The organism is Polaromonas sp., assembly GCF_029945685.1.
Classification (GTDB): domain Bacteria; phylum Pseudomonadota; class Gammaproteobacteria; order Burkholderiales; family Burkholderiaceae_C; genus Polaromonas.
In genome coordinates this window covers 57291-170640 of the sequence record NZ_JAQSDA010000027.1, presented here as the reverse complement: position 1 = coordinate 170640, position 113350 = coordinate 57291, and the positions used below count along the sequence as shown (strand labels likewise).

Here is a 113350-nt window from a genome sequence, read left to right as displayed (position 1 = left end):
GCGCCATGTGGGGCGCAGCGGCATCAACTACGAAGACCTGTGCGGCAAGGGCGCGCACCAGATCAAGTTCAACCAGGTCGACATCGCCAAGGCCGCCGAATACTCGTGCGAAGACTCGGACCAGACCCTGGACGTGCACCGCGTGCTCTGGCCGCGGCTGCAGGCCGACGGCAAGCTGCGTTTCATCTACGAACTGGAAATGCGCAGCAGCGAAGCGCTGTACCGCATCGAGCGCAACGGCGTGCTGATTGATGCGCCCATGCTGGCGGCGCAGAGCCATGAGCTGGGCCAGCGCATCCTGCAGCTTGAAGCCGAGGCTTACGAGATTGCCGGCCAGCCCTTCAACCTGGGCAGTCCGAAACAGCTGGGTGAGATCTTTTTCGACAAGCTGGGCATGCCGGTGATCAAGAAAACCCCGAGCGGCGCGCGCAGCACCGACGAGGAAGTGCTGGAAAAACTCGCCGAGGATTACCCACTGCCGGCCAAGCTGCTGGAACACCGCTCGCTCTCCAAACTCAAGGGAACCTACACCGACAAGCTGGCCCAGCTCGCGCTGCCGCGTACCGGCAGGGTGCACACCCATTACGCGCAGGCCGTCGCCGTGACCGGGCGCCTGTCGAGCAACGACCCCAACCTGCAGAATATCCCGGTGCGCACGCCGGAGGGCCGGCGCGTGCGCGAGGCTTTTGTGGCCCCCCCCGGTTGCCTGATCGCCAGCGCCGACTACTCGCAGATCGAGCTGCGCATCATGGCCCACCTGAGCGGCGACGAAGCGCTGCTGCGTGCCTTCACCGACGGCCTGGACGTGCACCGCGCGACCGCCGCCGAGGTGTTTGGCGTCGCCCTGGACCAGGTCAGCAACGAGCAGCGCCGCTACGCCAAGGTCATCAACTTCGGCCTGATCTACGGCATGAGCAGTTTCGGCCTGGCGCGCAACCTGGGCATCGAGACCAAGGCCGCAGCCGCCTACATCGACAGGTATTTCCAGCGTTACCCGGGCGTGAAGAACTACATGGAGCAGACCGTGGTGTTTGCCCAGAAGAACCATTTTGTCGAGACCGTCTTTGGCCGGCGGCTTTACCTGCCCGAGATCAATGGCGGCAATGGCCCGCGCAAAAAGGCGGCGGAGCGGCAGGCCATCAACGCGCCCATGCAGGGCACGGCGGCCGACCTGATCAAGCTCAGCATGGTCAAGGTGCAGGACGTGCTCGATGCCGAAAAGCGCGCCACCAAAATGATCATGCAGGTGCACGACGAGCTGGTGTTCGAGGTGCCCGAGGCCGAGGTCGAGTGGGTGCGCCACGAAATTCCGCGCCTGATGGCCGGGGTGGCCGACCTGAAGGTACCGCTGCTGGCCGAGATCGGCATCGGTCCGAACTGGGAAAAGGCGCACTGACTCCGCAGGCCGGCGTCCCGAAGCAGCCGGGGAGAGGGCGGGGAAAACCCGTTGGTAATTCCCTGCACCGGCAAGAACTTCTGTGACCGCCTAGACTCCGACTGCTATACCAGCCCAGCCCGTTTCACGTCCCTTTCACATCCCATCAACCCAGCTATTGAGGAATCCGCCATGCTCCACAGCGACCAGAAATCCGAGTTTGACTCCCTGCTTCCCGGCCAGAGCACCGAAAACGGCGCCACCCGCCGCACGGCGCTGAAGGCGGCCCTCGGTGTCGGTTATGCCGCCACGGCCCTGCCGATCATGGCGCAGACAGCGATCAAGACGTCTGCCGAGGGCCTGAAGGCCGGCGAAACCTCGTTCGAAGTCAACGGTTTCAAGGTGCCTGCCTATTACGCCGCGCCCGCCGGCAAAACCGGCCTGCCGGTGATCCTGGTGATCCAGGAAATTTTTGGCGTGCATGAATACATTGCCGACACCGTCCGTCGTTTTGCCAAGGCCGGTTACCTGGCGATTGCGCCCGAGCTCTATGCGCGCCAGGGCGACCCCTCGCAGTACGGCGAGATGGCCAAGCTGATGACCGAGGTCGTCTCCAAGGTGCCGGATGGCCAGGTCATGGCCGACCTTGACGGCGCGGTGAAGTGGGCGGGGGCCAACGGCGGCGATACCGCCAAGGTGGGCATCACCGGCTTTTGCTGGGGTGGCCGTATCACCTGGCTGTACAGCGCGCACAACCCCGCTGTCAAGGCCGGCGTGGCCTGGTACGGCCGCCTGGTCGGTGCCAGCACGCCGCTGACGCCCAAACACCCGGTCGACATTGCCCCCATCCTGAACGGCCCGGTGCTTGGCCTGTACGGGGGCCAGGACAGCGGCATCCCCCTTGACACGGTTGATAAGATGAAAGTGGCTTTGGCCAGCGGCAGTGCCGCGGCGAAGGCCTCGCGGTTTGTGGTGTACCCTGATGCCCCGCACGCTTTCCACGCCGACTACCGCCCGAGTTTCCGCAAGGAGCCGGCAGAAGACGGCTGGAAACGCGCTCTGGCGTGGTTCAAGGCCAACGGCGTCGCTTAACTCAAGCCCGCCCGGCACGGAGCCGCCCCACAGCAATGTGCGGCGGCTTTTTTGCGTTTCGGGCGAGTTTTTACAACGTTTTCGGGCTTCAGCCCATACAGATCGGGCGTGAGCAGCTATGACATTGATAGCAATTTTGACGGGCACGCTGGCTGCCGGCATCGGCAGCGTGTGGCTGGCGGCCCTGCTCAGCTTTGGGGTGCTGGCCCGCTACACCAACCACATGCTCAGCCTGGCTGCCGGTGCGTTGCTGGCCACCGCCTTCATGCACCTGCTGCCCGAGGCCTTCGAGAGCCAGGCCGGTGCGCAGGAGCTGTTTGCCACCTTGCTGGTCGGGCTGGTGTTTTTCTTCCTGCTCGACAAGGCCGAGCTGTACCACCATGGCCATGAGCACCATGACCCGCAGGGCCAGGACGATGCGGGCCCTCTGCTCGCGCCGCTGCGCTCGGGCAACTCCGGACGCGCCGAACACGTCAACACCGCGCCCGGTCCGCTGGAGCAAGGCCACCCGCACCACCACCACGGCCATTCCGCCCGATCGGGCAGCTGGGCGGTGCTGACCGGCGACAGCGTGCATGCCTTCGGTGACGGCATCCTGATTGCTTCGGCCTTTGTTGCCGACACGCGCCTGGGCGTGATCACCGCGCTGGCTGTGCTGGCGCATGAAGTGCCGCACCACATGGGTGACCTGGTGGTGCTGCGCCACACCTCCAGCAACCGCAGCGCGGCCCTGATCAAGGTGTCGCTGGCCGGCGCCGTGACCGCCCTGGGTGGCCTGATCGGTTACGCGCTGGTGGACATGCTGCACGACTGGCTGCCGTATTTTCTGGTGGTGGCCTCCAGCAGCTTTGTGTATGTGGCACTGGCCGACCTGATACCGCAGCTGCAAAAACGGCTGACGGCCCGCGAGACACTCGCACAGATTGCCTGGCTGGGTGTGGGCATTGCCCTGGTCACGCTGGTCAGCGGGCTGGCGCATTCCTCGCATTGAGCGGCTGGTGGACGGCCATGTCAGCCGGACACTGACAAACACAGTGCATCGCAGCCTATAGGCGCGGCGCCCGGGCGCAGCCATCATGAAGGCATTCTTCGAGGACGCCGCCATGAACCTGCCCACAGCCACCCCTTTCAAGCCCCGCCGGGCCCGCCGCATCGCCGCGGCCTACGTCGCCTACCTCACCACCGTCTGCGCCAGCATGGCTGCCGCGGCGGCCGTGGTGACCGAGACCGTGCCGCTGACGCTGGGAGGGTTCTGAGATGCATGCCGAACCGAAGGCCCTGCCCGACGAAGAAGTGCCGGACGAACCGGCAGTGACGCCGGGCGACGACAGCAACGACGATCCCACACCGCCACTGCCGGTGGACCCGAGCGGCACGCCGCAGCGCAATCCGGCTGTGGACAGCGCAGCCAATGACACGGCGCTCGCGCTGCCGTCCGAAGAGCCGCAAATCGGCAACGAACGCGACATTCCCTCCGACGGCCGCGACCCCGAAGGTGAGCGCATGATCCGTGAACTCGACCAGCCGGTGGCGCCGCCCCCGGCCCATGCACCGTCCGGAAAGTAAGAACGTGTCTGAAAAAAAACCAAGTATGGCCACCGACCCCAACGTGCCGCCGCCCGAACCGGTGCAGCCCATGAGCACCCCGCCCAATCCGGGTCAGGTCCAGCCGACGCCTCAGCCGATGTAAGGGGGGTGACGCGACGCGCGTCGCCATGTCGATGTTTGACGTGTCGGCGCGAGGAATATGCAATGGGGCGATGCATGCGGCGCGCGGGCGCCGGTTCTGGCCGAACTCAAGCCGGACTGAATCGCTCCTGTTTCGATAGCTGCCAGCGCACGCCACACAAGGGCTGTTGGCAGATTTGCTTATGAATTGACGCGCCTGAACGCCTGAACGCCTGAACGCCTGAACGCCTGAACGCCGCAACAGCCGGAAAGCGATCCAGCTAGGACGCGCTGGTGTTGAACACCGCGGCTGGACGTTCGCCGGCCAGGGCCTGCAGCAAGCTGGTGGTGGCCAGTTCGGCCATCGCATGCCGGGTCTCGAAAGTCGCCGAACCGATGTGCGGCAGGGCCGTGACTTTCGGATGGCGGCGCAGGGGCGAGTCCATCGGCAGCGGTTCGGTGGCAAAAACATCCAGCCCGGCGGCGCGCAGCGAGCCGTGGTCCAGCGCCTGCAGCAAGGCGTCCTCCTGCACGGTGGCGCCGCGCCCGCCGTTGACAAAAATGGCGCCGGCTTTCATCAGCGCGAATTCCCGCGCACCCATCAGGCCGCGTGTTTCGCCGGACAGGGGCAGCATCGCCACCACGATGTCGGCGCGCGCCAGCAGCGCGTCCAGCGGCGTGTGCCGGGCACGGCCCTGCAGCTCTGGCGCCTGTACCGCCAGGTCGACAGGCCGGCGCGCATGGTAAAGCACCGGCATGCCGAAGCCCAGCGCCGCCCGGCGCGCAATGGCCTGTCCGATGCGGCCAAAGCCGAGCAGGCCCAGCGTCTTGCCATGCACGTCAACACCGAACAGTTCTTCGCCGATGTTTTTTGTCCAGCCGCCGTCGCGGACCAGGTTGGACAGTTCGACGATGCGCCGGTTGGTTGCCATCAGCAGGGCAAACACGGTGTCGGCCACCGTCTCGTCGAGCACGCCCGGCGTGTGGCACAGCAGGATGCCGCGTGCCGCCAGGGCGGGCAGCGCGTAGTTGTCCACGCCGACAGAGACGCTGGAGATGACCCGTAGCCGCGGCGCGGCGGCAAGCAGGGCTTCATCCACCGGGTAACTCGCGCCGATCAGGGCTTCGGCCGTGGCCAGCGCGGCGCGAAACGCCGGCAGCTGGGCGGGGATACGCGGGTTGGCCACGGTCACCTCGTGCTGCGCCTGCAGGCGCGCCAGCTGGTCCGGAGGCAGTTCGCGAAAGACCAGGACGTGTTTGCGCATGGGGAGAGCCTTGTTCAGAGTTGGGCGGCGTTGAGTTCGGCGCGGGTGGGCAGGCCTTCGCTGTCGCCCAGCACCTGCACGGCGCGTGCACCTATCCAGGCGCCGCGTCGCACCGCCTGCGGCACGCTCAGTCCGTCGAGCAGGCCGCTGATCACACCGACGGCAAACCCGTCGCCGGCGCCCACGGTGTCGACCACCTCGGCGACCGGAAAGCCGGGCACGTGACCGCAGCCGCTGTCACCGTCGAAATACGCGCCCTCGCTGCCGAGCTTGACGACCACGAGGTGGGCGCCGCGCTGGCGGTAAAAGCGGGCAATGCCTTCGGCGCTGGTTTCGCCGGTCAGAAAGCGGCCTTCCTCGAGGCCGGGCAGCACCCAGTGGGCGCGTGCCGCCAGGTCGTTGATGGCTTCACGCATCAGCGCGGGGCTGGCCCAGAGCGTGGGGCGCAGGTTGGGGTCGAAGGACACGCTGCGGCCGGCGGCGCGCATCAGGTCCAGGCTGCGGCGCGCGGCGGGCAGGGTGCTGGCCGACACCGCGGCAAACACGCCGGTCGCGTGCAGATGTCGGGCCGACAGCAGCCAGGCCTCGTCGATGTCCTGCACCCCCATGTGGCTGGCGGCCGAGCCCTGGCGGTGGTATTCCACCGGCGGGTCGCTGCCGTCGAGCACGCGGCCCTTGAACTGGAAACCGGTTTTCTGTGCGGGGTCACAGACCACGTGCGAGCAGTCGATGCCTTCGCCGGCCATGGCCTTGATCAGGTAGCGGCCCATCATGTCGGTGCCCAGGCGGCTGGCCCAGCCGACTTTCAGCCCCAGGCGGGCCAGGCCGATCGCCACATTGGTTTCGGCGCCGGCCGTGCGTTTGTGGAACGCGCCGGCGTCCTCGAGCGGGCCGGGCCGGTCGGCGACCAGCAGCAGCATGGCTTCGCCGAAGGTGACAACGTCCAGCGCGCTGTCCTGTACGCCGGTCCCTTCAGTGGGCATGCTGGTGCGAACTCAGGATCTGGCCAAGGAAGTTGCGTGTCGTCTCGTGCTGCGGGTTGCTGAAGAACTGCTGCGGCGGCGCCTGCTCGATGATGCGGCCGTCGGCCATGAAGATCACGCGGTCGGCCACGCTGCGGGCAAACCCCATTTCGTGCGTGACACACAGCATGGTCATGCCTTCGTCGGCCAGGCTGATCATGGTGTCCAGCACCTCCTTGACCATTTCCGGGTCCAGCGCCGAGGTTGGCTCGTCAAACAGCATGATCTTGGGGGTCATGCACAGCGCCCGCGCGATCGCCACGCGCTGTTGCTGGCCGCCCGAGAGCTGGCTCGGGTATTTCTGCGCCTGCTCGGGAATGCGCACGCGCGTGAGGTACTTCATCGCCATGGCTTCGGCTTCCGGCCTGCTCAGGCCGCGCGAGCGCATTGGCGCCAGCATGCAGTTCTGCAGGATGGTCAGGTGCGGAAACAGGTTGAACTGCTGGAACACCATGCCGACTTCCTGGCGCACCGAATCGACATTTTTGCCGCCGGCGGTGAGGTCGATGCCGTCCACCACGATGCGGCCCTTCTGCACGGTCTCCAGGCGATTGATGCAGCGGATCAGCGTGGACTTGCCCGAGCCCGACGGCCCGCAGACCACAATGCGTTCCCCGGCCGCCACGCTCAGGTTGATGTCGGTCAGCACCTGGAACTTGCCGAACCATTTGTCCACCGCTTCGATGCGGATGATGGGTTCGGCCCCCGCGACCGGGGGCCGGGAAGGCATTGTGTCTGTCATGAAAGCACCGTCCAGGGGTTTATTGCATTTTCGGCAGGTCGGTTTCCAGCCACTTGCGGTAGAGCTTGTTGAGCTCGCCGTTGGCCGTGTTGCGTGCGACAAAGTCGTCCACGGTCTTGAGCAGCTCGGCCTGGCCGGGACGCATGGCGACTGCCATGACCTGCTGGCGCAACAGGAACTTGTTTTCGTAGGTGTTGGCCGGCGCCCGTTTGTCGATCTGTGCAGCGACCGTGGTCGAGCAGCCGATCGCATCGACCTGGCCGGACATCAGCGCCTGCATGGCCGAGGCGTCGTCGTCGAAGCGGCGGATCTCGGTGCCTTCAGGCGCCACGGCGGTCAGCGCCACGTCCTGGGTGCTGGCCCGGGCCACGCCGACACGTTTGCCCTTGAGGTCGGCGGCGGTCTTGATGCCGGCCTTCCTGTCGCCGTAGACCACGATGCTGGCGGCGGCATAGGGCTTGGAGAACTGCACCTGCTTGGCGCGCTCGGGTGTGACGGCCAGCGAGGCGACCAGCAGGTCGACCTTGTTGGTCAGCAGGAAGGGAATGCGGTTGGGGCCGGTCACCGGCACCAGGTTGAGCTTGACGCCCAGGTCCTTGGCCATCAGGCGCGCCACGTCGGCGTCATAACCGTCGGGCTGGTTGGCGCTGTTGGTCGTGCCATAGGGCGGAAAGTCCACCAGCATGCCGACGGTGAGCTCGCCTTTTTTCCTGATGTCGGCCACGCTTTGCGCGCTGGCCGCGGGGGCCCAGGCCGACAGCGTGGCGGCCACGGCGAGGGCGAGGGCGGTGCCGGTGAACACGCGGCGTTGCAGGGATTTGATCATGGGGAAGTCTCCGTGGATTGAGGGTAAGAAACGAAAGCTGCGAAGCTGCTGCCTTGCGGTCAGCGTGAGAGCGCTGCGGCGTGCCGGCGCTCCATCCGCGCGGCCAGCAGCGACAGCGGCCAGCACAGCACGAAATAAATGGCCGCGACCACGCTGAAAACGATGAGCGGCTGGAAAGTGGCGTTGTTGATGATCTGACCCGCACGGGTGACCTCGGTGAAGCCGATGATGGCGGCCAGCGAGGTGCCCTTGATGATCTGCACCATGTAGCCCACAGTGGGCGCCAGCGCGATCTTGAAGGCCTGCGGCAGGACCACGTCGCGCAGGCGCGCGCTGTAGGACAGGCTCAGCGCATGGGCCGCTTCCGTTTGTCCCGCCGGCACCGCCTGGATGCAGCCGCGCCAGATTTCGCCGAGGAAGGCACTGCTGTTGAGCACCAGCGCCACGCCGGCCGCGACCCAGGGGTTGATGTCGAAACCCAGCACCGGCGCGCCGAAAAACACCAGGAACAGCTGCAGCAGCAGCGGTGTGCCCTGAAAAACCTGGATGAAACCGCCCGACAGCAGCTGCGCCGTACGGTTGCCGGAGGTGCGCGCCAGGGCAATCACCAGCCCGCCAATGGCGCCGCCGGCAAAGGCGATCAGCGACAGCGCAATGGTCCACTGCGCCGCCTGCAGGATGAACAGGAATTCGGAAAAGCCGAAGGTACGCATCAGCGGCGGTCCGGGTAGTTGAGGCTGCTCCTGTAGATCAGGCGGAACAGCGCGGAAAAGGCCAGCGCCAGCAGCAGGTAGATGCCGGCGACCACGATGTAGATCTCGAAGCTTCGAAAGGTCTGCGACTGCAGGTTGGCGGCGACCGAGGTCAGGTCGTCGGCGGAAATCGCCGAGACCACCGCCGAACTGAGCATCAGCAGGATGAACTGGCTGGTCAGCGCCGGGTAGATCGCCTTGAGTGCCGGCTTGAGAATCACAAAACGGAAAATCTCGTGGCGCTTGAGGTTGAGCGCCAGCCCTGCCTCGATCTGGCCCTTGGGAATGGATTCGATGCCGGCGCGGATGATCTCCGTCGCATAGGCCCCGAGGTTAATGACCATGGCCGTCAGTGCCGCGGTGTAGGCCGACCAGCGCAGGCCGAGCACCGGCAGCGCAAAAAAGAAGAAGAACAGCTGCACCAGGAAAGGCGTGTTGCGGATCAGCTCGATGTAGGCATTGATCACAAACCGCAGGGGCCGGGGCCCGGCGGTTTTGCCCCAGGCGCAGGCGATGGCCAGGACCAGCCCGAACAGCATCGCCAGCAGCGACAGCTCGATGGTGTTCCAGGTTCCCTTGAGCAACAGGGGCCAGGCTGCAAAAACATCACCGAATTGAAATGTGTAGTTCATGGACGGGCGGCGGCGCGGGGTGGCGCGCAAGCGCCGCAATCAGGGGAACGCGAAATTCCTGGAGCGATGTGCTTGACACCCAGCCGGAGAGTTTGCGAAGGTCTATGAAACCGGTTTCAGTGAATTATAGAAGAATTTCCGTACCTGCCGAAAGCATGGATAACCCTAGGCCTGGCCGGAGGGCAGGTCGGGCCGGTGCGGCGAGGACGAGCCGCGCACGATGAGCTGGCTGGGCAGCAGAATCTGCCGCGCCGGCGGCGCCAGCCCGCGCAGGCGCTCGAGCAGACAGTCAGCGGCCATGCGGCCGATATCGTCGGTCGGCTGCGCGATGGTGGTCAGGCCGGGGCCGACGTAGGGCGACCATTCGGTTTCGTCAAACCCGACCAGTCCAACCTGCTCGCCGAAACGCCAACCGAGTCTGGCCATGGCCGCGACCACCCGCAGGGTGACCACCGCGTTGCTTGCCACGATGCCGGGCAGGCGCTGGCCGGCGCGCTGGCGCAGCGCCCGCAAGGCCTGGTCCAGTCCGTCGGCATTGTCGGCGCTGCTCTCGAAGGTACAGCCTGTCACGGCCGGCGAGCCCGTGCTCTCCGCGAGGAAGGCGTGAAAGGCGGCTTCGCGTTCCACGCGCGAGCTGACGTCGCGGACCGGTTCCGACACGAACAGCAGCTCGCGGTAGCCGCGCTCGACCAGATGGCCTGCTGCCAGACGCACCGAACCGGCGTTGTCCAGCGAGACAAAGTCGGCCTGCATGCCCTGGTGGCGCCGGTCCACCAGCACGACTGGCTTGCCGTGGCGCGCCGCCGCAGCCGCCGCCCCGGCATCCCGGCCCAGAGTGTTGAGGATGAAACCATCGACCTGGTAAGAGGTCAGGGCTTCAATGGCTTCCCGTTCGCGCGCGCCGTTGTTGCCGAGATTGAACAGCATCAGCAGGTAGCCGGCTTCCTGGCAGGCTTTTTCGGCCCCGCGCAGTACGGCCACGGAAAACGGGTTGGTCACATCGGCCACGACCAGGCCGATCAGGCGCGAACGGCCCCGCTTGAGGGCTTGCGCCATCGGGCTGGGCACATAGGCCAGGGCGGCGACGGCGACCTCGACTCGGCTGGCGATGTCCGGGCTCAGCAGCTTGTCGCGGTGGTTCAGGAAGCGCGAGACGGTGGCTTTGGACACCCCGGCGGCACGCGCGACATCGGCAATGGTGGCGCGCGGCGCGGGGTCGGTGGCAGTCAGGAGTGCAGAGGTGGGCATGGCGGGGCAGGCGCCGTGGACACGGCGTGAAACCAGTTTCAGCAAATGGTAGCACTCTGGGAGTTGCTACAGAATATATAGCAGATGGAGCAGGTGCCCATTGGACTTCGGGTCGATTTGATGAAAAAGTTTGTGGATAAATCCGAGGGCGGCCCGGTGTGGAGGGACGGCACGCTGCCGGGGCGGCCCTGTCTTCCACTCAGCAAGTTCACGCGCCGACGCTCAATGTCTCCAGGCTCCGGCTGTAGGACAAATCGCGATGGGGCGTCGTTTCGTGCTGTCCTACAAAAACATCAACTGCGTCTGACAAAAGTGCATGAGAGCGCTACCTAAAGTCATTTTGTGTCTGGCTCTCCGCCATGCATGCAGCACCGCCGGTGCTGCAAGTGACCCACCCACCCTCACCAGGAAGACCACCATGAGCAAAGCCCCGCCCAAGATGAACGATGCCGTCGATCTGCTCGATTCCGATCACATTGCCGTCAAGAAACTGTTCACCCAGTTCAAAAAACTCAGTGAAACCGAGGCACCCGCCGAGGAACGCAAGGCCCTGGCCGACCGGATCTGCAGGGAGCTGACCGTGCATGCCGATATCGAAGAGCAGATCTTCTACCCCGCGGCGCGCGAGGCCATCGGTGACGACGCGTTGCTCAATGAAGCCGAGGTTGAGCATGCCAGCGCAAAGGACCTGATTGCGCAGATCTCGGCCATGGAAGCCGACGAAGCGCTCTTCGACGCCAAGGTCATTGTGCTGGGCGAATACATTGACCATCACGTGGAGGAAGAGCGTGAGGAGATGTTCACCAAGGCCCGCAAGAGCGGCATGGACCTCAAGGGCATGGTCGCCGACCTGAAGGCGCTCAAGGAAGAGTTGCTGGCCAATGACGGGGTGTCTGCCTGAGAGGCCTGAAGACAATCCCGCCGCGCGGGGGCCTGTCCTGACGGCTTGCCGCGGCGCTCAGGCCACGATGGCGCCGACCCGGGGATCGAAGGAAAAATAGAAACACGCGCCCTGACCCTCGGAGGACTCCCCGCGTATCAGGCCGCCGTGCCGCTCCAGAATGCGGTGCACGGTGGCCAGGCCCATGCCGCTGCCTTCAAATTCGGTTTCATGGTGCAGCCGATGGAAAGGCTTGAACAGGCTGTCCGCATAGTCCATGTTGAATCCTGCGCCGTTGTCGCGCACGAACAGCATCTTGCGCCCGCCCTCGCGCGTGGGCATCTGGCCAAACTCGATGGTCGCATCCGACTGCTGGCGGGAGTATTTCCAGGCGTTGCCGATCAGGTTTTCCAGGATGATGCGTGCGAGTTTGCTGTCGCAGCGGCCATGGATGCCCGGCTGGACGGTGACTTTCACCGGGCGCTTCGGGTCGCGCTGCCTTTCCTGCATGACCACCTGCTGCGCCATCAGGCTGAGATCCACATCCTCCAGTACCAGCCTGCCCTTGCTGACGCGGGCCAGCGCCAGCAGGTCGTTGATCAGTTCGTGCATGCGCACCACGTTGACCCGGATGCGGTCGAACAGGCGCTGCTCCTCGTCGCTGACTCTGCCCTTGAGGCGGCGGGCCAGCAGAACGCTGAATCCCTCGATGCTGCGCAGCGGCGACTGCAGGTCGTGTGAGACCGAGTAGCCGAAAGACTCCAGCTCGGCATTGGTTGCCATGAGCTGCTCGGTTCGCTCATTGACGCGCTGCTCCAGCGTTTCGTGCAAACGCGAAATTTCACGGTCGCGGCGCAGGCGCACGAGTTCGGCAGTGATGCGGCTGGCAAAAATCTGCATCAGGGCGTCCCTGTCGGCGGAGCGGGGCTGGGGTTTTCGCCACAAGGCGTTGGCGACACCTATGGGGGTGCCATCGGCATCGCGCAGCGCCGCGCCCACGTAGGCGTGGAAGTTGCCCTCCGCCAGAATCCGGTCGTGCGGAAAAAGTTGTTGCAGGCCCTCGTTGTGGACACACAGGTCGGACCGGCTGAGGGCCTGGTCGCAGGGCGTGCCGGCCAGCGCGTAGCGGATGCCGGGCTGCAACTCGCCGTCCTGAACCATGGCCAATGAGGCCACGCTCTGGTCCGGCATGATTTCGCCCACGATCACCAGATCTGCATCCACGGCCATGGCCAGCTGCTGGACGACGGAACGGAAGAAGGCTTCGCCGGTGCCGCTCGACAGGGCTTTGGCGACATCGATCAACTGGGCTTCCCGGCGCTTTTGCTCGCTGATGTTGATGGTGGAACTCAGGATGCAGGACTCGCCGGCAATATCGACGATGACCGACCAGATCTGGCAGTCCGTCATGGTTCCGTTTTTATGCCGCATCCGGGTTTCTCGCCGCACCACGCCGCCCTCCGCACGGAGTTCGGCGATGTACCGCGTACGCTCTTGCTCGCTGGCCCAGACACCGGCTTCCACCGAGGTGCGGCCCAGCAGTTCTTCCCGCGTGAGACCCTGCACGTAGTCCTCGGCGGCATTGACGGCCAGGAAGGTGCCGTCCGAAACCCGCGTGATGGTCATGTTGATGGGGCTGTAATCAAATGCCTTGGAGAACAGTTCGGCCGACTGGCGCGCTGCCAGCCGGGCCTGGGTTTCGGCGGTGGCGTCGGTGATGGTGGAGACCACGATGCGGCCCTGGCCGCGGCCTTCAATTTCGGTCGACAGCAGGACGTTGATCAGGCGGCCGTCTTTTCTGCGGCCTTCCAGCGGGAGGTTGATGACACGGCCCGAGGTGGCCATCTGCAGCTGGAAGGCCTTGCGCGCTTCCGGGTCATGCCACAGATGAACGTCGGTGCCGCCCAGGGACTCATCACGCGTGTAGCCCCACAGGCGCTCGAAGGCGGGGTTCACGTCTAGCACCGTCATCGCTTCGAGGTCCTGCACGATGATGGCTGCCGGGCTGCTGCGAAAAATGCGGCTGAAGCGGTCTTCGCTCAGTCGCAGTTCGTCTTCGGCCTTCTCGCGCCGGCGCAGTTCGGCATGTTGCTCGCGCAGTGCCCGGAGCACCACCTGACGGCTGGTGTACACGCTGCCGGCAATGCCGGTGAGTAGCAGGGCATTGACCAGCCAGAACCTCAGGTTGACCGATAAATCCGGCTTGACCAGCAGGCCGGCCTGTTCGGCCCAGCTCAGCAGGCCCAGGACAAGGGAGCTCATCACCACCGCGGCGATCAGGGACTTTTTTCCCTGCATCATTCCGGCGGCGATCACGGCGCCGACAAAACCCAGCAACAGCGCACTGCGGACCGAGCCGTAGGCCACCATGCCGGCGGCCGACAGCCCGATCAGGGCATACACCAGCAGGTAGCTGGTCCACTGGTAGTAGCCGCGGTGCAGCAGCCAGTAGCCAAATACGGTCAGTGTCAGGGCGGCGGCGATCACGATGATCTGGACGTCGCCGATTTCCTGGGCAAGCGACAGGCCCAGCACCAGCGGCAGGCTGGCCAGCAGCATCAGCAACAGGGCGCGCAGCCCGCGCGAGTACCGTTGTTCTATGAGCGCCGCAGCCAGCTGGCGCGTGGATTCGTGGGAAACGGAGGTGTCGGGCATGGCGGGTGCAGGTTTGGTGAATACTAAAGCACTGCATTGCGCACTGGCGACTATTTGTTGGTGGCCTCAGTTCCCCGTGGCTACAGGGCGGCCGGGGTCGCTGCACCAGTCGCTCCAACTCCCGGCGTAGAGACCGGTGCGGCCCAGGCCGGCGATTTCCATCGCCAGCAGATTGGGCACCGCGCTGACACCACTGCCGCAGTGGTGCACCACGCTCGCCGGGTTGCGGCCGGCCAGCAGTGCTTCAAACTCGACCCGCAACTGCGCGGCGGACTTGAACTTGCCGTCAGGCCCCATGTTTTCAGCAAACGGCCGGTTCAGTGCGCCGGGAATGTGGCCGGCCACCGGGTCCAGCGGTTCCACTTCGCCGCGAAACCGTGCTGGTGCGCGGGCGTCCAGCAGGGTCTGGCCGGGCTGGCCGAGGTGGTCGGCCACGGTTTTGCCGTCCACCAGCAGCGCCTTTTCCAGGCCGGGGAAAAAGATGGACTGGAAGTGCGAAGGCTCTTCGCCGCGGTTGACCGCACCGCCTGCGGCCTGCCAGGCCTGCAAACCGCCGTCGAGCACCGCGACTGCTTCGTGGCCGGCCCACTTGAGCATCCACCACAGGCGGCCGCAGTAGTTGGCGCCGTTGCGGTCATAAACCACCGCCTGCATGTCATTGCTGAACCCCACGCTGGACAGCCAGGTGGCAAATTTTTCGCGGTTCGGCAGCGGGTGGCGACCGCCGGAAGCGGGCTGGTCTGCGCCGCTGCGCACGGTCAGCACCCCGTGCGCCCCAGGCACGCCGTGTCTGGCGCTCAGGTCGGTATCAAGGTTGGCATACACCGCCCCCGGGATGTGAGCCTCCAGATACAACTGTTGGCCTGCGTGGGGCTGCATCAGCTCAAAGCTGCAGTCAAACACGCGGTAAGGCAGGCCGCTGTGCGCCAGGGCCTGCAGCTGTTCGGCAGAGATCAGGGTGGTGTACATGGCGGCTCCGGTTGAAAAATAAGCCCGTGAAATCGATTCAGTGTTCCTCGGCAGGCGCGCCCGGCGCAGCCCGGGCGCGCAGCACGGTGGCAGCAATGCCGCTGGCCACGATCAGTGCCATGCCGGCCCAGCCCAGCAGCGGAATCTTGTCGCCAAACAGCACCAAGCTGTAGATCGCGCCAAACACGATACCGGAGTATTGCAAGTTTGCCACCACCAGGGTGGCACTGCGGGTTTTTGCCATGCTGTAGGCCCGCGTCATGCACAGCTGGCCCAGCGAGGCCAGCACGCCCAGGGGGATCAGCCACAGCGCCGGCTTCCAGTGCCACTCGGAGATACCGGCCACCAGCATGCCCAGGCCGCCGGCTACGGCCGAACCCACCGCGAAATAAAACACCGTGCGGGTTTCGGGTTCGCCGACACGGGCCAGCGCCATCACCTGCATGTAGGCAAAGGCGGCCAGCAGACCGGACATCAGGCCGATCAGGCCGGCGAAGGCCTGGTTCTGCTCTATCGTCGGGCGCAGCATCATCACCACCCCGAGGAAGCCGGTAATCACCGTCAGCACCAATGGCCCCTGGGAGGCGACGGTTCCCGTGCCTGGTTTACCGCGCGCCGGCAGCAAACCCATCAACAGGGCACCGCCCACCAGAAAGGTGGCGATCCAGACACTGCTCATGTAGTTCAGCGTCATGGCGGTGGCCAGAGGCAGGTGGGCGATGGCGTAAAACCAGGCGCCCAGAGAAATCACGCCGACCAGGCTGCGCCACATGTGCATGCCGGGATAACGGGTGGCCAGCGTCACGCCACGTGTGCGGGCCAGTGCCCACATGAACAGCATGCCCAGCAGACCGCGGTAAAACACCAGCTCCGCACTGTTGAAATGCACCGAGGCGAACTTGACGCAGACCGCCATGGTGGCAAAGAAGAAGGCGGCGGCCAACATCCAGAGGGCTTGCATGGCGGAGCTCGTGGTTAGAAGTAAAAAGTGGCTGCAGCCCAGGCGGGTCTTGCGCAGGCAGCTATGAAATTCATAGCTTTGGCTGCTGGAGAAACCGCGTCAAAGCATTTGCGTGGTTTTGCTGGCGCCCATCTCGCGACGGTACCACTCGTGAAAGTGCTGCATGCCGTCTTCCATCGGACTCTGGTAGGGACCGAACTCGTTGTCGCCGCGCTGCATCAGGGCCTTGCGGCCGGCGTCCATGCTCAGTGCGATCTCGTCGTCTTCGACGCAGGTCTCCATGTAGGCGGCCTGCTGCGCATCCATGAACTCGCGCTCGAAGGCGCAGATCTCCTCGGGATAGAAAAACTCCACCACGTTCAGCGTCTTGTCCGGACCCTGCGGGTGCAGGGTGCTGACCACCAGGGCGTGTGGGTACCACTCGACCATCACGTTGGGGTAGTAGGTCAGCCAGATGGCGCCGTACTTGGGCGGCACACCCTTGCGGTACTGCAGCACCACGTCATGCCATTTCTTGTAGACGTCGGTGCCCGGCTTGCCGAGCTTGTCGGACACCCCGACGGTTTGCACCGAGTAGTTCGGCGTGAGTTCCCAGCGCAGGTCGTCGGTGGTCACGAAGGCCCCCAGGCCCGGGTGATAGGGGCCGACGTGGTAGTCCTCCAGATAGACCTCGATGAAGGTCTTCCAGTTGTAGTTGCATTCGTGCAGGGTGATCCGGTCGAGCTGATAGCCCGAAAAGTCGAGATCGGGCATGGCACCCAGCGGCGCCATTTCGGCGGCGATGTCTCGGCCGTTGTCTTCAAACACCAGGCCGTTCCAGCTGCTGGTCTGGTAGCGGTTCAGGTTCAGGCAGGGGTCGACCTCGAAATGCGGCGCGCCTATCAGCTCGCCGTTGGTGTTGTAAGTCCAGCGGTGCAGCGGGCAGACGATGTTGCTGCCGGTGTTGCCCCGGCCCTGCAGCATGGTGGACTGGCGGTGCCGGCAGACGTTGGAGATCAGCTCGACCCCGGTCGCATTGCGCACCAGCGCCCGGCCGCCGAGTTCCTGGGGTAGGGCGTAGTAGTCGCCCAGATTCGGCACGGACAGCTCGTGTCCCACATAACGCGGGCCGCGGGCAAACAGCTTTTGCTGCTCCCGCTGGTACAAGCCGGCGTCAAAGTAGCTGGAAACGGGGAGCTGGCTGGTGGCCTGCAGGAGACGGAGGCTTAGGTCAGACATGCAATTTCCGAAACAGGCAGTTTCGGGGGTGGAGGAAGGGGCAGACAACCCTGTCAGGCAGGCGGGGCGTCAAGGCGTGAAGCCCGTCGATTGTACCGTGCGGGCCCCGCGTTGTGCCGTTGCGCGCTGCCCGGGCGGGTGCGCGCCATCCCATGAACAGGTGGTCTGGAACGCCGACAATGCCGTCAGGGCGGAAAACGCCGCACAACGGCCTAAAATCAACCCTCCAACCAAATACCCATGGCCAAAACCTCCTCTGCCCCCGTCCCCGCCACACCCGCCAGTTACGAAGCTGCGCTGGAAGAGCTTGAAACCCTGGTGGCCCGTCTCGAATCCGGCCAGTTGCCGCTCGACCAGCTGCTTACCGGTTACCAGCGCGGCGCCGAGCTGCTCAAGTTCTGCCGCAGCAAGCTTGAGGCCGTGGAAAACCAGATCAAGGTGCTGGAAGGCAACGACACCAAGCCCTGGAACCAAGAGTAAGCCCATTGACTGAGTACATCCATTTTGAGCTGGGCGCCTGGAGCGCCCGCCAACTCGCCGCCGTTGAGCAGGCCCTGAACCGCTGGGTGGCCCCACCTGAACCCAGGCCCGCGCCGGCCGGGCTCGGCGATGCCATGCGTTACGCGGTGCTCGATGGGGGCAAACGTCTGCGTCCCTTGCTGGTCGTGGCCGCCTGCGAGGCGGTGCAAGGCAGTCCCGCTGCGGCGCTGCGCGTGGCCTGTGCGGTGGAACTGATTCACGCCTATTCGCTGGTGCACGACGACATGCCCTGCATGGACAACGATATCCTGCGACGTGGCAAGCCGACGGTGCATGTGAAATTCGGCCAGGCGCAGGCCTTGCTGGCCGGCGATGCGCTGCAGGCGCTGGCCTTTGAGCTGCTGACACCGGAAGACGGCTCCATCGAGGCCGCGACGCAGGCTGCCCTGTGCCGCATGCTGGCCCAGGCAGCGGGCTACCAGGGCATGGCCGGCGGGCAGGCGATTGACCTTGCCAGCGTCGGCAAGGCGCTGACCTCGGCGGAGTTGCATGACATGCACCGGCTCAAGACCGGCGCCTTGCTGCAGGCCAGCGTGATGATGGGCGCCGCCTGCGGCGCTGCGCCGGCCATGGCGCAAAACGCGCTGTGCGACTACGGTGCAGCCGTGGGGCTGGCTTTCCAGGTGGTGGACGACATCCTGGACGTCACCGCCGACTCGGCCACGCTGGGCAAGACCGCAGGCAAGGACGCCGCCCAGGACAAGCCCACCTTTGTGTCGCTGATGGGCCTGCCGGCCTCGCGCAATTACGCGCAGGAGTTGTTGTCCCAGGCGCATCACAGCCTGAAAGCCAGCGGGCTCAGGGACACGGCTGCGCTCAGCGCGCTGGCCGACATGCTGGTCAACCGAACGTCGTGAGCACAGACTCGAGAAAAATAGCGACCGGCCTCTCCCGAAAACGAGACATCAGAAACAAGACACCACGATGTACCCACTGCTAGAAACCATCCACAGCCCCGCAGACCTGCGCCTGTTGCCGCGTCCCCAGCTCAGGATGCTGGCCGACGAGTTGCGCGCCTATGTGCTGCACAGCGTGTCGCAGACCGGCGGGCACCTGAGTTCCAACCTGGGCACGGTCGAACTCACGGTGGCACTGCACTACGTGTTCAACACGCCCGAGGACCGGCTGGTCTGGGACGTGGGCCACCAGACCTACCCGCACAAGATTCTGACCGGCCGGCGCGAACGCATGGCCAGCCTGCGCCAGTTCGGTGGGCTCAGCGGCTTTCCGCGGCGTGATGAAAGCGAATACGACACGTTTGGCACCGCACATTCCTCGACCTCGATTTCTGCCGCCCTGGGCATGGCGATGGCGGCCAAACAAAAGGGTGAAGATCGCCATGCGGTGGCCATCATCGGTGACGGCGCCATGAGCGCGGGCATGGCCTTCGAGGCGCTCAATAATGCCGGTGTCTGCGACTGCAATCTGCTGGTGATCCTCAACGACAACGACATGAGCATCAGCCCGCCGGTAGGCGCGCTCAACCGCTACCTCGCGCAGCTCATGAGCGGGCAGTTTTATGCCTCGGCCAAAAACGTCGGCAAGCAGGTGCTCAAGGTGGCACCGCCGCTGTTCGAGCTGGCCAAGCGGCTGGAAACGCACGCCAAGGGCATGGTGGTGCCGGCCACGCTGTTCGAGAATTTCGGCTTCAACTACATCGGCCCCATCGACGGCCATGACCTGGAGTCGCTGATCCCCACGCTGGAAAACATCAAGCACCTCAAGGGCCCGCAGTTCCTGCACGTGGTCACCAAAAAAGGGCAGGGCTACAAGCTGGCCGAGGCGGACCCGGTGGCCTACCACGGGCCGGGCAAGTTCGATCCGGCCATGGGGCTGCAGAAGTCCACGGCACCGGCGAAACAGACGTTCACCCAGGTCTTCGGTCACTGGCTGTGCGACATGGCCGAGAAGGACAGCCGGCTGGTCGGCATCACCCCGGCCATGCGCGAGGGCTCGGGCATGGTGGAGTTCCACCAGCGTTTCCCCGACCGTTATTACGACGTCGGCATCGCCGAGCAGCACGCGGTCACATTTGCCGCGGGCATGGCCTGCGAAGGCCTCAAGCCGGTGGTGGCGATCTACTCGACCTTTCTGCAGCGCGGTTACGACCAGCTGATCCACGATGTGGCGCTGCAGAACCTGCCGGTGGTGTTTGCCCTCGACCGCGCCGGCCTGGTGGGGGCCGACGGCGCCACGCACGCGGGCGCCTACGACATCGCTTACCTGCGCTGCATCCCCAACATGAGCGTCGCCTGCCCGGCCGACGAGAATGAGTGCCGCATGCTGCTGAGCAGCGCGTATGAGCAGAACCATCCGGTGGCCGTGCGTTATCCGCGCGGCGCCGGTGCCGGTGTGGCAACGCAGGCCCACCTCGATGCCTTGCCTTTTGGCAAGGGCGAGCTGCGCCGCCAGGGCGCGGGCGTGGCGATTCTGGCGTTTGGCACCTTGCTGCATCCGGCCCTGGAAGCCGCCAACAAACTCGGCGCCACGGTGGTCAACATGCGCTGGGCCAAGCCGCTCGACACCGAGTTGCTGCTGCAGGTGGCGGCCAGCCACGAGGCCCTGGTCACGGTGGAAGAAGGCTCCATCATGGGTGGCGCCGGCAGCGCCGTGGCGGAGGCGCTGGCTGCCGCGGGCGTCGTCAAGCCCTTGCTGCACCTGGGCCTGCGCGATGAGTTCACGGAGCACGGTGATCCGGCCAGGCTGCTGGCCCTGCAGGGGCTGGACGCGGCGGGCATAGCGCATGCCATCATTGCGCGTTTTGGCGTTTTGCCCGCACCTGCCCAGCCAGCCAAGCGCTCACTCAAATCAGTGGCATGACAGCGATCCTGAACAACGCGCCTGGCCTGGCGACTGGCCCGTCGGCCATGCCCGATGTGCAGGGCCGGGCTGACCTGCGCCGCCTGCCCATCCAGCGCGTTGGCATCACCTCGCTGCGTTACCCCCTGAGCGTGGTGGTGGCGGGCCAGGCACAGCCGACGGTGGGCACCTGGACACTCGATGTGGGTTTGCGCGCCGACCAGAAGGGCGCCCACATGTCGCGCCTGATCGCGTGGCTGGACGCGTTGACGCTGCGCGGCGAGGCGCTGACGGCCGACTTGCTGCGCTCCGAAATGGAGAGCATGCTGCGCTTGCTGGAAGCCGATGAGGGCCACATCGAAGTGAAGTTTCCGTTTTTCATCCGGAAGTCGGCACCGGTGAGCGGGCAGCAGAGCCTGATGGAGTACGACGGCGCCTGGCTGGCCCGGCGCAGGGGCGGCGCGACCCTCATCAGCATGCAGGCCACGGTGCCGGTCAAGTCGCTGTGTCCCTGCTCCAAGGAGGTCAGTGATGACGGCGCGCACAACCAGCGTTCGCACATCAAGCTGCAGGCCGGGCTGGCCGGGGCGATGGACTGGAGCGAACTGGTGCGTTTTGCCGAGGACAACGCATCCTGCGAGCTCTGGGGCCTGCTCAAACGACCCGACGAAAAATGGGTCACCGAGCGGGCGTATGCCAACCCCAAGTTTGTCGAGGACCTGATCCGTGACGTGGCCCTGGCGCTCGATGCCGACGAACGCATCGCCGGCTACCGCGTAGCGGTCACCAACTTCGAATCGATCCACGCCCACGATGCCTATGCGGTGATCGAGCGCGGCATCGATTGAACGCTGGGTGCTCGGGCGCACCGCTGTTTTCATTCCTGACAGTAGCCTGAAGACCTGCGATTTGAGAGGTGTTTTGGCGGGATAACCCCCGCTGCCCGTGCTTCTCCTTTTTCTACAATAAGCATACATACGAACAGGGCCGTTTTGCGCGGCGCTGTCCAGGAAACAACCGTTTTATCAACTCCCGGAGCTTTCTCAATGGATCGTCGTTCCCTCATCAAACAGGCCGGTATCGCCGGTGTGCTTGCAGCTGGTGTTGCACCGGCCGTACACGCCCAGGCCACCATCCGCTGGCGCCTCGCATCGAGCTTTCCCAAGTCGCTGGACACGGTGTTCGGCGGTGCAGAGACCTTTGCCAGAAAGGTCAATGAAATGAGCGGCGGAAAATTTGTCATCTCCACCCACGCGGCCGGCGAGTTGATGCCTGCTTTCGGCGTGGTCGATGGCGTGCAGAACGGCACGGTCGAAATGGCCCACACCGCTGCCTACTACTTCTTTGGCAAGGACGATACATTCACCCTGAGCTGCTCGATTCCCTTTGGCCTGAACAGCCGCCAGATGACCGCCTGGATGTACGAGGGCAATGGCCTGAAGCTGACGCGCGAGTTCTACAAGAACTACAACATTGTGAACTTCCCGGGCGGCAACACGGGCTGCCAGATGGGCGGCTGGTACCGCAAGGAAATGAAGTCGGTGGCCGACCTCAAGGGCCTGAAATTCCGCGTCGGCGGTTTTGCCGGTAAGGTGCTCGAGCGCATGGGCGTGGTGCCCCAGAACATTCCGGGCGGTGAAATTTACCAGGCCCTCGAAAAAGGCACGCTGGACGCAGCCGAGTGGATTGGCCCCTACGACGACCAGAAGCTCGGCTTCAACAAGGTCGCGCCTTACTACTACTACCCGGCCTGGTGGGAAGGTGGCCCGCAGCTCGAGTTTTTCATCAACAACAAGGCCTATGAAGCCCTGTCGCCGGAAAACAAGGCAATCGTCGAAGCGGCTACGGCTTACGCCCACGTCGAGATGCAGGCCAAGTACGATGCCAGGAACCCGACCGCGCTCAAGCAACTGGTGGGCAGCAAGACCAAGGTTCTGCCTTTCCCCAAGGACATCATGGACCGCGCCTTCAAGGAGTCCATGGCCCTGTATTCCGAGATCAGCGCAAAAAATCCGGCGTGGAAAAAAATCTACGACGATTTCTCGAGCTTCCGGCGTGACCAGAACCTGTGGTTCCGTTTCACCGAAGCGCGTTTCGACAGCTTCATGCAGTCGCAGAAACTGTAAGCGGCCGGCCACGGCCAGACAGGGCGCCACTCCCCATACGGGGGGCTGGCGCCCTGTTGCGTTTCTCCATCAGGTAAAGCCCTGAGGGGGTAACTCCCAATAGTTATAGATTGACCTCATCCTAGACTCGCGGGGTGTCGGAAATCCTTTTAATCTATCTATAACTGAGGAGTTTGCTCATGGATCGTCGTTCGCTTATCAAAAATGCCGGTATTGCCGGCGTCCTGGCTGCTGGTGTTGCGCCTGCCGTTCAGGCCCAGGGGGCAGCCATCCGCTGGCGCCTCGCATCAAGCTTCCCCAAATCGCTGGACACCATTTTTGGCGGCGCCGAGACCTTCGCCAAGAAAGTCGGCGAAATGAGCGGTGGCAAATTCACCATCACGACCCATGCTGCAGGCGAGTTGATGCCTGCATTCGGCGTGGTTGATGGCGTGCAGAACGGCACGGTCGAAGTCGCGCACACCGCGCCGTATTACTTCTTTGGCAAGGACGAAACCTTTGCCCTGGGTTGTGCCATCCCCTTCGGCCTGAACAGCCGCCAGATGTCGGCCTGGATGTACGAGGGCAATGGCCTTAAGCTGATGCGCGAGTTCTACGCCAAGTACAACATCATCAATTTCCCGGCCGGCAACACCGGCTGCCAGATGGGCGGTTGGTACCGCAAGGAAATCAAGTCGGTCAAGGACATGAAGGGCCTGAAGATGCGCATTGGCGGCTTTGGCGGCAAGGTGCTCGAACGCATGGGTTCCGTGCCGCAGAACATTCCTGGCGGCGAGATTTACCAGGCGCTGGAAAAGGGCACGATTGACGCCGCCGAGTGGGTCGGTCCTTACGATGACCAGAAGCTGGGCTTCAACAAGGTCGCTCCGTTCTATTACTACCCCGGCTGGTGGGAGGGTGGCCCTGAGCTTGACGTGTTCATCAACACCAAAGCCTATGAAGGCCTGTCGGCCGAGAACAAGGCGATCGTCGAGTCGGCAGCGGCATATGCCCATGTGGAAATGCAGGCCAAGTACGATGCCAAGAATCCGACCGCGCTCAAGCAACTGGTGGGCGGCAAGACCAAGGTCCTGCCTTTCCCCAAGGACGTGCTGGACCTGGCCTTCAAGGAGTCCATGGCCCTGTATGCCGAGATCAGCGCACGGAACCCGGCCTGGAAAAAGGTGTACGACGACTACGCCAACTTCCGCCGCGACCAGAACCTCTGGTTCCGCTTCACAGAAGCGCGCTTCGACAACTTCATGCAATCCCAGAAGCTGTAAACCGCTTCCAGCCTTGCTGTCCAAAGCCCCGCTCTGCGGGGCTTTTTTTTGCCTGCCGGCCACGCCCAGGCCCGTTCTCTGGCTTTCGACACCCGGGAGGTAGCCGCCCGCCACACCCGGCACGCCGGACCCAGCCATCGATGCCTGAGCGGGCCGAAGCAGCTCAGTCCGCCTCGCAAGTGTCTGCGCTCCCGGTGGTCGACCCGGGTGGCCTGGACAAAAAAAAGCCCCGGCATGCCGGGGCTTGTTGTGCGACGTGCCTGCCAGAGCTTCGCGCTTGAAAGTAGGGCGGCTATTTTTTCTTGTCCTTGGCCATGGAATCCTGCATGGCTTTCATGGGGTCGTCGTCTGCGAGCTTCTGCTCGGCTGCAGCTTCCGCCGCGCTGCCCGCGGCAGGCGCCGCTTCCACCGGCTCTTCCTGGACCTGCAGGATGACCTTGTCGAGATCGATTTTCTCGACCTTGTCGAGACCGCTCGAAACAATGCCCGGGAACGCAATGATCAGGCCAACCATGACCACCTGGATCAGCACAAAGGGCACTGCACCCCAGTAGATCTGCATGGTGGTGACCGGCTGGATCAGCTTCTTGGTGACCTTGTCGGTGTATTCCTTGATGGGCGCGACGCTGCGCAGGTAGAACAGCGCAAAACCGAAGGGCGGGTGCATGAAGGAGGTCTGCATGTTCACTGCCAGCAGCACGCCGAACCAGATCAGGTCGATGCCCAGCTTTTCGGCCACCGGTGCCAGCAGCGGCACCACGATGAAGGACAGCTCGAAGAAGTCCAGGAAAAAGGCCAGGAAGAAGATCAGCACGTTGACCACGATCAGGAAGCCGACCTGGCCGCCGGGCAGGCCGCTCAGCAGGTGCTCAACCCATTTTGGTCCGTCCACACCCTGGAACACCAGGCTGAAAATGGTCGAACCGATCAGGATGAAAACCACAAAACAGGACAGCTTGGTGGTGGTGTTGAGTGCCTGCTTGAGCAGCGAGAAACTCATGCGGCGGCGCGCAAACGCCATGATCAGGGCACCCATTGCGCCCATCGCGCCGCCTTCGGTGGGTGTGGCGATGCCGAGGAAAATCGTGCCCAGCACCAGGAAAATCAGCAGCAGCGGCGGGATCAGCACAAAGGTCACGCGCTCGGCCATGCGCGAGAGCAGGCCCAGGCGGGTGACCTTGTTGACCACCGCGATCACGAAGGCCAGGATCACACCCAGGCACATGGACACCACAATGGTTTCATCGAGCGGCACCGAGGTGACAGTTTCGCCTTTCCACCAGGTTTGCACCTGGGCGTAATGTTTGGCAAAGTAGATGGCACTGCCTGCCGAGGCAATGGTCAGCAGCAACAGCGACAACAGGCCGGCCTTGCCGTTGTCCTCGCGGATGGTGCGCGCTTCGGCCGGCAGGGCGGGAACCCACTGCGGCTTGATGAAAGCCAGGAGAAACACGTAGCCGACATACATGCCGGTCAGGATGAAGCCGGGTACAAAGGCGCCCTTGTACATGTCGCCGACGCTGCGGCCCAGCTGGTCGGCCAGAATGATCAGCACCAGTGAAGGCGGGATGATTTGCGCCAGCGTGCCGGATGCGGCAATCACGCCCGAGGCAATGCGCCTGTCGTAGCCATAACGCAGCATGATGGGCAGCGAAATCAGGCCCATGGAGATCACCGAGGCGGCCACCACGCCGGTGGTGGCCGCCAGCAGGGCGCCCACCAGAATCACCGCGATGGCCAGGCCGCCGCGCAGCGGGCCGAAGAGCTGGCCAATGGTGTCCAGCAGGTCCTCGGCCATGCCGCTGCGCTCCAGCACCAGCCCCATCAGCGTGAAAAACGGGATGGCCAGCAAGGTGTCGTTCTGCATGATGCCGAACAGCCGCAGCGGCAGGGCCTGCATCAGGGCTTCGGGCAGCACACCGAGTTCGACGCCGACGAAACCAAAGAAAAGGCCGCAGGCGCCGAGGCTGAAGGCCACCGGAAAGCCCATCAGCAGAAAGATGATCAGCCCCATGAACATGATGGGGGCGAGGTTGGCGATGAAAAATTCCATGATGATGTTCCTGCTCAGCCGGCGGTTTTGGACTCGGCGAGGCGGCGAATCGCTTCGGCCAGCTCTTCTTCAGCGGTCTTTTCGACCTTCTTGGCGGTCGGGTCGTCGATCAGGCCCTTCAGGAAAGCGATGCGCTTGATCAGCTCGGACCAGCCCTGCAGCAGCAGCAGGCCGAAACCCAGCGGAATCATGGCGTACACCGGCCAGCGGATCAGCCCGCCGGCATTGCCCGACATTTCGTTGGAACGATAGCCCTGCAGAAAGAACGGGATGCCGTAATACAGGATGGTCAGGCACACAGGCGTCAGGAAAATCGAAAACCCGATGATGTCGACCCAGATCTGCCCCCGTTTGGACAGCTTGCTCGAGACCACGTCGATCTTGACGTGTTCACCCTGTAGTAGGGTGTACCCCGCTGCGAGCAGGAAGGAGGCTGCAAACAGGTACCACTGCACCTCGAGGTAGGCGTTCGAACTCATGTTGAACACCTTGCGGATCACGGCATTGACCGCGCTGATGACGGTGGAGGCCAGAATCAGCCAGATCACGTATTTGCCGATCTGGGCATTGACCCAGTCCACAGCATTGGAAAATTTCAGTAAGGCGCGCATTTTGTCTCCAGGAAAAAAGAACCCACGCATAAAAATCATCCGGCAGACCTTCGGGTGGAAGGCGTGCCGGATACTGGTTGGCGCGGATCGGATTCTATAGAGGACTATAGAAGCCAAGCTGACAGCTTCGTGACGGTGTTATCCCGTAGCGTCGGGGTTCGGCGCGCCCCGATTCGACCCCAAAAGAGTGCGTCGCGGGAGGGCGGCGGTGTTCAGAGCACCTGCACGCCGCTGCCCTCGATCATGCGGCCTATGACGCGGGCGTCTGAAAACCCCTGGCTGTGGAAGCAGGCCAGAACTTCGTCGGCGATCTCCGGCGTGCAGGACACCAGCAGCCCGCCGCTGGTTTGCGGATCGGACAGCAGGGCCTGCTGCGCAGCACCCAGCCCTGCCGGCAGCAGCACTTCATGGCCATAGGCTGCCCAGTTGCGGCCGGAGGCGCCGGTAACCATGCCACGCCCTGCCAGGTCCAGCACGCCGGGCAGAAGCGGAATGCTGTCCATCTGCAACTCCATCTTCAATTTGGCGCCGCGCGCCAGTTCCAGCCCGTGGCCGAGCAGTCCGAAGCCGGTGATGTCGGTCAGGGCATGGACGCCCTCCATTTTCGCCAGTGCGATGCCCGGCTTGTTGAGCTGGGTGGTGACGGCAATCATGCGGGCATACCCTTGGGCGTCGAGCGTTTCTTTCTTGAGCGCGGCCGACAGGATGCCGACACCCAGCGGCTTGCCCAGGATCAGCACATCGCCCGCACGGGCGCCCGAATTTTTCTTGACCCGCGAGGGATGCACCAGTCCCATCACCACCAGGCCGTAAATGGGTTCCACCGAATCGATGGTGTGGCCGCCTGCGATCGGAATGCCGGCATCGCGGCAGACATCCTGGCCGCCGCGCAGGATGGCGCCTATGGTTTCCAGCGGCAGCACGTTGATCGGCATCCCCACGAGTCCCAGTGCCATGATGGGTGTGCCGCCCATCGCGTAGACGTCGCTGATCGCGTTGGTCGCTGCGATGCGGCCGAAGTCGTAGGGGTCGTCCACGATGGGCATGAAGAAGTCGGTGGTGGCAATCAGCGCCTGCTCGTCATTGAGCTGGTAGACCGCAGCATCGTCCGCCGTTTCAATACCGACCAGCAGTTGCGGCGGGATGTTGAGGCCAGGCATGTTGCTGGAATTCTTGAGAATTTCACTGAGCACGCCCGGGGCGATCTTGCAGCCGCAGCCACCGCCATGGGACAGGCTGGTCAGGCGGGGAGGGGCGACGACGGTGAGCGGGGTGGGTGCGTTCATGGGGAGTGTTTCCTGGGCGGGGCGGCAGACAATGCGCTGAGCACCAAGTTTAAGACAAGGCGCTTTTCTGCCTCGGGGTCGAACAGTTGGGCGCGTTCGCGGCATTGTTTTTCGAGCAGGGCCAGAAAATCTGCATCGGTGGCGCAGCGCAGCAGAAGCGCCGCCAGGGCCGCGTCGTCACCCACGGGAAAATAGCCCGCATACGCGGCACCCAGCATGCCGATGTTGCCGCTGATCTGCGATGCCAGCACCGGTGTGCCGGACTGGACGGCCTGCAGGATGACCTGGGCGCCGCCTTCCATGCGCGAGCTGTTGACCAGCACATGCGCCTGCTTGATGTGCTGGCGGGTCTGTGCCTGCGGCAGGCCGCCCAGCCAGCGGTAGCCGGGGATGGCGGCCTGCGCCGCCCGCGCGGCCTGCGCGAGCTCCGGTGTGAGTGCCTCGCCGATGTGGTCGAACAACCAGCGCACAGTCGGAATTGAGGGCCCTGTAGCCAGCCGCGCTGCCGCCCGTATCCAGGTCAGCGGGTCTTTTTCATCGCGCAGGTGACCGACCATCAGGGCGCGAAAGTGCCGCACCGGTTTGAGGGCTGGCTTCAGGGCGCGGGCCGACTGGTAAATCACGCGGGCCTTGTGGCGCAGGGCCGCGGGCAATGCCTGCAGGCCGGCTTCCTGCAGCACCACCAGATGGGTGGCCAGCGCCAGCGATTGTTGCGCGCTGGCGTCGTCAAGGATGTCGCGGTACAGGTCGGTGCCTGTCAAAATGACAATCAGCGGTTTGCCGGGGCACTGCCGCGCCCAGGCGGCGATGGAAGGCGCAGAGCGGCGTGCATGCAGGGCAATCAGGACATCGGCCGTGGCCGCAGGAGACGATTCCGGCCATTGCGCGCGCAGGAGGGGGACACAGTGGCCGGCCAGGCATTGCGCCCAGCGTCTGGCAGTGTGCCAGTTGCCGTTGTTGGCATCGGCCAGTGCCGGGCTGACCAGAACCACGGTTTTTGCTTCAAGCACGCTACCCATGAATCACCTTGTTTCGCGAGCCGGAGAGCTCTCCGTACCAAGGTTAACAGGCCTCAGGCCGGCCTGCCTTCGAGATTTCTGTCGGCTTTGAGCTCGCCCTTGACGGGGTCATAGACAAACACTTTTTTCGCCAGTGCAGGCTGGTAGTTGAGCATGTCGATCAGGAAGCTCAGGGCGCCGAGGTTGTTGCCGAGGCCGTCAAACGTTCCGGCCGCGGGAGGCTGTGCTTCGCCGGCATCGGCCTGCAGCAGGTGGTCGACAATTTCGCCCATGTGCACCACTGCCAGCGCGGCCTGGTCCAGCCCCAGCAGGGCCAACACGCCGCGCATCTGCGCCAGTTGCCCGGGCACCGCGCCCAACACCGCGCGGTCCTGGGGCCCACGGGAATAATCGTCCAGTGATTTTTCGAGCTGGCCGAGCGTCACCCGCAGTTCACTCACCAGGGTCGCCATGGTTTGTTTGTCGCTGACGCGCCGGTAGAGCTCTTCCATCCAGGGCTCCTGCGGCTGCGACGGCCCGCCCGCCTGGGCCGCGGCCAGCCGTTCGGCGAGCCGGGCGGCGCGCGCCGTCAGCTGGGGGTCGCCGGGATCGAGATCGTCAAACGCAGCTTCGAGGTACAGCACGGCTGTCGCCACTTCCAGCGCCAGTTCGGGGCCGGGCGCCTGACCCGAGCGTGCGGTCGTGTCGATCACCTGCGCCAGCACGCGCGCCAGCGGCTCGCTGGGCGGGTGCAGCTTGACCAGGGAGTCCGTCACCAGGCTGAACTGGTCGTTCATGATCTTGAACCGGGTGAGGTCGCCCGAACTCACCCAGGACCAGGTGTCCCTGGCCGAGCTGACCCGCTTGCGGGCCTGGGCGATCAGCGCCGGGGCAAAACGCCCGAACTGGATGGCCTCGTAGTCGATGGGCTGGAAGCGGTCCAGGCCATAGGCCGCACGAACCGCCGACAGCACCGGGGCATCCGTGGAGCGCTTGGGCACGGCCTGGGTGCAGAGAAACAGCAGATCCTGTGCCAGCCTGTCTGACGCAGGAGCGCTGCCCCGTGCCAGGGCCGCATACTGCAGCAGGATGCGCAAAATGGCTCTCTTGGCATACACATCGACCTGCAGCAGTCCCTGTGCCAGCGCTTCAAAAAAGCCGGCGGCCATTTTCCAGAAGGTTCTGGGCTCAGCGTCCGTTTCTGCATGCGCGAAGCCCAGGCACATGTCGCTGAGCTGTTGCGCCGCCTGTGGATGGCTGTTGCGGACCAATCTCAAAGTCCATCGGTCCAGCAACTCCCGGCTGGCATCGCCGTAGCGCAGGGCATCGGCGGCTGAGGCCAGCTCCGGCTCCATCCAGCGCCACTCAAACGCCCAGAGATCTGCCGGATGGATGCGGTCTGCCCCGACCAGGCCCTGCACATCCCGGTATTGCGGAAACAGCGACACGGCCGAGGCCGGTTTGCCCGCCAGCACATCTTCGAGGTAGGCGCTCAGGGCAAAACCGGCCAGTTCGACTTTGTTGGCGGCCTCCTGGGTGCATTGACCGGGCGCCTGCAAAAACTTCTGCACCGCGGCCTCCATCGCCCGCAGCACCAGTGCCGGCGCACTCATGCCGACCATTTCCAGCGCACCCACCGCCTGGTGCAGCTGCTGGCGTGCAATGCGCAACTGGCTCGCATCGAGTGCCGCAAGTTCGGCGCTCTGCGCCACCTCGGCTTCCCGCACAAAACGTTTCAGCGCCTTGTTCGAGCTGTCCAGTGATTTGCCCAGCTCATCGAGGACCCAGGCCAGCGGGCTCATGTCCATGATGCTCAGTTCGAGGTCTTCGGGGGACGCATTCAACGCGTTGGAGGGCATACAGGGCGGACCGGTTGATGGAGGGTGTTCACACTCGAAAGCCAAGGAGTCGGCCAGCCAGCCGGCCTGGCTAGAAGAACTATCGCAGTCTATCCCGGCTGAGCCGGTTTGGCGGCGCCCAGGGGATGGCGAAGTGACCACCGGTCGCACCAGCGGGCTGGCTGGTTGATCACGGGTCTTCTCCAGCCGGTGTCTGCTATTCTGGGCTCCCTCCATGCGCGGTGCGCCACTTGCCAGGGTTGGCAGGCTGCAGCCGGCTTACCAGGACGACGGTTTTGGCTTCAGACCCGCTACCCCCTTCATCGCCCCATTCCTTCGCTGCCCACGAGGCCGGCCTGATTGACTCGCCCCTGATGCGCGGCGCCGGACGGGACGCCCTGTCGCTGGCCCTGATGGATGCACGCAACCATACCCTGCACCTGTTTGGCCAGTATCAGCAGGCGCTGGAGTCCGTCAACTTTGTGGTGCCCGAACTGGCTGTGCTCAATCCGCCGCTCTGGGAGCTCGGGCATATCGGCTGGTTTCAGGAGTGGTGGACAGGGCGCAACATGCAGCGCGCGCGGGGCGTCCACTGCGAGCCAGCCCATGCGCGGCTGGCCTCCATCGAACCGGGCGCCGACCGCTGGTGGGACTCTGCCCACGTGCCGCACCACCAGCGCTGGACGCTGGATCTTCCCCCGGTCACCAGTTGCCGCGCCTATTTGCTCGACACGCTGGAGAGCACGCTGGAGCTGCTGGAAAAGACCAGTGAGGACGACGATGCGCTCTATTTTTTCCGCCTCTGCCTGTTCCACGAGGACATGCACGCCGAAGCCCTGAGCTACACCGCGCAGACACTCGGCCTGGGACTGGACAAGGCACTGCTGCAGGCCTTCACGCCGCCCACCATGACCCTGCGCGAGCCGCTGCTGGTGCCGGCCACCGCCTGGAAGCTCGGCAGCGCCGCGGCACCGGGCTTCGTGTTCGACAACGAGCTGGCCCAACACGCGGTCAGCGTGCCCGAGTTCGAGATCGACGCCCAGCCGGTGAGCTGGGCCCAGTTTGTCGAATTTGTCGATGACGGCGGCTACGACCAGCCCGAGTTCTGGCAGACCGAAGGCTGGGACTGGCTGCAGGCCACCGCGACCCGTGAAGGACGGCGCGGCCCGCGTTATGTCGAGCAGATCGGTGTGGCCAGCGGGGCGGTGATGCAGACCCGTTTCGGCAAGCCCATGCGCATGCTGGGCAACCAGCCGGCCATGCACATGAGCTGGTGGGAAGCCGACGCCTGGTGCCGCTGGGCCGGGCGCCGCCTGCCGGCCGAGGTCGAGTGGGAGGTGGCGGCGCACACGGCGGCGCGGCGCGGTTTTCGCTGGGGCGATGTGTGGGAGTGGACGGGCAGTACCTTCCGGCCCTACCCGGATTTTGAGCCGCACCCCTACGCCGATTATTCGCAGCCCTGGTTCGGCACCCACAAGGTGCTGCGCGGCGGTTCTTTCGCGACCCGCGCCCGCATGAAATCTCCCAAGTACCGCAACTTCTACCGGCCCGAGCGGGACGATATCTTCTGTGGGTTTCGTTCCTGCGCTCTGTAGTGCTATCTGTTTGATAGCTGGTAGCGCTTGCTGTGTAAGGGCTGGAGGTGCATTTCATGCTAAATCCGGCGTCACGCTGCGCCTGCGGTCCGCTATGGACAGTAGGACGGACTCCCCACTCCCACCCCTAGCCCCTCCCTCGCCCCGCTGGGCGATGGAGGGGGACTTCATTTGGCCGCGTGTGCTGCACCCGCGTGCCAACATCACGGCCGTTTGACTCCGTTCTGACGCGCTTCGCGCGTCATTTCTCCCCGCATCCGGCGTTTGGTATTTGTCTTCGTTGTCCCCACCCGTCGGGCTGGGCCGAGGAGCGCAGGCAAAAGCGGATCAGGGCTCGCGATTGTCTGAGCCGAAGGCGAGTTCGAGCGGGACCCCGCTTTTGTCGAGCACCACAGGATGCCCGCAGCGAAGCGGAGGGACCCAGACCATCGGGTCGCCTTTCTTTTCCTTAGGTTTCTTTGGCGAAGCAAAGAAAAGTAAGTCGCCCGCCGGGGCGAGACCCGGCTTGCTGGCGTACCTCCACGCCGGAAGTGCTTCAGTGGTTGCTATGAATAAAATAGCTACCAGCGCAGGTGCACCAGGGGCTGGAGCAAGAAATCATCCTCAAGCGCGGGAAGTCTTGACTTTCCGGTAATTCCACCAAGGCAACATGGCCCGCAGCGACAGCACCTTGCCGCTTTGCGCGTGGTCACCGCTGTAGCCGGGCAGTCCGGCCAGCGTCGTCTGCCAGTCGCTGCTCTGCAGCTCCTTGAGCAGGGCCTGCACCTGGGGCTGCGGCAGTTCGGACTTCAGGCAGACCAGGTGGTAACGCTCCTGGACCAGCGGTACAAAACCGAGGTCTTTGTCACGCGCTGCGGCCTCGATGCCCAGGCCGGCATCGGCGGCGCCGCTGGCGATGGCCTGAGCAACCGCGCTGTGGGAGGGCTCCTGCGTGGGGTAGCCTTCGATGCCGTCCGCGTTCAGGCCGGCCTGCGCCAGCAGCTCGTCGAGCAGCACCCGCGTGCCGGTGCCTGCCGCGCGGTTGACGTAACGGAGGCCCGGCCGCTTCAAATCGGCGATGCCGGTAATGGCCAGCGGGTTGTTCTTCGCCACCATCAGGCCCTGCTGGCGATGCGCGAAACCGATCAGCTTGTGCTGGCCGGGCTTGAGCAGGCTGCGGTAAGTCAGCGCCGCCACCGACTTGCTGCCAGGCTGCTCGAGGGTGTGAAAGCCGGCCATCATGCAGCGCCCGGCGTTGAGCGCCGCAATCGCGTCCACGCTGCCCATGAAGCGGATGTCCAGGTGCAGGCCGCGGGCTCCGGTCTGTTCGCGCAGTGCGCTCAGCGCAGCATCGTGGCTGGCATACAGGGTGAGCACGTGCGCCTCATCGTCAAAGGCAGTGGAGAAAGCGCGTTCGATGTCGCCGCGCAGCGCTTCGATCTGCGGCGCCAGCCGGGCCTGCGCCTGACGCTCGGCCCACAGCAGCTTTTCGCCGAACTCGGTGAGCTGGGCGCGCTGGCCCTTGTCCCAGACGATCAACGGCCGCTTCAGGGTCAGCTCCCACTTTTTCAGCGCGCCCCAGACATGGCGGTAGGACAGATCGAGCGCGCGCGCCGCCTTCGAAATGGAGCCCTGCTCGCGCACGGCGTGCAGCAGGTCCATCAGCGGATTGCGGATCAGCGTGTCCTTGCTGCGCTCGGACGTCAGCAGGTAGGAGAGTTCAACTTTGTGCATGGTGGGCGAGGGCTGTGCTGATTATGGGCGCAAGGCCGGCCGGACCTTTGTTATGCAATCGGCTTCATAGCTCGTGATTCCCGATGGTGGCCCACGGCCTTCGCTTCTACGATAAGGTCACAACTTTTCTTTTGCATGAACACCTTCTCGGACAGCGTCGGTACCGCGTTCTCGCTCATCGTTTCCCTGGATCCCCTGCTGGCGAGCATCGTGTTGCGCTCGCTGGCGGTCAGCGCCTGTGCCTGCGCGCTGGCCTGCACTGCGGGGCTGCTGCTCGGGGCCTGGCTGGGTGTGGCGCGTTTTCGCGGCCGCGGCATGCTCCTGACCGTGCTCAACACGCTGCTGGCCCTGCCGTCGGTGGTGGTGGGGCTGGTGGTTTATCTGCTGCTGTCGCGCTCCGGTCCGCTGGGTTTTCTCGGTTGGCTGTTTTCCTTTCAGGCCATGGTGCTGGCGCAGGCCGTGCTGGTGCTGCCGGTGGTGACGGCGCTGGTGCGCCAGACGATTGAAGACGCCGACCGCCTGCACGGCGAACAGTTCCAGTCGCTGGGCGCGGGCAAGGGCATGCGCAGCCTGCTGCTGCTGTGGGACGAGCGTTATGCGCTGCTCACCGTGCTGATTGCCGCCTTCGGCCGCGCGATTTCCGAGGTTGGCGCGGTGATGGTGGTGGGCGGCAACATCGACGGCTTCACCCGTGTGATGACCACCGCGATTGCGCTGGAAACCAGCAAGGGCGACCTGCCGCTGGCGCTGGCGCTCGGCCTGCTGCTGCTGGCCGTGGTGCTGCTGCTCAACATGCTGATCGCACTGGTGCGGCGCTGGCGCGAGCGGCTTGATGACGGCCTGCCCGAGACAACTCAGCTGCTGGTCCCCGAGGCTGGAGGTGTGAAATCATGAGCGCGCTGTTCGAACTCAAAGCGGTGGACGTGCACTTCGGCCGGACCCCCGCGCTGACCGGTTGCGCGCTTCGCATCCACGCTGGTGAGCGGGTGGCGCTGGTGGGTGCCAATGGCAGCGGCAAAAGCACGCTGCTCAGGACACTTCACGGGCTGGTCCCGCCGACGCGCGGCACGCTGTTTTCAGACGTTTCGGTGCGCCAGGCCATGCTGTTCCAGCGGCCTTACATGTTGCGTGCCAGTGCCATCAACAACGTGGCACTGGGCCTGTGGCTCAAGGCGGTGCCCTGGAAAACTGCCAAAACACTGGCGCTTGAGGCGCTGGCGCGTGTCGGGCTGGCGGGCGTGGCTCACCGCAATGCCAAGGCCCTGTCCGGCGGTCAGCAGCAGCGGCTGGCGCTGGCGCGCGCCTGGGCCCTGCAGCCCCAGGTGCTGCTGCTCGACGAACCCACTGCCAGCCTGGACCCGGCGGCCAAACGCGAGGTGGAGGCCCTGATGGCGGAGTTTGCCGATGCCGGCATGACGCTGGTGTTCAGCAGCCACAACCTGGGCCAGGTCAAGCGCCTGGCCAGCCGCGTGATCTACCTCGAGCACGGCCGGCTGCTGGCCGACCGGCCCACCCATGATTTTTTCAACGGCCCCCTGCCGCTGGAAGCCGAGATGTTTGTCAAAGGAGAACTGGTATGAAACCCACCCCCACCCTGTCCCGGATGTTCAAGTGTTTTCGGGCTGCAGCCATATTGCCCATTGCGCTGGCAGCTACTGTTTCCATAGCGCAGCCGAACACCCTCGTGATGGCCTCGACGACCTCGACCGAGCAGTCGGGTCTGTTCAGCACGCTGCTGCCGGCCTTCAAACAGGCCAGCGGCATCGACATCAAGGTGGTGGCCCTGGGCACCGGCCAGGCCATCGACATGGGCCGCCGCGGTGACGCCGACGTGCTGTTTGTGCACGATCAGGTGGCCGAGGAAAAAGTCATCGCCGAAGGTTTTGCGATCAAACGCTACCCGGTGATGTACAACGACTTCGTGCTGATCGGCCCCGCTGCCGACCCGGCAAAAACCAGGGGTAAGGACATTGTTGAAGCCTTGAAAAAGATCAGTGCGACCAACGCCACCTTTGTCTCGCGCGGCGACAGGAGCGGCACCCATGCCGCCGAGCTGCGCTACTGGAAAAGTGCCGGCGTCGATAGCCCGCAGTTTGCCGGCTACAAGGCCTGCGGCTGCGGCATGGGCCCTGCGCTGAACATCGCCGCCAGCGCGGGCGCCTACGTGCTGGCCGACCGCGGCACCTGGCTGGCGTTCAAGAACCGCGCGGATCTGGCGGTGCTGGTGGAAGGCGACACACGCCTGTTCAACCAGTATGGCGTGATGGTGGTCAATCCCGCCCGACACCCGACCGTCAAGGCGGCCGAGGCGCAGAAATTCGTCGACTGGGTGATCTCGCCGGCCGGCCAGGCGGCGATTGCCAGCTACAAGATAGGCGGCGAGCAGCTGTTCTTTCCGAACGCAACGAGGTAACCGGCCGGAGGCGCTGCTCTTTACAAGCAGGGGCCGCAGGCGCAGCGCCCCCTCGGGGGGCAGAGAGCTACACGCAGTGCGCGAACGTGGGGGCCCTATTTCACCTCAACACACCCAGTGCAAACGGCAGGCTGAACATGCCCAGCAGGGTCGACAAGGTGACCAGGCCGGCCACGTAGGCGCCGTCGTAACCCATGCGCGCCGCCAGCACGTAACAGCTGGAGGCGGTGGGCAGGGCCGAAAAGGCCAGCAGCACGGTGGTCTGTACCGGCGACAGGCGAAACACCCAGGCCAGGCCCAGGGCAAGCAGCGGAATCAGCAGGTGGCGGATAGCCAGCAGCGACACCGCCAGGGTTTTGGCCCTGGCGAGCTGGCCGAACTGCATGCCGGCGCCGGCAGCCATCAGGCCCAGCGCCAGTGAGGCCGCACCGATACGGCTCACGGTGGGTTCCAGCCAGAGCGGAATCTGGAAGCCCGCCAGGTTGGCGGCCAGGCCGGTGGCGGTGGCGATGATCAGCGGATTGCGCACCAGCGCCGTCAGGAAGCCGCTGTTGGCATGGCGCGCCATCGGCCAGACCGCGCCGACGTTGAACAGCGGCACGCAGACACCAATCAGCACGGCAATCAGCAGCAGGCCTTCGGCGCCGGCCAGCCGCTCGGCCAGCGCCAGCCCGATGAAGGAGTTGAAGCGGAAGGCCACCTGCGCGCTGGCGGCGTGCTCGCGCCTGTCAATGTGCGTCCCCAGCCAGGGCAGGTGCGGCAGCGAATACGCCAGTGCAATACCCAGCACGCCCATGCTGAGCCCGGCCGCAATCAGGCTGGAAGCCGCGCCCAGATCCAGCGGGCTTTTGACGATGGACTGGAACAGCAGGACCGGAAACAGGAAGTAATAGACCAGGCTTTCCACCTGCTGCCACACCGTGCGGTTGAGGGCGGTGTAACGGCACACCAGGTAGCCGCACAGGATCAGGGAGAAATCGGGGAAAAGCAGTTGGGCATAGTTCACCCGTTGAGAATAACCCAGCGGGGCCGGGTTTGCCCTTATGCGTAATCCACAACAAGGCGGCCCGGCTCTTGCGCTTACGATAGCGCTTATTTACTTTCTATCGCAAGGAAAATCGCTATGCAACGCCGTTATCTGCTCACCCTTTCTGCAATGACGCTGGCCATCGCCGCAGCAGGTTCTGCCCTGGCGCAGTCCTATCCGAACAAGGTCGTCAAGCTGCAGGTGCCGTTTGCGCCGGGCGGCACCACCGACATCATCGCGCGCGTGATCGCCGAGCCGCTGGGCAAGGCCCTGGGGCAAAGCGTGATCGTCGAGAACAAGGCCGGCGGCGGCGGTGTGGTTGGCGCCACCGAGATCGCTCGCTCGGCGCCCGACGGGTACACGCTGGGCGTGGCCACGGTGTCGTCCACCGCAGCCAATCCGGCGATCAATCCGAAAATCCCCTACAACACGCTGACGGATTTCACGCCCATCATCAACATTGCCGCGACGCCCAACATCCTGGCGGTGCATCCCAGCTTCCCGGCCCGCAATTACAAGGAGTTCATTGCGGAAGTTAAAAAGAATCCCGGGAAGTACTCCTTTTCATCATCGGGTACCGGCAGCATCGCGCACCTGCAGATGGAGTTGTTCAAGAATTTGAGCGGCACTTTCATCACTCACATTCCCTACCGTGGTTCAGGCCCGGCGCTCAACGACACCGTCGCAGGTCAGGTCAACATGATTTTTGACAATCTGCCTTCGGCGCTGCCTTTTGCTCTGCAAAAACGGCTGATCCCGATTGCGATAGCCGCGCCGCAGCGTCTGGCGGCCCTGCCGGATGTACCAACCTTCAAGGAAGTTGGCCTGGAGCCCGTCAACCGCATGGCGTATTACGGCATTCTCGGCCCCAAGGCTTTGCCGAAAGAGGTGGTCGACAAGGTCAGCGCGGCCACGCTCAAGGCCCTGCAGGACCCGGCGGTGCGCAAGCGCATCGAGGACACCGGTTCCATCATCGTCGGCAACACGCCCGAGCAGTTCGCTGCGCAGATCAAGGCCGAGTACGAGGTGTACAAAAAGGTGGTGAACACCGCCAAGCTGTCGCTCGAATAAGTGTTGGCCAGGCGGCGTGACCGCCTTGTCTGCTTTTTTCGCCAACCCCGCCGGCCCCGTGCTTGCGGGGTTTTTCTTTTGCAATCGATCCGTGGGTCCAGTTTGTTATCGTTGTACCCATGAATCCCCAGAGCCAGTCCAGCATTGATGCCTTTGTCGACGCCATGTGGCTGGAAGACGGCCTGTCCAAAAACACGCTGGCCGCCTACCGACGCGACTTGTCGTTGTATGCGCTTTGGCTGGGGGCGAAAGAGCAGGGCGGGCGCAAGCTCGACGACAGCGCCGAGAGCGACCTGAATGCTTATTTTTCGGCCCGGCACGCCAGCACCCGGGCGACCTCCGCGAACCGGCGGCTGACAGTGTTCAAGCGTTACTTCCGCTGGGCCCTGCGCGAGCGTCTGATTCACGCCGACCCGACCCTCAAATTGCAGTCGGCCAAACAGGCCCTGCGTGTGCCCAAACTCATGTCGGAAGCCCAGGTCGAGTTGCTGCTGGCCGCGCCCGACAGCGACACGCCGCTGGGCCTGCGCGACCGCGCCATGCTGGAGCTGATGTACGCCAGCGGCCTGCGCGTGAGCGAGCTGGTCGGGCTCAAGACCTTTCATGTCGGCATGAACGAAGGCGTGTTGCGCGTCATGGGCAAGGGCAGCAAGGAGCGCCTGGTGCCCTTCGGCCAGGTCGCGCGGCAGGCGATCGAGCACTACCTCGCCGAAGCGCGCCCCGCCATTCTGGGCGGACAGCAGACCGACGACCTGTTTGTCACCGGCCGCGGCAGCGGCATGAGCCGCGTGATGTTCTGGATGCTGGTGAAAAAACATGCGCTGCGCGCCGGCATCACCTCACCGCTGTCGCCGCACACCCTGCGCCATGCCTTTGCCACCCACCTGCTCAACCACGGCGCCGATCTGCGCGCGGTGCAGATGCTGCTGGGCCACGCCGACATCTCTACCACCACCATCTACACGCATGTCGCGCGCGAACGGCTGAAGGCGCTGCACGCGCACCATCACCCGAGAGGCTGACTGCCCCCACGTTCCCCCGCTTCGTGTGGGTCGCTGCCCCCCGAGGGGGCCGCTGCGCCTGCGGCCCGGCAAAGCCGGTTCCGCGGCCCCTGCTTGAACAGAGAGCCTCAACAACTGATCACACGGTACGAGGCAAAATACGCCCATGTTCACCTCAGGAAAATTCATGTTTTTGATCCCCTCGCGCCGCCGCCTGCTGGCCCTGCCTGTGCTGGCCCTGTGCGCCGCCGCGCTGCCTTCGGTTTCACTCGCGCAGACCCCCTGGCCGGCACGCCCGATCCGCATCGTGGTGGCTTATCCGCCGGGCGGGTTGAGCGACAACATCGCGCGGGCGCTGGCCGACAAGCTGGCTGCGCAGCTGGGCACGCCGGTGCTGGTGGAAAACCGGGCCGGTGCGGGCGGCAGCATCGGCATGGACGTGGTGGCCAAGGCCGCGCCGGACGGCTACACCCTCGGCTTTTCCTCGATCAGCCCGCTGGCGCTGAACCCGCATCTGGGCAAGCTGCCTTATGACCCGGCCCGGGACATAGCCCCGGTGGCCAGCGTGATGTACTCGCCGGTGGTGTTGCTGGCCACCTCTGCTTTTGCCGGCAAGAACTTCAAGGACATGCTGGCCGCCGCCAAAGCCAGTCCCGGCAGCATCCGCTGGTCCACCTCGGGCCTGGCCACGGTCGGCCACATCGTGCTCGAGCAGGTCCAGCAGGGCGCGAAAGCCGGCTTCACCCACATTCCCTACAAAGGCGGCGGCCAGCAACTGACCGACGCGCTGAGCGGGCAGTTTGAGGTCATCACCACCAACCTCAGCGGCGCAGTGATGCCGCACATCCAGTCCGGCAAGCTTCGTCCGCTGGCCGTCGGTGCGCCGGCGCGGGTGGAGGCCCTGCCGCAGGTGCCGACCTTTGCCGAACTCGGCTTTGCACCGGCCAACCTGAGCTCGCTGTTCGGCGTGTTTGCGCCCGGCAAAACACCCGAGGCCGTGCTGTCGCGCCTGAACACCGAAATCAATCTGGCCCTGAAGACGCCGGAATTGCGCCAGCGCCTGCTGGCGGCCGACAATGTGCCGACGGGCGGCAGCGCGGCAGAGTTTTCGCGCCAGATTGCGCAGGAGTCGGACAACAACGCCCGCATCATCAAGGCGGCGCAGATCAAGGGTGACTGAACTGCGAGGTGTGGCCCGCTATGGATTCAATAGCTGGTTGCGCCCGTGGCATAAGGCCTGGCGGAAGATTTAACCGATTTTTTCGATCATTTCCGTAACCCGGGCCGTTCAGCCCGGCGCGCTGCCCGCGGTGGCTGGCCGCGCATACATGTAGTCCCGCCGGAAGGGGTAGCGGCTACGGGCGCCCCTGATTTTTTCGTCTGGCTGGTCAGTCTGCGGCCGTGTCGCCAGCATCTGGTGCAGCGAGAGCCAGCCCTGCTCGAAGCTCATGGCGCTGCCAGCCAGATAGAGGCGGTAGGCACGCAGGGTCTTGTCGCCGAGCGCACTGCCGCCGTGGCCAGCGGCCAGCACCTGCTGCGCCGCCTCCAGCCGGGCTTCCAGGGCATCGGACCAGTCCCACAGCGTGCGCGCATAGTGCGGCCGCAGGTTTTCGGTATCGACCATTTCCAGCCCGCCGCGCGCCATGTGGTCGAGCACGTCGCTGACATGCAGCAGTTGCCCGCCGGGGAAAATGTATTTCTCGATGAAGTCGCCCATGCCCGCGCCGAGCTGGTCGTTGTCGGGCCCGCCGGCGGTGATGCCGTGGTTCAGGACCAGCCCGCCCGGTGCCAGCAGACGCAGGATCTTGTTGAAATACGCCGTCATGTTGCTGCGACCCACATGTTCGAACATGCCCACCGATGAAATCTTGTCAAAGGGCTGGCTCTCGTCAAGGTGGCGGTAGTCGCGCAATTCCATCCGGACCCGGCCCTGCAGGCCCTTGTCCGCGATCTGGCGCTGCACATGGGCATGCTGGTTTTTCGACAGCGTGATGCCGGTGGCGTCCACGCCGTAATGTTCGGCGGCCCACAGCAGCAGGCCGCCCCAGCCGGCCCCGATATCGAGAAAGCGTTCGCCGGGCTGCAGCATCAGTTTGCGGCAGATGTGATCAAGCTTGGCTTCCTGGGCCTGGGCCAGGTTCATGCTGTTGTCCCGGTAGTAGGCGCAGGAATAGACGCGGCGCGGGTCCAGCCACAGGGCGTAGAAGTCGTCCGAGACATCGTAGTGAAACTGGATCTGCTCGGCGTCTTTTTCCGGCGTATGGGCCCGCAGCGCCCGGATCTGGCGCTGCAGGGTGTTCCACCAGCCAGCGTCGATGTGCACCGGGTTGGCCGGCAGCAGGCTGACCGCCACCGCCATCACGTCGCGCATGCGGCCTTCCAGATGCAGCTTGCCCTCGACAAACTCCTCGGCCAGCGCGCCGATCTGGCCGGCCCGCAGCCGGGTCAGGCTGGACCAATGGGAAAACAACATCTTGACCGGGGCGTCGGGCGGGCCCAGCACCTGGCCCGCAGGCAGCTGCACGGCCACCGGCGACGGCAGGCGCACGATTTGAGACTCAATCAGGGGAACGAGATGCCGGATCATTGCCAACCCTCCTCTGCGATTTCAGCGACTTGACGGTCTGAAGGCGAAATAGTACCCAATCCTGCGCCAGCCTGCCGGTGTTCCGTGCCCTCGCGCTGCGGGAAAAATTACCGAACCAGTGTCAGCCGCAGTTCACCCTTGGGTGTTGACATGCATCAAAGGGGGGGACAACGGCCCTTGGGTTGAAATTAATGACCTGTAGAAACTACTCGGGTTGAGAGCATGGCAATCAACGAATATCGTGGTGACGTTTTGACAAGTTAAGGCAGCGCTGTTTATCCACTGAAAACGAGCCTAGCAAAGCCATTTCTAGGTATTCGCTGGCAGTGGTAGGTTTTATACCCACCTATGGCCCGGTTTTCCACCGCATTTCCCGCGCTTATCCACAGCTTTAACCACCGCAAAAATGACCCGATGCTTTACGCTTTGGCCTATGAATATTGAATTTCAAAACCTGCCCGGCCCATCGAAGCTGATCGCAACAATGGACAAGCACCCCGTCGGCGCTTGTCTGTTCCTCGTTGCATTGTCGATTTGTTCGCTGGCGGCGGTGGGCTTGTCCTGGCTTTGGTTTTATTCCCGCTGAGGTGCTTGACTATCGAGAGAATGTCGCCGAGGTTCTGCCTGGAGAACCTAGTTGCGCCAGTTCGGCCTCGTCAAACCCGGCGGCGCGCCGGGCGCTCAGGTTGAACGGGCCTCTCAGCGCGGGGGCTTCGTAGCGGGCGGCCAGTTCGGCGTAGGTGGCGACCGGGTCCAGCCCGCGTTGGCTGCACAGGTGACGGTACCAATGGTTGCCGATGGCGACGTGGCCGATCTCGTCGCGCAGGATGATGTCCAGAATGGCGACCGCACGCAGGGCGGCGGGGCTGCCGACCCGGCGCAGTTTGGCCTGCATCGCGGGGGTGGCGTCCAGCCCGCGGGCTTCCAGCGTGCGCGGCACCAGCGCCATGCGCGCGAGCACGTCGCCGGTGGTTTTTTCGGTCATGTCCCACAGGCCGGTGTGGGCGGGAAAGTCACCGTAGTCAAAACCCAGGGTCTGCAGGTGCTCGCGCAGCAGACTGAAGTGGTGGGCCTCTTCCGCGGCGACCCTGAGCCAGTCGAGGTAATAGGCCCGCGGCATGCCGTCAAAGCGCCACGCGGCGTCGAGTGCCAGGTTGATCGCGTTGAACTCGATGTGTGTCACCGCGTGCAGCAGAGCGGCCAGGCCCTCCGGGGTGAAGGGTGAACGCTTGGGCACATCCAGGTGGGAACGCAGCTCGGGCCGCGCCGGGCAGCCGGGCAGGCCGGCAGGCGCCTCGGGCGGGTCTTGAAATGCTATCGAAAGAGTAGCTGCTTGCGCCCACAGGGATTGGGCCAGCAGCACCTTTTGCTGTGGATCGGGTTCCATCAGCGCCTGCAGGGCCTGCTGGCGCAGTTCGGGGGGTCTGGGTGTCGCCGTCATGGCCGGATTGTCGGCGATAGCGCGCAGCATGCGGGCGGTGCCCGGCTGAGACAGGTGGCGGATGCCTGCCTACAATTGGGGCTCTTGCCGCCGCGCCCCGCCGCGCCAGCGGCCCCTTTCCCCTCACTTCACCAAGAACCATGGCCCTCTACCAACTCGACGACCTGACTCCTGCCGTTCATGAATCTGCCTGGGTCGCCGACAGCGCGCAGGTCATGGGTAATGTGACACTGGCCGAGGACAGCAGCGTCTGGTTCGGCGTGGTGATTCGCGGCGACACCGAAACCATTCGCGTGGGCAAGGGCTCCAACATCCAGGACAACAGCGTCCTGCATGCCGACATGGGCATGCCGCTGTCCATCGGCGACAACGTCACCGTGGGCCACCAGGTCATGCTGCACGGCTGCACCATCGGCGACGGGTCGTTGATCGGCATCCAGGCCGTGGTGCTCAACGGCGCAAAAATCGGCAGGAACTGCCTGGTCGGCGCCGGCTCGCTGGTGACCGAAGGCAAGGAGTTTCCCGACGGATCCATGATCCTCGGCAGCCCGGCCAAGGCCGTGCGGCAGCTGACGCCCGAGCAGATCGAGGGTTTAAAAATGAGCGCCCGGCACTATGTAGAGAATGCGCGGCGTTACAGAGCCGGCTTCAAAAAGATTGATTGATGTCTGAATTACACAAGTTTATTTTCGACGGCCTGCCGGTGCGCGGCATGCTGGTGCGCCTGACCGACGCCTGGCAGGAGATCCTCAAACGGCGCGAGGCCGGCGGCGGTTACCCGCCCGAAGTCCTGCAGCTGCTCGGCGAAATGACGGCGGCCGGCGCGCTGATGCAGGGCAACATCAAGTTCAACGGCGCGCTGGTCCTGCAGATTTTCGGGGACGGCCCGGTCAAGCTGGCCGTGGCCGAAGTCCAGCCCGACCTGAGCCTGCGCGCCACCGCCACCGTGACCGGTGAGGTGCTGCCGGGCGACACCTTGAGCCGTCTCGTCAACGTCAGCAACCAGGGCCGCTGCGCGATCACGCTGGACCCGAAAGACCGGCTGCCCGGCCAGCAGCCCTACCAGGGCGTGGTGCCGCTGTTTGGCGACCAGCATGAAAAGCTCGAAAACCTCGGCGAAGTGCTGGAGCACTACATGCTGCAAAGCGAGCAGCTCGACACCCGGTTGATTCTGGCGGCCGACGGGCAGGTCGCTGCCGGCCTGCTGATCCAGCGCCTGCCGGTCAAGGGCGAGGGCAACCTGGAAAGCCAGCGCGACCGGGACGCCGACGAGGACCAGATCGGCCGCAACGAGGACTACAAACGCATTGCGCTGCTGGCCGGCACGCTCAAGCGCGAGGAGTTGCTGACGCTGGATGCCGACACCATTCTGCACCGCCTGTTCTGGGAAGAAAAAATCACGCGGTTTGTGCCGAACACACCGACCTTTGCCTGCAGCTGTTCGCAGGAGCGAGTCAGCGGCATGCTGCGCAGCCTGGGCACGGCCGAGGTGGAAAGCATCATCGCCGAGCAGGGGCGCATCGACGTGGGCTGCGAGTTCTGCGGTGCGCAGTACGGGTTCGACCCGGTCGATGCCGCGCAGATTTTCACCCGGCAGGAAAGCCAGCTGCCGCCCGCGCCTACGGTGCAGTAGTGGCCATGCCGGTTGCCCTCAGGGCGCCCGGCGGGCCATCAGGTCGCTGAGCAGGCGGCGTTCGCAGGCCGGATCGCTGCAGGTGTCGCAGGCCCAGACCCAGGGACGGCGCGCCTCGTCGTCACCAGCCCCCGGCGCAGACGGCTGGTGGCCGTCCAGCAGCGTCCGCAGTGCACCCAGGGCATGGCTCAGGCGCTGCGGCCCGAGGCCGTAAACCACGGTGTAGGGCACACCCGCGTTGGCAAGCTGCTGGCGCAGGTGCCGGTCAACCGCTTCCTGGGTCACCGCGAGACCGGCGGGCGCAGGCAGGTCCAGGCCCAGGAGCAGGACTTGATCGAAACCGAAGTGGCGGGGGTCTGCTGGTGCGCCGGCACGGGCTGGCATCACGGAAGCCAACGGCGGGTTGTCGGCAATCAGGGTGGGAAGGAGAGCGGTGCGGCCGTCCAGTGCCGCCCTCAGTTCGCCAGCCAGCCGGGTCTTGCCGGTTCCCGCTGCGCCCAGCAGCGCGATGCGGCACGCCTCCGGCCCGGCTTCCTGGCGGGCTGCCGGATCATGCGTCAAATCAGGCTCCAGCCCTTATGGATAAAGCGCCATCAGCTATTGAAAAAATAGCACACTGGCTGCGCTCAGGGCGCAATCTGTACAAAAATTTCATTGGGCTTGACCATGCCCAGCTCTTGGCGCGCTTTTTCTTCCACCATCTCCAGGCCTTCGCGCAGGTCTTTGACCTCGGCAGCCAGGCGCTCGTTGTCGGCCTGCGCCTGCACGTTTTTGGCGATCTGCTCACTGAGCCTGCGCTGCATCTCGTTGACGCTGGGAAGGCTGCCCCGGCCCACCCAGAGTTGCGCATGCACGATGACCAGCAGCGCAATCAGGAGGGCGGGGACGACGCGGTTTCCCACGATCTGCTGGTGAGGTTAGCGCAGGTTGTAGAAGGCAGCGCGGCCGGGGTAGGTCGCGATGTCGCCCAGGTCTTCTTCGATGCGCAGCAACTGGTTGTACTTGGCCATGCGGTCCGAGCGGCTCAGTGAACCGGTCTTGATCTGGCCGGCGTTGGTGCCGACCGCGATGTCGGCAATGGTGGCGTCTTCGGTCTCGCCGGAACGGTGCGAAATCACGGCGGTGTAGCCGGCGCGTTTGGCCATCTCGATGGCGGCAAAGGTTTCGCTCAAGGTGCCGATCTGGTTGATCTTGATGAGGATGGAGTTGGCAATGTTCTTGTCGATGCCTTCCTTGAGGATTTTGGTGTTGGTGACAAACAGGTCGTCGCCGACCAGCTGCACCTGCTTGCCCAGGCGCTCGGTCAGGATTTTCCAGCCGTCCCAGTCGCCCTCATGCATGCCGTCTTCGATGCTGATGATGGGGTACTTGTCGCACCAGGTGGCGAGCATGTCGGTCCACTGCTGGGCATTGAGTTGCAGGCCGCCTTCGCCTTCGAGCACATACAGGCCGTCCTTGTAGAACTCGCTGGCGGCGCAGTCCAGCGCCAGGGCGATCTGGTCGCCGGCGGTGTAGCCGGCCTTGTCGATGGCTTCGAGAATCAGCGCAATGGCTGCTTCGTGGTTTTCAACGCTGGGCGCAAAGCCGCCTTCGTCGCCCACGGCGGTGCTGATGCCCCGGTCGTGCAGGATTTTCTTCAGTGCGTGGAACACTTCGGCGCCCCAGCGCAGGGCTTCGCGAAAGCTCGGCGCGCCCACCGGCACGATCATGAACTCCTGCAGGTCCAGGCTGTTGTTGGCGTGCGCGCCGCCGTTGATCACGTTCATCATGGGCACCGGCATCTGCATCGCGCCCATGCCGCCGAAGTAGCGGTACAGCGGCAGGCCGGCTTCCTCGGCAGCGGCGCGTGCCACGGCCATGCTGACGGCCAGCATCGCATTGGCGCCCAGGCGGGACTTGTTCTCGGTGCCGTCCAGGTCGATCAGCGTGCGGTCCAGGAAGGCCTGCTCGCTGGCGTCCAGGCCCAGAACGGCTTCGGAGATTTCGGTGTTGATGTACTCGACCGCCTTGAGCACGCCCTTGCCGAGGTAACGCGAGGTGTCGCCGTCGCGCAGTTCGATGGCTTCGCGCGAGCCGGTGGAGGCACCCGAGGGCACGGCGGCGCGGCCCATCACACCCGACTCCAGCAGGACGTCGCACTCGACCGTGGGGTTGCCCCGGCTGTCGAGGATTTCGCGGCCGACGATATCAACAATTGCGCTCATTAGGTTCCTTTTAAGTAGAGGGGATATCAGACCGGCGCGGCAACGCCTTCGACCAGCACCATATTGAAAAACTCGGTGGCGCCGGCACGCCTGGCGCGCGCGGCACGGTACATCTCGTCGTCGTAGAAGGTTTTCGCCTTCTCGAAGCTGGGAAAGCGCAGCATCGCAATACGCGCGGGCTGCCAGTGGCCTTCCAGAGTCTCGAACTTGCCGCCACGCACCAGGTATTCACCACCGGCGGCGGCCACGGCGGCGGGGGCGGCTGCCATGTACTGCTTGTACTGCTCGGGATCAGTGATCTTCATGTCAACGATGATGTAGGCAGGTGTCATGCGTGTCTCTGGTTATTGTTGTTGTTGTTGTTGTTGTTTGTGTGTGTGTGTGTGTGTGTGTGTGTGGCTCAGGCGCTGAAATTGTTTTCCAGGAAGCCGTTCTTCTTGGTGACGCGGTCGAGTTCGAGCAGCGTCTCCAGCAAGGCCATCATGTGTTTGAGCGGGACGGCGTTCGGGCCGTCACTCATGGCCTTGGACGGGTCCGGATGGGTTTCCATGAAGATGCCCGCAATGCCGACCGCGACGGCGGCGCGGGCCAGCACCGGCACCATCTCGCGCTGGCCGCCGCTGCTGGTGCCCTGGCCGCCGGGCAACTGCACGGAATGGGTGGCGTCAAACACCACGGGCGCACCGGTCTCGCGCATGATGGCCAGGCTGCGCATGTCGCTGACCAGGTTGTTGTAGCCAAAACTCGCACCACGTTCGCAGGCCATGAAATTGTCGTCGTTCAGGCCTTTTTCACGCGCTGCTGCCCGGGCCTTGTCAATCACGTTTTTCATGTCGCCGGGCGCAAGAAACTGGCCCTTCTTGATGTTGACCGGCTTGCCCGATTGCGCCACCGCGTGGATGAAGTCGGTCTGCCTGCACAGAAAGGCCGGCGTCTGCAGTACATCCACCACGGCCGCCACGGCGGCAATCTCGGACTCCGAATGCACATCGGTCAGGATGGGCAGGTTCAGCTCGCGTTTGACCTTGGCCAGGATCTCCAGGCCTTTTTCCATGCCGGGGCCGCGAAAGCTGGTGCCGCTGGAGCGGTTGGCCTTGTCGTAGCTGGACTTGAAGATGAAGGGAATGCCCAGCGAAGCCGTGATTTCCTTCAGCGTGCCGGCCGTGTCCATCTGCAGTTGCTCGGACTCGACGACACAGGGGCCGGCGATCAGGAAAAACGGCTGATCGAGGCCGATCTCGAAACCACAAAGCTTCATGCTACGACTTTCAGTGTTTTTCCGGCCGCCTGGTGGTCCAGTGCGGCTTTCACGTAGGCGTTGAACAGCGGGTGGCCTGCCCAGGGCGTGGACTTGAATTCAGGGTGGAACTGCACGCCGATGAACCAGGGGTGCACGTTTTGCGGCAGCTCGACAATTTCTGTCAGGTGTTCGCGCTGGGTCAGTGCCGAGATCACCAGGCCGGCGTCACGCAGCCGGTCGAGGTAGTGGACGTTGGCTTCGTAGCGGTGGCGGTGCCGCTCGGTGACCACGTCGCCATAAATCCTGTGCGCCAACGTGTCCTTGGCGACGTCGGAGCTTTGCGCACCCAGGCGCATGGTGCCGCCCAGGTCGGACTGTTCGTTGCGCGTCTTGATGGTGCCGTCTTCGTCTTTCCACTCGGTGATCAGCGCGATGACCGGGTGCGTTGTGCCGGGGTCGAACTCGGTGCTGTTGGCGTCCTTCAGGCCCGCCACATGTCGTGCAAACTCGATGGTGGCGACCTGCATGCCCAGGCAGATGCCGAGGTAAGGCACCTTGTTTTCGCGTGCAAAACGCGCCGCGCAGATCTTGCCTTCCACGCCGCGTACGCCGAAGCCGCCGGGCACCAGGATGCCGTCGAACTTGGCCAGGCGCGAGACGTTGTCCTGTGTCAGGGTTTCCGAATCGACGTACTCGATGACCACCTTGGCATGGTTTTTCATGCCGGCGTGGCGAATCGCCTCGTTGAGCGACTTGTAGCTGTCCGACAGGTCCACGTACTTGCCGACCATGGCAATGTGCACTTCATTGGCCGGATGCGCGGTTTCGTAAACCAGGTCGTCCCAGCGCTTGAGGTTGGCTGGCGGTGTGTTCAGGCGCAGCTTGTCGCAGATCAGCCCGTCCAGGCCCTGCTCGTGCAGCATGCGCGGCACCTTGTAAATCGTGTCCACGTCCCACATGGAAATCACGCCCCACTCGGGCACGTTGGAGAACAGCGAGATCTTTTCACGCTCTTCGCTGGGGATGGGGCGGTCGGCGCGGCACAGCAGCACATCGGCCTGGATGCCGATTTCGCGCAGCTGTTTGGCGGTGTGCTGGGTCGGCTTGGTCTTGAGCTCGCCCGCGGCAGCGATCCAGGGCACATAGCTCAGGTGCACAAAGGCCGTGTTGTTGGCGCCCAGGCGCAGGCTCATCTGACGCACCGCCTCGAGGAAGGGCAGCGACTCGATGTCGCCGACCGTGCCGCCGATTTCGACAATCGCAACGTCCACCGCCTGCGGCGTGTCGTAACCGGCGCCGCGCTTGATGAATTCCTGGATTTCGTTGGTGACGTGCGGGATGACCTGCACGGTCTTGCCGAGGTAGTCGCCGCGGCGTTCTTTTTCAAGCACGCTTTTGTAGATCTGGCCGGTCGTGAAATTGTTGGCCTTGCGCATGCGCGTCTCGACAAAACGCTCGTAGTGGCCCAGGTCCAGGTCGGTTTCCGCGCCGTCGTCGGTGACAAACACTTCGCCGTGCTGGAACGGCGACATCGTGCCGGGATCGACGTTGAGGTAGGGGTCCAGCTTGATTAAAGTGACTTTGAGGCCTCGCGATTCAAGGATCGCTGCCAGGGAGGCTGAGGCGATTCCCTTGCCCAGGGAAGACACCACACCGCCGGTGACGAAGACAAATTTGGTCATGTCAGGTACGAACCGCAAGTTCGCTTAGGTGGTAAACCGGGATTATACGGGTGAGTCTGCGTCCGCCCCGGTTCGCGCCGTCAGTGATGCGGACAAACTGGGATACATTGCGGGGCATGACGCAGCAAGCAATCGAACAAGACCCCGTCAATGTTGGCGATCTGGCCGGCAAACACATCGTGCTGGGCCTGTCGGGCGGCATTGCCTGCTACAAGGCGGCAGAATTGTGCCGCGCGCTGATCAAGCAGGGCGCCACCGTGCAGGTGGTGATGACCGAGGCCGCCGAGCAGTTCATCACGGCGGTGACGCTGCAGGCGCTCAGCGGCCGGCCGGTCTACACCAGCCAGTGGGACAGCCGGGAGGCCAACAACATGGCGCACATCAACCTCAGCCGCGAGGCTGACGCCATCCTGATCGCACCGTGCAGCGCAGACTTCATGGCCAAGCTGCTGCACGGGCGTGCCGACGACCTGCTCAGCCTGATGTGCCTGGCCCGGCCGATAGCCGCCGTGCCGCTGCTGATCGCACCGGCGATGAACCGTGAAATGTGGGCCCACCCCGCGACCCAGCGCAACATGGCGCAGCTCTCTGGCGATGGCGCAACCATTCTGGGCGTGGGCAGCGGTTTCCAGGCCTGCGGCGAAACCGGCGACGGGCGCATGCTGGAGCCGCCCGAACTGCTCGAGGACATCATTGCCTTTTTCACCCCCAAGGTGCTGGCCGGCCAGCAGGTGCTGGTGACGGCGGGACCGACCTACGAGGCCATCGATCCGGTGCGCGGCATCACCAACCTGTCGAGCGGCAAGATGGGGTTTGCGGTGGCTCGCGCCGCGCGCGAGGCTGGCGCCGAGGTCACGCTGGTGGCCGGGCCGGTGAGCTTGAGCACACCGCGCGGCGTCACCCGCATCGATGTCAAGTCAGCACAAAACATGCTTGAAGCCGTTATGCAACAAGCGCCGGCAGCTACTGTTTTTATAGCAACTGCAGCCGTGGCCGACTGGCGACCGGCGAGCAGCGCGGAGCGCAAGATCAAAAAAGACGGCTCGGGCCAGGCGCCCCAGCTGGCTTTCACCGAGAACCCCGACATCCTGGCGACCGTGGCGCAATCGCCGCGCGCCCGGTCGGGGGAGCTGTTCTGCGTGGGTTTTGCCGCCGAGAGTCACGACCTGGCGGACAACGCGCAGGCCAAGCGCCGGCGCAAGGGCGTGCCGCTGCTGGTCGGCAACATCGGTCCGGCCACTTTTGGCCGGGATGACAACGCCCTGCTGCTGGTCGATGCGCAGGGCAGCCGGGAACTGGCGCGTGCTTCCAAGCTGTCGCTGGCGCGGCAACTGGTGGCAGAGATCGCCAGCCGGATCCAACGGGCAGGGTGACGCACGGTGCAACTGCCTTCCGACACCCCGCCCGACGGCGACTTTGCCCGGTATGTGGAAAAACTCAGTGCCACCGCGGCAGCGACTGCTCTGGCCAGGCAGACGAGGCCGGAGGCGCAGCCGGGCCCCGGCCTGATGGCCGGGGCCGCCGCGCAGCCACGGCGGGAGGCCGTCAATGACGCGGCGCCGGCCCGGCCGGCCGGGCCGTCCTTGTGGACGGTGGGCAGATGGGTGCTGATCGGCTGGATTGCGCTGCAGCTGATTTCCGCGCTCGTTCCGCGCGCCGGCCTGTTGACCCTGCCGCTGCTGATCGCTTTTGCGGGGTGGGCGTTTTACCGGTTTAAAAAATATTCCCCGGAACTGATCAGGTCGCGTCTGCGCACGCTGGCAGAGCAGACCGCCAAAGAATTCAAACAAGGCAAGTGACATGAAAATCGACGTCAGGATCATCGACGACCGCCTGCGCGGCAACCTGCCGGCTTATGCCACGCCCGGCAGCGCCGGACTGGACCTGCGCGCCTGCCTGCAGGAACCGCTCACGCTGCAGCCCAACGCCTGGCAACTGGTGCCCACCGGACTGGCGATTCATCTGCACAACCCCGCCTATGCGGCCATGATCCTGCCGCGCTCGGGGCTGGGGCACAAACACGGCATCGTGCTTGGCAACCTGGTCGGGCTGATCGACAGCGACTACCAGGGCCAGCTCATGGTCAGCGCCTGGAACCGCAGCGATGTCGCTTTCACGATAGCCCCGATGGAGCGTATCGCCCAGTTGGTCATCGTTCCCGTGGTGCAGGCCGAGTTCAACGTGGTCGATGATTTTGCCGCTACCAGCCAGCGCGGCGAAGGCGGCTACGGCTCCACCGGCAAGGCCTGAGAGGCCTCCCGCTCTCTGAGCGGACAAGGCGGGGCGTCAGGCTTTTCCTACACCGGCCGGCAGCCGGCTCCCACGCCGGGACAGCCTGGGACCCCACCCTCGCGAAGGCCCGGCTTGGTTGTAATCAGTGTTGCAGGGTCCTCCGGCAAATTGTCCTTCAACCGAAGGATGCGTTGGGTCCTTTGAACGTTCACACACAGGAGATTTCCATGCGTCAAGCTTCCCGCCTTGTTTCCGTCGTTTCATCCGTGGTTGTGGTCGCCGGGCTTGCCGCCTGCGCTGCGCCCATGAGCCAGCCGGCCCAGGGTTCGAACTACCCGGCTGCGACCTACCCCGCATCGACCTACCCCGCAACCACTTATCCCGCACAGAACCCGCAGGGCAACTACATTGAATACGGCCGTGTGAGCAATGTGGAAGTCCTGCGTACGCAACAACCGGCCTCGACCACCGGTCTGGGTGCGGTGATCGGCGGCGTGGCCGGTGCAGCCGTGGGCAGCCAGATCGGCGGCGGCAGCGGACGTACCGCAGCCACCGTGCTTGGCGCTGTGGGTGGTGCCGTTGCCGGCAATGCCGTCGAGAAGAACCGCAACACCCAGCCTGTCAATGAGACCTACCGCGTGTCGGTCCAGCTGGACAACGGCGGCACCCGTGCGTACGACGTGCCTTCGTACGGCGAATTGCGTATCGGCGACCGCGTGAAGATCGAGAACAACCAGCTCTACCGCATGCGTTAAGCCGCTGCGGCGCCAAACAAAAAAGCTGGCCTGCTCGTGAGAGCAGGCCAGCTTTTTTTATGGGAGGGTCTAATGCAGCGTGTTGTTGCCGGGCGCCTGTGATTCCAGCTTGAAAAAGCCGGTGCCCATGGAGCCTTGGCCGATTTCCGCTTCGGTGGCCTCGCGCACGGACTCGACCTTCAGGCTCAGGCGGATCGCAATACCGGCCAGCGGGTGGTTGCCGTCCAGCACCACATGGTCGGGGTAGATTTCAGTCACGGTGTAGATATGGTCGGTCGGCGTGTCCGGGTTGACGCCGGCGGGCAGGGCGGCGCCGTCAAAGGTCAGGCCTTCTTCGAGTTCGGCCGGAAACAGCTTGCGGGCTTCCAGAAAAACAAGGTTTTCATCGTAGTCGCCGAAAGCGTTTTCAGGCTCCAGATGAAGGTCGATAGCCGCGCCTGCTTCATGACCCTGCAGGCTTTCCTCGATCTTGGCGAGCAGGTCATCACCGCCCAGAAGGAACTCCACCGGCTCGTCGAGTTCGTCCAGTATTTCGCCCAGGGTGTCTTTCAGCGTCCAGGTCAGGGCTACGACGCATTGCGGGGTGATTTTCATCGGACAATTGTCCCATGGATGTCAATCAACCCCTCGCCCTTCTTGCCGGTCTGAGCCCGGTCCAGTTCATGCGCCGCCACTGGCAGAAAAAGCCCCTGCTGGTGCGCCAGGCCATGCCCGGTTTCAGGCCCTTGCTGAGCCGCAAGGAGCTGTTCGACCTGGCGGCGCAGAAACAGGTGGAGTCGCGCCTCGTGGTCCAGCAGCCCACCGGTTGGCGCATGAAACAGGGCCCGTTCGGGCCGCGCAGTCTGCCGGCCCTGAGCCGGCCGCAGTGGACCCTGTTGTTGCAGGGAGTGGACCTGCACGAGCACCGGGCCCATGAACTGCTGCAGCAGTTTCGTTTTGTGCCCGACGCCCGGCTCGATGACCTGATGATTTCATTTGCCACGCCGGGCGGCGGCGTGGGCCCGCACTTCGACAGTTACGACGTGTTCCTGCTCCAGGCCAGCGGCCGCAGACGCTGGAAGATTGGCCGGCAGCAAGACCTGACGCTGCAGGAAGGTGTGCCGCTGAAGATCCTGCAGAACTTCGAGCCCGAGCAGGAGTTTGTGCTGGAGGCCGGCGACATGCTTTACCTGCCGCCGCGTTATGCCCATGACGGCCTGGCCGAGTCATCGCACGACGAGCACGGCAAGGCGCAGGACTGCATGACCTACTCCATTGGTTTTCGGGCGCCCAAACGTGCCGAGCTGGCGGGTGAACTGCTGCAGCGGCTGGCAGATTTTGCGGGTGATGATGAGGACGACGGTGCCGTCAGCCAAGGCATCTACCGCGATCCGTCGCAGGCCGCAACGTCAACGCCCGCGGCGCTGCCTGAAGGCTTGCTTGCGTTTGCGCAAAAGGCGGTACATGACGCCTTGAAAGACCCGCTGGCACTGGCCTGCGCGCTCGGCGAATGCCTGACGGAGCCCAAGGCCTCGGTCTGGTTTGACGACCCGGCGGGACGCTGGGACCCGCGCTGCGCCGAGGGCCTCTGCCTGGACCCGCGCACCCGAATGATGTACGACGCGCAGCATGTGTTCATCAATGGAGAGAGTTACCGCGCGAGGGGGGCTGATGCCACCCTGATGCGACGCCTGGCCGACCAGCGCCGGCTCGCGGCCGCCGACCTTGGCCGCGCGGGATCGTCCGCGCTGGACTTGCTGGCAGACTGGCACGCGGCCGGCTGGCTGGCGCATCCGCAGGCTTGCTGAACCCCGCGTCATGCCTTCTGTTTCATGCGTTTCATGCCTTCAAGGAGCCGATGATGAGCGATCTCCATCCTTCCGCCGGGCCTTCATCGCCCGCGCTGCTGCAGGGACGTTTCGAGGGGCGTTCGGCATTCGCCGATCTGGTGCGACAGGGCTTCGCCGCTGCGGCCGCTGAGGGTTGGCGCGAGATCATTCTTTGCGACGCCACCTTTGAGGACTGGCCGCTGGGTGAGCGCAGTGTTGTGCAATCCCTCAACGACTGGGCAGGATCAGGGCGTACGCTGACCATGCTGGCCCGGAACTATGACGAGGTGACGCGGCGGCACGCGCGATTTGTGAGCTGGCGCCGCACCTGGTCCCACATTGTTGAATGTCGCGGCAGCGGTGCAGTGGCGGCCAGCGACCTGCCCAGCGCCTTCTGGAGCCCGGTCTGGGTGTTCGAACGGCTGGACCTGGTGCGCAGTACCGGTGTGGCCGGGTCAGAACCGGCGCGTCGCGTCGCACTGAGGGAAAGGCTGACGGAAAAGCTGCTGCGCAGCAGCCCGGCCTTTCCGGCGACCACCCTGGGAATTTGATGTTTTGGCGCGACGCCGCACTGAAACCCCGCTGGCGAAAGTGGCGATGGGGGGGGGTAGTTTTCCTGATTTTTTGTGAATTGAGGGTTTTTACGGCGGTGAAAACCCGCATATACTCTGCGTCAGGGCAGTTTGAGCTCGCATCACTCGCCCCCCGTTGAAAAACTCGAATCGTCAGATTTGGGTTTTTTTTTGACGGATTTATAAGTTGTCTCTCATTCATCAAGGATATCGATATGAACAAGTCCCTCGTTTTGGCCGCCATCGTTGCTGCCGTTGCTCTGGCTGCCTGCGGTAAAAAAGAAGAAGCGCCTGCACCTGCGCCCGTCGTTGTGACCCCGGCACCTGCGCCGGCAGCTGCCCCCGCTGAGGCCGCTTCTGCACCCGCAGCCGCCGCACCTGCACCGTCGTCCGCACCCGTGCCGGCTGAAGCCATGTCGCCTGCCAGCGCAGCGAAGTAATTTTTTTTCGCTCCCGAAAAGCCGCCTCCGGGCGGCTTTTTTCATTGGGAGCAAGGCTCTGACCCGGGCGGGGCTTGCCTTACAGCCTGAGCCAGGGAGTGCCGCTACCGGCATCGGCGATCACCAGCTCGGCGCTGCTGCCAAGTGCCTCGGACATCGCCTGGTGCGCCAGTTCCGGCCGGTTGTTTTGCTGGCTCAAATGGGCAGCCACCAGCTGCCTGAGGCCGCCCTGCGCGACCGAGCGGGCAATCTCGCCCGCGGCAGCATTGGACAGGTGGCCATACAGGCCGCCTACGCGCCGCTTGAGAAAAGGCGGGTAGGCCGACTGGGCCAGCAGATCGCTGTCGTGGTTGCACTCGAGCAAGAGGGCATGGCAATGTGCGAGGTGGGCCAGCAGGTGGGCGGTGGCGTGGCCAAGGTCGGTCAGCAGACCGAGTTTGGAAGCGCCGTCCGTGCAGGTGAGCTGCAAGGGCTCACGCGCGTCATGCGGCACCGTGAAGGGCATGAGCTGCAGTTCGCCGAGGTCAATCGCCTCCCCGTCGCGTGCGGTGTGGAGCAGCCCGTCGAAGTCGGCCAGGCCAATGCCCTCCTGCGTGCCGCGGCTCATCCAGACCGGGACCCGATGGCGCCGGGCGAACTGGCGAACGCAACCAATGTGGTCGCTGTGTTCGTGGGTGATGAAGATGGCGTCGATGTCGCCATCGGCCAGACCGGCCTGGGCCAGCCGCAGCGACAGCTGGCGCAGCCCCAGGCCGCAATCGACCAGCAGTCGCCGGGTGCGCAACCCGGTCGCCTCCACCAGCGTGGCATTGCCTGTGCTGCCGCTGCCCAGGCTTTTGAACCTCAGCACCGGCCAGGCTCCATGCGGCGCCTTATTTCAGGTCGTCGGCAATGACCTGCACGATGCGCTGGGCATTGGCCGACGCTTCGGGATTGCCCTGGGCGTTGAGCACGGACACGGTGGTTGCTTCGCCCTGGCTGCGCACAGCGATCCTGTATTTGAGGGGAGCCGGGCCTGCCGAGGAACTGCTGAAGAGCTTGCTGAAGAAGCCGGGTTCCTTCTTGTCGCCGGTAGGTTCGACGTAGCGCACAAAATAAGTGCCTTGCGCGCGGTCGCGGTCTTCGACGGTGAAGCCGGTGCGGTCCAGGGCCAGACCGACACGGCGCCAGGCGCGTTCAAAACCCTCGTCCATCTGGACCACCGGCATGTTGTTGACATTGGCGACACGTGCGCTCTGCCGCGCCGGGCCCGTGGCGATCAGCGCCTTGGATTGCTCCTGGCTGACACCGAGCTTGACCATCAGGCGGCGCAGGAATTCGGCTTCCAGTTCCGGGTCAGCCGGGCGGGGCTGCCACACCGTGCCGTCGCTTTTTTGCGGTGTCTTGACTGTGCCCGTCAGCACCTCCACCATGCCGCGGTGGCTGATGTAGATCTCGGTGCTGCCTGTCGGCGTGCGCTCCAGGCGGGTGCGGAACTTGTCGCGTTCGCCGGTGGAGTACAGGCTGTCGAGCAACTTGCCCAGGGTGGCGCGGATGAAGTCCTGCGGCAGCTTGGCGCGGTTTTCCGCATAGTCGGTTTCCATGATGCCCAGGTTTTCCTGCTCGGTGGCGATCAGGAAGCCGTTTTCCTGCCAGAACTCGCGCACCGGGCCCCACAATTTGTCGGCCGGGCGGTTCACCACCAGCCAGCGCTGCGTGCCCGCGCGTTCGATGCGCACATCGCCGACCGTGAGGGCCGCCGTTGGCACGGACTGGGTGGTCTGTCCGACCTGGAAGCCGCTGGCCGTCACGGAACTGCCGGGCACGACATAACGGGTATCGCGCGACAGCTGCGTCAGGTCGGGGGGAACCTCCAGCGAGGGCGCCTTGCCGGCGCTTTTGTAATCGACCTTGTCGCCCTGCAGGGACTCGCTCAGTGAGGAGCAACCCGAGAGGAGGAGCGCGGCGACGAGCGCCAGCAGCGGGGCAGCGGCAAGCCGCGGTGCAGATACAAATCCGGAAGCGCTGGTCGTGTGCAATGTCATCACTGGGTTTCCTTAAAAATCAGAGCAGGCCGCAAACGCGCAGGGCGTTTTCGACGGTGGCCTCGTTGGCCGTTTCTAGCGTCGTCATGGGCAAGCGCAGGGTCCCGCCGCACAGGCCCATGCGGGCCATGGCCCACTTGACCGGAATCGGGTTGGCTTCGACAAACAGGTGCTTGTGCAGTGGCAGCAGCTGGAGCTGGATTTTCATCGCACCGCGCGCATCGCCGGCGATGGCAGCGACGCAGAGTTCATGCATCAGGCGCGGCGCCACATTGGCGGTCACGCTGATGTTGCCCTGACCGCCGCACAGCATCAGCGCCACGGCGGTCGGGTCGTCGCCGGAATAGACGGCAAAACCGGCCGGCGCTTCCTTGATCAGCCACTGCGCGCGTTCGATGTTGCCGGTCGCTTCCTTGATACCCACGATGCCGGGCACCTGCGCCAGCCTCAGCACGGTGGCGTGCAGCATGTCGGCCACAGTACGGCCGGGGACGTTGTACAGAACCATGGGCAGATCCACCGCTTCGGCAATCGCGGTGAAGTGCCGGTACTGGCCCTCCTGCGTCGGCTTGTTGTAGTAAGGCACGACCTGCAGCTGGCAGTCGGCGCCGACAGTTTTTGCAAAACGGGCCAGCTCGATGGCCTCGGCGGTGGAGTTGGCGCCGCAACCGGCCATGACGGGAACCCGGCCCTTGGCCTGTTCGACGGAAACGCGGATGATCTCGCAGTGTTCTTCGACGCTGACCGTGGGCGACTCGCCGGTGGTGCCGACCACGCCGAGGCAATCGGTGCCTTCGGCGATGTGCCAGTCCACCAGCTTGCGCAGGGACGGATAGTCAACGCTGCCGTCTTCATGCAGGGGGGTGGCCAGTGCAACGATGCTGCCGGTAATGGTTTTCATGTCTTTGTGTCAGGGGTGGCGCTCTGGCCGTGGTCAATGCTGCGATAAGCCAATTCAGCATTCTACCCAGTGCGCTGGTCGATCAGGTAGCGTGGGACCGTCCCCGGCGCCACCAGTTCCCGCACGGCTGCAATCCGCTGTGTAAAGCGGTCGGGGGCTGGCTGGAAGCCATCCTCAAAGGCGACCACCCGCAGGCCACGGCAGACCTCCAGCAGCTCGCCGGGACGCAGCAGGAAATCGGGCCGCGAGGGCTTGCCCACGGTTTCGTTGCCCTGGGCAAAGGTTTCGTAGATCAGCACCCCACCCGGCGCAAGGCTGGCCAGCAGCGTGGGCAGCAGGGGGCGCCACAGGTAGTTGGTGACCACCACGGCGTCAAACTCGCGGCCGGCAAAAGGCCAGGGGCCGGCCTCGATGTCGGCGACCACCTTCTCACAGCGGTCTGCCGGAATTGCTATGGAATCAATAGCTGCTTGCGCCCGTTCCACAAGGGTCAGAGGGTGATTTCGCTGATGAAACCAGTAAGCGTGCCGGCCATGGCCACAGGCGACGTCGAGCACGCGGCCCCGGGCCGGCACCAGGTGGGACCAGCGCCGCACCCAGGCGGACGGGGTGAGGCTGGCATGCGCAGGGGCGGTATCGGTTTTCAATGGGGTTTGACCTCGTCCTTGAGGGCGGCCAGCGCCATGGATTCGACGACACCGGGCGCCAGCAGCTTGAGCCAGCGCCCGAGTTTGCCTTTGGTCGTCATCACGACCTCGCGCGTCCTTTTGTCCATGCCTTCAAGGATCAGTCGGGCGCAGGTTTCCACACTCATGGCATCGTCTTCCCTGAGGCCGCTGGCGCCGGCAGGCGTGCCTGCGGCGTTGAAGCCCCGGTAGCGGATCTGCGTGGCGACCACGCCGGGGTAAGCAGTGGTGACGCTGACGCCGGCCGTTTTCAGTTCGGCGCGCAAGGCTTCAAAAAAACCGGTCATGGCGAACTTGCTGGCGCTGCAGGCCGTGCGCCCGGGAACGCCCACCAGCCCGGCCAGGCTGGAAACTGCCACCAGGCTGCCGCGGCTTTGCTTCAAATAGGGCAGGGCGGCATGGGTACACCAGACGCTGCCCCAGAGGTTGATGCGCATCAGTTCCTCGTACCAGCCCAGGTCTTCTGTCTTGACCTCTTCAAACAACGCCTGCGCCGACATGCCGGCGTTGTTGATCAGGGCGTCGATCTGGCCCGACGCGCGGGCGGCTGTGGCGATGAGCGCGCGGCACTGGGCCGGGTCGGACACATCGGTGGGGACCACCAGCGCCGCGGCCCCGCTGGCCTGGCACTGGGCGGCGACGGCCTGGAGTGCTGCTTCGTTGCGCGCCGCCAGTATCAGCGTCACCGCCGCCCCGTGGCGCTGCGCCAGCTGGCGCGCCATTTCAGCGCCTATGCCGTCGGAAGCCCCGGTGATGACGATGGTTTTCATGGCCCTGTTGTCCCCTGCATGTGTGGAGGCGAAAGACTACCACCGTTTGATCTGAGCGCCGGCCCCTTGCCCCGCTGCGGGCTATCCCTTACGCTGTGCACCTTATACAGGCCCTAATCCATCGGGCGCAGACGCCACGCCCGCCACCCAGGAGCGCGCCATGTCCTCATCCATGCATCCGGTTCCGTCGGCCGTTCCGGCCCTGCGCACGCTGGCGCTGGTGGGCGCAGCAGCCAGCGGCAAAACCACCCTGGTCGAGGTTCTGCTGCACAAGGCCGGGGCGATCGGTGCGCCGGGCAGCCTGGAGCGCGGCACGACGGTCAGCGATTTCGATCCGCTGGAGCGCCGCGCCCAGCACTCCCTGCATTCGGCGCTGGTCCATCTGCAGCACCAGGACACGCGCATTCACATCATCGACACGCCCGGCGCCCCCGATTTTCTCGGTCAGTCGCTGCCCGCACTGGAGGCGGTGGAAACCGCGGCCCTGGTGGTCAGCGCCGCCAGCGGCCTGGAGCTCATGAGCGGCCGCATGATGAGCTGGGCCGCCAGCCGCGGCTTGTGCCGCATGGTCATCATCAACAAGATCGACGCGCTGGGTATCGACCTTCCCGGCCTGCTGGCCGCCATCCAGGACGCCTTCGGCAAGGAGTGCCTGCCGCTGAACCTGCCTGCCGGCGGGGGCACGCGGGTGGTGGACTGTTTTTTCAATCCGGCCGGCGAGTCCGATTTTTCCAGCGTGGCGCTGGCGCACCGCGCGCTGGTCGAGCAGGTGGTCGAGGTTGATCCGGCCTTGGTCGAACGTTACCTCGACGAAGGCGATGTGGATCCCCGGGAGCTGCATGCGCCGCTGGAGCAGGCCTTGCGCGAGGGGCACCTGATTCCCGTGTGTTTTGTGTCAGCGCGCACAGGCGCCGGTGTGGCCGAACTGCTGGACGTGATGGTCAGGCTGCTGCCCGATCCGTCCGAGGGGAATCCGCCTAAGTTCCTGCGCGGTGAAGGGGCAGGCGCTGTCCCGGTGCTTGCCGGGCCCGACCCGGCGAAACACGTGCTGGCGCATGTCTTCAAGGTCAGTGTGGACCCTTATGTCGGCAAGATGGGCATTTTCCGTGTGCATCAGGGTACCGTGACCGCAGGCAGCCAGCTCTATATTGGCGACGGCAGGCGCCCCTTCAAGGTCGGGCACCTGTTCCGGCTCCAGGGCAAGGACCACATGGAAATCGCCAGCGCCGGACCGGGCGAGCTGTGTGCCGTGGCCAAGGTCGACGAGATCCATTTCGACGCCGTGCTGCACGATGCGGCCGAGGACGAACACATCCATCTGCAGCCGCTGGACTTCCCGGTGCCGGTGCACGGGCTGGCCATCGAACCCCGGCGCCGTGGCGACGAGCAACGCATGTGGGACCTGGTGCAGCGGCTGGTCGATGAAGATCCCTGCCTGCGGCTGGAGCATGTGGCGCAGACCCATGAAACCGTGGTTTACGGCCTGGGCGAGCTGCACCTGCGCACGCTGATCGAGCGGCTGACCGAAGTCTACAAGTGCGAGGTGAACACCCGGCCGCCGCGTATCGCCTACCGCGAGACGGTCACCGCGCCGGCCCCTGGCCACCACCGCCACAAAAAGCAAAGCGGCGGCGCCGGCCAGTTCGGGGAGGTCTTCCTGCGCATCGAGCCGCTGGCGCGCGGCGCCGGCATCGAATTTGTCGACCAGGTCAAGGGCGGCACGATTCCCGGCCAGTACATGCCGGCCGTCGAAAAAGGCGTGCGCCAGGCGCTCGACGCCGGGGTGCTCGCGGGGTTTCCGGTCACTGATGTACGGGTCGTGGTGTACGACGGCAAGCACCACAGCGTGGACAGCAAGGATATTGCCTTCGCGACGGCCGGACGCAAGGCAGTGATCGAGGCTGTGCGCGCCGCCTCGCCGGTGGTGCTCGAACCCGTCGTTAACGTCGAGATCACGGCGCCGGAAGCTGCCATGGGCGACATCACCGGCGACCTGTCGGCGCGCCGCGGGCAGGTCAGCGGCACGCGCGGGCTGCAGGCACGCACCCTGGCCGTGCTGGGCCAGGTGCCCTTGTCCGAATTGGCTGCCTATCAGTCGCGCCTCAACGCGCTGACCGGTGGGCAGGGGGCTTACACGCTGGCCTTCAGCCACTACGAGACCGTGCCGCCCGCGGTGCAGCAGCAGCTCGCCGGCCAGTTCCGCGTGCGCGAGGAAGAGTAGGAGCGTGAGCGCGGGCTAGAAACAGGCCCAGAGCTGGTCGGCCAGGGTCCTCAGGAAGTCGGGCCGGGTGTAGAGCGCAAACACGCCCACGCTGGCCGCGACAGCCAGCGCATACAAGGCGAGTTTGCGTGCCATTTCAAGCGCCTTGCGGCACAGGCGCCGGTTGCGGTCTGCGGATGGCGGTTTCACGCACCCCGAGGTTCACCACCGCGGCAAACAACCCCAGCGCAATCGCGATGTACCAGACGATGTCGTAGCTGCCCGTCACGTCATACAGCTTGCCGCCCAGCCAGACACCCATGAAGGAGCCGATCTGGTGGCTGAAGAACACAAAACCGCTGAGCATGGACAGATGCTGGATGCCGAAAATCTGCGCCACCACCGCATTGGTCGGCGGAATGGTGGACAGCCACAGCAGGCCCATCAGGCTGGCGAAGATGTAGACGCTCAGCGGGCTCAGCGGCGCGATCAGGAACACGGTGATCACCACGGACCGGGCCAAGTAGATGAAAGCCAGAATGTTTTTCTTCGACAGGCGCTGACCGAGGGCGCCGGCGGCGTAGGTGCCGAACACATTGAACAGGCCGATCAGCGCCAAAGCATAACTGGCGACTTCCGGCGACAGGCCCTTGTCGCGCAGGTAGCTGGGCATGTGCACGCCGATGAAGACGACCTGGAAGCCGCAGACAAAGTAACCGGCCATCAGCAACTGGAAGCTCGGGTACTTCAGTGCTTCCCGCAATGCCTGGAAGATGGTCTGCTCGCGCGCTGGCGTCTGGCCCGGGCCAAAACGGTTTTCTCGCAGGCCGAAAGCCAGCGGGGCGATCAGCAGGACGGCGGCGCTGAGCACCAGCAGCGCTTCCTTCCAGCCCAGGCCGCTGATCAGGAAACCTTCGACCGGCACCATCAGGAACTGCCCGAACGAGCCGGCAGCCGCCGCCACACCCATTGCCCAGGAGCGCTTTTCGGCCGGGATGTTGCGCCCGATCACGCCGTAGATCACTGCGTAGGTGGTGCCGGCCTGGGCCGCACCAATCAGGATGCCGGCGGTCAGCGTGAACATCAGGCCGCTGGTGGACAGCGCCATGCCGATCAGGCCGAGGGCATACAGCACGGCGCCGCCGATGATCACGCGGAAGGCGCCAAAGCGGTCGGCCGCCATGCCGGCAAAGATGCCGAAGACGCCCCAGGACAGGTTCTGGATGGCAATCGCGAAAGAAAAAGTTCCGCGGGTCCAGCCCTGGGCCTGGGTGATCGGCAGCAGCCAGAGGCCGAAACCATGGCGTATGCCCATGGACAGGGTGACGATGATGGCACCGCAGAGCAGCACCTGCGTCATGGAAAGATTACGGCTGGAGGATTGCATTCCATGAATGTAACCAAACGGCTGTTTGTCTGCATTGCGAAGCTGGCACGGCTTTGATGCGCAGAACGCATGAATGGGAGGAAAACCCGGTTGGACTGTATATTTATACAGTTGTAGAATCCGGCCGGACTACAATCCACCCTCCATGGCGACCAAACCACCCAACGACTATTCCGAAGGCTCGATCCGCGTGCTCAAGGGCCTGGAGCCCGTCAAGCAACGGCCGGGCATGTACACGCGCACCGACAATCCGCTCCACATCATCCAGGAGGTACTGGACAACTCGGCTGACGAGGCGCTGGCCGGCCACGGCAGGAAGATCAAGGTCACGCTGCACAGCGATGGCTCCGTCAGCATCGAGGACGACGGCCGCGGCATTCCCTACGGCCTGCACCCGGAGGAAAAGGCGCCGGTGATCGAGCTGGTGTTCACCCGCCTGCATGCCGGCGGCAAGTTCGACAAGGGCAAGGGCGGGGCTTACAGTTTTTCCGGTGGCCTGCACGGCGTTGGCGTCAGCGTGACCAACGCGCTGTCCAAACGCCTGGAGGTGAGCTCTTACCGTGACGGCATGGCCGCCACCTTGGTGTTCAGCGGAGGCGACGTCATCGAGAAGCTGCAATTGCGCAAGCAGGCCGAGGGCGACCGCAAGTCCGGCACCACGGTGAGGGCCTGGCCGGATGCCAAATATTTCGAGGCGGCGGCCCTGCCGATGGCTGAGCTGACCCACCTGCTGCGCAGCAAGGCGGTGCTGATGCCTGGCGTCACCGTGACGCTGGTGGTGGAAAAAACCAAAGAAGTCCAGACCTGGGTTTACAAGGGCGGTCTGCGCGACTACCTGATGCAGACGCTCAGTGCCGATCCGGTGATTCCGCTGTTCGAAGGCGAGGGTTTCGCCGACGCGGCGCACGACAGTTTTGCCGAAGGCGAGGGCGCCCAGTGGTGTCTGGCCTTCACCGAGGACGGCCAGCCGGTGCGCGAGAGTTATGTCAACCTGATCCCGACCAGCGCCGGCGGCACGCATGAAAGCGGCCTGCGCGACGGCGTGTTCCAGGCGGTCAAGAGTTTCATCGAGCTGCATTCGCTGCTGCCCAAGGGTGTCAAGTTGCTGCCAGAGGACGTGTTTGCCCGCGCCAGTTATGTGCTCTCGGCCAAGGTGCTGGACCCGCAGTTCCAGGGCCAGATCAAGGAAAGGCTCAATTCCCGCGACGCAGTGCGGCTGGTGTCCAGCTTCGTACGGCCGACGCTGGAGCTGTGGCTGAACCAGCATGTCGACTACGGCAAAAAACTGGCCGAGCTGGCGATCAAGGCCGCGCAAACCCGCCAGAAAGCCGGGCAGAAGGTTGAAAAACGCAAGGGCTCGGGCGTGGCCGTGCTGCCGGGCAAGCTGACCGACTGCGAAAGCCGTGACCTGGCGCACAACGAGGTTTTCCTGGTCGAAGGGGACTCCGCCGGCGGCAGCGCCAAGATGGGCCGCGACAAGGAAAGCCAGGCCATCCTGCCGTTGCGTGGCAAGGTGCTCAACACCTGGGAGGTCGAGCGCGACCGCTTGTTTGCCAACACCGAGATCCACGACATTGCGGTGGCCATCGGTGTGGACCCGCACGGTCCCAACGATTCGCCGGACCTCAGCGGTCTGCGTTACGGCAAGATCTGCATCCTCAGTGATGCGGACGTGGACGGCTCGCACATCCAGGTGCTGCTGCTGACCTTGTTTTTCCGGCATTTCCCCCAACTTATTGCGACAGGGCACATCTTTGTGGCCCGGCCACCGCTCTTCAGGGTGGACGCTCCGGCCCGCGGGAAAAAGCCTGCATCGAAGGCGTACGCGCTTGATGAGGGCGAGTTGATAGCCATTCTCGACAAATTGCGCAAGGAAGGCGTACGCGAAGGGGCTTGGGCCATCAGCCGCTTCAAGGGCCTGGGTGAAATGAATGCGGAACAATTGTGGGAAACCACACTCAATCCTGATACCCGCCGCCTGTTGCCGGTGCAACTTGGCAACTTCGACTTTGCCCAGACGGAGTCTCTGGTGACCAAGCTGATGGGCAAGGGCGAAGCCGCGGCGCGGCGCGAACTGATGGAACTGCACGGCGATGCCGTGGAGATCGATATTTAAAGGACTCCCATGCGCAACCTGCGGATCTGCACGGCATGAGCCATTTCTTACGTCAAAAGTGGCTCCAGCCCTTGTGGCTGTTGCGCAGGCAGCTATCATTTTTGATAGCCGCTGCGGCCCTGCTGCTGGCCGGCACGCCTGCCCGCGCCGATGTCTGGGGTTATGTGGACAGCCAGGGGGTGGCGCATTTCGCGGCCGAGCGGCTCGACGATCGTTACCAGCTGTTTTTCCGCGGCGGCGAGAGTTTTGACACCAGCCGCGGCGGCCGGGCGTCCGCGGGCGCCTATGGCGGCGGCATGCCGGGCGCGCCGCCCAAGCTGCTGGCCTTTTTCGACGTGTCTCCCAATTACAAGGCGGTCAAGCATCTGCTGCGCGAAGCGTCGGTGGCCAATGACATCGACTACGAGCTGCTGCAGGCCCTGATTGCCACCGAGTCGGGCTTCAACACCCATGCCGTGTCGCCCAAGGGCGCGGTGGGCCTGATGCAGCTGATGCCGCCCACAGCCCAGCGTTACGGCGTGCGGGCCGACAAAAATTCGCCGATCGAGAAAAAGCTGACCGACCCCAGGACCAATATCGTGGCCGGCTCGCGTTACCTGCGCTACCTGATCGACCTGTTTCCCGGCCAGCTGGAGCTGGCGGTGGCGGCCTACAACGCCGGCGAAGGCGCGGTCCAGCGCTACGGCAACAAGATCCCCAACTATCCCGAGACCAAAAATTACGTCAAGACCGTGATGCAGCTCTACGGCCACCTCAAGCCGCCAAGCATGATCGGTGAGGCGCGGCGCTCGGGCCGTGTCAGGATGGAAATGATGGGCGGCAGCAAAATCTCCTCCAGCCCGAGCGCTGGCGGCGCCACCGGACGCGGCAACCAACTGCCGACCCTGGTTGTGCAAAGCCCGATCGCACCGGAGTTCCGGGTCGAGCGCGACTAGCCTGAGTCCGGTTTTCCCGCTTGACTCACGGCCTCCGAACCGGCTGGCAGCGCCGGCACATGGGGTCATAATCCCCTGCGGCGGCCAGCCATCGGTCCCGCCACCCCTTTTGACCGCTATCTTTTTTGCAGTTTGAACCCCGATGGACGATCTTTTTACGCCTGCCCCACCTTCCCCTTCCGACGTCCCTGAACAGGAATCGCTGGCCGCCTATGCCCAGCGTGCCTACCTTGAATACGCGCTCAGCGTGGTCAAGGGACGGGCACTGCCCGACGTCTGCGACGGCCAGAAGCCGGTGCAGCGGCGCATCATGTTTGCCATGGCGCGCATGGGGCTGGGTTTTTCCGGCGCCGGCGGCGCCAAACCGGTCAAAAGCGCGCGTGTGGTCGGTGATGTGCTGGGCAAATACCATCCGCACGGCGACCAGGCGGCCTATGACGCGATGGTGCGCATGGCGCAGGACTTCAGCCAGCGTTACCCGCTGATCGACGGCCAGGGCAACTTCGGCAGCCGTGACGGCGACGGCGCGGCAGCCATGCGTTACACCGAGGCGCGGCTGGCGAAAATCACCACCCTGCTGCTCGACGAACTGGACGAAGGCACGGTCGACTTCGTGCCGAACTACGACGGTTCCTTTGAGGAGCCACGCCAACTGCCGGCGCGCCTGCCTTTCACGCTGCTCAACGGCGCCAGCGGCATCGCCGTGGGCCTGGCCACCGAGATTCCCAGCCACAACCTGCGCGAGGTGGCGGACGCCTGCATCGCGCTGATCAAATCCCCCAGGCTTTCCGACGACGATCTGTACACGTTGATCGCCGGTCCCGACTATCCGGGCGGCGGCCAGATCATTTCGACGGCCGCCGACATTGCCGCGGCCTACAGCACGGGTCGCGGCTCGCTCAAGGTGCGCGCCCGCTGGAAAATCGAAGACCTGGCGCGCGGCCAGTGGCAGCTGGTGGTGCAGGAGCTGCCGCCCGGCGTCAGCACGCAGCGTGTGCTGGAAGAAATCGAAGAGATCACGAATCCGAAAATCAAGGCCGGCAAAAAGGCGCTGAGCCTGGACCAGGTCCAGCTCAAGCAGACGGTGCTGGCCGTGCTGGATGTGGTGCGCGACGAGTCGAGCAAGGACGCGGCCGTGCGCCTGGTGTTCGAACCCAAGACCAGCCGCATTGAGCAGTCCGAGTTGATCACCACCTTGCTGGCGCACACCAGCCTGGAAAGCTCGGCCAGCATCAACCTGACCATGATCGGGCTGGACGGCCGGCCGACGCAGAAAACACTCCGGCAGATGTTGCAGGAGTGGATCTCCTTTCGCCAGACCACGATAGAGCGGCGTTCGCAGCACCGTCTGAACAAGGTGCTGGACCGCATCCACATCCTCGAGGGCCGGCAGCTGGTGCTGCTCAACATCGACGAGGTGATTGCCATCATCCGCCAGTCCGATGAGCCCAAGGCGGCGCTGATCGCGCGCTTCCGGCTCAGCGACCGGCAGGCCGAAGACATTCTTGAAATCCGCCTGCGCCAGCTTGCGCGGCTCGAGGCCATCAAGATCGAGCAGGAGCTCAAGGGCCTGCGCGAAGAGCAGGGCAAACTCGAGGAAATCCTCGGCAACCCGGCCGCCTTGCGCCGCCTGATGATCAAGGAGATTGAGGCGGATGCCAAGCAGTTTGCCGACCCGCGCCGTACCCTGATCCAGGCGGAGAAAAAGGCCGTGCTGGAAGTCAAGGTCCTCGACGAACCGGTGACGGTGGTGGTCAGCGCCAAAGGCTGGGTGCGTGCGCGCAGCGGCCACGGCCACGATGCGGCCAGTTTCGCCTTCAAGTCGGGTGACGGCCTGTACGGCACGTTTGAATGCCGCACTGTCGATACCCTGCTGGTGTTCGGCACGGCGACCAAGGGCACGGGCCGGGTCTATTCGATCCCGGTCGCCATGTTGCCGGGTGCACGAGGTGATGGTCAGCCGGTGACCACGCTGATCGATCTGGAGACCGGCACCCACCCGGCGCATTATTTCGCCGGGCCTGCGGGCGCCACCTTGCTGCTCAGCGGCAGCGGTGGCTACGGTTTCCTGGCCACGGTGGAAAACATGACATCGCGCCTGAAGGCCGGCAAGGCCTTCATCAGCTGTGCTGAAGGCGAGGCGATCTGCAAACCTTCGCATGTTTCGGGCAACAGCGGCTCTTCGTCCCTGAACCCGGCCACCCATGTGGCCTGCGCTTCCACCGGCGGGCGCATCCTGACCTTCGAGATCAGCGAGCTCAAGACCCAGGCCGCCGGCGGCCGCGGCCTGATGCTGATTGACCTTGATGCCAAGGACACCCTGGCCGGCGCGGCCGCGTATACCCGCAGCGTGAAGATCGAGGGCTTAGGCCGTGGCGGCAAGGAGCGCGAGGAAACGCTGGAGATCCGCAGCCTGAACAATGCCAGAGCCGCTCGCGGGCGCAAGGGCAAGGCGGCGGACCTGGGCTTCAAGCCGGTGGCGATTTCGCGGGTCGAGTAGGGTGATCTATTTGCTATCTTTGTTATAGCTAATTGCGCTGTTGGAGTAAGGGCTGCGGCCGGTTTCCTTGTAAATTTCGGCCGAGACCGCAATGACGGGCGGGAAACCACCGTTCGGGCCGGCCCTGCCAATTCCGTCCTTGTTGTCAGCACTTGCTGGCAGATCCCTGCCGTCCGAATCAAGGACAACTTTGACCGAGGCCCTCGCGCCGGGGACAGCGGCTAGGCCGAAGCCCAAAACACCGCAAACCAGTCCTTCGGATCGGTCCAGTAACTGACCTGCTTGAAACCAGCCCGCCGAAGCAGGGCCGACATGGAGGCCACCGTGTACTTGCAGGAGCTTTCCGTGTGGATGCGTTCACCGCCGCGGAAACGACGTTCGCCACCGGGCCAGCGCACAGTCAGGTTGTGCAGCGCCTGCAGGTGCATCTCGATGCGGGATTCTGCTTCATTGAAAAGCGCCATGTGGCGCCACTGGTGAACGTCAAAGTCTGATCCCAGCAGGGTATTGACATGGCGCAACACGTTTTTGTTGAACGCCGCGGTGACACCTAGCGAATCGTCGTAGGCGGCTTCCAGCGTGGCCTTGTCCTTGACCAGGTCGATGCCTAGCAGCAGGCCACGCGCGGCGCCTTGCGCCGGATCGGCGAGTCGCTGCAAAAACGCCTGCGCCTCGTCCGGTGAAAAATTTCCCAGACTCGAGCCCGGGTAGAAAAATACCCGGTTGTCCCGCTGCACTTGCGGCGGCAGTGCCAGCCCGGCAGAAAAGTCCATGCCCACCCCGACGATGTCCAGCGCTGGAAAGGTGCTTTGTACCTGCTCGGCGGCCTCGCGCAGGAAGTCCACCGAAATATCGACCGGCACATATTGCCGCGGCTGCAGGTGCGGAATCAGGCGTGTGGCCTTGGCACAGCTTCCGGCGCCCAGGTCAATCAGGCAGGGGTGCCCGATGCCGGCTCCCGCCAGGGTGGCCGCAAAGTCGCCGGACGCTGCGTCGAAAATGCCGGCCTCTGTCCGCGTCGGGTAATACTCGTCGAGCCGGGTGATGGCCTCAAACAGCTGCGACCCCAGCGTGTCGTAAAAATATTTGGGGGCCACTGTGGCCGACGCGGCATTCAGGCCTTCAGCAAGCTCCACTGCTGCCGCAGGCGCCCGGCCGGGCGCAGTCTGCTGGTATTGGTCGATGAACTGCGGTGATGCAGGCGCGAGGGCCAGCTTCGGGTGTTTGAGGGGAGAGTTCAAAATCGGTGCAGCCGGTGGGCCTGTGTTGGTTATCGGAATTTACCGCAGCTCCGGGTCGGCCGCTGTAGGACTGTTTCGCCTTGCGTGAAATAGCGCCAGCGGCGTCGGGTTTCTGGGGTGTTGTCCCCCACTGTGCCCGGTTTTTGCCGCCCTGTTAATCTTGGCCGCGTCCATGCCCTTTTTATTACACACCCAGGCGCCCCGGCGCCACTTCCTGCAACTTGCCGCACTGGCGGGCCTGGCCACGCTGGCCGCTCGCCCTGCCGGGGCTGCGACCGAGCCCGCCTATGCGGTCTCCCCCTGGCAAGGCGCTGTGCCGCCACTGCAGGCGGTGGACACCCAGGGCAAGCCGTGGCGCCTGTCCGACCTCCGGGGCCGTGCGGTGCTGCTCAATTTCTGGGCCAGCTGGTGCGAACCCTGTCGCGCGGAAATGCCAACGCTGCAGCAAATCGCTGACTTCTACGGTCCCGACAAGTTGCTGGTGCTGGCGATCAATTTCAAGGAACACCCGACACGCGCGATCCAGTTTGCAGCCAGGACCGGGCTGAGCCTGCCCGTCTTGCTGGACCCCCAGGGCCAGACGGCACGAGCCTGGGGCGTCAAGGTGTTTCCCACCACGGTGCTGGTGGACCGGCAGGGCCTGCCGCGCCAGCGCGTGCAGGGCGAGCTCGACTGGACCGGCGCCGCCGCTGCCCAGTGGATCGAGGCCTTGCTCAAGCAGTAGACGAACCGGCTTTGGTCAGTTGAGCGACCGGGCGGATCTTCTCCCTGCCAGCCAGGGCCGCGGATCTGGCTTTGCCAGTCCGCAGGCGCAGCGGCCCCCTCGGGGGGCAGCGAGGACACGAAGTGCCGAGCGTGGGGGCCCCTATTCCTTGGGCAGGACGAGGTCCGACGTACCGGGGCAGACCCAGCGCGCAAACTCGCGTGTGGTGTCGAGGCAGCCGCCGTCGCGGTACACGCCGCGCGGTTCGCGGTAACGCTGCATCAGGGCCAGAATGCGTGCAAGCCCGGACGCATCCTGCTGCGCCGCCGCCACCAGTGCGGCCACTTTGGCCTCATCGACGCGTTCATGGCCTTCCGCGTCCCGGTACAGCGCATGGCGCCACTGGTAGATCTCCAGGCATTTGTCGGCGAGCGTGTAGGGATGCTGGGATTTCCAGAAGTTGCTGAACAGGCCGCCGCCGAGGTAGATTACCCAGGAGCCCTCGTAGCCGGACGCCTCGGCCGAGGCTTCGTCGGGATTGCGGAACCAGGTCCTGTCGCCCGGTACAAAATAATGCGGGGGCAGGGGGGCCTGCATCGAACCCTGCTCGCGCAGAAAAACATCATGAAACTGGCCCGACATGATGGGCCGGGCGGCCCAGAGCGTCTGCAGCTGCGCATACAGGGCCGGGTTGCAATGCGCCAGTTCCTCGGCAATGCCCAGCAGCATCACGTACTCGGTGGCGCGGTAACAGGAAAACGAATAGAGCGCGCCGGAGACCTCGGGCTGGGTCGCCTTGGCCAGGGCGGTGAGCAGCGACACGCCGGGCCGGATGACGAAGCCGATGTCCTCCTGGTAGGTCCAGCAGTCCTGTGGCCGTTCGGCCTGGCTGGTGTGAAAGGACAGACTGGTCTTACGGGCCGCACGCACAATGTTGTGGCGAATGCGGACGGCGGACGCCAGTTCCTCCAGGCTGGGGAATTCAAAGGCCACCGGTCCGATCAGCATCGCTGCCACGATCTCGCGTGTCAGGTCAGCCGGTTTGTCACCGGTATCGAGCTGCAACCTGCGGCCCAGCCCGAGGGTGTCGTAGCCGGGTGCCCAGGCATCGACCTGTTCCGCATTCAGACTGATCCGGATGAAGTGACCGGCGTCATCGCGGCCTTCCGCGCTGAGCACACAGTGAGCCAGGTCCTGCGCGTCCAGCAGCGTCAGCACCGCTTGCAGCGTTGCCGCCGGCCCCTGGCCGGCGCTTCCGCGTATCAGGATGCCTTGCGGCCCCGCTGGTGGTTTGCCCGATTTGCCCATGCCATCGTCTCCGGCTTTTATGATTCGTTATCGTGGGAGCCTGCAACGCTGGTGGCGCGCGGGACGCCAGGAGCTTGCCCGATAAATATAACCGAGTCATTTTCGTCATCGTGATCGGCAGGGCGAAAGCCGCCATAATTGTCCCTCGGCGCAAGCTTTGGGCTTTCCGCCGCATGGACATCCCGGTGCACCTTCTCATGCCCGGTCACGTCTGCCAACCCACCTTTCGGAGTTCTTTTGATGACCACCGTACGCCGCACCTTCCTGAAAAATACCGCTGCAGCCGCCATGGCGGCCGCATTGCCTGCGATCAGCTTCGCCCAAACCGCGCCCCGCCGCCTCTTTGCGCCCCAGAGCGGCGCCTGGCGAACCTTTGACGTGACGACGCGCGTCGACATCGTCAAGCCCCAGGGCGTGACCAAGGTATGGCTGCCGATTCCATCGGTCAACAGCGACTACCAGCGTTCGCAGGGCAACAGCTTTTCGAGCAACGGCAAAACCGATCTGACCGACGACGGCGTGGATGGCGCCAAGATGCTTTACGCCGAATTCGACGCGGGCCAGAGCCAGCCTTTTGTCGAGCTGACGAGCCGCGTGCAAACCCAGGGCCGTGCCGTCGACTGGTTGCACAAAACCGCGGTGCGTGAAGATGCGGATACGCTGCGCCATTTCACGCGCCCGACGAAATTCCTGCCCACCGACGGCATCGTGCGCACGACCGCGCAAAAAGCCATCGCCGGCGCAAAAACCGACGTCGAGAAAACGCAGAAGCTGTACGACTGGATCGTGGCCAACACCTACCGCGACCCCAAGGTGCGCGGCTGCGGTGAGGGCGACATCAAGACCATGCTGGAAACCGGCAACCTGGGCGGAAAGTGCGCCGACCTGAATGCGCTGTTTGTCGGCCTGTGCCGCTCGGTGGGCATTCCGGCGCGCGACGTGTACGGGATCCGCCTGGTGCCTTCAGCCTTTGGCTACAAGGAGCTCAGCGGCAACCCCGTCAGCCTCAAGGGCGCGCAGCACTGCCGCTCGGAAGTGTTCCTCAAGGGTTACGGCTGGGTGGCGATGGACCCGGCTGACGTGGCCAAGGTGATGCGTCTGGAAACGGCCGACTGGATCAAGAACACCACCGATCCGGTGGTGGCCCCGGTCAACAAGGCGCTGTTCGGCGGCTGGGAAGGCAACTGGATGGCCTACAACACCGCCCACGACATTGCCTTGCCGAATTCGAAACTCGAGAAGCTGGGCTTTTTCATGTACCCGGTGGGTGAAAACGCCGGCGGGCGTTTCGACTCCTACGCGCCGGACGACTTCAAGTACCAGATCACGGCGAAAGAAATCTAGCCCCCACGCTTGCTCACTGCGTGTACTGCGCTGCCCCCCGAGGGGGCCGCTGCGCCTGCGGCCCGGCGAAGCCGGTTCCGCGGCCCCTGCTTGACTAAGACCGGGTGTTGTTCACCGGGCACAAGTCGTTTGTCGCTCACGGGAAATCCAAGCGCCGCTTGCTGCTGAACTGCCGTCGCTGGCCGGTGAAGGGATCGTCGAAGCTGATGGCCTGCGCCAGCAGTTGCAAGGGGTAGCGGTAGTCGTCCTCGGGCGTCGGGTCCAGCGGCGGGTAGACGCGATCGTTGACGATAGGCAGGCCCAGCGCATACATGTGCACGCGCAGCTGGTGCTTTTTGCCGGTGACCGGGCGCAGGCCGTAACGCGCCAGCGGGCCGCGCGTCTCCAGCAACTCAATCCGGGTTTCGCTGTTCGGCGCACCCGCTTCTTCAGCCTGACGGAAAAAGGGCTGGCCCTCGACGATGCGGCTGCGGCTCACGCGCGGAAATTCGATGTCGACGCGCCAGGGCGCAATCGCTTCGTAATACTTGTCCACCGTGCGTTGCCGGAACAAATCCTGGTAGGCGGCACGTTCGGATGGCTGGACCGAAAACAGCACGATGCCGGCGGTTTCGCGGTCGATGCGGTGGATGGGGCTCAGGCCGTCCAGGCCCAGCCGGGTTTTCAGGCGCACCAGCAGCGTTTCCTGCAGGTAGTGGCCGGAAGGTGTGACCGGCAAAAAATGCGGTTTGTCGACCACCACCAGATGGTCGTCCTGGAACAGCAGTTCTTCGTCGAAGGGGATGCGGGTTTCCCGTGGCAGCGCGCGGTAGTAATACAGCCGCATGTGGCCGCGGTAGGCGCGCTGTGGTGTGATGGCTTCGCCGAACTCATCGACAACTTCGGCGGCCGCCATGCGCTGCCGCCAGACCTCGCGTGAAATGTCGGGAAAACGCTGGACCAGGAAGTCGGTGAAGCTCGGCCAGTCGCCGCCGGGCAGGCTCACACAGCTCGGGCTCACCCCCTCACGTGTGGGCAACCCGCCCAGCGCAAGGCGCTGCTTTTTCACACGCGTTCGAACACCACGTCCCAGACGCCATGCCCGAGCTTGATGCCGCGGTTTTCGAACTTGGTGAGTGGCCGGTAGTCGGGCTTGGCGGCATAACCGTCGGCACTGTCCGCCGTGTTTTTCAGCAAAGGCTCTGCCTTGAGGACCTCAAGAATCTGCTCGGCGTAAGGCTGCCAGTCGGTGGCGCAGTGCAGGTAGCCGCCGGTCTTGAGGCGCGCCGCCAGTTTGGACACCAGTGGCGCCTGGATCAAGCGGCGCTTGTTGTGTTTTTTCTTGTGCCAGGGATCGGGGAAAAAAATGTGCGCGCCATCCAGGCTGCCGGGCGCCAGCATGTGGTCCAGCACCTGTACCGCGTCGTGCTGCAGGATGCGGATGTTTTCCAGGCCTTGCTCGCCAATGCGTTTGAGCAAGGCGCCGACGCCGGGCGTGTGCACCTCGCAGCAGAGGAAGTTTTTCTCCGGCAGCAGTGCTGCAATCTGCGCGGTGGCTTCACCCATGCCGAAGCCGATTTCCAGGATGGTGGGCGCGACACGTCCGAACGCAGCCTGGACGTCCAGCGGCGCTGCCGAATAAGGCAATAGAAACTTTGGCCCCGCGTCTGCAAAAGCCCTGGCCTGGCCGGCCGTGGTGCGGCCGGTGCGCAGGACAAAGCTGCGGATGGTGCGCATCCGGCTGGCGTCGGGTGAAACGTCTTCTGGCGGGGCGGGCGGCAGTTGGGTGGTGGGGGATTCAATCACCGCTCAATTTTAGTCGCCCGGCCCCAGAGGGCTACCGCCTGCTGCAGCCAGTCAGCGGGCGTGCGCGCAGACAGGCCTGCAGGAAGACCGAGTACCTGCCCGGCTTCACCCAGCGCCTGCAGCGGCCGGGTGAGGTCCAGTGCGCTGGCACCGTTCTGTTTGGACAGCTTTTCGCCGTTGGCTCCGAGCACCAGCGGCGTATGCAGGTAACGCGGGAGTGGCAAGCCCAGTGCGCGCTGCAGCATGATTTGCCGCGCCGTGTTGTCAGCCAGGTCTTCCCCGCGGACGATGTCGGTGATGCCCTGCGCGCCGTCGTCCACCACCACCGCCAGCTGGTAGGCCCACAGGCCGTCGGCGCGCTTGAGCACAAAGTCGCCGACCTCCTGCGCGACGTCCTGCTGCTGTGCGCCGAGCCGGCGGTCCTGCCAGTGGATCAGCGGGTCTGCTACCGAATCAGGAGCTGCCTGCGCCCGTGTGGCAAGGGCTGACGGCCGATTGGGTTTGATGTTTTCAGTGCGGAAGCGCCACGCCCGTGCGGGGCGGCCCTGCAGACCGTGACGGCAGGTGCCGGGGTAGACCAGCTCGCCGTGGCGCGGCCGCGGCTTGCCGCCGGCCTCCAGTACCCGTTCAATGTCCTGTCGTGTGCAGGCGCAGGGGTAGGCCAGCTGGGCGGCGATCAGGGGGTCCAGTGCGGCCTGGTAAACCGCGCCCCGCCGCGACTGGTACAGCGGCGGCTCATCCGGCAGCAGTCCGCAGGCGGCCAGTTGCTGCAGTATCAGGATGTCGGCGCCGGGCACACAGCGCGGCGTGTCGATGTCTTCGATACGCACCAGCCACTGGCCGCCATGCGCCCGCGCATCGAGCCAGCTTGCCAGCGCAGCGACCAGAGAGCCGGCATGCAGCGGGCCGGTGGGTGACGGCGCGAATCGACCTGTATAGCGAGCCGGCAAAGCGTTGATCAGTGTTTGCATGAGTCAAGCAGGGGCCGCGGGTCCGGCTCCGCCGGCCCGCAGGCGCAGCGCCCCCCGGGGGGCAGAGAGTTACACGCAGTGAACGAACGTGGGCGCTGACATGTGATGGCTAACAGAGGGCCAACGCCATTTCCAGGCCGGAGACAAACGCGTCTTCAGCCCGATGGCCGACACACCAGTCGCCGCAGCTGCCGATACGCGATTTTGCATCCCACAGATGGCTCTGGCCCAGTGGCTCGGTGGTCTGCGCATAACGCCAGCGGTGCACCTCGGCGTGCGGCGGCTCGGCGCGGATGCCGGTGACCTCGGTGAAGGCCCTGAGCAGCTTGGCCTTGATGCGTTCGTCGTCGTCTTCCAGGTGCCGCGTGGACCAGTCCGGGCTGGCCTGCACGGTCCAGCGTTCGATCGGGCTGCGCCCCGGCTTGGAGGATTCGCGCGCCAGCCAGGCAATGCGGTGGTGGGTGCTGCGCGCCGCATTCCACTGTGGTCCCAGGTGTGGCAACGTTGGCTGCTGCCCTTGCGGAAAAGCCAGCATCAGGGTCCAGCACGGGGCGATGGCGACACCGGCCAGGGCTGGCATCAGCGCCTTGCCCTGCTGGGAGCTGAGCAGCAGGGCGTGCGCCTGCGGCGCGGGCACAGCCAGCACCACGGCGTCAAAGCCGGAATACACCTGGCTGCCGGCGCCCGGGCCCTCAGTCTGCAACTGCCAGCGCTCGGGGTGCAGCTTGTCGCGTTCCATCCGGATGACCTGGGTTTCCAGCATCAGCGAGCCGTCGGCGGCCAGGGGCTGGGCCCACTGCTTGAGCAGCGCGCTCATGCCCGGTGTCGCCACCCAGTGGGCTTCCCGGGGTGGCGGGGCAGACGCCACGACACGACCGGCCTCGTCGAGGATGCGCACGGTGTTGGCGCTCCAGGGCCGCACCAGGCCAGGGCTGGTGGCGAGTGCCTTTTCGAAGCGCGTGTCACGTACGGTGAAGTACTGCGTGCCATGGTCAAAGCCGCCAAATTCCGTGTTGCGGGTGGCCATGCGGCCGCCGGGCCCGCGGCTTTTTTCAAACACCGTCACGCGGTGGCCCGCCTGCATCAGTGTGCGGGCGCAGGCGATGCCGGCCATGCCGGCGCCGACCACGGCGATATGGCGTGGCACGGTTGTGGCAGAGGGGGCAGAACGGGTTTTTTTGGTCATGTCTTTGTACTTTTTATGGCGGGGTGAAAGGGGCGGTTGGCCGGCGGGTCCCGGAGGCAGGCTTTCCCGGATTCTGGCAGCACAGCACAAACATCAATGGAACTCATGATCACACTCTACACGCTGGCGGGACCGGCCGACCGAACATTTCCCGCGAGGCAGGGTTTTACACAGCATGGTCGCGCTCCAGAAGCGCCTTTCGCGTCGCGGGGCTGTCCAGCTGCTTGAGCCACCACTGCAGTGCGCGGCCCTCGTTGCCGCTGGTCACGCGGCGCCAGGCATAACTGACGGGAATCAGGCGTTCCGCCCGCTGCACGCGCTTTTCAACCAGCCTGCCGGTGGCGATGTGGGGCCGCGCCAAATACTCGGGCAGAAAGCCGCCACCCAGGCCACGCAACTGAGCATCGAGTTTTTCCTGCATGCCCGGTACGGTGAAGATGTCCTGGCCGCCCAGCAGCCCGACCGAGACACCGCTCCCCCGCTGCACCGAGTCGGCGACCGCGACCGCACGGTGCGGCATCAGCATGGCATCGGTGACGGGCTCGGGGGCCTGCGCCAGCGGATGGTGCGGCGCAATGGCGTAGATGAAATGGATGCTGCCCAGCGGCTTGCTCTGCACCGACTTGTGCAGGCCGGGCTCGATGGCCACGCCGATGGCCAGATCGGCCTGGCCCGAGGTGAGGGCTTCGAGCGTGCCGGACAGGGCTTCTTCCCGCAGCCGCAGGCGGGTGGGCGGGTTCAGCGCAAAAAAGGCCTCGCACAACTCCATCACCGTGGTGCGAGAAATCACGCTGTCGACCGCCAGGGTGAGCTGGGGCTCCCACCCGGTGGCCACACGTTTGACGCGGTTGGCCACCGCGTCGAGTTCAGCCAGCAGGCGTGTGCCTTCGCGCAGCAGTTCCTTGCCCGCCTCGGTCAGTCTGGCCTGCCGCGAGGAGCGGTCGAACAGCAACACGTCCAGCGCATCTTCCACCTGGCGAATGCGGTAGGTCAGCGCGCTGGGCACCACGCCGAGCTCGCGTGCAGCCGCCGCCATGCTGCCGGTGCGGTGCACGGTGCCGATCAGGCCGATGGTTTCGGGGGTCAGCGCATCGCGCACACGGTTGTTCATTGATGGGTTGACGGTTCAAATAATTTGAATGATGCCATCAAATAACTGCAATGGCCACCGGCGCGCCGGCCCCTACATTGGAGTCATTGCAAACGCACCCTGAAAGGAGCACCTGATGATGACCCCCCGATCTTCCAGCGAACGCGGCTACGCCGACCACGGCTGGCTCAAGTCCTTCCATTCTTTTTCGTTTGCCGGTTATTACGACCCGGCTCACATGGGTTTTGGCAACCTGCGTGTCATCAACGAAGACCGCATTGCCGCCGGACGGGGCTTCGGCACCCATGGCCACCGGGACATGGAGATCATCAGTTATGTGCTCAGCGGCGAACTGGCGCACAAGGACAGCATGGGCAACGTCAAGGGCATTCCGCCTGGCGATGTGCAGCGCATGAGTGCGGGCACCGGGGTGCAGCATAGCGAGTTCAATCACGCCGACGGGCAGACCACGCATTTCCTGCAAATCTGGATTGAGCCCAATGTCACCGGCATCCCGCCGAGCTACGAGCAGAAAAGTTTTTCCGACAGAGACAAGCGCGGCACGCTGCGGCTGGTGGCCTCGCCCGACGGCGCGCAGGGTTCCGTGAAGATTCATGCGGACGCCAGCATGTACGCGGGCCTGTTCGACGGCGACGAAACGGCCGACCTGGCGCTGAACCCGCAACGCAAGACCTATGTGCACCTGGTGCGCGGGGAACTCCAGGTCAACGGCCTGCCTCTGAAGGCAGGGGATGCCCTCCAGCTTGAAGCCGAGAGCCAGCTGCAGTTGGGCCATGGCAAGGCCGCAGAGGTACTGGTTTTCGACCTGGCAGCCTGAACGCCGAAGCGGCCCGGTGCCCGCGCGGCCGGGCGCTTCGATTCGATTTTTTCTTTCATCACTCTCAACAAAAAAGGACTCACCATGCTCAACTCACTGCAAAACCCGCTTTCCTTCCTCGGTCGCTTGCTGATCGCCCTGCTGTTTGTTCCGGCCGGCTTCAGCAAGATTGCCGGCTTTGCCGGCACCGTGGGCTACATCTCTTCCAAGGGCGTGCCCCTGCCGGAAGTGGCCGCGGCGATTGCCATCGCGGTGGAGCTGGGCCTGGGCCTGCTGCTGCTGATCGGCTTGCAGACCCGCTGGGCGGCGCTCGGCATTGCCCTGTTCACCGTGGTGATCACCTTCATCTTCCACGCTTTCTGGTCCGTGCCGGCGGAGCAGGTCATGATGCAGCAACAGGCCTTCTTCAAGAACATTGCCGTGGTCGGTGGCCTGCTGACCATCGCCGCGTGGGGTGCCGGCGCCTGGAGCGCGGACGCCAAGCTCAAGGGCTGATCGCGGCACGCCGCGAGGTGCCTGCAGGCCGGCTCCAGGGCCGGCCTGCCTGTTTCCTTCTTCTTCTTCTTCTTCTTCTTCTTCCGGTCTTCCGGCTTTCTCCTCTTCTGAATCCAAGGACAACAAATCATGACCAACATCGTCGTTGTTTACCACTCTGGTTACGGGCATACCCAGCGCATGGCGCAGGCGGTGGCTGAAGGCGCGAGCGCCGAGCTGCTGGCCATCGATGCCGATGGAAATCTTCCCGAGGGCGGCTGGGAGCAACTGAAGGCTGCCGATGCCATCATCTTCGGTTCGCCCACCTACATGGGCAACGTGAGCTGGCAGTTCAAGAAGTTTGCCGACGCGTCCTCCAAACCCTGGTTCAGCCAGGAATGGAAGGACAAGCTGGCCGCAGGTTTCACCAACAGCGCCGGCATGAACGGCGACAAGCAGGGCACGCTCACCACGCTGTTCACGCTCGCGATGCAGCATGGCATGGTCTGGGTCAGCCAGGGCCTGATGCCGTCGAATAGCAAGGCGGCGCAGCGCGACGACATCAACTACCTGGTGTCCTACAGCGGTGCGATCGCGCAGTCGCCTTCCGACGCGGGCGCCAGCGAAATGGCCGCGGGTGACCTTGCCACGGCCCGGCTGTTTGGCCAGCGCGTGGCTGATGTGGCCGGAAAGTTCCACGCCTGACCTTACCCAACGACTGGACCACGCTCTGGAGTTACCACCATGCCTGTTGACCTCACATTGACCGGACACGACAAGGACCTCGGGGGCGGCTTTCGTGTGCGCCGCCTGCTGCCAGCCGTGCAGCGACAGGCGGTGGGCCCCTTCGTGTTTTTTGACCATTTCGGACCGGTCACGCTCGCCCCGGGAGCTTCGCATGACGTGCGCCCGCACCCGCACATCGGGCTGGCCACGGTGAGCTATTTGTTCGACGGCGCGATCATGCACCGCGACAGCCTGGGTTTCGAGCAGCGCATCACGCCCGGCGCCATCAACTGGATGACGGCGGGGCGGGGTATCGTGCATTCCGAACGCGCGCCTCTGGACCTGAAATCCACCTCCTACGTCAACCACGGCATCCAGCTCTGGGCCGCGCTGCCGCGTGGATTTGAAGAGGTGGCGCCCAATTTTGAACACACCCCGGCCGAGGCGATCCCGACGCTGGTGCTGGCCGGCACCGGGGTGCGCGTCCTGATCGGTGAGGCTTTTGGCCGGAAATCGCCGGTCAGAACCTTTGCACACACGCTGTACCTTGATGTTCAACTTGAGGCTGGCGAGGCGTTCGAACTGCCGCCGCTGGCGCAGGAACTGGCGGTGTACGCGGTGGATGGCGACATCACCATCGACGCGCAGCGCTTGCCGGCCCACGGGCTGGCGGTGCTGGCGCCGGGCGCCGCAGCGACATTGCTGGCCAGCCAGGCCACGCGGCTGATGGTGATAGGCGGCGATGCGCTTGATGGCCACCGCTTCATGTGGTGGAACTTTGTGTCCAGCCGCAAGGAGCGCATTGTGCAGGCCTCGCGCGACTGGGAGGCGCAGGCCATGGGCCAGGTGCCGGGCGATGCAGAGCTGATTGCCCTGCCCGAGCGCCGCTTTGCCGCGGAGTGAGTTTTACGGGGCGGCGGCGTCGCGTGCCAGGCGCAGGCCGCTGAACTGCCATTGTGCCTCCGGCGGAAAAAAGTTGCGGTAGCTTGCCCGCACATGGCTTTGCGGTGTGGCGCAGGAGCCACCGCGCAGCACGAACTGGTTGCACATGAATTTTCCGTTGTATTCGCCAACCAGGCCCTCCCACGGCTTGTAGCCGGGGTAGGGGTTGTAGTTGGACTGTGTCCACTCCCAGACATCGCCAAACATCTGGGCCGGGTGGCCTGCGCTGCGCTGCTGCAGCGGAATCGGATGGTAGGCGCCGGTTTCCACGAAGTTGCCTTCGGTCCGCTGGCCGGGCGGGACCGGCACACCGCGCGCGGCCAGCTCCCATTCAAACTCCGTCGGCAGGCGCGCGCCGGCCCATCGCGCATAGGCGTCGGCCTCGAAATAGCTGAGGTGACAAACAGGCGTGTGCGGGTCCACCTGGACCAGACCCTGCAGCGTGAAGTTGCGGTACGGGCTGTTTTGCGTGTCTGGCACCTGCCAGTACAGCGGCATGGCCGCGCCTGTGGCCTGCACCCAGTCCCAGCCCATGGCCAGCCACAGCTCCGGACGCCGGTAACCGCCGTCCGCCATGAAAGCCATCATCTCCCCGTTGGTCACCAGCCGATGGCCGATTTCAAACGGCGCCACATACACCTTGTGACGTGGCGTCTCGTTGTCAAAGGCAAAGGCACCGTCCAGCGTTGGGGCGAAGCCATGCTCCAGCAGGCCGCCCTCAAAGCCCGTCCAACGCAGCGGTTGCGGGCTGATGCCGGCCAGCGGCCAGTGCCCGGCATAGGCTGGCCGCCCCGGGTTGAAGGACAGGGCGTGCTTGATGTCGGTCAGCAACAGCTCCTGGTGTTGCTGCTCATGGTGCAGGCCCAGCGTGAGCAGCGTTTCCAGTTCCGAATCGTTCGGGCGCCGGGCCAGCAGCGCCAGGACTCGCTCATCGACCTCTGCCCGATAGGCCAGTACTTCGTCGAATGCGGGACGACTGATCAGCCCGCGTTTCGGACGGGGGTATTTGTCGCCGACGCCGTTGTAATAACTGTTGAACAGCACCCGGAAACCGGCGTCAAAGGGTTTGAAATCCGGCTCGAAGCGCTCAAGGATGAAGGTCTCGAAAAACCAGGTCAGATGGGCCAGATGCCATTTGGCAGGGCTGGCATCCGGCATGGACTGGAGCTGGCAATCTTCCGCACTCAGAGGGGCCGTCAGTGCCTCGGTTTGTGCACGAATCTGTTCAAATCGGCTGCAGAGTTTGCTGGCCGAACCGTCTGCAGGCTGGGTGCGTGGAACGGAACGGGTAGAAGGAGAAGGCATGGCGTGCACCGATGGAAGTCAGATGACCGGACAGCTTTTCATGGTTTTCGCTGGCGGCCTGTCAGACAAGGCGCCGACATCGACCCTGGGCGCCAGCGCCGGGTTCACCGCCCGGCGGTCATCGAAAACAAAACATTCACCGTCGAAGTGCGCGTGCCCCACTTCCTCAAAATATTTCAGAATGCCGCCATCGAGCTGGAACACATGTTCCACACTGGCTTCGTGCATGAAAATCGCTGCTTTTTCGCAGCGTATGCCACCTGTGCAGAAGCTGACCACAGTTTTGCCTTCGAGCTCGGCGCGATGCGCCAGCAGGGCCTGCGGGAAATCGGTGAATTTGTCGATGCGCCAGTCGATGGCGTGCCGGAAGGTGCCGACGTCGACCTCAAAGGCATTGCGGGTGTCCAGGGTCACGACGGGCCGGCCCGCATCGTCGTAGCCGGTGTCGAGCCAGCGTTTGAGCGTCGAGGCATCCACCGCCGGGGCGCGCCCGGCTGCGGGCTGGATCGCCGGGTGGTTCATGCGGATGATTTCGGGCCTGATCCGGACCAGCAGCTTGCGAAACGGCTGGGCGCTGGACCAGCTTTCCTTGACCTCCAGGTCATGAAAACGGGCGTCGCGCCGCAACCACGCCAAAAAATCATGAATGTCGCTGCACGAGCCGGCCAGGAAGAGGTTGATGCCTTCTTCCGCCAGCAGCACCGTGCCCTTGATGGCGCGGCTCTGCAGGGCTTTCCGCACCCCGGCCTGCAGCTCAGCCAGGTCTTCCAGGGCCACAAACTTGTAGGCCGCTATGTTCAGAACTTTCATGATGCCGGAATTGTAGGGGGATGCCTTTAATTCAAGCCGGGGCCGCGGAACCGGCTTTGCCGGCCCGCAGGCGCAGCGACCCCCTCGGGGGGGCAGGGAGTTACACGCAGTGAACGACCGTGGGGGCAACATCTGCCGCCTAAAATGAACCATGTTTGTCCATTTACGTATCCACACCGAGTTTTCAGTCGTTGATGGCACCAACCGCATCGATGAAATCGTGGCCGCCGCAGCGGCCGACCGCCAGCCCGCGCTGGCCATCACCGACCTGAGCAACCTGTTTGGCACGGTCAAGTTCTACAAGCAAACGCGCGGGGCCGGGGTCAAGCCGCTGATCGGTGCCGATGTGTGGGTGCAGGTGCCGGGCAAGGAAACGGGTGCGGCGCCGGCGCGGCTGCTGCTGCTGGTGCAAAACCGCCAGGGCTACCTGAATCTTTCGGAATTGCTGACCCGGGCCTGGACCCGGGGCGTGGTGCGCGACCAGGCCGTCATCAGTCTGGAATGGCTGCAGGAACTCGGCGAGGGCCTGATCGCCCTGTCCGGCGCGCAAGGCGGTGCTGTGGGGCAGGCGCTGGTGCAGGGCGACGGCCCGCGGGCGCTGGAATGTGCGCTGCATTTTGCGGGTCTGTTTCCGCACCGTTTTTACCTGGAACTTCAGCGCGCGCAACGCGCCGACGACGAGCAGCATGTGGCTGCGGCGGTGCAACTGGCCGCCCGCCTCAAGCTGCCGGTGGTGGCGACCCATCCGGTGCAATTTCTGGGTTACGAGGACTACGAGGCCCATGAGGCGCGTGTGTGTATCGCCGAGGGCGAGATTCTCGGCAACGCGCGCCGTGTTCGCAAGTTCACGCGCGAGCAGTATTTCAAGTCCTCGGCGCAGATGGCCGAGCTGTTTGCGGATTTGCCGTCGGCCCTGGCCAACACGCTGGAAATCGCCAAACGCTGCAACCTCAAGCTCGACCTCGGCAAGCCCATGTTGCCCGAATACCCAACGCCCGAAGTGGACGGCGTGCGCATGTCGCCCGACGAATACTTTCGCTACGCTTCTTTTCAGGGGCTGGAAGAGCGGCTGACCCACCTGTATCCCAACGAGAAGGTGCGCGATGAAAAGCGGCCGCAGTACGTGGAACGGCTCGAGTTCGAGATCAACACCATCCTGAAGATGGGTTTTCCGGGTTACTTCCTGATCGTGGGGGACTTCATCAACTGGGCCAAGAACAACGGCTGTCCGGTGGGGCCGGGCCGGGGCTCGGGCGCCGGTTCGCTGGTGGCGTATTCGCTCAAGATCACCGACCTGGACCCTTTGCAGTACAACCTGCTGTTCGAGCGATTCCTGAATCCGGAGCGGGTGTCCATGCCCGACTTCGACATCGACTTCTGCCAGACCAATCGCGACCGCGTCATCGACTATGTGAAAGACAAATACGGCCACGCGGCGGTCAGCCAGATCGTGACTTTTGGCACCATGGCCGCGCGCGCCGCGATTCGCGACGTGGGACGTGTGCTCGATTTTTCCTACGGCTTTTGCGACGGCATCTCCAAGCTGGTGCCCAACAAGCCCGGTCAGGCGGTGACCCTGCAGCTGGTGCCCGCCGACCGCAAGAAAAACGACAAGATGGTTTACGCGCTGGAGGCTGAACCGGTGCTGGCCGAGCGTGAGGCCAAGGAAGAAGATGTGCGCACCCTGCTGGAACTCGCGCGCAAGCTCGAGGGCCTGACGCGCAACGTCGGCATGCACGCCGGCGGTGTGCTCATCGCACCTGGCAAGCTCACTGATTTCTGCCCGCTCTACCTGCAGCCCGGCAGCACCTCGGCCGTGAGCCAGTTCGACAAGAACGACGTCGAGGCCATCGGTCTGGTCAAGTTCGACTTTCTGGGTCTGGCCACGCTGACCATCCTGGAGCTTGCGCGCGAGTTCATCGTCCAGCGGCATCCGGCGCAGAAGGACTTCAAGTTCGAGAACCTGCCGCTGGACGATCAGCGCGTCTATGCGCTGTTTGCAGAGGGCAAGACCGAGGCGGTGTTCCAGTTTGAAAGTATCGGCATGCAGCGCATGCTCAAGGACGCGCGCCCGAACCGCCTCGAAGACCTGATCGCGATGAATGCGCTGTATCGGCCGGGTCCGATGGACCTGATCCCGACCTACATCGCGCGCAAGCAGGGCAAGGAAACGCCCGAGTACCCGGACCCGCGTGTCAAGCCCATCCTCGAAGAGACCTACGGCATCATGGTCTACCAGGAGCAGGTGATGCAGACCGCGCAGATCCTGGGCGGTTATTCGCTGGGTGGCGCCGACATGCTGCGCCGCGCGATGGGCAAGAAGGATGAAAAGGAGATGGCCTCGCAGCGGGAGATTTTCCGCAAGGGCGCCGGTGTCAACGGCTTGAGCCAGGAAAAAGCCGACGAGGTTTTCGACCTGATGGAGAAGTTCGCCGGTTACGGCTTCAACAAGTCGCACTCGGCCGCCTACGCCTTGCTGGCCTACCACACCGCCTGGCTCAAGCGCCACTACACGGCCGAGTTCTTCTGCGCCAACATGACGGTGGAGATGGGCGACACCGACAAACTCAAGATCCTCTTCGGCGATGCCCAGAAGATGGGCATCAGCTTCGAGTCGCCCGACGTCAACCGCGGACACTACCGCTTCGAGCCGATCAGCAACACCAGCATCCGCTACGGCCTGGGCGCGGTCAAGGGCACCGGCCAGCAGGCGATTGCCGCCATCGTGGCAGCGCGCGAAGAGGGCGGGACTTTCACCTCGCTGTTCGACTTCTGCCTGCGCGTCGACAAGTCGAAAATGAACAAGCGCACGGTCGAAGCCCTGATCAAGGCCGGCGCCTTCGACAACCTGCAACTGAACCGCGCTTCGCTGCTGGCTTCGGTGGACCGGGCGTTTGAATTTGCCGCCCAGGCCGAGGCCAACGTGAACCAGGGCGGCCTGTTCGACATGGACTCGCATGCGGCCAGCACCCAGGAGCCGCCGCTGGTCGAGGCCGTGCCTTTCGGCGTGAAGGCGCGCCTGGTGCAGGAGAAAACCGCGATCGGCTTTTACCTGTCCGGCCACCTGTTCGACGAGGTCGAGACCGAGGTGCGGCAGTTCGTCAAGCGCAAGATCGACGACCTGATCGATTCGCGCGACCAGACCCTGCTGGCGGCCATCGTCAGCGACCTGCGTGTGATCAATGGCAACCGGGGCAAGCTGATCATCTTCAAGCTCGACGACAAGACCGACACACTGGAAGCCTCAGTGGACGAGGCCACCTTCAATGCCAACCGCAACCTGCTCAAAGACGACGAACTGGTCATTGTGCAGGGCACCTTGCAGCCGGCGTCGGAGCGTTTCGGTCGCCGTTTCAAGGTCACCCAGGTCTGGAGCCTGGAGTCGGCGCGTTGCCGCTTCGGCAAGTATCTGCGCGTGGCGGTCAACGGCAGCGCACCGGATGTGCAGCGCATCGTGCGGGACTTTCCTCCGCGCAAGGAGATGTCGGAGCAGGGCGAGGTCAGCCGAGGCCTGCCGGTGCGCCTGAGCCTCAAGCGCGACAGCGTGGTGGCTGAGCTGCAGCTCGGGGAGGCTGCGAAGTTTTTTCCGACCGATGCGGCGCTCGCCAGCTGGATGGCGCAGGCCGACCAGGGGCTGGCGCAGATTGTCTATGAGTAAAAACTGGCCACAGCCCTTGCCCTGATTGAGCGGGCAGCTATTTTATTGATAGCGTTTGAGGCGCGTGGCGCTCAATCCTTGGGCCGGAATTCAAGAATCATGGGCGTCGGGACCCGGCCGTCCACATCGCGCGGCATGGTTTCGGTGCGAATGATGGCCTTGATCACCGCCTCGTCCCAGGCCTTGTTGCCGCTGGACTTGATCAGGCGCTGGCTGATGATGCTGCCGTCCAGCGCGGTGCGCACCTCGACTTCGGCGGTGGGGTTTCCAGAGATGTCGTCGGTGAAGACAATGTTGGGTTTGACCTTGGCGCGCACCTTGCCGCCGTAACTGGCAGAAGGGCCGCTGGCTTTTTGCGCCGTGCCCTTGGCGTCAGCGCCGCCGGTGGCGCCGGCCAGGCCCATGGCCCGCTTGATGTTTTCCTGGCGCTGCTTTTCTGCTGCGGCGTCGGCCAGTTTTTTCTTTTCCGCTTCTTTGGCCTCCTGTTTCGCGTCCTGCTTTTTGTCTTCGGCCTTTTTCGCTTCAAGCTTCTTCGCTTCCTCGGCCTTGCGCCTGGCCAGTTCTTCCTTCGCCTTGAGTTCCTTGTCCTTTTTGGCCTGGAGTTCTTTCAGCCGGTCCAGCTCGGCCTTGGCCTTGGCCAGTTCAGCTTCTTTCTTCTTGAGCTCGAGCTTGCGTTTTTTCTCCCGCTCAAGCGCAATGTCCACGTCGGGTGCAGGGGGCGGCGGCGGCGCGGCCTTGACCACGGGCTCCGGTGGGGGCGAGGGAGGAGGGGGCGGCGGAGGTGGGGCTTCCACCAGTTTGGGCGCGGCCTCCTGCGGCGCGCTGGACCACAGTTCGGCCTCAAACGAGAGGTCGGGGTCGCTATGTTTCCAGTTGATTCCCCAGGTCAACGCACCAATCAGCAACAGGTGAACCAGCAGCGCCAGGCCAAAGGAGCGCAACGCACCGGGTTCGCGTTGCGGCGCAAGGTCGAGGCGGTCGGCGGCACTGGGCATCGATGGGCTTCAGCTCAGTTGCCGCTCAACTGCCGGTTTGCACCGAGAGGCCGACCCGGGCCACACCGGCCTTTTGCAGCCCATCCATGACCTTGACCACGGTTTCGTATTTGATGGATTTGTCGGCGCTGATCACGACCGGCGTGACCTGTTCTCCGGCTGGCACCGCCGGCTGCAGGCGCTTGACGGCGGCACCCACCTCGCCAAGCTTGACGGTGGTCGTGTTGCCCGCCGACTTGATCTGGATGACTTCGTCCTTGCTGATCTCGATCTGGATCGGCTTGGGCGGCTGGCCTGGCGCCTTGCCGACCTTGGGCAGCGCAATCATGCTCGGCGTGATCAGCGGTGCCGTCACCATGAAGATGATCAGCAGCACCAGCATCACGTCGATGAAGGGCACCATGTTGATTTCGCTGATGGTGCGGCGGCCCCGGCCACGGGATGAAACTGCTGGCATGTCGTTTTCCTAGGCGGGGCGCGAAGTACGCGAAGCAACAAGCGTGGGGGCGCACATCTTTAGTGACCTGAGGGCGAATGGGCGCCCAGGTTGCGCTGCAGGATGTTGGAGAACTCTTCGATGAAGGTCTCCAGCTTGTTGGCGACGCGGTCGATGTCGTGGGCAAAGCGGTTGTAGGCCACCACCGCGGGAATGGCTGCAAACAGGCCGATGGCCGTGGCCACCAGTGCTTCGGCAATGCCGGGCGCCACACTGGACAGCGTGACCTGCTCCAGCGCGGCCAGGCCGGTGAAGGCGTGCATGATGCCCCAGACCGTGCCGAACAGGCCGACGTAAGGGGAGACCGAGCCGACCGTAGCCAGAAAGGACAGGTTGGACTCCACCGCATCCATTTCGCGCTGGTAGCTGGCACGCATGGCGCGGCGGGCGCCGTCGAGCAGGGTGCCGGGATCTTCCATGCGGCGCTCGCGCAGCTTCTGGAATTCACGCATGCCGCTGGCGAAAATGCGCTCCATCGGGCCGCTGTGTTTGGCGTTCTGGTTGGCGGCGGCAAACAGGTCGTTCAGGCTGGTGCCGGACCAGAACTCGCGGTCGAACTCGTCGTTGAGCGACTGCACGCGCTTGAGCGAGATGATTTTGCGAAAGATCGCGGCCCAGCTCGCAATCGACACGCCGACCAGCAGGGCCACCACGCCCTGGACCACCCAGCTGGCGTTGAGAATGAGGCTGACAATGGATAAATCCTGATTCATGTTGTTGTTTCCAGACGGTCAAGGAGGTCAGCGGGAATTCTTGCAGGTTTCAGACCAGCGGCGTCGACCCAGCCGATGCGTATCGTGCCTTCACACAGCAGTACTGCCCCATGCTCTGATTTCAATAGCGCACTTTGCCCGATTATCAAGGACGCACGGCCCTTTTCGATCAAGGTCGCGGTAACAATCAGTTCATCGTCCAGTCGGGCAGGGCGCAGGTAACGAACGCTGGTTTGCGTCACAACGAACATGCCGCCGGTGGACTCGCGCAGACGGTGCTGCTCAACGCCCAGTGATCTGAGCCACTCGGTGCGTGATCGTTCAAAAAACTTCAGGTAGTTGGCATAAAACACAATGCCACCCGCATCCGTGTCTTCCCAGTAAACCCGCAAGGGCCACTGGAATGTGGAGGCATCCAGGGCACGGGTGGCTTCAGCCAAGGACGGCCTCCAGCCGGGCGACAGCCTCTTTCAGTTGCGCCATGGAACTGGCCGTGGAAAAGCGGACGTACTGCTCCGGCGCCATGGTGCCGAAGTCGCGTCCCGGTGTCACGGCGAGGTGGGCGCGTTTCATCAGCTCAAAAGAAAAGTCCCAGCTGCCGCTGACGCCCAGGCGGGCGGCGGCATCCGTGCAATCCGCATAGGCGTAGAAAGCACCGTCGGGCATCACGGGCACCGTCAGGCCCAGGCGGTTGAGTTCGGGGATGAAGTAGTCGCGCCTGGCCTTGAACTCGGAGCGGCGCCGTTCGTACTCGGCCAGACTGTCAGGCTCGAAACACGCCAGTGCCGCGTGCTGGGCCACGGTACTGGGGCAGATGAACAGGTTCTGCGCGATGCGTTCGATCACCGGTGCCAGCGCCTCGGGCACCACCAGCCAGCCCAGGCGCCAGCCCGTCATGTTGAAGTACTTGCTGAAGCTGTTGATGCTGACGATGCTTTCGCCCAGGCCATCTCCCATGGCCAGCGCTGTTTGCCCGAAACGTTCCTCGTAACTCAGGCCCAGGTAGATCTCGTCGATCAGCGTGACGCCGCCGCGGCTGTGCACGAACTCGTGGATGCGACGCAATTCGTCCGGCGCGATCGAGGTGCCGGTGGGGTTGGAAGGCGAGGCCAGCAGCACGCCACGGGTTTTGTCTGTCCATGCCGCCTGCACCTTGGCACTGCTGAGCTGGAAGCGTTCAGTGGCCGTGGTGGGCACCAGCACCGCATTGCCTTCGGCGGCGCTGACAAAATGCCGGTTGCAGGGGTAACTCGGGTCGGGCATGAGGATGTCGTCGCCGGCTTCTATCAACGCCAGGCAGGCCAGCTGCAGCGCCGCCGAGGCGCCGGCCGTGATGATGATGCGGCCGGGCGCCACGTTGGCCTGGAATCGCGAGGCATACCAGTGGCTGATGCACTCGCGCAGGCTCTGCAGGCCAGTCGCCTGCGTGTACTGGGTGTTGCCGTCGTGGATGGCGCGGGCCGCGGCCTGCTGGACCAGCGGCGGTGCGGTGAAGTCCGGTTCGCCAATATTCAGGAAAATCATGGGGCGGGATGTATCCGCCACTTCCCGGGCCAGCATGGCTGCGGCCTTGGCAACTTCCATCACGTAAAAAGGTTCGATGCGCTGCGCGCGCCGTGCGATCCGCAGGGTTGTCATGCTGCGTATCAGGCTTTTTTGTCGGCGGCGACTTCAGCGGCGCGAAAGGCCGGTGCCAGTTTATGCAGCACACCGTTGACGTATTTGTGGCCGTCGGTGCCGCCAAAAGCCTTGGCCAGCTCGATACATTCGTTGATGATCACGCGGTAAGGCACGTCCAGGCAATGCTTGAACTCGTAGGTGCCAATCCACAACACCGCATGTTCGACCGGCGATATTTCGGCCATCTTGCGGTCCAGCAAAGGCGTCACACGGTCATCCAGCGACGCAGCTTCTTCAATACACCCATGCAGCAGCGCGTCGTAATGTGCCGCATCAGCTTTGTGAAAGCCGACCAGGTCGCGGGTGAAGGCGTCAATCGACGACGCTTCGTTGCGACCCACCAGGTGCTGGTACAAGGCCTGCAGGGCAAACTCGCGTGCCCGGGTACGTGCTGACTTGTCGGCTGCCTTTTTGACGCCCGTGTCGGTCAGTCCGCTGCGGGTCTGCGGCGGACGCTTGGGTTTGAGGGGGGTCTTTTCAGTCATGGCGCGCCTGGTGGGGGAGGGGAACGGGATATCAGTCAAGTTCGTTCAGCAGGTTGGCCATTTCCACCGCCACGCGCGCAGCATCCCGGCCCTTGTCGGTCTGGCGGGCTTCTGCCTGGGCCGTGTTTTCGACGGTCAGGATGGCATTGGCGATAGGCAACTGGTAGTCCAGTACCAGCCGGCTGACCGAGGCGCCGCTTTCGTTGGCGACAAGCTCAAAGTGGTAGGTCTCGCCGCGGATGATGCAGCCCAGCGCCACCAGCGCGTCGTACTGGTCGCGTTCGGCCATGGCCTGCAGTGCCGAGGGGATCTCGAGCGCACCCGGCACCTTGACGTGGTGAATGTTTTTTTCCTCGACACCCAGCGCCAACAGCTCCTGCCAGCAGGCCTTGGCCAGCGCATTGGTGATGCTTTCGTTAAAACGCGCCTGGACAATGCCAATCGTGAGTTTTTTGCCGTCCAGCTTGTCGGCCGTACCTTTTTCTGCACCAAACACGGTTATTCCTTTTTGTTGGCAATGTAGCCAGTGATCTCGAGTCCGTAACCCGTCATGCTGGGCATGCGGCGCGGGTTGCCCATGAGGTTCATCTTGTGCACACCACACTCGCGCAGGATCTGCGCGCCCACGCCGTAGGTGCGCAAGTCCATGCGGCCTCGCTCGGGGGCCTGGCTGGCGCGTGCCGTGCCTTCGAATTGTTCAAGCAGCTGCGCCCCGCTTTCGCCGCAATTGAGCAGTACCGCCACGCCTTTGCCCTCCCTGGCAATATGCGTCAGGCTCTGGTCCAGGCTCCAGGAGTGCATGGAGCGGCCGGTTTCCAGCGCGTCGAGCACCGACAGCGGCTCATGCACCCTTGCTGCCACTGTGTCTTCGGGCCCCCACTGGCCCTTGACGAGCGCCAGGTGCAGGCCGTGGCTGGTCTTGTCCTTGAAGGCATGCGCCGTGAATTCGCCAAAAGCGGTCTGCAGTGTCCGTGTGCCAATTTTTTCGATCAGCGAATCATGGCGGCTGCGGTGTTCAATCAGGTCGGCAATGGTTCCGATTTTCAGTCCGTGTTCGGCGGCAAAAACCTGCAGGTCGGGCAACCGGGCCATGGTGCCGTCGTCTTTCATGATCTCGCAGATGACAGCGGCGGGCGAGCAGCCCGCCATGCCGGCCAGATCACAGCCAGCTTCCGTATGGCCGGCTCGCATCAGCACGCCGCCATCGACCGCTTGCAAGGGGAAAATGTGGCCGGGCTGCACCAGGTCGCTGACCTTGGCGTTTTTGGCGACGGCGGCCTGCACCGTGCGGGCCCGGTCTGCCGCGGAGATGCCGGTGGTCACGCCCTCGGCGGCCTCGATGGAGACCGTGAAGGCGGTACTGTATTTGCCACCATTGCGGGTGGCCATGGGCGGCAACTGCAACATCTCGCATCGCTCACGCGTCAATGTCAGGCAGATCAGGCCGCGACCGTAACGTGCCATGAAGTTGATCGCTTCCGGAGTGACGTGGTCGGCGGCCAGCACCAGGTCACCTTCGTTTTCGCGGTCTTCTTCGTCGACCAGGATGACCATGCGGCCGGCCCGCATGTCGGCCACGATGTCTTCAACAGGGGAGATGGCAGTGGTCATGATTTAGTTATTCTTTCCGTCCTGGAGCATGCGCTCGACATAACGCGCAATGAGGTCAATTTCGAGGTTCACCTGCGATTGTGGTCGCAGATGGCCCAGTGCTGTGTTTTGAACCGTGTGGGAAATCAGGTTGATGCTGATTTCGCAGCCGGCCTGGCTGCCTTCAAGATCGGTGACGCGGTTGACCGTCAGGCTGACACCATTGACCGTGATGGAGCCTTTGTAGGCCAGGTACTTGGCCAGTTCACGCGGAGCGTGGATGCGCAACTCCCAGCTTTCACCCACCTGGGCGAAATGCGTAATGGTGCCGATGCCATCGACGTGGCCGGCGACGATGTGGCCGCCCAGCCTGTCGTTGGCGCGCAGCGCTTTTTCAAGGTTGATGGGACCGGGTTCGGTCAAGCCACTGGTTTTGGCCAGCGACTCGGCTGATATTTCGATCAGGAACTGGTTTTGGGTGATGTCGAGTGCGGTGACTGTCATGCAGGCGCCGTTCAGCGCAATGCTGTCGCCCAGGCCCACGTCGTCGAGGTAGTCCGATGGCGCTTCGATGGTGAGTCGCTTGCCATGGTCCAAAGAGCTGCCCAGGCTATGGATGGCGACGATGCGCCCCACGCCGGTGATGATTCCGGTAAACATGGCGCTATTTTCGCAGAGATTGCGGGCGGCCACGCGCCGGGCTGATAAGACAGAGCTAAAAGAGGTCGCGCCCCCGGACTCTGGCGACAATGCGCAGATCGGGTCCGAGCCGGTCGGTCGAGAGAAATTCGAGATCCACCGCCTGCGAAAGCTCGGTGATCGGCCCGAAACTGGCCATGCCGCTGCCCTGGCCTATCAGTTTGGGGGCCAGGTAGACCACAAACTCATCGACCAGACCTTCGCGGATCAGCGAACCGTTGAGCTTGTGCCCGGCCTCGACGTGCACTTCGTTGACCTCGCGCAGCGCCAGGTCGCTAAGCATGGCCGCCAGGTCCACCTTGCCACCGCTCCCCGGCAGATAAACCACGGTTGCACCGCGCGCTTCGAGGGCCGCCTTTTTGGCATCATTTTGCTCCGCAGCGTAGATGTAGAGTGCGCGACCAGCTATGAAAAGATGAGCATCCAGCGGCGTCTCCAGCCGGCTGTCCACCACCACCAGATGCGGCTGCCGCGGCGTGTCGACCAGCCGAACATCGAGGCGCGGGTTGTCTTCAAGCACGGTGCCGATGCCGGTGAGGACCGCGCAGGAGCGTGCGCGCCATGCATGGCCGTCGGTTCGGGCGGTGTCGGACGTGATCCACTGGCTCTTGCCATTGTCCAGCGCCGTCTTGCCGTCGAGCGAGGCCGCCACCTTCATACGCACCCAGGGCGTCTTGCGAATCATGCGGCTGAAAAAACCGATGTTCAGCTCGCGTGATTCCTCTGCACCCGGCCCCACTTCAACTTCAATGCCAGCAGCCCGCAGGCGCTCGAAACCCTGGCCGGCCACCAGCGGATTCGGGTCGGCAATCGACGCCACCACTTTTTTGATGCCGGCCGCAATGAGGGCATCGCAGCAAGGGCCGGTGCGGCCATGGTGCGAGCAGGGCTCGAGGGTGACGTAGGCGGTGGCACCGCGCAGCGAGTGGCCGTGCGCCTGGGCGTCCCGCAGCGCCACGATTTCTGCGTGGGGGCCGCCGGCGCGTTGCGTGTGGCCTCGACCCAGGATACGACCGTCAGCGGCAGAATATATGGCACCAACCCGGGGGTTGGGAGAGGTCAGGAGCAGGGATCCCTTGGCCTGCTCCAGGGCGCTTTTTATGTTGCTTGAGGTCAAGGTAAATCAGCCAATTTTGTGCAGTCCGGATCTGGAACAACATACCTGCAAGGACGAGGGCGAAAGGAAATCAGAACTCAAGTGCCATTTCCAGTGTTCTTTGGCTGGCTACCTGTCGGCCATTTTTGGTGGCGGGAGTCATCTGCGTTCGTATCAAGCTCTGTTCGATGTTCTGCTTCCTCTCCTTCGGGATCTCAGGCGTTGAGGACAGTATCGCCACGTTCAGGATATCTCCATTCTCCGCGATCCAGATCTGGACGATCATGTGTCGAAGTTGGATGGAGGCAGCAGTCTGCGAGGGGAACTGCCAGTTCAGGACAGGAAGAGCGGGCTCGTCCACCTCTGCAATGGCGTAAAACCGGGTGTCGGCGTCAGGGCGCCAGACATTTGGATGCGTCGTGGCCCCAGCACCCTGTACGCGACCTGCGTTGCCGCCGGCCTGTTTCGGCGTGTCAGGCGTTGCCATTGCTGCCGCCGCTGTGGGGCTGTCGCCGGAAGCTGGTGTTTGTTCAATGACGCGAACAACGATGCGCCGCACGCCATCGTTGGACTGGGTTTGGCTGTGAGGCGAACCAAAGAGCGAAAGTAGCGGTTGTGCGACAAAGACTCCGTAGTGCAGGACCACTGAGGCGGCAATTGCGACCATCCACCGCATATCTGGCGGTTCACTGAGTTTCAATTCAGGCCTTTGATTCGCCGCCCCTGCCAGGCTTTACTTCCAGCAAGCCGTTGCTGCCGCCGATGCGGAGCTGAATGACGATGTGGAGAATCCGGGGTTGCTTTTGACGCCTGTGTTCGTGATCTGGAAGTTGCCACATTTGTCAGACGCCACAGGGCCACCTGCAACGCGCGTTGCGGTGAGGGTGTAGCTTCTTGCCGCCGATGCCGACACGGCAATGGTGTAAGCGCCTCCCCCGTCCCTGGGAGACTGTGCCAGGTTTGCGGGAAAGATGTCTGCCACAGCGGTTCCGGCGGTATTGACGTCGTACCTGAAATTTTCGGAGTAGTGGCGCTCCATCCATTGAGAGGCTTCCAGCAAAATGGTCCGGACTTCTGCCCGCCTGCTCTTGGCAACGGATTCCCTGTAGCTCGGAAAGGCAACAGCGGCCAGAATTCCGATGACCGCAACGACGATCATGAGTTCGATGAGCGTAAAGCCGCCGTTGACGCGTCTGGCGGGGGGGCACCCGCCGCCGGTTGTTGACCATTGTTGAGCTGGTGTCATGCTTGTCTTACCTTGTCTTGAAAGATGGAATCTCACGCCAGTAAATTCGCGCCGAAGCATTTGGCGATTGCGCTGTTTCATCGGTTAGTTCGCCAATGATGCGGGTGCAATTTTTCTGTCCTGCTGCACATGCTGTGCTGGTTGCGTCTCGCGAGAAGGTGACACGCTGGTCGGTAATTCTTATCGACGCGGTCCGGTAGGTGACGCCACCGATGGTTATTGTCCCGAAAACGTTGGAGTCCAGAAGACCGGTGATGGGGTCCACAAATGTGGAATAGGCAACTGGGCCGCTGAAACAAACAGCGGTGCTGGTCGCGGCCGGCGCGATGGAGACAGTGGCGAGAAGGCCTTGTGTGATCGTCGGATTGCTGACAACCATTTCAGAGGTGTCTGGAAGCGTGACATACCAGCCCTTCTTGCTGGTCCAGTCCATGGCCGCTCCCGTGACATAGCCCTCTCCGACAGTTCCGTTGGTCGGATCGGAATCTACCACGGTCACTCGATTGAACGTTCGCGCTGTCAGCTCTGTACGAAGACGGGGCAGGCCGGTTGTCGCATTGTCAAGCAAGGCTGGATTCGAAACATAGGCGGCGCTTGAATATATCGGATTGTCCCAGATGCCGAAGATGGCATGGTTCCGTCCGGAGCCGTCCGGAAAGTCCGCTGAAACGACCGATTTTCCCGTTGCAAAATTAATCACCACGCCGCCCAGCGGATGAAAGCGGTACTCGGGCGCAGACGTGATGGGCAGACGAAGCGCGGAAGCGTCTGATTGCTTCGCGACAAACAATGGGCGCTTGTTTGTTCCATCAGTGTTTGCGTATGCGACTTTCCAGTTGGCCTGGTTGGAGCTGGATACATCGAACTTCCACAAATTGCCTTTCAGGTCACCCGCGTAAATGTAGTCCGCTACGCCATCGTTATTCGTGTCAATCCAGGTCGCCTGCGACAGGCCATTGTTGGGCCCGACATCAGCAACCAGTTTGACGTAATTGGTGGAAGGTGACCAGACGCCGCTGTAAGGGCCATTGGCAAACAGGATGTAGAGCGCGGCCGAGCCGTTGGTGCTGTTGATCCCGTTGGGCATCAGCACGGCGAACTTGCCATTGTTCATTTTGGCGATCGCTCCGGATTGCTCGCTGACGCGGCTGATCGTTCCCATCTGGGCCAGGTTGTAGCCCAGATCACCGCTGCTGTCATCCGCCTCGGAGAATTGCCATTTAAAGACGCTGGCAGCGTTGGTTTCCGTCAGGGCATCGGGGTCCGTCACGTCGAGGGCAAAGATGCCTTTGCCGCCGCGTCCCAGGGAGGCGAACAAGTAGGTTCTCCAGGCGGCCGTTGGTGCAGCAGCATCATAAGCGGGGTCCCCTGTATTTGTGATGGTCGAACCCAGCAGCACGTCCGCAGAATAGGGCGTTCCATCCTGAAAAGCCTGTACTTTCTCGCCGGCCGGATCAACCCAGTCCTGCAGGCGCGAATGGAGGAGTTGCGGGACGTAGGAAACTATGGGTGTACCCCCCGTCGATGAGGATGTGGCTGCATTGAACCCGTGAAGCATGCCATCCCCAGCGCCCACCCAGACGATGCTCTTGCGGTTCCTGTAAGTGGTGACAAAACTTCCATAACCCGGAAATCTGGTGCCGAAATAGTCCGCGCTTGGCGGTGACGTAACGGTGGGGTTTGAACTCACCACCGGGCCCATGATGGAGTTGGCGTTGCGTTTTCGGAAACGCAGTCCGTTGGGAGTCTCATCAGTCCTGCTACCGCGAAGCCAATTCAGTTTGGCTTCTGCCGCGGCGTTGGTGCCTCCGAACGCGACCGTTTTAGCGGCGTCGGACAATGCGCCCCATGAAAAGGCGAAGCCGCTGGAGTTGCCGACATTGGTGATGATCTGGCGGGACGCAGCCGGCAGGGCGGTCAATTTGGTGTGAGCCGCCCAGTAATAGTATTCGCGGTCAAGCGTGCCGTCTGTTTTCAGGCGGATATCAAATTTACCGTCAGGCTTGACGATGAACGTAAGCAATTCTCCGTGTCCATCGTCGCCGTCAAAACTCGCCAGGTATTTCAGGCTACCAGACTGGATCTGGGCGGACGCCACGGCAGGCGCCGTATTGGACGCACCCACAATGGCGCTGAATGCGGCCCTTAGAGCTTTTTCAAGTTCGCTGGGCCGAATCGCGAGGAAGTAGTTGTCCGGGAAGCCGTCTGCGCCGGCGGTGCCATCGAGTTTTTTGATGTCCCAGTTGGCTTTGTCCGCAGTGGGTTTGTCAAAATATACCTTGGGATCAGAAGGCGGAACGGTGACATTTTCGTTTTTGCTGAAACCACCCCATTTGGCAGCGTACCAGAGGGGGTCCTGCAATTGCCCGGCGGTCGCGGTGCCAAAGGTATATTCAGCCCGGCTTTCGTCCTGGTTGGCCTGGCAACCTGAACAACCACCCGACGTATTTACATTGGGGTGTGCGGTACCGTCGGAGCGCGTCGTCGGCAGGGTAGTTCCATCCGTGAAGTTATAACCGTAAATACCTGAGTGGAAGTGCGCGCCGTCTTTGGTGCTGCCGGAGATGGTGTAGCCAAAACCTTGCGGGTTCGCTGAGGCCGCGTTGAAGACGCGCGTATAGACGTAGAGCTTGCCATTGTTAACTTCGTACCGCAGGATGCCGGAGACATCGCTGTCGTAGTCACCCCCCTGCTCGGAGTCTTCCCAGACGATCAGGAATTTTCCGGAAGTCGCTGTGGGTGTGCCGACCACGCGGAAATCGACCAGGGTACCGCTGCCGATGCCGCCACCCACCAGCAATTGGTAAGAAGGCTGGATAACGATTTTTTGACCTGCCACCGTCGGGTGCGGAATTTCAATACGTGGTTTGCCCGGTGCCAGGGCCACCGAAAAGCTTTTGACTTTGAAGGCATCGGCGTTGGCTTTGAGCTGCGCGGCCGTGGGTGTGCGAACAGGGTTGGTGCGGGCCCAGTAGGCAGCGCCCGCCAACGCGTAGGACCCTGCATATGAGGGAGCATCGGGGCACAGGCCGTTTGCACTGGCCAGTGTGGAGATGGTCTTGGCCGTACAGGTTCCGTCGTTTGTTGTTCCGTTGTTGCCAATAAACCAGCTGTTGTTGTGGATGCCTTCATCCGTACCGATGACGTTGATCATGTTTACCAGGCTGGGGCTGGTCGGCAAGGTCGCAAAGGGGCTCCATTGCGTCCCGGTGTTGCTGTCGTAAGACGTCACACTGGAGTTGAAGTTGATGGCGTTGATGGCCCGACATTGACCTTGACCGAATGTGGCATCGGCGGCGGTCTTGGCCGCGGCGTTGGCGCGGTTCACGGGATCGATCCACGCTGGTTTGGGAAGCCCCATGGCTTCGTCCTTGGAGCCCGACTGTGTGTAGTCGTAAATAGAGCTTGGTGCCAGACCGCCAAGGTAGCGCAGTGATTCCGTGAACATCTCCCCCATGGGATTGCCCCAGCTCGTACACTGATTGTCGGTGAGGGATGTCAGCTGGTAGGTGCAGTTTCCGTCGCCGATGTAAGTGCCATCGCTGTAACGGTAGCCATAGATACGGAGTTTGTTGAGTGTGTAGACAATGCCCTGGGCGGCGGTAAAAGTCCCGTCCGTGGTGTAGTTGACTTCGCTACGGAATGAGTCAATATTGCTGCGAAGTACGCCGCCGCTGATGTTCTTCGCGAAGGACCCGGTCATCAGACCAAACTCGGCCAGGTTGCCTTCGCCATATTCGTGTAGCAGCCCTTGGGGCTTGAAGTTCCCGGAAGGGTATTGCTTGCAGTTTTCAGTTCCCAACAGTGTTGAGTTGCAAGCCGAGACACGAACAATAAAGTCGGGCCCGGTTCCGGCGATCACCACGCCCTGAGTGCCTTTGGCCGGGTTGCTGGAGCCCGCTCCCAATCCTGTAATGCCAACGTTGTTGCCGTTAGAGGCGCTTTTTTCACCGCTCCAGTGGCACTGCCACCGCTCATTGGCGTTCCATAGCTGGTAGTCACCGCGCGCAATACGCATCAAGGGCGGGTTTGCATTGGTATGGGAATTCCCGTTTCCCGCCGTGTTGGTATTGAATGGAGAATTTGCAGTCAGGTTGTCGCCGAGGGTGGTGTTACAGATGGTGGCGGAGGTTTGGGTCAGGTTCTGGATGGTCCATTTTTTGAAGTTGCTGCTGGCGCTGCCTGGCGTGACATAACCGCTTGGCGTGACCACCATGTTGAACCAACCATCGGTGGTATTCACCTCCAGGGCTACACCCTCCATATATCGTGCCGCGTTGTCCTGATCAACTGCCCTGACCTGATCGCCCACCTCTATGCTGAACGCGCCGCTCAGGGTGACGGAGAAGGTGACGCAGTGGTACTGAGGTGGCGGTGTGGTGGGGGGGTCTTGGGCAGCGTAGTAAGCGACCGCTTTGCTTTCGCAGGTGGCGGCGGTGGCTGCAGAAGGCGCATTCCCGTCATTGTTTCGATACGCCTTGTTGCTACCTGCAACAAACTGGACTTGCCGCCTGGCGCTGTTGTTGTCATTGTTGCTGATCGTAGCCGATGCTGCCAGCTGGGATGCACTGAAGGGCGTGAGTTGGGCCAGGTCATCACCCTTGTAGTACTTGGCAAATGAATGCGCATCGGTAGGCAGGCTGGCCCGTTCCAGCACGGTGAGTGCGGCGGTGTCTGTGACCCGTTGCCCGCCATAGAGCACCTTGCGAACCACATCCACGCGTGTCATGGTGGCCCAGTTCAGGAAGTTGCCGCTCCAGTTTCCAGTGCAGTATTTGTTGGTGTTGGTGCTGACCGGGTCAAACCGGTTTGTCGTGCCGCTGTAGCTATAGCACTTGTAGGAGTCGAAATAGCCGTAGTAGTTGAAGCTGTGCTTGTAGGTGGTTTCCGGCAGGCCGTCGCCGTCGAGGTCTGAAAACTCGTCATAAGCCCTGTAAAAAAGCTGGTGGTCTTTCGACATGTTCAACATGATCATCGGCCTCGGTGTGGAGGTCACGATATTGGGCGGAATGGCCGGCGACAAAGGCGCTGCAATAGCGGGGACTTGCGAGCAGGCGATTACCAGAAACAGCCCGGCAATGGTCAGAATTTTTTTCATGGCGTGTTCCTTATCGCAAGTACGGACGGAAATAGGTCTGCATGACAACTTCAGTATTGATATCCGCACCAAAACCCCGCGCGGTAATTCGCATCACCTTGTCGTCCGATCGGGCAAGGTATTCAATGAGGTATTCAGGCTGCCGCGCCACACCCGCTATCCGTGCCACGCCGGTGAAGGTGCCTAATGGGACGGAGCCGTTAAAGGTGCAATTGGTGTTGACACCCGTGGCATCCCCCGGTTTGGGGCTGGCCGCGCTGGCCGGGTCGCCGTCCCAACGGCCTTGTTTGGCGTTGATCGTGGGCCACCAGGGTTCAGGGTTGGTCACCGTCGTGTAATTGCTGGAGTCGTAGTAACTCAATTCAAACCGGCATTGGCCGCGCGGACAATTTGTGTCGAAGGCTGGCGAAGCCAGAGCGCTCCCTTGTGCCGGTCGGTCAGTACCGCGCGCGCAAAGGGCGTTGGGCATGATGGCCGATACATCCAGCCGTAGATCGCGCTCGGCATCGCGAAGGGCGGCCTCGGTGGCCTGCCTGGCCACTTCATAGTCGAGCTGGTTTCTGGAAAGGGTTTCACCAGTGGTGGCACGTCGAATGCCCAGCGTACCAAGAATGGTGATAACCAGAAGGAACATCAGGACCACAGGAAGCGCAACGCCACCTTCAGCGTGCCCCGATGACGGTTGGCTTGGTCGAAACATTCCAGGCTTCATCAGAAGGTTCCATTCAGGTTATTGCGGATCGCAAATACACGCTCATACCTTTTGTAGAGTGAGCGGTCAGACGCCGCGTAAGTGACGGTAGCGCCCCTGCAATTGGCATAGGTGCGCAAGCTGCCGGCCTTGTCCTGGGTCCGGATGTTGTCGGGCGCGCGTGTCAGCACACACACACGCACGGCGGTGACGCGCTGCCAGCTGGTCAAGGTTCCCACGGTGGGTAAGGTCGTCACTTCTGCCGCTGTGTAATAAGTTTGCGGAGAAAGGCTTCCCGTGCCGTCATGCACGCCATATGCAAAGGTCATGTCTTCAATCCCCTCGAAGAGGGGTTGATACACGGTGTCCTCCGTAGCTTTTCCGTTGCCGTTGCAGGCCAGACTCTTCGTTGTGACTGTTTGTGTGGTGCCGCCTGGCCCCGGCTTGGTGTAGTTTGTGTTGGTAAGTCCAAACCGGTTGGAAACATAAAGAGGTCGTCCCGTCGCTGCCTGCACGACGTTGCTGGGGTCCACAGAGACGCTGACTCGCAGACAATCGAAGCCACTGACGAAGGTCGCGGCGTCGAGTTCGGGCGTCGCAAAATAGTTGATCACCACGGAGTCAGGCGCGCCGGCGGTTGCGGTGGGACAGGCCCCAGTGGTCGGATTGAACACGCCGCCGTCACAGCCGAACAATCCCTGGTTGTAAGCCGCAATAGCCGTGTTTTTTGTGTTGCTGAACCGACCCATGAGATTGAGGCTGGCGCTGCTCGTGGAAACGATGGCGGGGTAATACCCGGCCATCTGCAACTCTCGTCCGATCATGTCCAGCGCGAGTTTCCCGGTTTCGTTCATGCCCGCAATGTTGGCCACTGCTGTGGCGGTGCTGCGCGTTCCCAGATATGCGGCGGCGGCAGCCAACGCGATCACAAGGCTGATGACCAGGCTGACCAGGAGTTCGATCAGGCTCAATCCGCCTTGTGAACCCAAGGATGGCGTTCGGTGATGGCGGGCTTTGATCACGGAATGATCTCCAGGTTGACGCATTGAATTCCGGCCAGGGCAGCGGCGGTCCCTACCGATGCCGGACAGCAATTGCGTGCGGCAATACCTGTGGTCCCCACTGCAGGCACAGGACATATCTCTGGCTGCCGCAAATTCGTACCGTCCAGGTTGTCTTTGTTGAACCAGGCGACAGTGACTCCGAAACGTAAATCAACCCCTTTCACGCCCGTGGGGGTGACAAAACCCACGGCGCCCGGGAGTTGTTGATTCAGGTCACTGCGCCAGACCGCCAGGTCATAAGCGGCAAGCTCTGCGTTGGTGCAAGCCTCGGCGTTACAGTCTTTTGCCGGTGAGAGATAGGTGTTGGGCAAAGGCGTGGCCTCGATGGAGGCGCGTTCCGCCGCGTATGTTCTGGAAAAAGTGTAGGCGTTCTCGTCGGCACTGGCATTGGCCCGAATGCGGTCAGCAAGACTGCTGATGTTGGAAGAAAGCGCGGACCGGACCCATCCGGTCTGTTCGTATTTGATGGAGGCCGTTTGCATGCCCACCATGCCCAGCAGGCCGATGGACAACACAAGAATGGCTACGAGGGCCTCAATCAGGCCGGCACCTCGCTGGCTGTTCATCACGGACATGCGCTTACCCCTGCATATTGTTTGATGGTCACCCGGCCTGCCGAGCTGATGCAAATGGACCGATAGTGAGGGCTGCTGACACTCTCGGGAACATAACTCAGGGTGAAGTTCGACTGGCCGCTCTGAGTAAGGCCTCTCGACTCAAACATGAATCTCCGTACGGCAGTCGGATTCGCTGCCAGCTCGAACGAGTCCGCCCCCGCCTGGCGCACGGAAATCAGACTTGAACCATTGGTTGTCGGATTATTTTGGGTACTACTGCAACTGGGGTTCGAAAAAATGATCCATCCAGCTTGCCAGTTGCTGCCCGTCGTTGCGCAGGTCGGAGTGCCGCCCGTCAATGCATTGGCCGTGTTGCTGGACATGCAGATGGTCACACAGTTGTTTCGGCTGATGGCCTCGATTCGAGTTCGGGCAATGTCGCTGGAAAACTCGGTCGTGACGGCGACAGCCTGGTTGCGTACCAGAAACTCTCTCAAGTTCGGCAGGCCGAACGCCAGGATCAGGCCCAGAACCACCATGGTGACCATCAGCTCAATGATGGTGAACCCCGACCCGGATGCTCGCGGGAGAACCTGAGGCCGGTCAGACCTGGACGGCAATGGTTTCAAACAGGCAGTGGAGGTCTGTGGCATGGAATCAGTATAGGAACCGCGCCTGAAATCGCTGCTCCGACCGTCGGGCTCCAGCTACCACTAATCTGCTGCAATCAAGGGGTGCGGTCGACAAATGGCGATTTCTGCCACGGGAATTACCGCCTCACCTCATCCACCAGCGTCTTGAACTCGTCGATATCTTCAAAGCTGCGGTAGACGCTGGCAAAACGTACGTAGGCGACCTTGTCGAGCTTTTTAAGCTCGCGCATGACGAGCTCGCCCAGGCGGGCTGACGGGACCTCGCGCAGGCCCAGGTTGAGAAGCTTTTCCTCGATGCGCTCGATGGCTGAGTCCACCTGTTCGGTGCTGACCGGTCGCTTGCGCAAGGCGAGGTTCATGGAGTCGAGAATCTTGCCGCGTTTGTATTCGATGCGGCGGCCGTCCTTTTTGACGATGGCCGGAAAGTTGACGTCGGGGCGCTCGTAGGTGGTGAAGCGTTTTTCACACGCGCCGCACTGGCGGCGGCGGCGTATGAAGTCTGCGTCTTCCGACACCCGTGTTTCCACGACCTGGGTTTCAAGGTGGCCGCAGAAAGGGCATTTCATGCGCCTTCACCTGAACTGTTAAGCGTTATTGGCCTTCGACCCTCACAGGATATGCGCAAACAGCTATCAAAAGAGTAGCACTTGCACATGCGCCGGCCCATCAACGGTAGACCGGAAACCGGCTCGTCAGCGCATTGACCTTGGCGCGAACCGCTTCAATGTTGGCGGCGTCGCGCGGGTTGTCGAGCACGTCGGCGATCAGGTTGGCGGTCAAGCGCGCTTCTTCGTCCTTGAAGCCGCGGGTGGTCATGGCCGGGGTGCCGATACGCACCCCGCTGGTCACCATCGGTTTTTCCGGGTCGTTGGGGATGGCATTCTTGTTGATGGTCATGTGGGCGCTGCCCAGTACGGCCTCGGCTTCCTTGCCGGTGATGCCCTTGGCGCGCAGGTCCACCAGCATGACGTGGCTCTCGGTGCGTCCGCTGACAATGCGCAGGCCGCGCTGCGTCAGCGTTTCGGCGACGATCTGGGCGTTCTTCAGCACCTGCTGCTGGTAGGCCTTGAACTCGGGCGCCAGGGCTTCCTTGAAAGCGACGGCTTTCGCGGCGATCACATGCATCAGCGGGCCGCCCTGCAGGCCGGGGAAGATGGCGCTGTTGATGGCTTTTTCGTGTTCGGCCTTCATCAGGATGATGCCGCCGCGCGGGCCGCGCAGGCTCTTGTGGGTGGTCGAGGTCACCACGTCGGCGTGGGGCACCGGATTGGGGTATACGCCCGCGGCCACCAGGCCGGCGTAGTGGGCAATGTCGACCATGAAGATGGCGCCGACAGCCTTGGCCACTTTCGCAAACCGTTCGAAGTCGATGCGCAGGCTGTAGGCCGAGGCACCCGCAATGATCAGCTTGGGTTTGGACTCGTGGGCCTTGCGCTCCATCGCGTCGTAGTCAATCTCTTCCTTGTCGTTCAGGCCGTAGCTGACGACGTTGAACCACTTGCCGCTCATGTTCAGCGCCATGCCGTGCGTGAGATGGCCGCCCTCGGCCAGGCTCATGCCCATGATGGTGTCACCAGGCTTGAGAAAGGCCAGGAACACGGCTTCGTTGGCCGAGGCGCCGCAGTGTGGCTGCACGTTGGCCGCTTCCGCTCCAAAGATCTGCTTGATGCGGTCGATGGCCAGCTGTTCGGCCACGTCCACATGTTCGCAGCCACCGTAGTAGCGGCGGCCGGGGTAACCTTCGGCGTATTTGTTGGTGAGCTGGGAGCCCTGCGCGGCCATGACGGCGGGCGAGGCGTAGTTTTCGCTGGCGATCAGCTCGATGTGGTGTTCCTGGCGCGCGTTTTCAGCAACGATGGCGGCCCACAGCTCCGGGTCGGTTTGTTCCACAAGAATGGTACGGTCGTACATGGCAGTCCTTCAAGACATGGTCCCTGTCATTGGATGAATGAAACAAGGGCTGCCCAGGCGAACGGCTGAACGCTGTGGTCATGGCTTGAGCCCAGCGGTGCGCTTCCCAGTGGTATCCCACGTCAGCAGTCGCCCTGCAAAGCAGGGGCTGCCTATCGCCAGTCGCGCACACCCCTAGTGTAACGGACCCGGCGCCTGGCTGGCGACCGGCCGGCCAAAGGCCGGGTCTGCTCAGGAGTTCGCGAGACTGGCGACTTTGTCGCCGGCCTTGCTGCCGGGCAGCTCGTCGGCGTCTGTGTTGGCAGGCAGCGATGCCGGAATGGCCAGAGGCGGGCGCAGGGGCGGCATGTAAGAGGGCGCCCGGCCACTGACGACAGCCAGCAGGCGGGCGTGTTCGGCCATCACCTTGCCAGCATAACCGCCATCGCTTTCCAGATTGGCTGCGCCCACATAGAACTTCAGGCCGGCTTCCACCGAACCGGCGCGGGCAATGCATTCCTGCAGGACCTTCACCCCTACCCGCAGGTTGGTGACCGGGTCGAAAGCGGCGAGTTTCCCGCCGAAGTTTTCGTACTTGTCGTGGTGGATCTTGGTCATCACCTGCATCAGGCCCTGGGCGCCGACCGGGCTCTGGGCGAACGGGTTGAAGCCCGATTCAATCGCCATGATCGCGAGGATCAGGGTGGGGTCGAGCTTGGCTTTCTGGCCGATCTCAAAGGCTTCTGCCACCAGCACGCTCAGCGGTTCAGGCGCCACGCCGTACTTGCGACTCAGCCAGAAGGCCACTGCGGCCTGCTGCTTGGGCAGGTCCCGGGGGTTGGCAGCCGTGGCACGCTCGATCGCGTCAGGCTCGGTGAAGCCGATGGCGGCTTCCTGGCGCTCCTGCAGCCAGGTCATCAGCCGGGATTCGCCGGCCTGACGCAAGTCGGGCCGGGCGGTCAGCGTGATCACGGCAAACACGACGGCCAGGCCGACGAGTGCGAAGCTGTTGTGGGTGATTTCAAAAAAGCCCTGGGCGATGTCGTCTGCAATGTTTGCCAGACTGTTGCCCACGTTTTTCTGAAGTGTTCGCATCACCGATGCGGGGTTGGATTGTCCTGGCGCTGTCATAGCACTCCTTTCTATGCGCATCGACTTTCTGAGCCGTACGCTTTGATTGGGTCGCCATCAAACCAAGGCCTTGCCTTGGGGGTGTTGACCCCTTGTCTGACTTTGCCGGGTTCGGCAGCGGATTCGGGTTGTCCCGTAGTTTTGGGTGGTACGGCGGATTCTAAGAGTACGCTTAATAACTTGTCAATAATATAAAGTTAATTTGATATGTGTATTAAAGCATTAAAAGTAGAAATAAGGCCTCAAGACCCCCTATTTCTGCCATTCGAGCGGATTTTTGGGGTTTCGCTCTAGGCAGTGAAAACAGGGCTCGATCGCCAGAAAAAGGCTGGATATTTTTACAGTATTGGCTTTTAACTCAAGTGCTTGCAACATTTTCCCGAGAAAGTGCCGGAGCATTCCGGCAGACGATTTCTGGAGGGGATGCGGCGAGCACCTCATGCGCATGTAGGACAAAGGCTCCAAGATGTAACTGCCCCAGAAAATGCCAATCACGTGCAGATTTTTGATTACAAATTTCGACTTGCGCCCGGGGCGACGGAGGTTTAACCTGCAGGTGCTTGAGTACCTCAAGCATTGCCGGGTAACCAATCCCGGACAAACCGAGAGCAATCACTTGCTTTCATCGCACTGAAGACGAACTTCTCTTCTTTGCGAAACCAGACGGCATGAGCATCACGCCCGCCGTCAACCCCGGTCGGCCTTGCTGCCCGGGGTTTTTAATTGGTGCCGGGCCTTTTTTGCCCCATCACCCATTGACCTTTTTCAGCGCGCGTTCAAGACTCAAGGCCTATGCCCGGCCATGAACTGAAACGCCACCCCTCCTGACTCTCCGGTCTCTTCAAGTCCTTGTCCGGCACCGCAGCGGGCGTGCTGCGTTCCCCCCGATGGGCTCACCGCGTTGCCTGGGCTGTGGGCAGTCTGTGATTGCTCTGGGCGCTGGCCTATGCCCTGGTGCCGGTGCTGCTGAAGTGGCAGCTTGAAAAAAAGCGGGTTCTGAAAAGCTGGGGCGGCAGCTCACGTTGGGCGCAGTCGATTTCCGGCCTTGGTCGCTGGAACTGACCCTGGGTGACCTCGCCATCGCCAAAGCCAGCGCCCCGAGGCTGCCCGCGGAGGAACCCGAGCGTACCCTGCTTTCCCCAGGGGCGCCCCAGATAAAAATTGCGCGTCTCTATATAGATGCAGAAATGCAATCGCTGCTGCGCCTTGCGCCAGTGGCCGATGCCATCGAGGTCGATGTCCTGGCGATGGCGCTCACCGATCTGGGCCAGGGCCGGACAAGGTGGGCAAGGCGCTGGCCGACCGGCCGGCGCTGCAACTGACCGTGGACGGCACCAGCAGCCTGGAGGCCGAGTGTGACGGCTTGCGGCGCGGGCAACTGGGCGCGATGGTGCAGGCCGAAAAGCACCGTGCCCTCGTGCGGGAAGGCGGCAGCACCGCAGACATTCTCGCTGTGAGCCCGGCGGAATACCCCGCGCTGCTCAAGCAGGTCTACCAGCGCGCCGACATGGCCAAACCGCGCAATCTGATGGGCCTGGCCAAAGATCTGCCGGTTGCCGGGATGGAAAAACTCCTGATGTCCGACATCGCGGTGGACGACAACACCATGCGCGAGCTGGCCGTGCAACGCGCCGTGGTGGTCAGGGACTACCTGGCCGCCGGGGGGTGTTTCTCCCGCAAGGATCTTTCTGCGCGCGCCCAAAAGTGTTCCTTCAGACGCCAAATGGACACCGCGCGCCGAACTTAATTTGGCGATGCCCTAAAAACAGCGAAAATAGCTGCATTGCTTTATTTCTGAAGCTTGGGTCGGGGTCGCGGGCATTTGCCCAGCGGCTCCTCTTTTTTACGCCGGTCCCGCCCTGTGCCTGTTGACGCCAACCGGTGGCAGCGCCCCAGGGGCAGACCTGCAATGTCCTGCTCCCTGAAGATCCCCGCTTCGCCGGTCCTACTTATCCATATGCTGCGTTTCCCCATGTCCAAATCTGCCAAGCCCGAAACCCCCGCCGTGAAAACGCCTTCCACCAAGAGCGCCGACAACCATCCGCTCGACGGCCTGACGGGCGGGGCTTTCTCCGCACCCACCTCGGGCGAACGCACCACGCGCATTCGCGAGTGGCTCGCCACCGGACCCACGGCCGAGCAGATGGCCGAGGTCTACAAGGATCTGGCCAACCGTGACAAGGGCGCGGCCAAGCCGCTCAAGGAAAAGCTCGACGAAGCCAAGCGCCTGAAAAGCCAGGAGACCGCGGCCGCCGAGTGGGCTGAAAAGGGCAATGCCCTGCTGGCCCTGAAAAAGCTCAACATGGCCGACGCGCTGGCCTGGCAGCGTGATGCCGCCAAGGCCGGCGCACCGTTGTCGCGCGAGCCGCTGGCCGGCCTGAAAGCCCAGCTGGCAGAACGCGTCAAGACGATTGAAGACCTGCAGCACCGCACCCAGGTGCAGCGCGAAGCCGCCGTGCTGATTGCCCAGCGCATTGAAGTGCTGTCGACCAAACCCTGGCGCGACGCACAAGGTGTATGGGAAGCCCTGCGCGCCGACGTGACGCACTGGCAGGCCCAGGCCGACGAACTCGCGCAGGACGCGAACTGGCCCAGCGTGGACGCCAAGTTCCCGCCGCTGCTCGACGCCTCGCGCGGCCAGCTGCTGGCGGTGTGGGAAGCCTTTCAGGGCGCGTTGTCGCTGGCCGTTGCGGCCGCCGAAGACGCCGCAGCGCCGCTGCCGGCAGTCCCTGTCTGGGCCGATGAGCTGCGCAGCGCGCGCGGCACGCCGCGGGGCGGCGATGCCGCTGCCGGCGAGCAGCCCGCGCGTGCGCCCAAGGTCAAGATCGATCCCGCCGTGCTCAAGGACATGCGTGAAAAATCAGCGGCCATCGTGCAGGCCGCGCTGGCCAAGCTCGAGCATGAAGTCACCGAAGGCCATGGCAAGTCCACGCCCAAGGTGGCGGCCGAGCTGCGCCAGGCGCTGAAGGAGAACATCCGCAACATCGACAGCGCGCTCGAAGCCGCTGCCCATGCCGCATTGACGGCGGCCGGCGAACTCGAAGGCTGGCAGCGCTGGCGTGCCGACCAGATCCGCGAGGAACTGGTGGCCAAGGCCGAAGCCTTGGTGGCCAAGCCCCTGGGCGGGCGCAAGCAGCAGGAGGCGCTGCGCGCCATGCGCGAACTCTGGAAAACCAGTGACCAGGGCGGCATCCCCAACCACGCGCTGTGGAAGCGGTTTGACGACGCCTGCAACGAAGCGCACAAGGTGGTCGAGGTCTGGCTCGAGAAGGTCAAGGAGCAAAGCGAAGCCGTCAAGGCCGAGCGCCGCGCGCTGATCGACGAGGTGCAGGCCTGGGCCGAGGCCAACAAGGGCAACACCGACTGGAAGTTCCAGATTCGCAGCCTCAACGGTTTTGTCGAGAAGTGGACGGCTGCCGGCCACCTCGGCGAAAAAGCCTTTGCCGAAATCCAGCCGCAGTGGAAGGCCGCGATGGACGCCGCCGATGCGCCGCTCAAAGCGGCACGCGCCGAGAGCCTGGCGCACCGCAAAGCCATGATCGAGGAAGCCCAGGTGCTGGGCGCCGAACCGCAACTGCGTATTGACGCGGTCAAGGCCTTGCAGCAACGCTGGCAGCACGAGGCGCAGGCCGTGCCTGTCGAGCGCAAGCAGGAGCAAAAACTGTGGGATGCGTTCCGCAAGCCGATCGACGACGCCTTCCAGCGCAAGACCGCCGAGCGTGAAAAAGCCGCGTCGGCCCTGGGCGAACATGACCGTCTGGTGCTCGAGCTGTCCAAAGCCCTGGACGCGGCCAATGCGACGGGCGACGTGCAGAAAATCCGTACCGCGATGGCCGACCTGGAAGCCGGTCTGCGCGGGCAGTTCAAGCCGGCGGCACCTGTTGCCCCCGCCGCCGCTCCCGAAGCCGCCGCCGCGCCAGATGTTGATCCAAATCAGGCGCAAGCCCTTGATACACCTGCGCCAGCAGCTCCTGAAAGCATAGCGGATGACGCTGTGACCGCGGACGCAGAAGCAGAAGCAGAAGCAGCAAAACCTGCGGCAGAGGAGGGCGACCAGCCGCCAGCCGCTGCCACGCCGCCTGCTCCAGCCCCTAAGCCCGCCAAACCGGTGGTGGCCATGCGCGGCGATGACCGCCCGGGCATGCGCAGGGCCGAGGCGGCGCCTGCAGGCCGCGGCGGCAAGTTCGGCGACCGCAAGGACGCGCGCCCCGGTGGCGGCAAGCCCGACGGCCGCGGCAACCGGCCCGCCGACAACAAGTTCGAACCCTACCGCCCCGAGCGCGAAAGCCGTTTCAGCGACCGGCCGGCCTATGAAGAGCGCGGCCCGCGACTGGGCGACGCCGCCTTCCGCGCGCAGCGCGAAGCTTTTGAGCATGCGCAGCAGGCCTTGCGCAAACTGTCCGAGCAGGCGCACGGCGAGGTGCTCACGCACCTGCTGACGGCTTGGGAAAAACGCGACCCGACGCTACTGCCGGATACGCAGGCCCTGGGCAAGCTGGTGACGCCGGCCACACGCAGCGCGTGGATGAAGGCCCTGTCGTCCGCCCCCAAAGGGGATGCAGCAGAAACCCTGCTGCGCCTGGAAATCGCCGCCGAGCTGCCGACCCCGGCCGAACACCTCAGCGCGCGCCGCATGCTGCAACTGGTGTTGCTGACCAAACGCAACGATCCGGCGCCGGCGCAAACCTGGGGTGAGGACGCTGCCAAGGTGCTGGCCGCGCCCTATGACGCGGCGCATGTGCGGCGCCTGCAGAATGTGCTGAAGGCGTTGATCAAGCGCTGATCAAGCGCTGATCAAGTGCTGGAAGGGTCTGGCCCCTGCGGCGCGTGGGGCTGGCCGGGCCGGCTCTGGCGCGGGAACAATTTGCTATTGATTCAGTAGCTAACTGCGACCGTCCTTAAAGGGCTGCAGGCCGATTGACCTTGAAGAACTGGTCAAACAGCGCAGTCAATGCCGCAAAGTCCTGCGTGAAGCGCTCGCGGTTCACGAAGTAGGCTTCACAACTGACCGCAAAAAATTCTGCCGGTGCCGTCGCGCCATAGGCATCCAGCCAGGGCGGCTCGCCGCCGAAACGTTCGGCCATGGTGACCTGCTCACGAAAAGTGTCATAAGCCGGCTGCATCACCGCGTGCC

106 protein-coding genes and 1 riboswitch (2 of these 107 only partly in view) are annotated in these 113350 nt (G+C 63.7%); of the genes, 43 read left to right on the top strand and 63 right to left on the bottom strand.

Going from position 1 to position 113350, the window contains the following annotated elements; all coding sequences use genetic code 11:
- The 5 genes from polA to PSV26_RS19190 all read left to right on the top strand — a co-directional run.
- Positions 1-1396 carry the 3' portion of a DNA polymerase I gene (polA, locus tag PSV26_RS19210; RefSeq protein ID WP_300573098.1) on the top strand. The gene continues 1436 nt to the left of window position 1, outside the view, so 1396 of the gene's 2832 nt are visible here — the last part of the coding sequence; its start codon lies off the left edge, out of view; the stop codon is at positions 1394-1396.
- Between the two features lie 171 nt (positions 1397-1567).
- On the top strand, positions 1568-2467 hold the full coding sequence (locus PSV26_RS19205) for a dienelactone hydrolase family protein (RefSeq protein ID WP_300573095.1): 900 nt from the start codon (positions 1568-1570) through the stop codon (positions 2465-2467).
- 118 nt (positions 2468-2585) lie between these two features.
- Complete coding sequence (locus PSV26_RS19200) at positions 2586-3458, top strand: ZIP family metal transporter (protein WP_300512964.1); 873 nt, start codon at positions 2586-2588, stop codon at positions 3456-3458.
- Between the two features lie 112 nt (positions 3459-3570).
- Positions 3571-3723: a hypothetical protein gene (locus tag PSV26_RS19195; protein WP_300573092.1), complete on the top strand. Its 153-nt coding sequence runs from the start codon at positions 3571-3573 to the stop codon at positions 3721-3723.
- A gap of 1 nt (position 3724) precedes the next feature.
- Positions 3725-4033: a hypothetical protein gene (locus PSV26_RS19190; protein ID WP_300512960.1), complete on the top strand. Its 309-nt coding sequence runs from the start codon at positions 3725-3727 to the stop codon at positions 4031-4033.
- A gap of 383 nt (positions 4034-4416) precedes the next feature.
- On the opposite strand, the gene PSV26_RS19185 is transcribed toward PSV26_RS19190, so the two are convergent.
- The 7 genes from PSV26_RS19185 to PSV26_RS19155 all read right to left on the bottom strand — a co-directional run bounded on the left by PSV26_RS19185 (position 4417) and on the right by PSV26_RS19155 (position 10622).
- Positions 4417-5400 carry a D-glycerate dehydrogenase gene (locus tag PSV26_RS19185; RefSeq protein WP_300512958.1) on the bottom strand — a complete coding sequence of 328 codons (984 nt, stop codon included), beginning with the start codon at positions 5398-5400 and terminating at the stop codon, positions 4417-4419.
- Positions 5401-5414: 14 nt separating this feature from the next.
- Positions 5415-6383 carry a sugar kinase gene (locus PSV26_RS19180; protein ID WP_300573089.1) on the bottom strand — a complete coding sequence of 323 codons (969 nt, stop codon included), beginning with the start codon at positions 6381-6383 and terminating at the stop codon, positions 5415-5417.
- A complete protein-coding gene (locus tag PSV26_RS19175; protein ID WP_300573086.1) occupies positions 6373-7164 on the bottom strand; it encodes an amino acid ABC transporter ATP-binding protein in 792 nt (263 codons plus the stop codon). Before PSV26_RS19175 ends, PSV26_RS19180 begins: the two co-directional genes overlap by 11 nt.
- A gap of 19 nt (positions 7165-7183) precedes the next feature.
- On the bottom strand, positions 7184-7990 hold the full coding sequence (locus tag PSV26_RS19170) for a transporter substrate-binding domain-containing protein (RefSeq protein ID WP_300512955.1): 807 nt from the start codon (positions 7988-7990) through the stop codon (positions 7184-7186).
- Positions 7991-8049: 59 nt separating this feature from the next.
- Positions 8050-8703: an amino acid ABC transporter permease gene (locus PSV26_RS19165; RefSeq protein ID WP_300512953.1), complete on the bottom strand. Its 654-nt coding sequence runs from the start codon at positions 8701-8703 to the stop codon at positions 8050-8052.
- Positions 8703-9374, bottom strand: a complete 672-nt coding sequence (locus tag PSV26_RS19160) for an amino acid ABC transporter permease (RefSeq protein ID WP_300512951.1) — start codon at positions 9372-9374, stop codon at positions 8703-8705. Before PSV26_RS19160 ends, PSV26_RS19165 begins: the two co-directional genes overlap by 1 nt.
- A 165-nt stretch (positions 9375-9539) precedes the next feature.
- Complete coding sequence (locus PSV26_RS19155; protein ID WP_300573083.1) at positions 9540-10622, bottom strand: LacI family DNA-binding transcriptional regulator; 1083 nt, start codon at positions 10620-10622, stop codon at positions 9540-9542.
- 418 nt (positions 10623-11040) lie between these two features.
- Between PSV26_RS19155 and PSV26_RS19150 the strand changes: the two genes are divergently transcribed.
- Complete coding sequence (locus tag PSV26_RS19150; RefSeq protein ID WP_300512946.1) at positions 11041-11523, top strand: hemerythrin domain-containing protein; 483 nt, start codon at positions 11041-11043, stop codon at positions 11521-11523.
- Between the two features lie 57 nt (positions 11524-11580).
- Here the strand turns inward: PSV26_RS19150 and PSV26_RS19145 are convergent, their stop codons facing one another.
- The 4 genes from PSV26_RS19145 to PSV26_RS19130 form a co-directional block, all read right to left on the bottom strand.
- Entirely contained in the window at positions 11581-14157 is a 2577-nt protein-coding gene (locus PSV26_RS19145; protein WP_300573080.1) for a PAS domain S-box protein, read from the bottom strand.
- 66 nt (positions 14158-14223) lie between these two features.
- Positions 14224-15126, bottom strand: coding sequence for a sulfurtransferase (locus PSV26_RS19140; RefSeq protein ID WP_300573078.1), 903 nt, complete (start codon positions 15124-15126; stop codon positions 14224-14226).
- A 37-nt stretch (positions 15127-15163) separates the two neighbouring features.
- Entirely contained in the window at positions 15164-16087 is a 924-nt protein-coding gene (locus tag PSV26_RS19135) for a DMT family transporter (protein ID WP_300573075.1), read from the bottom strand.
- Between the two features lie 99 nt (positions 16088-16186).
- Positions 16187-17305 carry an aromatic ring-hydroxylating dioxygenase subunit alpha gene (locus tag PSV26_RS19130; protein WP_300512938.1) on the bottom strand — a complete coding sequence of 373 codons (1119 nt, stop codon included), beginning with the start codon at positions 17303-17305 and terminating at the stop codon, positions 16187-16189.
- Positions 17306-17545: 240 nt separating this feature from the next.
- On the opposite strand from PSV26_RS19130, the gene PSV26_RS19125 reads away from it, so the two are divergent.
- From PSV26_RS19125 to PSV26_RS19100, 6 genes are all read left to right on the top strand, one after another.
- Complete coding sequence (locus PSV26_RS19125; RefSeq protein ID WP_300512936.1) at positions 17546-17785, top strand: exodeoxyribonuclease VII small subunit; 240 nt, start codon at positions 17546-17548, stop codon at positions 17783-17785.
- A 5-nt stretch (positions 17786-17790) separates the two neighbouring features.
- Positions 17791-18702, top strand: coding sequence for a polyprenyl synthetase family protein (locus PSV26_RS19120; protein WP_300573072.1), 912 nt, complete (start codon positions 17791-17793; stop codon positions 18700-18702).
- A gap of 67 nt (positions 18703-18769) precedes the next feature.
- Complete coding sequence (dxs, locus tag PSV26_RS19115) at positions 18770-20665, top strand: 1-deoxy-D-xylulose-5-phosphate synthase (protein ID WP_300512932.1); 1896 nt, start codon at positions 18770-18772, stop codon at positions 20663-20665.
- Complete coding sequence (folE2, locus tag PSV26_RS19110) at positions 20662-21492, top strand: GTP cyclohydrolase FolE2 (RefSeq protein WP_300573069.1); 831 nt, start codon at positions 20662-20664, stop codon at positions 21490-21492. The genes dxs and folE2 overlap by 4 nt, the downstream gene beginning before the upstream one ends.
- 198 nt (positions 21493-21690) lie before the next feature.
- Positions 21691-22770 (top strand): TRAP transporter substrate-binding protein, encoded by a 1080-nt coding sequence (locus tag PSV26_RS19105; RefSeq protein ID WP_300512928.1) that lies wholly within the window; start codon positions 21691-21693, stop codon positions 22768-22770.
- A gap of 179 nt (positions 22771-22949) precedes the next feature.
- Positions 22950-24032: a TRAP transporter substrate-binding protein gene (locus PSV26_RS19100; RefSeq protein WP_300512926.1), complete on the top strand. Its 1083-nt coding sequence runs from the start codon at positions 22950-22952 to the stop codon at positions 24030-24032.
- A 292-nt stretch (positions 24033-24324) separates the two neighbouring features.
- Here the strand turns inward: PSV26_RS19100 and PSV26_RS19095 are convergent, their stop codons facing one another.
- From PSV26_RS19095 to PSV26_RS19075, 5 genes are all read right to left on the bottom strand, one after another.
- Entirely contained in the window at positions 24325-26085 is a 1761-nt protein-coding gene (locus PSV26_RS19095) for a TRAP transporter large permease subunit (protein WP_300573066.1), read from the bottom strand.
- 14 nt (positions 26086-26099) lie between these two features.
- Positions 26100-26696 carry a TRAP transporter small permease subunit gene (locus PSV26_RS19090; RefSeq protein WP_300573063.1) on the bottom strand — a complete coding sequence of 199 codons (597 nt, stop codon included), beginning with the start codon at positions 26694-26696 and terminating at the stop codon, positions 26100-26102.
- A 212-nt stretch (positions 26697-26908) separates the two neighbouring features.
- The gene (gene selD, locus PSV26_RS19085; RefSeq protein ID WP_300573060.1) at positions 26909-27982 is read right to left on the bottom strand and encodes a selenide, water dikinase SelD; all 1074 of its coding nucleotides are present in this window, start codon (positions 27980-27982) and stop codon (positions 26909-26911) included.
- Positions 27979-29001, bottom strand: coding sequence for a selenoneine biosynthesis selenosugar synthase SenB (senB, locus tag PSV26_RS19080; RefSeq protein WP_300512918.1), 1023 nt, complete (start codon positions 28999-29001; stop codon positions 27979-27981). Before senB ends, selD begins: the two co-directional genes overlap by 4 nt.
- A gap of 53 nt (positions 29002-29054) precedes the next feature.
- Positions 29055-30839 carry a hypothetical protein gene (locus PSV26_RS19075; RefSeq protein ID WP_300573057.1) on the bottom strand — a complete coding sequence of 595 codons (1785 nt, stop codon included), beginning with the start codon at positions 30837-30839 and terminating at the stop codon, positions 29055-29057.
- A 353-nt stretch (positions 30840-31192) separates the two neighbouring features.
- On the opposite strand from PSV26_RS19075, the gene senA reads away from it, so the two are divergent.
- Positions 31193-32413 (top strand): selenoneine synthase SenA, encoded by a 1221-nt coding sequence (gene senA, locus PSV26_RS19070; RefSeq protein WP_300573620.1) that lies wholly within the window; start codon positions 31193-31195, stop codon positions 32411-32413.
- A gap of 603 nt (positions 32414-33016) precedes the next feature.
- Here the strand turns inward: senA and PSV26_RS19065 are convergent.
- Positions 33017-34126: a substrate-binding domain-containing protein gene (locus PSV26_RS19065; RefSeq protein ID WP_300573054.1), complete on the bottom strand. Its 1110-nt coding sequence runs from the start codon at positions 34124-34126 to the stop codon at positions 33017-33019.
- A 135-nt stretch (positions 34127-34261) separates the two neighbouring features.
- Here PSV26_RS19065 and PSV26_RS19060 point away from each other — a divergent pair, with 135 nt between their 5' ends.
- From PSV26_RS19060 to PSV26_RS19050, 3 genes are read left to right on the top strand one after another with little or no spacing between them, the layout of a single operon-like run.
- Positions 34262-35020: an ABC transporter permease gene (locus PSV26_RS19060; RefSeq protein WP_300573051.1), complete on the top strand. Its 759-nt coding sequence runs from the start codon at positions 34262-34264 to the stop codon at positions 35018-35020.
- Complete coding sequence (locus PSV26_RS19055; protein WP_300573048.1) at positions 35017-35706, top strand: phosphate ABC transporter ATP-binding protein; 690 nt, start codon at positions 35017-35019, stop codon at positions 35704-35706. The genes PSV26_RS19060 and PSV26_RS19055 overlap by 4 nt, the downstream gene beginning before the upstream one ends.
- Positions 35703-36539 (top strand): substrate-binding domain-containing protein, encoded by an 837-nt coding sequence (locus PSV26_RS19050; RefSeq protein WP_300573045.1) that lies wholly within the window; start codon positions 35703-35705, stop codon positions 36537-36539. Before PSV26_RS19055 ends, PSV26_RS19050 begins: the two co-directional genes overlap by 4 nt.
- 100 nt (positions 36540-36639) lie before the next feature.
- Here PSV26_RS19050 and PSV26_RS19045 read toward each other — a convergent pair whose 3' ends face one another.
- Positions 36640-37545, bottom strand: coding sequence for an AEC family transporter (locus PSV26_RS19045; protein ID WP_300512908.1), 906 nt, complete (start codon positions 37543-37545; stop codon positions 36640-36642).
- A gap of 117 nt (positions 37546-37662) precedes the next feature.
- On the opposite strand from PSV26_RS19045, the gene PSV26_RS19040 reads away from it, so the two are divergent.
- The 3 genes from PSV26_RS19040 to PSV26_RS19030 all read left to right on the top strand — a co-directional run bounded on the left by PSV26_RS19040 (position 37663) and on the right by PSV26_RS19030 (position 40818).
- Positions 37663-38637, top strand: a complete 975-nt coding sequence (locus PSV26_RS19040) for a tripartite tricarboxylate transporter substrate binding protein BugE (protein WP_300573042.1) — start codon at positions 37663-37665, stop codon at positions 38635-38637.
- 119 nt (positions 38638-38756) lie between these two features.
- Positions 38757-39659: a site-specific tyrosine recombinase XerD gene (gene xerD, locus PSV26_RS19035; RefSeq protein WP_300573040.1), complete on the top strand. Its 903-nt coding sequence runs from the start codon at positions 38757-38759 to the stop codon at positions 39657-39659.
- Positions 39660-39825: 166 nt separating this feature from the next.
- Entirely contained in the window at positions 39826-40818 is a 993-nt protein-coding gene (locus PSV26_RS19030; RefSeq protein WP_300573037.1) for a tripartite tricarboxylate transporter substrate binding protein, read from the top strand.
- 108 nt (positions 40819-40926) lie between these two features.
- Here PSV26_RS19030 and PSV26_RS19025 read toward each other — a convergent pair whose 3' ends face one another.
- A complete protein-coding gene (locus PSV26_RS19025; RefSeq protein WP_300512897.1) occupies positions 40927-42225 on the bottom strand; it encodes a class I SAM-dependent methyltransferase in 1299 nt (432 codons plus the stop codon).
- Between the two features lie 433 nt (positions 42226-42658).
- Here PSV26_RS19025 and PSV26_RS19020 point away from each other — a divergent pair, with 433 nt between their 5' ends.
- Positions 42659-42811, top strand: a complete 153-nt coding sequence (locus PSV26_RS19020; RefSeq protein WP_300573034.1) for a hypothetical protein — start codon at positions 42659-42661, stop codon at positions 42809-42811.
- Positions 42812-42820: 9 nt separating this feature from the next.
- On the opposite strand, the gene PSV26_RS19015 is transcribed toward PSV26_RS19020, so the two are convergent.
- Positions 42821-43696 (bottom strand): ferritin-like domain-containing protein, encoded by an 876-nt coding sequence (locus tag PSV26_RS19015; RefSeq protein WP_300573031.1) that lies wholly within the window; start codon positions 43694-43696, stop codon positions 42821-42823.
- A gap of 110 nt (positions 43697-43806) precedes the next feature.
- On the opposite strand from PSV26_RS19015, the gene PSV26_RS19010 reads away from it, so the two are divergent.
- Together PSV26_RS19010 and PSV26_RS19005 are read left to right on the top strand one after the other, a co-directional pair.
- Positions 43807-44331, top strand: coding sequence for a gamma carbonic anhydrase family protein (locus tag PSV26_RS19010; RefSeq protein ID WP_300573029.1), 525 nt, complete (start codon positions 43807-43809; stop codon positions 44329-44331).
- Positions 44331-45299 carry an Hsp33 family molecular chaperone HslO gene (locus PSV26_RS19005; protein WP_300573027.1) on the top strand — a complete coding sequence of 323 codons (969 nt, stop codon included), beginning with the start codon at positions 44331-44333 and terminating at the stop codon, positions 45297-45299. Before PSV26_RS19010 ends, PSV26_RS19005 begins: the two co-directional genes overlap by 1 nt.
- Positions 45300-45317: 18 nt before the next feature.
- On the opposite strand, the gene PSV26_RS19000 is transcribed toward PSV26_RS19005, so the two are convergent.
- The 6 genes from PSV26_RS19000 to PSV26_RS18975 form a co-directional block, all read right to left on the bottom strand.
- Positions 45318-45860: a hypothetical protein gene (locus PSV26_RS19000; protein WP_300573024.1), complete on the bottom strand. Its 543-nt coding sequence runs from the start codon at positions 45858-45860 to the stop codon at positions 45318-45320.
- 65 nt (positions 45861-45925) lie between these two features.
- On the bottom strand, positions 45926-46201 hold the full coding sequence (locus PSV26_RS18995; RefSeq protein WP_300573021.1) for a septum formation initiator family protein: 276 nt from the start codon (positions 46199-46201) through the stop codon (positions 45926-45928).
- A 15-nt stretch (positions 46202-46216) separates the two neighbouring features.
- Complete coding sequence (gene eno, locus PSV26_RS18990; protein WP_300573019.1) at positions 46217-47503, bottom strand: phosphopyruvate hydratase; 1287 nt, start codon at positions 47501-47503, stop codon at positions 46217-46219.
- Between the two features lie 26 nt (positions 47504-47529).
- Positions 47530-47835 (bottom strand): DUF1330 domain-containing protein, encoded by a 306-nt coding sequence (locus tag PSV26_RS18985; protein ID WP_300512882.1) that lies wholly within the window; start codon positions 47833-47835, stop codon positions 47530-47532.
- 68 nt (positions 47836-47903) lie between these two features.
- Complete coding sequence (kdsA, locus tag PSV26_RS18980) at positions 47904-48761, bottom strand: 3-deoxy-8-phosphooctulonate synthase (RefSeq protein ID WP_300512880.1); 858 nt, start codon at positions 48759-48761, stop codon at positions 47904-47906.
- Positions 48758-50425, bottom strand: a complete 1668-nt coding sequence (locus PSV26_RS18975; RefSeq protein WP_300512878.1) for a CTP synthase — start codon at positions 50423-50425, stop codon at positions 48758-48760. The genes kdsA and PSV26_RS18975 overlap by 4 nt, the downstream gene beginning before the upstream one ends.
- Before the next feature lie 116 nt (positions 50426-50541).
- Here PSV26_RS18975 and coaBC point away from each other — a divergent pair, with 116 nt between their 5' ends.
- The 4 genes from coaBC (at position 50542) to PSV26_RS18955 (ending at position 53412) form a co-directional block, all read left to right on the top strand.
- Entirely contained in the window at positions 50542-51798 is a 1257-nt protein-coding gene (coaBC, locus tag PSV26_RS18970; protein ID WP_300573016.1) for a bifunctional phosphopantothenoylcysteine decarboxylase/phosphopantothenate--cysteine ligase CoaBC, read from the top strand.
- A 6-nt stretch (positions 51799-51804) separates the two neighbouring features.
- Positions 51805-52224: a hypothetical protein gene (locus PSV26_RS18965; protein WP_300512874.1), complete on the top strand. Its 420-nt coding sequence runs from the start codon at positions 51805-51807 to the stop codon at positions 52222-52224.
- 1 nt (position 52225) lies between these two features.
- A complete protein-coding gene (gene dut / locus PSV26_RS18960; protein WP_300512872.1) occupies positions 52226-52675 on the top strand; it encodes a dUTP diphosphatase in 450 nt (149 codons plus the stop codon).
- A 209-nt stretch (positions 52676-52884) separates the two neighbouring features.
- Positions 52885-53412: a glycine zipper 2TM domain-containing protein gene (locus PSV26_RS18955; RefSeq protein ID WP_300512870.1), complete on the top strand. Its 528-nt coding sequence runs from the start codon at positions 52885-52887 to the stop codon at positions 53410-53412.
- Positions 53413-53481: 69 nt separating this feature from the next.
- Here PSV26_RS18955 and PSV26_RS18950 read toward each other — a convergent pair whose 3' ends face one another.
- Positions 53482-54006: a peptidylprolyl isomerase gene (locus PSV26_RS18950; RefSeq protein ID WP_300512868.1), complete on the bottom strand. Its 525-nt coding sequence runs from the start codon at positions 54004-54006 to the stop codon at positions 53482-53484.
- Positions 54007-54020: 14 nt separating this feature from the next.
- On the opposite strand from PSV26_RS18950, the gene PSV26_RS18945 reads away from it, so the two are divergent.
- The 3 genes from PSV26_RS18945 (at position 54021) to PSV26_RS18935 (ending at position 56232) form a co-directional block, all read left to right on the top strand.
- A complete protein-coding gene (locus PSV26_RS18945; RefSeq protein WP_300512866.1) occupies positions 54021-55199 on the top strand; it encodes a cupin domain-containing protein in 1179 nt (392 codons plus the stop codon).
- A 53-nt stretch (positions 55200-55252) separates the two neighbouring features.
- Complete coding sequence (locus PSV26_RS18940) at positions 55253-55771, top strand: hypothetical protein (protein ID WP_300573014.1); 519 nt, start codon at positions 55253-55255, stop codon at positions 55769-55771.
- A gap of 236 nt (positions 55772-56007) precedes the next feature.
- Complete coding sequence (locus PSV26_RS18935) at positions 56008-56232, top strand: hypothetical protein (protein WP_300512862.1); 225 nt, start codon at positions 56008-56010, stop codon at positions 56230-56232.
- A 79-nt stretch (positions 56233-56311) separates the two neighbouring features.
- Here the strand turns inward: PSV26_RS18935 and PSV26_RS18930 are convergent, their stop codons facing one another.
- The 5 genes from PSV26_RS18930 to PSV26_RS18910 all read right to left on the bottom strand — a co-directional run bounded on the left by PSV26_RS18930 (position 56312) and on the right by PSV26_RS18910 (position 60613).
- Positions 56312-57082 (bottom strand): MBL fold metallo-hydrolase, encoded by a 771-nt coding sequence (locus PSV26_RS18930; RefSeq protein WP_300573011.1) that lies wholly within the window; start codon positions 57080-57082, stop codon positions 56312-56314.
- Between the two features lie 22 nt (positions 57083-57104).
- Positions 57105-58256, bottom strand: coding sequence for an outer membrane protein assembly factor BamC (gene bamC, locus PSV26_RS18925; protein ID WP_300512858.1), 1152 nt, complete (start codon positions 58254-58256; stop codon positions 57105-57107).
- A 19-nt stretch (positions 58257-58275) separates the two neighbouring features.
- Positions 58276-59157 carry a 4-hydroxy-tetrahydrodipicolinate synthase gene (gene dapA, locus PSV26_RS18920; protein ID WP_300512856.1) on the bottom strand — a complete coding sequence of 294 codons (882 nt, stop codon included), beginning with the start codon at positions 59155-59157 and terminating at the stop codon, positions 58276-58278.
- A gap of 62 nt (positions 59158-59219) precedes the next feature.
- Positions 59220-59804, bottom strand: coding sequence for a bifunctional 2-polyprenyl-6-hydroxyphenol methylase/3-demethylubiquinol 3-O-methyltransferase UbiG (locus PSV26_RS18915; protein ID WP_300573010.1), 585 nt, complete (start codon positions 59802-59804; stop codon positions 59220-59222).
- Positions 59801-60613 carry an SDR family oxidoreductase gene (locus tag PSV26_RS18910; protein WP_300573007.1) on the bottom strand — a complete coding sequence of 271 codons (813 nt, stop codon included), beginning with the start codon at positions 60611-60613 and terminating at the stop codon, positions 59801-59803. The genes PSV26_RS18915 and PSV26_RS18910 overlap by 4 nt, the downstream gene beginning before the upstream one ends.
- A 160-nt stretch (positions 60614-60773) precedes the next feature.
- Here PSV26_RS18910 and fusA point away from each other — a divergent pair, with 160 nt between their 5' ends.
- Complete coding sequence (gene fusA / locus PSV26_RS18905) at positions 60774-62834, top strand: elongation factor G (protein WP_300573004.1); 2061 nt, start codon at positions 60774-60776, stop codon at positions 62832-62834.
- Positions 62835-62970: 136 nt separating this feature from the next.
- On the opposite strand, the gene PSV26_RS18900 is transcribed toward fusA, so the two are convergent.
- Complete coding sequence (locus tag PSV26_RS18900; RefSeq protein ID WP_300512848.1) at positions 62971-64200, bottom strand: MFS transporter; 1230 nt, start codon at positions 64198-64200, stop codon at positions 62971-62973.
- A 145-nt stretch (positions 64201-64345) separates the two neighbouring features.
- Here PSV26_RS18900 and PSV26_RS18895 point away from each other — a divergent pair, with 145 nt between their 5' ends.
- The 3 genes from PSV26_RS18895 to parC all read left to right on the top strand — a co-directional run bounded on the left by PSV26_RS18895 (position 64346) and on the right by parC (position 69751).
- Positions 64346-66316, top strand: coding sequence for a DNA topoisomerase IV subunit B (locus PSV26_RS18895; RefSeq protein ID WP_300573001.1), 1971 nt, complete (start codon positions 64346-64348; stop codon positions 66314-66316).
- A 35-nt stretch (positions 66317-66351) separates the two neighbouring features.
- A complete protein-coding gene (locus PSV26_RS18890) occupies positions 66352-67251 on the top strand; it encodes a lytic transglycosylase domain-containing protein (protein ID WP_300572999.1) in 900 nt (299 codons plus the stop codon).
- 142 nt (positions 67252-67393) lie between these two features.
- On the top strand, positions 67394-69751 hold the full coding sequence (gene parC, locus PSV26_RS18885; protein WP_300572996.1) for a DNA topoisomerase IV subunit A: 2358 nt from the start codon (positions 67394-67396) through the stop codon (positions 69749-69751).
- 221 nt (positions 69752-69972) lie between these two features.
- Here parC and egtD read toward each other — a convergent pair whose 3' ends face one another.
- Positions 69973-70992 carry an L-histidine N(alpha)-methyltransferase gene (gene egtD / locus PSV26_RS18880; RefSeq protein ID WP_300572993.1) on the bottom strand — a complete coding sequence of 340 codons (1020 nt, stop codon included), beginning with the start codon at positions 70990-70992 and terminating at the stop codon, positions 69973-69975.
- A 172-nt stretch (positions 70993-71164) separates the two neighbouring features.
- Between egtD and PSV26_RS18875 the strand changes: the two genes are divergently transcribed.
- Positions 71165-71716, top strand: coding sequence for a TlpA disulfide reductase family protein (locus tag PSV26_RS18875; protein WP_300512838.1), 552 nt, complete (start codon positions 71165-71167; stop codon positions 71714-71716).
- Positions 71717-71857: 141 nt separating this feature from the next.
- Here the strand turns inward: PSV26_RS18875 and PSV26_RS18870 are convergent, their stop codons facing one another.
- Positions 71858-73003, bottom strand: a complete 1146-nt coding sequence (locus tag PSV26_RS18870; RefSeq protein WP_300572990.1) for a hypothetical protein — start codon at positions 73001-73003, stop codon at positions 71858-71860.
- A 240-nt stretch (positions 73004-73243) separates the two neighbouring features.
- On the opposite strand from PSV26_RS18870, the gene PSV26_RS18865 reads away from it, so the two are divergent.
- Positions 73244-74347 carry a transglutaminase-like domain-containing protein gene (locus PSV26_RS18865; RefSeq protein WP_300572987.1) on the top strand — a complete coding sequence of 368 codons (1104 nt, stop codon included), beginning with the start codon at positions 73244-73246 and terminating at the stop codon, positions 74345-74347.
- Positions 74348-74483: 136 nt separating this feature from the next.
- On the opposite strand, the gene PSV26_RS18860 is transcribed toward PSV26_RS18865, so the two are convergent.
- The 5 genes from PSV26_RS18860 to PSV26_RS18840 form a co-directional block, all read right to left on the bottom strand.
- Positions 74484-75395 carry a pseudouridine synthase gene (locus PSV26_RS18860; protein ID WP_300572984.1) on the bottom strand — a complete coding sequence of 304 codons (912 nt, stop codon included), beginning with the start codon at positions 75393-75395 and terminating at the stop codon, positions 74484-74486.
- Positions 75392-76132, bottom strand: coding sequence for a tRNA (guanosine(46)-N7)-methyltransferase TrmB (gene trmB / locus PSV26_RS18855; RefSeq protein WP_300572981.1), 741 nt, complete (start codon positions 76130-76132; stop codon positions 75392-75394). The genes PSV26_RS18860 and trmB overlap by 4 nt, the downstream gene beginning before the upstream one ends.
- Positions 76129-77103: a tRNA glutamyl-Q(34) synthetase GluQRS gene (gluQRS, locus tag PSV26_RS18850; RefSeq protein WP_300572979.1), complete on the bottom strand. Its 975-nt coding sequence runs from the start codon at positions 77101-77103 to the stop codon at positions 76129-76131. Before gluQRS ends, trmB begins: the two co-directional genes overlap by 4 nt.
- Before the next feature lie 109 nt (positions 77104-77212).
- Positions 77213-78289, bottom strand: a complete 1077-nt coding sequence (locus tag PSV26_RS18845; RefSeq protein WP_300572976.1) for an FAD-dependent oxidoreductase — start codon at positions 78287-78289, stop codon at positions 77213-77215.
- Positions 78290-78455: 166 nt separating this feature from the next.
- Positions 78456-79400 (bottom strand): LysR family transcriptional regulator, encoded by a 945-nt coding sequence (locus PSV26_RS18840; protein WP_300572973.1) that lies wholly within the window; start codon positions 79398-79400, stop codon positions 78456-78458.
- A gap of 115 nt (positions 79401-79515) precedes the next feature.
- On the opposite strand from PSV26_RS18840, the gene PSV26_RS18835 reads away from it, so the two are divergent.
- The 4 genes from PSV26_RS18835 to PSV26_RS18820 all read left to right on the top strand — a co-directional run bounded on the left by PSV26_RS18835 (position 79516) and on the right by PSV26_RS18820 (position 82320).
- Positions 79516-80217, top strand: a complete 702-nt coding sequence (locus PSV26_RS18835) for a pirin family protein (protein WP_300572970.1) — start codon at positions 79516-79518, stop codon at positions 80215-80217.
- 84 nt (positions 80218-80301) lie between these two features.
- The gene (locus tag PSV26_RS18830; RefSeq protein WP_300572967.1) at positions 80302-80712 is read left to right on the top strand and encodes a DoxX family protein; all 411 of its coding nucleotides are present in this window, start codon (positions 80302-80304) and stop codon (positions 80710-80712) included.
- A 129-nt stretch (positions 80713-80841) separates the two neighbouring features.
- Positions 80842-81396 carry a flavodoxin family protein gene (locus PSV26_RS18825; RefSeq protein WP_300512819.1) on the top strand — a complete coding sequence of 185 codons (555 nt, stop codon included), beginning with the start codon at positions 80842-80844 and terminating at the stop codon, positions 81394-81396.
- Positions 81397-81435: 39 nt separating this feature from the next.
- Positions 81436-82320 carry a pirin family protein gene (locus tag PSV26_RS18820; protein WP_300572964.1) on the top strand — a complete coding sequence of 295 codons (885 nt, stop codon included), beginning with the start codon at positions 81436-81438 and terminating at the stop codon, positions 82318-82320.
- A gap of 3 nt (positions 82321-82323) precedes the next feature.
- Here the strand turns inward: PSV26_RS18820 and egtB are convergent, their stop codons facing one another.
- A complete protein-coding gene (gene egtB, locus PSV26_RS18815) occupies positions 82324-83664 on the bottom strand; it encodes an ergothioneine biosynthesis protein EgtB (RefSeq protein WP_300572962.1) in 1341 nt (446 codons plus the stop codon).
- Between the two features lie 18 nt (positions 83665-83682).
- Positions 83683-84474 (bottom strand): sulfurtransferase, encoded by a 792-nt coding sequence (locus tag PSV26_RS18810; protein WP_300572960.1) that lies wholly within the window; start codon positions 84472-84474, stop codon positions 83683-83685.
- Between the two features lie 151 nt (positions 84475-84625).
- Between PSV26_RS18810 and dnaE the strand changes: the two genes are divergently transcribed.
- On the top strand, positions 84626-88132 hold the full coding sequence (gene dnaE / locus PSV26_RS18805; protein WP_300572958.1) for a DNA polymerase III subunit alpha: 3507 nt from the start codon (positions 84626-84628) through the stop codon (positions 88130-88132).
- Between the two features lie 71 nt (positions 88133-88203).
- Here the strand turns inward: dnaE and tolA are convergent, their stop codons facing one another.
- The 20 genes from tolA to PSV26_RS18705 form a co-directional block, all read right to left on the bottom strand.
- A complete protein-coding gene (gene tolA, locus PSV26_RS18800; protein WP_300572956.1) occupies positions 88204-89127 on the bottom strand; it encodes a cell envelope integrity protein TolA in 924 nt (307 codons plus the stop codon).
- Positions 89128-89152: 25 nt separating this feature from the next.
- Positions 89153-89584, bottom strand: a complete 432-nt coding sequence (locus PSV26_RS18795; protein WP_300572954.1) for a biopolymer transporter ExbD — start codon at positions 89582-89584, stop codon at positions 89153-89155.
- A 59-nt stretch (positions 89585-89643) separates the two neighbouring features.
- Positions 89644-90336, bottom strand: a complete 693-nt coding sequence (tolQ, locus tag PSV26_RS18790) for a protein TolQ (RefSeq protein ID WP_300512805.1) — start codon at positions 90334-90336, stop codon at positions 89644-89646.
- Positions 90333-90776, bottom strand: a complete 444-nt coding sequence (ybgC, locus tag PSV26_RS18785; RefSeq protein ID WP_300512803.1) for a tol-pal system-associated acyl-CoA thioesterase — start codon at positions 90774-90776, stop codon at positions 90333-90335. Before ybgC ends, tolQ begins: the two co-directional genes overlap by 4 nt.
- The gene (locus PSV26_RS18780) at positions 90769-91965 is read right to left on the bottom strand and encodes a pyridoxal phosphate-dependent aminotransferase (protein WP_300573617.1); all 1197 of its coding nucleotides are present in this window, start codon (positions 91963-91965) and stop codon (positions 90769-90771) included. The genes ybgC and PSV26_RS18780 overlap by 8 nt, the downstream gene beginning before the upstream one ends.
- Positions 91966-91982: 17 nt before the next feature.
- On the bottom strand, positions 91983-92501 hold the full coding sequence (nusB, locus tag PSV26_RS18775) for a transcription antitermination factor NusB (protein ID WP_300512801.1): 519 nt from the start codon (positions 92499-92501) through the stop codon (positions 91983-91985).
- Positions 92502-92532: 31 nt separating this feature from the next.
- On the bottom strand, positions 92533-92997 hold the full coding sequence (gene ribH / locus PSV26_RS18770; protein ID WP_300512799.1) for a 6,7-dimethyl-8-ribityllumazine synthase: 465 nt from the start codon (positions 92995-92997) through the stop codon (positions 92533-92535).
- Between the two features lie 2 nt (positions 92998-92999).
- On the bottom strand, positions 93000-94112 hold the full coding sequence (gene ribBA / locus PSV26_RS18765; RefSeq protein WP_300512797.1) for a bifunctional 3,4-dihydroxy-2-butanone-4-phosphate synthase/GTP cyclohydrolase II: 1113 nt from the start codon (positions 94110-94112) through the stop codon (positions 93000-93002).
- A 3-nt stretch (positions 94113-94115) separates the two neighbouring features.
- A complete protein-coding gene (locus PSV26_RS18760; protein ID WP_300512795.1) occupies positions 94116-94751 on the bottom strand; it encodes a riboflavin synthase in 636 nt (211 codons plus the stop codon).
- Between the two features lie 55 nt (positions 94752-94806).
- Positions 94807-95907, bottom strand: coding sequence for a bifunctional diaminohydroxyphosphoribosylaminopyrimidine deaminase/5-amino-6-(5-phosphoribosylamino)uracil reductase RibD (ribD, locus tag PSV26_RS18755; protein ID WP_300512793.1), 1101 nt, complete (start codon positions 95905-95907; stop codon positions 94807-94809).
- Positions 95908-95977: 70 nt separating this feature from the next.
- Positions 95978-96586 carry a hypothetical protein gene (locus tag PSV26_RS18750; protein ID WP_300512791.1) on the bottom strand — a complete coding sequence of 203 codons (609 nt, stop codon included), beginning with the start codon at positions 96584-96586 and terminating at the stop codon, positions 95978-95980.
- A 33-nt stretch (positions 96587-96619) separates the two neighbouring features.
- Positions 96620-97132: a type IV pilin protein gene (locus tag PSV26_RS18745; protein WP_300572951.1), complete on the bottom strand. Its 513-nt coding sequence runs from the start codon at positions 97130-97132 to the stop codon at positions 96620-96622.
- A gap of 7 nt (positions 97133-97139) precedes the next feature.
- Positions 97140-102230 carry a PilC/PilY family type IV pilus protein gene (locus PSV26_RS18740; RefSeq protein WP_300572949.1) on the bottom strand — a complete coding sequence of 1697 codons (5091 nt, stop codon included), beginning with the start codon at positions 102228-102230 and terminating at the stop codon, positions 97140-97142.
- 10 nt (positions 102231-102240) lie between these two features.
- Positions 102241-102930 carry a PilX N-terminal domain-containing pilus assembly protein gene (locus PSV26_RS18735; RefSeq protein ID WP_300573614.1) on the bottom strand — a complete coding sequence of 230 codons (690 nt, stop codon included), beginning with the start codon at positions 102928-102930 and terminating at the stop codon, positions 102241-102243.
- A gap of 11 nt (positions 102931-102941) precedes the next feature.
- Entirely contained in the window at positions 102942-103943 is a 1002-nt protein-coding gene (locus PSV26_RS18730; RefSeq protein ID WP_300572946.1) for a PilW family protein, read from the bottom strand.
- Positions 103940-104560 (bottom strand): type IV pilus modification protein PilV, encoded by a 621-nt coding sequence (gene pilV / locus PSV26_RS18725; RefSeq protein ID WP_300572943.1) that lies wholly within the window; start codon positions 104558-104560, stop codon positions 103940-103942. The genes PSV26_RS18730 and pilV overlap by 4 nt, the downstream gene beginning before the upstream one ends.
- Positions 104551-105195: a GspH/FimT family pseudopilin gene (locus PSV26_RS18720; RefSeq protein ID WP_300512779.1), complete on the bottom strand. Its 645-nt coding sequence runs from the start codon at positions 105193-105195 to the stop codon at positions 104551-104553. Before PSV26_RS18720 ends, pilV begins: the two co-directional genes overlap by 10 nt.
- A 116-nt stretch (positions 105196-105311) precedes the next feature.
- A complete protein-coding gene (gene nrdR, locus PSV26_RS18715) occupies positions 105312-105761 on the bottom strand; it encodes a transcriptional regulator NrdR (RefSeq protein WP_293595722.1) in 450 nt (149 codons plus the stop codon).
- A 100-nt stretch (positions 105762-105861) separates the two neighbouring features.
- Complete coding sequence (gene glyA / locus PSV26_RS18710) at positions 105862-107106, bottom strand: serine hydroxymethyltransferase (RefSeq protein WP_300512776.1); 1245 nt, start codon at positions 107104-107106, stop codon at positions 105862-105864.
- A 44-nt stretch (positions 107107-107150) separates the two neighbouring features.
- Positions 107151-107282: riboswitch (ZMP/ZTP riboswitch) on the bottom strand.
- 55 nt (positions 107283-107337) lie between these two features.
- On the bottom strand, positions 107338-108180 hold the full coding sequence (locus tag PSV26_RS18705; RefSeq protein ID WP_300514569.1) for a lytic transglycosylase domain-containing protein: 843 nt from the start codon (positions 108178-108180) through the stop codon (positions 107338-107340).
- 1058 nt (positions 108181-109238) lie between these two features.
- Between PSV26_RS18705 and PSV26_RS18700 the strand changes: the two genes are divergently transcribed.
- The 3 genes from PSV26_RS18700 to PSV26_RS18690 all read left to right on the top strand — a co-directional run bounded on the left by PSV26_RS18700 (position 109239) and on the right by PSV26_RS18690 (position 112999).
- A complete protein-coding gene (locus tag PSV26_RS18700; protein ID WP_300512774.1) occupies positions 109239-109538 on the top strand; it encodes a hypothetical protein in 300 nt (99 codons plus the stop codon).
- The gene (locus tag PSV26_RS18695; RefSeq protein ID WP_300572941.1) at positions 109499-109963 is read left to right on the top strand and encodes a hypothetical protein; all 465 of its coding nucleotides are present in this window, start codon (positions 109499-109501) and stop codon (positions 109961-109963) included. The genes PSV26_RS18700 and PSV26_RS18695 overlap by 40 nt, the downstream gene beginning before the upstream one ends.
- A 225-nt stretch (positions 109964-110188) precedes the next feature.
- Positions 110189-112999 carry a DUF349 domain-containing protein gene (locus tag PSV26_RS18690; protein WP_300572938.1) on the top strand — a complete coding sequence of 937 codons (2811 nt, stop codon included), beginning with the start codon at positions 110189-110191 and terminating at the stop codon, positions 112997-112999.
- A 115-nt stretch (positions 113000-113114) separates the two neighbouring features.
- Here PSV26_RS18690 and PSV26_RS18685 read toward each other — a convergent pair whose 3' ends face one another.
- Positions 113115-113350: the end of a M90 family metallopeptidase gene (locus PSV26_RS18685; RefSeq protein ID WP_300572936.1), read on the bottom strand. Its footprint extends 547 nt past the window's final position; the window shows 236 of its 783 coding nt (coding positions 548-783); its start codon lies off the right edge, out of view — the gene reads right to left on this strand; it ends in the stop codon at positions 113115-113117.

Coding starts and splice junctions, on each gene's coding strand:
- PSV26_RS19205 (WP_300573095.1), top strand. CDS start 1,568: ATGCTCCACAGCGACCAGAAATCCGAGTTTGACTCCCTGCTTCCCGGC.
- PSV26_RS19200 (WP_300512964.1), top strand. CDS start 2,586: ATGACATTGATAGCAATTTTGACGGGCACGCTGGCTGCCGGCATCGGC.
- PSV26_RS19195 (WP_300573092.1), top strand. CDS start 3,571: ATGAACCTGCCCACAGCCACCCCTTTCAAGCCCCGCCGGGCCCGCCGC.
- PSV26_RS19190 (WP_300512960.1), top strand. CDS start 3,725: ATGCATGCCGAACCGAAGGCCCTGCCCGACGAAGAAGTGCCGGACGAA.
- PSV26_RS19185 (WP_300512958.1), bottom strand. CDS start 5,400: ATGCGCAAACACGTCCTGGTCTTTCGCGAACTGCCTCCGGACCAGCTG.
- PSV26_RS19180 (WP_300573089.1), bottom strand. CDS start 6,383: ATGCCCACTGAAGGGACCGGCGTACAGGACAGCGCGCTGGACGTTGTC.
- PSV26_RS19175 (WP_300573086.1), bottom strand. CDS start 7,164: ATGACAGACACAATGCCTTCCCGGCCCCCGGTCGCGGGGGCCGAACCC.
- PSV26_RS19170 (WP_300512955.1), bottom strand. CDS start 7,990: ATGATCAAATCCCTGCAACGCCGCGTGTTCACCGGCACCGCCCTCGCC.
- PSV26_RS19165 (WP_300512953.1), bottom strand. CDS start 8,703: ATGCGTACCTTCGGCTTTTCCGAATTCCTGTTCATCCTGCAGGCGGCG.
- PSV26_RS19160 (WP_300512951.1), bottom strand. CDS start 9,374: ATGAACTACACATTTCAATTCGGTGATGTTTTTGCAGCCTGGCCCCTG.
- PSV26_RS19155 (WP_300573083.1), bottom strand. CDS start 10,622: ATGCCCACCTCTGCACTCCTGACTGCCACCGACCCCGCGCCGCGCGCC.
- PSV26_RS19150 (WP_300512946.1), top strand. CDS start 11,041: ATGAGCAAAGCCCCGCCCAAGATGAACGATGCCGTCGATCTGCTCGAT.
- PSV26_RS19145 (WP_300573080.1), bottom strand. CDS start 14,157: ATGCCCGACACCTCCGTTTCCCACGAATCCACGCGCCAGCTGGCTGCG.
- PSV26_RS19140 (WP_300573078.1), bottom strand. CDS start 15,126: ATGTACACCACCCTGATCTCTGCCGAACAGCTGCAGGCCCTGGCGCAC.
- PSV26_RS19135 (WP_300573075.1), bottom strand. CDS start 16,087: ATGCAAGCCCTCTGGATGTTGGCCGCCGCCTTCTTCTTTGCCACCATG.
- PSV26_RS19130 (WP_300512938.1), bottom strand. CDS start 17,305: ATGTCTGACCTAAGCCTCCGTCTCCTGCAGGCCACCAGCCAGCTCCCC.
- PSV26_RS19125 (WP_300512936.1), top strand. CDS start 17,546: ATGGCCAAAACCTCCTCTGCCCCCGTCCCCGCCACACCCGCCAGTTAC.
- dxs (WP_300512932.1), top strand. CDS start 18,770: ATGTACCCACTGCTAGAAACCATCCACAGCCCCGCAGACCTGCGCCTG.
- folE2 (WP_300573069.1), top strand. CDS start 20,662: ATGACAGCGATCCTGAACAACGCGCCTGGCCTGGCGACTGGCCCGTCG.
- PSV26_RS19105 (WP_300512928.1), top strand. CDS start 21,691: ATGGATCGTCGTTCCCTCATCAAACAGGCCGGTATCGCCGGTGTGCTT.
- PSV26_RS19100 (WP_300512926.1), top strand. CDS start 22,950: ATGGATCGTCGTTCGCTTATCAAAAATGCCGGTATTGCCGGCGTCCTG.
- PSV26_RS19095 (WP_300573066.1), bottom strand. CDS start 26,085: ATGGAATTTTTCATCGCCAACCTCGCCCCCATCATGTTCATGGGGCTG.
- PSV26_RS19090 (WP_300573063.1), bottom strand. CDS start 26,696: ATGCGCGCCTTACTGAAATTTTCCAATGCTGTGGACTGGGTCAATGCC.
- selD (WP_300573060.1), bottom strand. CDS start 27,982: ATGAACGCACCCACCCCGCTCACCGTCGTCGCCCCTCCCCGCCTGACC.
- senB (WP_300512918.1), bottom strand. CDS start 29,001: ATGGGTAGCGTGCTTGAAGCAAAAACCGTGGTTCTGGTCAGCCCGGCA.
- PSV26_RS19075 (WP_300573057.1), bottom strand. CDS start 30,839: ATGCCCTCCAACGCGTTGAATGCGTCCCCCGAAGACCTCGAACTGAGC.
- senA (WP_300573620.1), top strand. CDS start 31,193: ATGCGCGGCGCCGGACGGGACGCCCTGTCGCTGGCCCTGATGGATGCA.
- PSV26_RS19065 (WP_300573054.1), bottom strand. CDS start 34,126: ATGCACAAAGTTGAACTCTCCTACCTGCTGACGTCCGAGCGCAGCAAG.
- PSV26_RS19060 (WP_300573051.1), top strand. CDS start 34,262: ATGAACACCTTCTCGGACAGCGTCGGTACCGCGTTCTCGCTCATCGTT.
- PSV26_RS19055 (WP_300573048.1), top strand. CDS start 35,017: ATGAGCGCGCTGTTCGAACTCAAAGCGGTGGACGTGCACTTCGGCCGG.
- PSV26_RS19050 (WP_300573045.1), top strand. CDS start 35,703: ATGAAACCCACCCCCACCCTGTCCCGGATGTTCAAGTGTTTTCGGGCT.
- PSV26_RS19040 (WP_300573042.1), top strand. CDS start 37,663: ATGCAACGCCGTTATCTGCTCACCCTTTCTGCAATGACGCTGGCCATC.
- xerD (WP_300573040.1), top strand. CDS start 38,757: ATGAATCCCCAGAGCCAGTCCAGCATTGATGCCTTTGTCGACGCCATG.
- PSV26_RS19030 (WP_300573037.1), top strand. CDS start 39,826: ATGTTTTTGATCCCCTCGCGCCGCCGCCTGCTGGCCCTGCCTGTGCTG.
- PSV26_RS19025 (WP_300512897.1), bottom strand. CDS start 42,225: ATGATCCGGCATCTCGTTCCCCTGATTGAGTCTCAAATCGTGCGCCTG.
- PSV26_RS19020 (WP_300573034.1), top strand. CDS start 42,659: ATGAATATTGAATTTCAAAACCTGCCCGGCCCATCGAAGCTGATCGCA.
- PSV26_RS19015 (WP_300573031.1), bottom strand. CDS start 43,696: ATGCTGCGCGCTATCGCCGACAATCCGGCCATGACGGCGACACCCAGA.
- PSV26_RS19010 (WP_300573029.1), top strand. CDS start 43,807: ATGGCCCTCTACCAACTCGACGACCTGACTCCTGCCGTTCATGAATCT.
- PSV26_RS19005 (WP_300573027.1), top strand. CDS start 44,331: ATGTCTGAATTACACAAGTTTATTTTCGACGGCCTGCCGGTGCGCGGC.
- eno (WP_300573019.1), bottom strand. CDS start 47,503: ATGAGCGCAATTGTTGATATCGTCGGCCGCGAAATCCTCGACAGCCGG.
- PSV26_RS18985 (WP_300512882.1), bottom strand. CDS start 47,835: ATGACACCTGCCTACATCATCGTTGACATGAAGATCACTGATCCCGAG.
- kdsA (WP_300512880.1), bottom strand. CDS start 48,761: ATGAAGCTTTGTGGTTTCGAGATCGGCCTCGATCAGCCGTTTTTCCTG.
- PSV26_RS18975 (WP_300512878.1), bottom strand. CDS start 50,425: ATGACCAAATTTGTCTTCGTCACCGGCGGTGTGGTGTCTTCCCTGGGC.
- coaBC (WP_300573016.1), top strand. CDS start 50,542: ATGACGCAGCAAGCAATCGAACAAGACCCCGTCAATGTTGGCGATCTG.
- dut (WP_300512872.1), top strand. CDS start 52,226: ATGAAAATCGACGTCAGGATCATCGACGACCGCCTGCGCGGCAACCTG.
- PSV26_RS18955 (WP_300512870.1), top strand. CDS start 52,885: ATGCGTCAAGCTTCCCGCCTTGTTTCCGTCGTTTCATCCGTGGTTGTG.
- PSV26_RS18950 (WP_300512868.1), bottom strand. CDS start 54,006: ATGAAAATCACCCCGCAATGCGTCGTAGCCCTGACCTGGACGCTGAAA.
- PSV26_RS18945 (WP_300512866.1), top strand. CDS start 54,021: ATGGATGTCAATCAACCCCTCGCCCTTCTTGCCGGTCTGAGCCCGGTC.
- PSV26_RS18940 (WP_300573014.1), top strand. CDS start 55,253: ATGAGCGATCTCCATCCTTCCGCCGGGCCTTCATCGCCCGCGCTGCTG.
- PSV26_RS18935 (WP_300512862.1), top strand. CDS start 56,008: ATGAACAAGTCCCTCGTTTTGGCCGCCATCGTTGCTGCCGTTGCTCTG.
- bamC (WP_300512858.1), bottom strand. CDS start 58,256: ATGACATTGCACACGACCAGCGCTTCCGGATTTGTATCTGCACCGCGG.
- dapA (WP_300512856.1), bottom strand. CDS start 59,157: ATGAAAACCATTACCGGCAGCATCGTTGCACTGGCCACCCCCCTGCAT.
- PSV26_RS18910 (WP_300573007.1), bottom strand. CDS start 60,613: ATGAAAACCATCGTCATCACCGGGGCTTCCGACGGCATAGGCGCTGAA.
- fusA (WP_300573004.1), top strand. CDS start 60,774: ATGTCCTCATCCATGCATCCGGTTCCGTCGGCCGTTCCGGCCCTGCGC.
- PSV26_RS18900 (WP_300512848.1), bottom strand. CDS start 64,200: ATGCAATCCTCCAGCCGTAATCTTTCCATGACGCAGGTGCTGCTCTGC.
- PSV26_RS18895 (WP_300573001.1), top strand. CDS start 64,346: ATGGCGACCAAACCACCCAACGACTATTCCGAAGGCTCGATCCGCGTG.
- PSV26_RS18890 (WP_300572999.1), top strand. CDS start 66,352: ATGAGCCATTTCTTACGTCAAAAGTGGCTCCAGCCCTTGTGGCTGTTG.
- parC (WP_300572996.1), top strand. CDS start 67,394: ATGGACGATCTTTTTACGCCTGCCCCACCTTCCCCTTCCGACGTCCCT.
- PSV26_RS18875 (WP_300512838.1), top strand. CDS start 71,165: ATGCCCTTTTTATTACACACCCAGGCGCCCCGGCGCCACTTCCTGCAA.
- PSV26_RS18870 (WP_300572990.1), bottom strand. CDS start 73,003: ATGGGCAAATCGGGCAAACCACCAGCGGGGCCGCAAGGCATCCTGATA.
- PSV26_RS18865 (WP_300572987.1), top strand. CDS start 73,244: ATGACCACCGTACGCCGCACCTTCCTGAAAAATACCGCTGCAGCCGCC.
- gluQRS (WP_300572979.1), bottom strand. CDS start 77,103: ATGCAAACACTGATCAACGCTTTGCCGGCTCGCTATACAGGTCGATTC.
- PSV26_RS18845 (WP_300572976.1), bottom strand. CDS start 78,289: ATGACCAAAAAAACCCGTTCTGCCCCCTCTGCCACAACCGTGCCACGC.
- PSV26_RS18840 (WP_300572973.1), bottom strand. CDS start 79,400: ATGAACAACCGTGTGCGCGATGCGCTGACCCCCGAAACCATCGGCCTG.
- PSV26_RS18835 (WP_300572970.1), top strand. CDS start 79,516: ATGATGACCCCCCGATCTTCCAGCGAACGCGGCTACGCCGACCACGGC.
- PSV26_RS18830 (WP_300572967.1), top strand. CDS start 80,302: ATGCTCAACTCACTGCAAAACCCGCTTTCCTTCCTCGGTCGCTTGCTG.
- PSV26_RS18825 (WP_300512819.1), top strand. CDS start 80,842: ATGACCAACATCGTCGTTGTTTACCACTCTGGTTACGGGCATACCCAG.
- PSV26_RS18820 (WP_300572964.1), top strand. CDS start 81,436: ATGCCTGTTGACCTCACATTGACCGGACACGACAAGGACCTCGGGGGC.
- egtB (WP_300572962.1), bottom strand. CDS start 83,664: ATGCCTTCTCCTTCTACCCGTTCCGTTCCACGCACCCAGCCTGCAGAC.
- PSV26_RS18810 (WP_300572960.1), bottom strand. CDS start 84,474: ATGAAAGTTCTGAACATAGCGGCCTACAAGTTTGTGGCCCTGGAAGAC.
- dnaE (WP_300572958.1), top strand. CDS start 84,626: ATGTTTGTCCATTTACGTATCCACACCGAGTTTTCAGTCGTTGATGGC.
- tolA (WP_300572956.1), bottom strand. CDS start 89,127: ATGCCCAGTGCCGCCGACCGCCTCGACCTTGCGCCGCAACGCGAACCC.
- PSV26_RS18795 (WP_300572954.1), bottom strand. CDS start 89,584: ATGCCAGCAGTTTCATCCCGTGGCCGGGGCCGCCGCACCATCAGCGAA.
- tolQ (WP_300512805.1), bottom strand. CDS start 90,336: ATGAATCAGGATTTATCCATTGTCAGCCTCATTCTCAACGCCAGCTGG.
- nusB (WP_300512801.1), bottom strand. CDS start 92,501: ATGACTGAAAAGACCCCCCTCAAACCCAAGCGTCCGCCGCAGACCCGC.
- ribBA (WP_300512797.1), bottom strand. CDS start 94,112: ATGACCACTGCCATCTCCCCTGTTGAAGACATCGTGGCCGACATGCGG.
- PSV26_RS18760 (WP_300512795.1), bottom strand. CDS start 94,751: ATGTTTACCGGAATCATCACCGGCGTGGGGCGCATCGTCGCCATCCAT.
- PSV26_RS18745 (WP_300572951.1), bottom strand. CDS start 97,132: ATGACACCAGCTCAACAATGGTCAACAACCGGCGGCGGGTGCCCCCCC.
- PSV26_RS18740 (WP_300572949.1), bottom strand. CDS start 102,230: ATGAAAAAAATTCTGACCATTGCCGGGCTGTTTCTGGTAATCGCCTGC.
- PSV26_RS18735 (WP_300573614.1), bottom strand. CDS start 102,930: ATGTTTCGACCAAGCCAACCGTCATCGGGGCACGCTGAAGGTGGCGTT.
- pilV (WP_300572943.1), bottom strand. CDS start 104,560: ATGTCCGTGATGAACAGCCAGCGAGGTGCCGGCCTGATTGAGGCCCTC.
- PSV26_RS18720 (WP_300512779.1), bottom strand. CDS start 105,195: ATGCCACAGACCTCCACTGCCTGTTTGAAACCATTGCCGTCCAGGTCT.
- nrdR (WP_293595722.1), bottom strand. CDS start 105,761: ATGAAATGCCCTTTCTGCGGCCACCTTGAAACCCAGGTCGTGGAAACA.
- glyA (WP_300512776.1), bottom strand. CDS start 107,106: ATGTACGACCGTACCATTCTTGTGGAACAAACCGACCCGGAGCTGTGG.
- PSV26_RS18705 (WP_300514569.1), bottom strand. CDS start 108,180: ATGCGAACACTTCAGAAAAACGTGGGCAACAGTCTGGCAAACATTGCA.
- PSV26_RS18690 (WP_300572938.1), top strand. CDS start 110,189: ATGTCCAAATCTGCCAAGCCCGAAACCCCCGCCGTGAAAACGCCTTCC.